Below are 111266 nucleotides of genomic sequence, written 5' to 3' on the forward strand. Positions count from 1 at the left end.
TTAATCTGGCCAAAAACCGGGTGCCGGACCCGCGTCCGTTTGAAAATGAAGACCTTCACTATATGGTCCGCGGCTACCTGCCCCGGTAAGAAAACAAAAAGCAATACAACGAACGGATGAGGGAAATGAAAAGACTGTACCGAACAGGCCTGTTGTTCTGCGCGGGACTGACTGCTGTGTTTGGGGCCGTTGCTTCGGCCGCTCCTTCCCGCCCATACACTTGTCTGACTGCATTGGAGGGCGATTGGAATCAGGATTGTACAGTCAATCTGGAGGATTTTGCCCTGCTGGCCTCCGAATGGCTTCAAACACAGCAGAAAGCCCATTTGGAATCGATAGCACCGCAGTGGCTCTCCTCCGTTGTGAAAGTCGGGGCTCAGCTTCCATATCTCGAATACGAAGCGGAAGAGGCCCAGACGAATGCCTCTCTCATCGGTCCCAACCGAACCTACCTGACTCAGGCCGCAGAGGCCTCCGGACGCAAAGCCGTCAGACTCACGAATACAGGCCATTTTGTTGAGTTCACCCTCGCCGAACCGGCCAATGCGATGGTCCTTCGCTTCTGCATCCCGGACTCCGCCGATGGGGCCGGCGCCCAGCACACCCTCAGTCTTTATCTGAACGACATTCACCACAGCGATTTGCTCCTGACATCCGCCTACAGCTGGGTGTACGGGGCTTATCCCTATACCAACAATCCTTCCGACGGCAGTCCGCACCACTTCTTCGATGAAACCGCGGTGCTTTTTGGACAAGTCCTCCCGTCCGGCACACGGATACGCCTGCAGAAGGACGCCGGCGATACGGCCCCTTATTACCTGATTGACCTGATCGAATTGGAACTGGCGGATGAGCCGCTGCCGAAACCGGCGGATTTCCTTTGTCTGACCGATTTCGGTGCGATTCCCGATGATTCCATCGACGACACACAAGCCCTTCGAAATGCCGTTGCGGAGGCCCAGGCACAAGGCAAAGGGTTGTGGATTCCGCCCGGCCGGTTCCTCATCACCGACCGAGTCAACCTTGAAAATGTCACGCTGCGAGGAGCGGGGATTTGGCACTCTCTCCTGCAGGGACTTAACGTCCGACTCTACGGCCGCGGAGGCACCATCATCCTGTCCGATTTCAAAATCGACGGACTGAGCACCTATCGAACGTCCGGCCAGCGCACCGGCATCGAAGGACGATTCGGCCCGGGCTCACGCATCGAGCGGGTCTGGATTGAGCATACCGAAGCCGGCATCTGGGTCAGCGGACCCAGCGACGGACTGACCATCACCGGCTGCCGCATCCGAAACACCTTTGCCGACGGGCTCAACCTGGCCTTCGGCGTGACCAACACCGTCGTGGAGCACTGTTCCGTCCGCAATACGGGCGATGACGGGCTGGCCATGTGGTCTTATACACAATGGGGCCCCGGACCCAACCAGAATAATCTGTTCCGAAACAACACCATCCAGCTGCCTATGCTGGCCAATGGCATCGGCCTTTACGGCGGCACGGCCAACGCCGCTGACGGGAACTGGATTCGCGATACCGTCGTCAACGGCGCCGGCATCCAGATTGCCAACCGCTTCTCCTCCTATCCTTTCGCCGGTACAACCCTCATTCAGAACAACCGACTCGAACGCACCGGCAGCCGCAGCATCGACTACAATATCAACATCGGGGCCGTCTGGCTTTTCGCATACGACGGAGACATCACCGCTCCGGTTCGGGCCGCCTCCAATCAGCTCCTGGACAGCACGTATCAGGGCATCCTCCTGAGCGGTTCCTCTTCCGCCAGACAGATTACCCAAACCCGTTTCGAAACCGTTCACATCGGAAAAGCCGGAACGTACGGCATTGAAACCGCCGCCGCCGGCAGCGGATATTTCGAATATGTTTCCGTCCAAAATGCCGCCGCCGGAGGCCTGCTCCAAACGAATCCGAATTTTCAGATTACACGCGGACCCGGAAACACAGGATGGTAGCCGATTCAAAAAAACGATATAATTAGAAACCATTAAGGAAAGGGTGAATGTATGAAAAGAATCAATCCAATTTTCCTGCTGACATGTCTTCTCTTACCCGCAGCTCCCCTGAAAGCTCTCACGCCCTCTTTAGACGGCATCTTAAGTGAATGGACAGGCCCGGAAGCGGTGTTTCTAGGCAGTCAGCCAGGCATCGGAACAGGCAAATACACCCTTCTGGCAACCTGGGATTCCGTTAATCTGTATCTGGCGGTGGACCGAAAAACCACCGGCCGCTATCTGGGCGATACGGCCAACACAGACGACTCATTTTTTGTGGCGATTGACATCGACGGTCAGCCCAACAGCGGCGGTGCCCAGGACGGCTACGGCATCCTGTACTTTTCCGGTCCGATGCGTCCGGACTTTATCTACTGCTATGCCGGCGGTTCGGGCTGGTATGAAACCTGCAACTGGACCGGCAGCGGCTGGAATTGGAACGGCTGGACCAATGCCGGCACCTATTACGGCTGGGCCCCATCCAACCCGGATGACGAACTGATTATTCCGCTGTCCGTCATCGGCGGCTCGCCGAACGTCCGGATTTGGGCCTGGATGACCCGCGAAGGCATTTATGACACCGTCGACGCCTCCTGGCCCGCCGGAACAACCGGCTTTCGTCCGACGTTCGGCGATGGAATCATCGTCAGGCTGAACGCCCTTCGCGTCGCCTCCAATCCCAGCCCGGCTTTGTATTCCCAGGAAATCCCCGTCAGCAATTTGGTTCTTTCCTGGAAAATTCCGACGGACCCGAATGGAATGGCCGATCCCAATCTGATCGGATTTAAGGTCTATCTCGATACCGACCCCGACCCGAACATGGTCTATCAGGGCACTGTAACCTCCTGGGACAGTCAAACCCTTCGTGCGTCCTTCCCATTCGATTCCGCTCAAAAAGATACAACCTACTGGTGGCGTGTCGATACCATTCTGAACACGAGCAAGGTTATTGCGGGCAACATCTGGGTCTTTTCCACTGAGCTGAGCTCTCCAAAAATCACCAGTCAGCCCGCCTATCAGGTCGTTCCTGTCGGCGGAACAGCTTCCTTCTCGATTGCTGTTTCTTCGCCTTCTCCCGAGACCTATCAATGGTATAAGGCCGTCGAAGGCGGCCCGGACATCGCCCTCACGGAAGGCGGCAAATATTCCGGCACAAAAACGGCCGTCCTGTCCATCGCAAACGCCCAGTTGTCCGACGAAGGCGGCTATTACTGTATCGTCAACAACGAATCGAATATTCCGGCCGCTTCCGAAACAGCCCTCCTCGGCATCCGGCGCCGCATCGCTTACTGGCCCTTCGAAAACGGAAATCCCAACAGCATCGTCCCCGGCAGTCCGGCCTCCATCCTGTATGGAGACCCCGTCTTCACAACGGGCATTGTCGGAGATGCAATGGAATTTGATGCCGATGCCGATGCGCAGGACCTCCTCTATACCAATCCGGAAGAGGCATCCTATTTTGACATCTGCAACCACTCCATGACCGTTGCCTGCTGGATTAAAGCTCCCTCCGCTGCCACCTGGGGACCGATGGTTGCCCGCAACGGCGAGTTCGGCGAGGGCTGGCAGCTCCGTCACAGCGGCTTTACCCTCGACCGGGTCTGCCTGACCACCCGCGGCACCGGCAATGATGAGGGGACGCCCACCAACCGAACCGTCTATGACGGACAGTGGCATTATGTCGTCGGCACATTCGACGGCACTGTAAAGAAAGTCTATATCGACGGCGTTCTCAGCCGCGTCCACAGTGCTGATGACGGCTCGATCATTCAGGACTTTGATGCCGTATCCGGACGAATCAATCCGACCGGCTCGCCCGTTTCTCTGGCCGGACGAGTCCGCGGCGACACCGTCGGAGGCCTGATTATCGAGGGCTTCTCCGTCACAGCAGGCATTCTCGATGAAGTCGAAATCTACAACTACGCCCTCGATGCCGCAGAAATCGCCCAAAAGTACGCTGACATCACCCGCACATCGGTCTGCCCGGCACCGCTGGAGCACGACCTTAACGGCGACTGCCGCATCGATTTGGATGATTTGGCTCTCTTGGCCTCCAAGTGGCTGCTCGATACAAGCATCGCCCCGCAAAGTTAATGTCTGAGGAAATAGGATGGGGCTGTCCGCATCTTTCGAGGGGCGGACAGCCCATGAAAAAATCGTTCAACTTTTTTTGAGAGGATGGGAAAATGAAAAAAGGAATCTGGATGACAAGTTTGGTATGGTTGCTGACGGCCGTCGTACCTGTTTCGGCCTTCACACCGGTCCTGGACGGAGTTCTGAATGAATGGTCGGGCCCCGGCATTGTCAACCTGGGCACACAGCCGGGCATTGACATGGGCACCTACACCCTGCTGGCCGGCTGGGACGACAACAACCTGTACATCGCCGTCGACCGCAATTCAACCAATCGCTACCTCGGCGATGACTACTGGGCTCATGATTCATTCTTCGTGGCCATTGATATTGACGGCATCCCCGGCAGCGGCGCTTCACAGGACGGCTACGGCATCCTGTCTTTTGCCGGCACCATGCGGCCTGACTTTATCTACTGCTATGCGGGCGGGGCGGGCTGGTATGAAACCTGCAACTGGGCCGGCACGTACTGGAACTGGAACGGCTGGACCAATGCCGGCACCTATTACGGCTGGAACGAGGATTATCCCAACGATGAACTGACCATCCCGCTGTCCGTCATCGGCGGCTCGCACCAGGTCATGATTTGGGCGTGGATGACCCGCGAAGGCATCTATGACACCGTCGATGCCTCCTGGCCCGCCGGCGTCACAGGATACCGCCCTGTATTCGGGGACGGGGTGATGATCCCTGAACCGACCGCCCTGACACTGCTCGGCATAGGCGGTCTGCTGGCTGTACGCCGCAAAAAATAAGTCTGGGCCTGATTCTCCCCTTCCCGACTCCGGGTCGGGAAGGGGTTTTAAAAAAAATGCTGAAAGGCATCCAAAAATGCCCAAAAGGGTAGTTTGTTTGTTTCTTTTGTGGACGTCGGTTTCCTTATTGGCCGCTGTCCCCTCCGCACGCCCGGGCATGGGAGCCGTTCCCTACACCACAGGCACCACCTTCCGGGTCTGGGCGCCGAACGCCTCTTCCGTAGCCGTCGCCGGCAATTTTAACAACTGGAGCACCACCGCAAATCCCCTGGCTTATGAGGGAAACGGTCTCTGGTCCGCCGATGTGGAAGGAGCCGCCCTTTATCAGCAATATAAATATGTCATCAACGGCTCTCTCTGGAAAATCGACCCCCGTGCCCGCGACGTCGTCAGCTCCACCGGCAATGGAATCATTGTCAGCACCAGCCACTCCTGGACCCCCTTTACCATGCCGCCCTGGAATGAACTGGTCATTTATGAGCTGCATGTCGGGACCTTCCACGACACAAATCTTTCGGACGGAAAGCCCGGAACCTGGCTTTCGGCTATGGCCAAACTGGACCATCTTGCCGCATTGGGAGTCAATGCCGTCCAGCTGATGCCTGTGGCCGAATTTCCCGGCGATTATTCCCTCGGCTATAATCCCTGCAATCTCTTTGCGCCCGAAAGCGCCTACGGCACCCCCGCCCAGATGCGTCAGTTCATCGACGCCTGCCATCAGCGCGGCATCGCCGTCCTTCTGGACGTTGTGTACAATCACTGGGGGCCGACGGATTTGGAGTATTCTCTCTGGCAGTTCGACGGATTCAGCACTTCCCCGGACACGGGCGGCATTTATTTTTACGAAAACCACCTTCGCTATACCCCCTGGGGCGCTACGCGGCCGAATTTTGACAGCGGACCGGTTCGCTCCTTCATTCGCGACAACGTGATATACTGGCTGACTGACTACAACCTCGACGGCATCCGGATGGACGGCACCGCCTATATTCGCGAAGTGGACATCGGCGGCCCCGAAATCCCCGCCGGATGGTCCCTGATGCAGTGGATTAATAACGAAATCGACGCCGCCTTCCCCGCCAAAATCTCCATTGCCGAGGATATGCGGGACAATGTATGGCTCACCAAACCGACCGGTGCCGGCGGAGCCGGTTTCGATTCCCAGTGGGACCCCGGCTTCCATCACAAAGTCGTCGCCGCCCTCGAAACCGCCTACGACGACTACCGCAATATGTGGGACATCCGCGATGCCATCGTGCATCTGTACAACGGCTGGGACACACAGCGGGTCATCTATACCGAAAGCCACGATGAAGTCGGAGCCGCCAGCGGAAAAGCCCGTGTGCCCTCCCGAATCTGGTGGGAGCAGCCGGCCAGCTACTATTCCAAAAAACGCTCCACACTCGGTGCCGGGCTTGTTTTTACCAGTCCGGGAATTCCCATGCTTTTTATGGGGCAGGAATTTCTCGAAAGCGGCTCCTGGCATGACAATACCCCGCTGGACTGGAGCAAAAACACAACCTTCGCCGGCATCCGGCAGCTTTATACAGACCTGATTGCTCTCCGCCGAAACCGTTCCGGCCTGACCAAAGGCCTGATGGCCAAAAATGTCAGCGTCTTTCACGTCAATAACTCCGCCAAGGTGATTGCCTTCCACCGCTGGTGGAACGGCGGACCGCGGGATGATGTCGTCATCGCCGCCAACTTTTCTTATCAGGGCTTTACCAGCTACAACATCGGTTTTCCCCGCCCGGGACGCTGGAGAGTCCGCTTCAACAGCGACTGGAACGGCTATGATTCCTCCTTCGGAAACTGGAACACGCTGGACGTTTCGGCTGTGCCGGGTCCAAAAGACGGACTCGCTTACAATGCCGACATCAGCATCGCCCCTTACTCGCTTGTCATCTTCTCCCAGGGTACAACGCCCGACCTCAACCAGTCGGGCTCGGTGGACCTGAACGACTGGGCACTCTTTGCCGACCGGTGGCAGTCCGACTGCGATTCGTGGGATGCCTGCGGCGGGGCTGACTTCAATCTCTCCGGACGAGTCGATATGGAGGATTTGGCATTCTTTGTTCAGCATTGGCTCCAGCAGTAAAAGATGGCAAAATGGATGGTCTCTGCAGAAAAGGATTGAAACTTATGAGAAAAAAACAATTGTTCCCTCTCATTTTTTTGGCCCTTCTTTCTTCCGCTCCCGCACGCCTTCTCTGGGAGGAACCGTTCACCAAATCCGATTCCATTACGGCTTCAGAACAAACCCAATGGCTGGACGGCAGTCTGGACTTCCCCTTTCATCAGGAATCCGGCGGAAGGATTCGGCTGAAAGACTGCAATCAGGGAATCGTATTCCCTGCTGATTTTCTCCCAAATGCCGCGACTGCCCAGACCCTCTATATCAGCTTTCTGCTCCGCAATCTGGATGATACCAACAAGGAAAAATACGCAGGACTCTTCTTTTATCAGGATGACCGCGAAGTCTTCGGCGTCGGCAACGACTGGGCTTCTGACCATTTTTCTTACTGGAGTTCTGACGGGCGGGGCGTCCCTATCGGACAGATTCCGACAACCGTGGACAAAAACGTCCACCGGATTGTCCTGCGAATCCGGCAGAATCCGCAGGGCCCTGAACAAATCCGTATCTGGCTCAACCCGATGGACGCCCGTCCCGAAGACTCCCAGCCCTCCAATCTAATCAGCGACCTCGAACAGGAATTATCTTTCAACCAAATCCGCCTGCGGACCGGAAATCAATCCAACACATGGGAATTCGATGAACTCCGCATTGGAACCGACTGGAAGTCCATCACCCGCCCGGACAGCACCCCCGGAGAATACCTTTCAGTCCTTCTGAAATCAGCCGATATTCCGGGCAAGTCCGAAAAGGTCGCTCCGCAAATCGCCCGTTTCTGGCCGAAAGGAGCCGACGAATCCAAAGCCCTGCCCTCCTTTGCTCTCGAAAAACCGCGTCCCTCCATCGGTACACTTGCCTCTGATTGGAAAATCAAGCCGAAGTTTGCACAAATCAATGGACGAAAATGCGTCCTCATCGAGCTGTCCCCCGATATCGACCTGTACGGCACGGGCGAGGTCACCGGACGGCTTCTTCGCAACGGCACACAAATTATCCTTTACAACAAAGACAACTACGGCTACGGCAAGCCCGACCAGCTTTACCAGTCTCACCCCTGGGTACTGGCCGTCCGTCCTGACGGGTCGGCCTTCGGTGCCATCTTTGACACCCCCTGGCAGGCCCAGCTGGATTTAAGAACCGGCATCGTTTTTTCCGTGCCGTCCCAAGCCCCTGACTTCCCCGTCTATATCCTCGAAGGACAAAACCCGCAGGAAGTTTTGCAGCATCTGGCGGACCTGACCGGACGGATGCCGATGCCCCCCCGCTGGGCATTAGGCTATCATCAGTGCCGCTACTCCTATTACCCCGACAGCCGCGTCCGCCAAATCGCCGAAACCTTCCGTGCCAAACAAATCCCCTGCGATGTTATCTGGCTCGATATCGACTACATGGACGGCTTTCGAATCTTTACATTTGATTCTTCCCGTTTCCCAGACCCCAAAGGCCTGAATACTTATCTCCACTCTCTGGGCTTCAAGACTGTCTGGATGATTGACCCGGGCGTCAAATATGAACCCGGCTATGTCGTCTATGACAGCGGCACCCAAGAAGACATCTGGGGCCTGGATGCTGCCGGAAAACCGTTCATCGGACCGGTCTGGCCCGGAAACTGCGTCTTTCCCGATTTCACTATGCCCAAAGCCCGACGCTGGTGGGCCGCCCTGTATAAAAACTTCCTCGAAACAGGCATAGACGGCGTCTGGAATGACATGAACGAGCCAGCCGTCTTCAATGACCTCGGAACGATGCCGGACAACTGCTTTCATCGCGGCGGAGACGGTCTGCCATGCGGCCCCCATATCCAATATCACAACGTCTATGGAATGCTGATGGTCAAGGCCTCCCGCGAAGGCATCCTGCAGGCACGGCCGAACAAACGGCCCTTCATCCTTTCCCGGGCCAACTTTCTCGGCGGCCACCGCTACGCCGCCACCTGGACCGGCGACAACAAAGCCGTGTGGGAACACCTGAAATGGTCAATCCCGATGTCCCTGAATCTCGGCCTGTCCGGCCAGCCCTTCAGCGGCCCGGACATCGGCGGTTTTGACGGCAATGCAGCACCGGAGCTGTGGGCTCACTGGATTGCCGTCGGGGCCTTTTACCCCTTCAGCCGGGCTCACACCGTCAAGGAGTCCAACGACCAGGAACCCTGGTCTTTCGGCCCGGAAACGGAAAATGCCGCCCGCATTGCCCTGCAGAGACGGTATCGCCTGATGCCTTACCTGTACACCCTCTTTTATGAATCGCACAAAACCGGCCTGCCGGTCGCCCGTCCTGTCCTCTTTGCCGAACCCGAGAATCCATCCCTTCGAACCGAAGACCAGGCCTTTCTCCTCGGCAGCAACCTGCTGGTGATTCCCCGCTGGGCTGTGAAGCCCTCGCTGCCTTCGGGCATCTGGCAAACCATTTCCCTGGTGGATGGCGACACCCCCGGCGACCCATACCAGTGTGAACTGAAGATACGCGGCGGAGCCGTCCTGCCGCTCGGAAAAGTCGTCCAGAATACTGAAGAAAACTTCCTGGAGGAGCTGACGCTTTTGGTTTGTCTCGATGAAAAAGGAACCGCCAGAGGCGTCCTTTATGAAGACGACGGCGACGGCTGGGAATTCGAAAAAGGACAATACCTGCTCACCGAATACACCGCCCGCCGGGACGGCAACACGGTCTTGGTTCAAATCAGCCGTCAGGAAGGGCAAAGACCGCGGCCTACGCGAAAGGTCTTTGTGGAACTAATAACGGAAAAGGGAATCAAGAAAGCTGAAGGAGAAGAGACAAAAACCATCTCCCTCAATCTGGAGGATTAATCCCTTTCAATAATCTACATACTTCTCTCCCCGGCTGTCTGTTCCGGGCCAGTTCAGACGGATGTCTGCTGTGGACCGTTTATACAGCCAGCCCGACTTGCCGTCCGCTTTGGATTCAAATGTTTCGTTATCACCTACGTAGGTAATTGTCCTCAGATTATTGAAGGGATTTTTGGGAATTGTTTTCAGATAGGGACCATATAAATAAGGGGCTGCGGGCACCGTATCAGAGCGAGCCATTCCGCTCTCATCGGATGTGCCGACAAGCTGATTGTCAATAGACACAGCAATATTGACCGGCCCCTTTATGTATCCCGGTGCCAGTCCTCCGTGCTGCATCTTGTACAATTCTATCTGAGTGCGCCAGATGCGCAGGGTATCTTTGGCCGTGCTCTCTTTGGCCGCCAGCGTCTGCCCATGCATCTGGGGAATCACCATTGCCGCAAGAATGCCTAACACGGCCACAACAATCAGCACTTCCAATAGGGTAAAACCTTTTGAAGCCATTCTTTTACCTTGAAAAAGATAATACATCTTCCCTGAAAATATCGTCAAACCCGCAGAAGGGCTTAAGGAAAAGAAGAGGAATTATGCCCGATAATGACAGGGAAAATACCGGAGACAATTGGGGAGGTTTATGGAAATTCGTCAAAGAATGGTTCGGGGATTAATCCGGCTGCTCCTGAAGAAGAGTAATAATCTCTTCTTTTACCGGCAGGGCATCCTGCAGGCCGAAGCGGCTGCGGGCCAAGGCTTCCGCCGCCACGGCAAAACGAGCCGCTGATAACGGACTGTCACCGGTCGCATAACAGGCCGCCAGAGCCCCACAGAACGCATCCTCACAGCCGGTATAGTCCACCATTTCGGTTGCGATACCCTTTATCCAGTGAGTCCCCTGACGGTCCACCAGCAAAGCCCCGTGTGTGCCCAGACTAATCAGAACATTGCCGGCGCCTTTGGCCACCAGTTCAGTCGCGATAAACTTGATATCCTGTTCGCCGCTGGCCCCCAGTTCCGTCCGGCTCCACAGCCCTGCAAACCGCAGAACCAGAATATCCGCATTGTAAAAATCGACCGGCCAGTCAATTGCATGCACCACGCCGCGGTCGGGAATCGGAAGATTCACCTCCAGAATCGTCCGCGTCTTGTGTATCTGGGCACACCGGACGGCCGCCACAACGGCATCCGGCGAAAAACTGTCGTGAATCAGACACACATTGGCCGAACCGATGGTCTGTTCCGCCGCCGCATATTCTATCTCATCCCGGCCAAAGACCTTATTAGCCCCCGCCGAACGGCAGGAACGATTCGCCCCCCGCCCATCGACCAGCGTCAGAATAATCCCCGTGCTGATGGCCGGCGAGGCATACAGCAAATCCGTCGAGACCCCATACCGGCTGAGGTTTTGCTTAATCATCTCCCCAAAGCAGTCTTCTCCGATCCGTCCGAGGACAAACACATCGCACCCGCAAAGGGCCGCCTGAATGGCCCGATTGACCCCCGGCCCTGTCGGGACACAGGTAAAGCCCATTCCCTCCTTGGTTTGACCGGGTTCCGGGCAGGCATCGCACTTGACGGCCATTTCCACATAAGCCGGTCCGATGATAACTACTTTGGGAATCCGTTCTGCCATGGTTTATCCCCTTTCCCTTCCAAAAACCTCAGAGCGTTAGTATATCTTGTCCGCGGCCGAAAGGAAAGTATTTTATAGAACGGCGGCCTGATTTCCGAGATGACACGTCCTGAATAAATCTCTTCCTCGTCAATCTATCAGAACCTCCTCCTGAAACGCCGGGACATGGATGTCCCAACCTGTTTTCTCCGTTAAGTACGTTTTGAAGTTTTCCGCACTGTCTTTTTCGCCGTGAATCAAAAAGACCTTCCGGGGGCTTTTTTGCAGCTTGTTGAGCCATTCGAGAATCTCCCGTCGGTCCGCATGAGCAGAAAATCCATGTACCCTCACTACCGCCGCCTTCACCGGCAGCATCTGTCCCAAAATCCGCACCTCCGGCTCCCCGTCTAAAATCTTCCGCCCCAGCGTTCCCTGCGCCTGGTACCCGACAAAAAGGATTGTACTCTCCGGACGGCTGATGTTGTTGACCAAATGGTGCTTGATGCGTCCGCCTGTGCACATCCCGGAGCCGGCAATAATCATAACCGTGCCTTTGATGTGATTAATCGCTTTTGATTCGTGGGGGGATTCGACCAGTTTCAGACCTCGAAAACTGAACGGCGACTCGTGGTTTAAAACCAGTTGAGACATTTCACTGTCATACAGGTTGGAGTATTTTTCAAAGACCCGTGTTGCCTGCACGGCCATCGGACTGTCCAGAAACGTCAGAATGTGCGGAATTCGGTCCTCCAAAAGGAGCTGGTTCATATAATACAGCACTTCCTGGCTGCGTCCGATGGAAAAACTGGGCACAACCAGATTTCCGCCGGCCTGCCAGGTCCGGTTGACCGCCGCCTCCAGCTGCCGTTTTGTATCCTCCGGAGTCTGGTGCTCCCGGTCGCCGTAGGTGGACTCCACGAGAAGATAATCCGCCTGGTCAAAGGTCTCCGGGTCGCGCAGAATCGGCCGGCCGATGCGTCCCAAATCCCCCGTATAAACAATCGTCCGGCACCGTCCGTCTCGACAGACAGCAATCCGAATCATCGAAGCCCCGAGGATATGTCCCGCCTCGTGAAAATCCGCCTCCAGGCCCGGCCCCAGCCGAACCGGCTCATGAAACGGCAGCGGACGAAACTGCTGAAAGCAGGCCTTTGCTTCCTCCATCGTATAGAGCGGCTCGACCGGACGAGGCGGTGTGTAGCCGGCCTTGCGGTGACGTTTTCGCTTGAACTCAGCATCTTCTTCCTGCAGCTTGCCGGCATCCAGCAGAACGATTTGGGCCAGCTCCGCCGTTGCCTGGGTACAGTAAACCGGCCCTCGAAATCCCTCTTTGACCAGTTTCGGCAGAAGTCCGCAGTGGTCCAGATGCGCATGGGTCAGAAGCACCGCCGACAGCGAAGACGGCTCAAACCCGAAATCCTCCCAGTTGCGGCTCTGATACTGGCGTTCCTGATACAGCCCGCAGTCAATCAGAACCTTCGTGCCGTCAAACTCGAGCAGATGACGGGAGCCGGTCACGTTCCCCGCCGCCCCCAAAAACCGAAGACGAATGCGCAGCCCCTCCGCCGATTCCTTTCGTTTCAGTCCCAAAAATGATGCAATGCCCATTCCTGACCGCCGCTCCTGTCCACCGCAAAGGATTCAAAAGATGTCCTGATTATACCCTCTGTATCGGCCTTTTCAAACCCCCGATGCAGAAATTCCATAAACAGAAAGGCGGAAACCCAGACCTTTCGGGACAAATTTTTATCTGGTTTGAGCCGACAAAAAAGGCCGTCTTATCAAAGACGGCCTTTGCCAGTTCAATTGCTGGTGAGGAAACGGATGAAAAGGGCTATTTTCTTTTCCGCAGTGCAATCAGACTGCCTAGTCCCAACAGAGCCATCGTCGCCGGCTCCGGAATCACCGTTTCATCGGCAAACAGCCACATGGTTGTATTGATTGTGCTGTAGGACTGCGTCAGATAACTGTCAAAAGAAGAGCTGACTATAACCTGCGATTTCAGACGCGCATCGCCATTGTCATCATCCCAGCAGTATTGACCCAGCTGGCTCAGAGCACAGCCGGTTACCTCGACGACACCGCTGCCCCACAGAATCCCGCTGTCAAAAATCCACAGGCCGATTTGCTCGTACTGCTCTTCTTCCAAAAAGAGTTCGCCGGGCTTATGAGTCCCCCAAATCACCGGGATATTCAGAACAGAAACAGACCAGTTAATCTGACTGAAGGTCGCCCGGGCTACAGAGCCGGAAGACAGATCATTGAGCCCTGTAAAGCTGCCCTGAATGTTCACACTTCCCACAAACGTTGCTACAGGAGTTCCTGTACCCGAAGTGCTTGAATACAGCGAAACACTGGCCCCGCCCGTCCAGGTCAGAATTTGCTGAGTATGGTCATATGTCGCCGTGAAACCATCACCCTGCAGAGAATCAACTCGAATACACTGAACCGTCAAAGCGCTCCAAGACGTCATAGACAGCAGCAATATCCCCGCCACCCCAAAAACCATTCCCTTTTTCATCACTTTCCTCCTCATATCAACAAATCATTAAGGTTTCCGCTCGATCCACGTTATAAAAGCGGTCTATTTTCTCTTCAAGGTCAGCAAAGCTCCGACAGCCAGCAGTCCGAGCGACATGGGCTCGGGAATTCCAAACGGGATAAGTTCCAGCGAAGGAAGCAGGCTGTACAAATTCTGGTTAAATACAGAGATATTCGCCGGTCCGCACTGCCCCAGCGCCCAGACCGCCCGAAAATCCAGCATCCTCAGCAGCGAACCGTTTTTCAATTCGCCGCCGGTGATGGCATACTGAGTATCCCCGACAAATGCATCGGTGTAATTTCCTGTTTCCGAGACAAGCCACATGTTGTCGCTGTCATTCATCTGAGCCGTCAAAAGAACAACACCGCCGGGATGACTGGAAGAATTGAAAAGAACCGTTCCGCTGGTCATGTCCGTCAGCTCTGTGGCAATAATTGTCATCGTGGCCGGACCGAGGGAGGAGCCGTTGGTAAAAATTGCCTGGGCCTTGGCACCGCTGGTGTTTTTCCAGAACAAATCGCTGGCCGTTACAATGATTTTCCCGACAAAGGAATAATCCCATCCGCCGCCGGCAATATGGATATTGCCCACATCAATCGGAACCTCGCTTCCGCCCAGAGATGTAAACAAAACGAACTGCTGCGTGGAATGATTGTAAAAATAAAACTCGCCGAGATCCAAATCGATGGCATCAACGTATTTGAGCCCCCCGGATGCAGCCGCAACAAACGCAATAAACAGATACAAAACGGCCCACCCTTTTCCTACACCTCTTCCGTTTGTCATCTTTCCATCCTCCGGATTGTTTCGTCTTCTCTTGGAGAAGACCGTTCCTTTCACTCCATCCGATAATTGTCAATAAATAACAAAAAAAGTCAAGATAAATATCGAAATTTTATAGTTTTTTAAACAAGACATTATTCATAGATTGTGCCGAATAAATACCTCACAATATACACATCAACAAAATTGATGACACCGTTTTGGTCGAAATCCGACAAATCATAATACAATTCAAACCATTCCTGCTCAGTTGAATTGAGGATTCCCCCATAAAAATACCGAACATTATAGACATCTATAAAATTAACTATTTTATCCAGATTTGTATCGGCCATTAAGTACGTCCAAGACTTGGGCTCGCCGGGGCCGTATGCGATCCGCATTAATGGGTCGCCAATCACCACTTCCGACCAGCTTAAATAGGGAATCGCCGACCAGGCGGCCTCTGCAAATGTCAAATCCGCCCGCCCATCCCCATCCCGGTCCGCCAGCAGATTGCTGTACAAAAACTGATTGTCAATCGCTGCATCGGACTGCGGCTCAAAACTGTGCCCGATTGCCGCCGTTCCGCCCGCCCGGATAAAATCCACAATCTTCGCCTGGGTCGTTGAAACATCCGAAAACATTGTGACGGCGTTAAAACTTTCCAGCGACGTAAAGACGGCTCCATTGAGAAAGGTAAACAGCGGCCCCCCGCCCGCACCGCCGTTAAGCAAATAGGTTTTCGCCCTTCCTTCGTCCCCATTCATCCCAAAACAGCTGAACCCGATTACACCCTGCGGTTCTATCCGCCCCGGGAAATAAGCCGGCAAAAGGGCCAAATCCGCCGTCGATGTACTGATTCGTTCCCGGTAATCGAGCATCACCGGCAGCCCATAGGTCTCCGGTGAAGAGCCAAAATACAGAGCCCCCTGAGCAAAGTATCCCACAGACAGGCTGTTAAAGGCTTCCACATAATCATTTTTCACGCAAGTCCCATACGCATCCGGCGGCCAGGGAACCCCCTGATATTCCCAGAAATTCATGCTGCTGTCGTGCAGATTGAACACCCGATTGTAGTCAATATCTCCGGCCGGCGCCTTGGGCGCATCATCCAGCACCACCACGGCCTGCTTCGGATTGACTCCAAACTTTGTGGAGCTTGCCCGCCTGGCCCGCTCGAGCATAGTCCGAACGGAAAAAACCGCACTCTGTCCCTGATTTTTGGGCCCATCCAGGCGGCAGACCAGATACATTCGTCCCGGCCCAAACCGCCGATTGATGGTTCCGTATCCGTAGGCCCTCCCCTCCATATAAGGGGAATCCACTCCCGGTTTGCGTGAAATGGCAAAGGACCAGGTCAAATCGTCCGCATAGGGCATCTGCCGTTCAAACAAATCGAAACGGCTTCGGCAGCCCTGATACGGATTGACGATTCGATTCTCGATAGGACAGGGGCGCGTTCCATAATCCAGATACCATAAGCAGGTCAGTTCCGATTCCACCGAGGCCGCATTCACCTGGCATTCGGCATTCATCACAATCGCCCAGTTGGAGCCGCCCGGATAAACCACATCGGCAAAGTTTGGTTTGGTATCCTGAATGCGGTACGGCAGCCCCGCTGTTGTGATGAGGACTTTAATCTGTTTTTCGATTCCGTTGGCCAGCAGATAGGAACGAAGCGGTCCGGCAATCCGATTGTTGTATTGTTCCCGGGTGATGATTTCATCGGCGGCTGTCGAATGGGGACCGCTGCAGTCCGCCAGCCCCTGCAGCTCCAGCACCTGCCAGTCCTGAATCGCCGGGTAATACCAGCGGTACATCCGGGCAATATACCGGCTGGTTGGACTCTGGGCATTGACCAGAATCAGTACATCAGACGGCCCCAGGTCCGCACATACGGAACAGGACAAAATCAGAAAAACAAACAAACAGACCCAATAGAATGCACCATCCCCCCCCCTTCTTCCTCCTCGTTTCGCCATCGGTCATCCTTACCAAAAAGGGGGTTTCCTCTCTCCCTGAACGGACTGCACCGGCACTCCTTGCACCCCTGACGAGACATTACCGTTCAGCTTATTTTCTGCAGCGGGCCCTGAAAACCATCAGCCCCATCGAACCGAGCAGCAGCAGGGACCCCGGTTCCGGGACAATTGTAAAGACCCGCTGTGACTCCGCTGCGTTAAACACCCCCCCCAGCATGTTGTTCCAGCTCATCGGATTGACCGGACTGTAGTCGCGAAGAAGCCCGCCGTATCCCGCCCCGCCGTCCCCCAGCGAAAACACCACCTGCCCCACTTCGACGGCTTCTACGGCAAACTCGGCAATTTTATGATACCCGCCGACACCCAATGCAGAATCCACACCCGCTGCGATTGAAGTCATCGACAAGTTCCGAATCGTTCCCATCGGAGCATTGATGCTCGTCCAGAGCACATCCGCGGCAAAAGGCCTGACCACATTTACACTTCCCGCCACAACTTTCAGCGTGCCTGTTCCGGAAGCAAAAGCGCTTAACTGCCAGCTGTTCAGCCCATTCAAACCGGAGGCCTCTTCCGCATAGGCAAACAGCGTCACCAAGGTTGTCTCACCAATTGTCAAAGTCGTTTTCTCTGCAGTCATCTTGAAAGAAAGGGCGCCGAAGGAAGATGCGGAAATGAGAATAAACAGGAAGCCTGCTCTCAGAAAGAGATTTTTCATCACCCAGCTCTCCTCAACAACAAGAGTTACTCTTCTCTTTCCCCCTCGGTATCTATATACTTCGGTATATAGATATCCTCATCCAAGGTCCCAATATATAAATTATTGTGAAAAAAAGCAAGAAAAAAATAATTAAAATAATTCCGGATATCATTAGTTCTTTTTTTCTGTACTTCTTTTTTCCTATAATCTTATTTTTTTCAGAAAATTTGTAAGTATAATTACCTTTCGATTAGAAAGAATGATTATATAAAGACTTACTGGATATTGTATGAAGACAAACGGACAATCCTACTCCCCCGATGCCAAAGTTTATCCGGCCGGCGAAGGCAGTTTTTTAAGCATCAATGACATGCTTGCCTATTTTGAAAAAATGGGGGCTATGCGGGTCTCCGACCTCCATATTAAAGTCGGCACGCAGCCCTGCTACCGCATCGATGGAGACCTCGTCCGCATCAAAGGCGGCATTGTCACACAGGAAATCGTTGAACAGTTGGCCTTTCCGCTTCTCGGGTCCAAAAATATTGAAGCCCTTCAGCGTGATACAGCCGTGGACTGCTCCTACCGCTACGGCACGCTCCAGTTTCGGCTGAATGCCTTTATGGACAACGACGGGATGGCCATCGCCATCCGGGCTCTCGGAACGGAAATCCCCAAACCCGAGCATATCGGTTTCCCCAACAATGTCTGGAAAGACATCGTCCGAAAGACGCAGGGGCTGGTTCTCTTTACGGGCATCACAGGTGCCGGCAAAAGCACCACCATCGCCTCCCTGATTGAACGCATCAACGAGGACCGCGCCTGCCGCATCATCACGCTCGAAGACCCCATCGAATATGTCTTCAGCCAGAAAAACTCGATGATTTCCCAGCGGGAGGTCGGCCGAGATGTAGACACATTCGCACACGGCCTCCGTTCGATGATGCGGGAAGACCCGGACATCATCTTTGTCGGTGAAATGCGCGATGCCGAAACCGTTGCCCTGACGCTCACCGCTGCGGAAACCGGTCACCTGGTCTTTTCCACCCTCCACACCCGGGACGTCGTCGGCACCGTTACCCGCATTCTCGACTTTTTCCCGGAGGGCCGCCAGGAAGAGGTCCGCAACCAGCTGTCCCTGGGCCTGCGCTACATCATCAGCCAGAAACTCATCCCCCGCAAAGACGGCAAGGGACGCGTGGCCGTTATGGAGATTCTTAATAACAATTACGCCGTCGCCAACCTCATCCGAAAAAACAAAATTGAGCAGATTTACTCCCAGATGCAGGTCAAAACCAAAGACATCGCCGAAGAAAAAATGATCACCTTTGAAAGCCACCTGGCTATCCTGGTCAAACAGGGGGTAATCACCCTTGCCGAAGCCCAGAAATGGGCCAACGACCTCAAAAGCTTCCATGATGCGATGAAAAGCGAAGCCACGATGGCCGATTAACCTGCTGCATTTTCGGCCTCTCCGGAAACATTCCGGAAAACTGCGGGCCGACAGAGAGATTCCTGAAAGAAAAAAGCCGTCCTTAAAAAAGACGGCTTTTTCCGTTTTGAGTTTTTCGGGAGTTCTGCGTTTGTTTACCGGCGGCGCAGCGTCAGAAGCCCTCCCAAAGACAGCAGAATCATCGAGGCGGGTTCAGGAATCCCAACCAAAACAATGTCATCGACAAAAAGAGCTCCGGGGCCATAGTAGGTCTTATCATATCCAACCGTGATATACATCACGTTCTCCAGATTCATACCCGGAACCGTATAGTCGGCAAAATTCATCTCCCAGACTATTCCATTCGGCCACCCTGTGCCGCTGGGGGTCACATCACCGGGATAGCTGGCCCCAAACACCTTCTGTCCCCAGCAGTCAAACATGCTCAGGAACACATCGCCGCCGGAACCGCCCAGTGTCCCCCACGGTGCAACCCCATCGTTTTTGGGGACCGCAAAGGTCATTTTGATCATATAATATCCCGGATAGGTCAGATTAACCCCATGAACCTGCCATACAGCCCCCGGCAAAGCATACTTGGTCTGTGCATAATAGGGAGAGCTCTGATTGTTTTGAATCAGCATACACTTACCATTTAGCATCGATTCAAGTGTTTCGCTTGTCACATTAGAATTCGGATTGACCACCCAGGCCGCCTGCAAAGCTGCACTGTCGGCATATCCTTCAAAGTCATCCACAACCGTGACAAACGCCGCCTGAACAAGACCAATACAGCCCAAAACCATCAAAATCGCCAAACACTTTTTCATCTTTCTTTCCTCCAAAAAAGGTTAAAAGGTTTCCGGATTATTTCTCCACACACTCCACACACGAAAATCTTCCCAATTCACAATTCCGTCATCATTCAAGTCTGCCGCATAGTCGAAACCCTCCTCAAGCCAGTAGGTACACAGCACTTCCAAATCATTCAGATCAACTTCCCCATCCCCTGATAAATCCGCCGCCGGCATCTGCCGCACTGCCATCCCGAGAATCTGCGTCGGCGACAAGACCCCTTTCCAGATTGAAAATTCATCCAGTTTCCCCGCAAACCGCCTCGGCGCCTGGTCCGGGATTGTCGGCAGAATCGAAACACGGTTATCCGCCGTGCGAAATCCCCCCGTGTAATACCGCCCCTGCGGATTAAACGAAGCAATGAGATTTCCGTTTTTATAAATCTTCAGGGCCTGGCCCGTCGTATTCGTCCCCTGCTGCTGCCAGAGAGCATGCTCATAAGTAATCGTAATCATCTGCCAGACGCCGGCATCATACGGAACATTCGCGTACGTCGGCACCATTGTCGTGCTGTAAAAACTGATTCCTTTCCCCCAGCCCCAGTTGCCGATGCTGCGGGCATTGCCGTTCTTGGACCAGCTGTTCGTTCCGAAGGCCGCCAGCGCCAGCGCATGATAATCGCCCCCGATTGAAATGGCCGCATCCGGACGCACCCACAGATTCATCGACCAGTCATCATCCGCATTCAGCGGCAGATTCACACCGTTCACCAATTCTATCAGAACCTCCGTGCCGTCCAGCGACAGGGCTTGTCCGATTCGTCCTTTTCCAAACCGAAATCCGCCCTGCGCCGTTGTCGCGTTATTGCCCCAGCCGCTGGTATCCGCCAGATTCCCCTCAAATTTCCACTCCAGCACCTTTTGCGGCTGATTCGGCGAAAATTCAAACGCCGCTGTAAGGGCCGTATCAGACGGCAGATTCAGCTCAACCACATTCGGCTCTGTCAAACGCAGAAAACGGCTCCCGTCGGCGATTCCTTCGGCGGAATAACTCAGCGCACAAACCCATTCTTTGGGCTGGGAGCCGTTCAGGCGGACGGTTCGGGTTTGTGTGGTTTCCGTGCCGTTCACCGCCGCCACAACAACCCCTTTGTCATATCGAAATGCCGCACAGTAAATCCCCGGTTCCTGCGGCCCTGCCGACAGAACCTGAGCACCGGGCGGAACCAAATCCGTCAAAATCCTCAACGCATAATAAACAGGACGCTTAGCGCTTCCGTCCGACGCCCGGCGCTGAAGCCCCCAGCTTGAGTCCGACCAGCTCTGGTCCGCCGCCTCCCAGACAAACGGAACCGATGCCCCGCCGTTCAGCAGCGAAAGCGTATTTTCAAAGACCCGGACGGCAAACGGAACCGTGTCCGACGCTGAATAGGCATAGGCGGAACCGGGAGAAGGATACTCAACCCCGTGGAAAATGCGATTGCCGGTCATATACTCCGTCACAAAGATGGGCTTCTGCCCCAGCGGGTCTTTGGCCCGGACCGCCGCATAAAACGGCTGCCACCGCTGCCGCAGAAATTCAGGCCCGCATCCCTGCAGGAACGACTCATCCCAGGCATGAGTTGCAAACGCCCCCAGGGAGGCGACGGCCGTTTCATCCAGCGCCCCCACCCAGAGAGCCCCGCCGCCGTTATGGTCCAGATAGGCCAGCCCCGGCCCAACAATCTGAACCGATTCAAACCCCCGTTCGTTCAGTTCCTGACGAACCCTCTTGAGCACATCGTTATACTGTTCCGGCGGCACCCGGCAGTTCCACGTCCCTTCCGGCTCGTTGAACAAATCCACATACTCCGGCACAATTCCATTCTGGCGCAGATACGCCAGCTGCGCCCCCCATAAGAGGGCGACATCCTGATGATGTTCCGGTTTCAAAGCCCCCCAGATGTTCCTCCACGCAGAAGGATAATGAAACTGATTGAACACCGCGGCAATTCCGAGCTGGCGAAGGAGCTGGCAGGTGCTTTGCATGGCAGTGAGCCGCGAGGAGCCGTAATTGGCGGCTACGTATTGGTCAAAAGAAGAGCGAAGCCCGTCGGTCGGCGGCGTTTGAGAAACAGACGCCCAATTCGGCGTGGCCTCCAACCGCACATAGCGAATCCTCAGAGAAGTCAGAAGCGGCGCGATGGAATTGTCACCGGCCCAAATCTGTGCCCCCAGGCCGCCGAACGGATGCGAAACCGTATCGGCATCGAACGTCACCTCCGCTCCGCTTGCGGCTGCAGCCGGCAGGCAAAGCATCAGCAGACGAACCAGGATGACTCTGGGGCAAAACACCTTTCCACTCCTCCGAATCGCTCCAAAAGCCGCTACTGGCCGTAGAAGTACATGGTCCAGCGGCGTCCGGACTCACTGTTCGGCACAACCTCTGGAAAGTCTTTCGGCTCACGGCCGACATGCCCGTCCACCCATCCGATCATTCCAATTCCATAAATATCGACGGGGCGTTTCTGATGCCACCGGGTCTGAAACCAGAACCGCTGATCGCTCTGAATCTCTTCCGGCTTCCGAGTCGGGTCAAAAAACCAGCGGGCGATGAAATAATATTCATGGTCCATAAAATAGGTCGTCCGTGCCGGATTGCGAATCGTGGACAACTTGGTGGACCCCCTCTCATCCCAATACAGATAACCGCCTTTGGCCGTACGCGGACCATATTCGCGTCCGCTGCCCACTTCATCATAACGCGGTCCGTCAATAACCCCGGGCGTTCGGTGATTGTAGTTGAGAACCATATACCCGTTTACGGCATACGTAAAAGTCTGCTCATGTCCCTCGGTCCGGTAATCCTCACTCAATGCATAAAATTTGACATTCGCAGCACTGGGACAAACCAGCGAATCGCCTTTGTTCTTGGTCGAAGCGGCCAGATAAGGCATCAGCGAAACCTTGGAATTGTCCTCCACCTGACCGTTGGGATGTGTATGCATCGGATCCCGCCACCACTTCATCGCTACGGCATATCCGTTGTTGTCATCCGCCCATAACTTGGCCGCCATCACCAAAGACTTCAGATTCGTCCCGCACACAGCCATCCGGGCCAGTTCGCGTCCCTTGTAAAGGGATGGGACGATAATTGAAAGCAGCAGGGCGATAATGGCTATCACGACCAGCAGCTCAATTAATGTAAAGGCCTTTCGAATTCGCATAATTATCTCTCCTGATTTTGTCTTTTCGGAAAGCGGAGCGGAATCCTTTTCCGCCCCGCCTTCAGATAATTTTTTTATTGAATCCCCAGCAGCCATTCCTCGACGAGGATAAACAAATCATCCAAATCCACCCTGCAGTCCTTGTTCAAATCCGCCAGAGGGATCGCCGAACAAACCGGCTCACGGATAATAAACTTGAACTCATCGATGTCAATTCGGCCCGAACGGGCTTGCGTCTGATCGCTGCTGCCGACACCAATCAGAATATAGCGGATATCCGTCAAATGCTTCTCATAGGCCGTGCCGACGCCGTTAGGACCGCGGAGCGAATTCGGGTCAATCGCCCATTCAGTCCAATGATTGATCGGCTGGACGGTCGCTCCGATTCCTTGAATCCACTGCTCCGCTTTGACCTGCATAGCTTCATTGAGAAACTTCAGGAAAAGAATATCCTCTTCGCTGTTATTCTTATGCCGATACATCCGCAGAGACACTTTTGTACAGCCGGACAAATCTTTCACCTGTCCGAAATCATAAAGAATGCTCGTATAGTTGTTCGGGTCTGCCGGAGTTGTCGCCGGCAGCACATAATCCCACTGCAGGGCGGAATTACCCGCATACGCATTGCTCGTCTGGCTGATTGTACCGGTGCCGCTGTAGCGGGGGCTGGCATAAACACTCCAGCGGTCCAGTGTTCCTTCCATATCCTCGGCCGCCAGCAAATCTCCCGGAACCAGAACGGTATCTTCCATCCAGTCTTCGCTGACCGCAGCCGCATCCACCATACCAACCACCTGATCGCTGTTCAGATTCGAACGAGCTGCCAGCGCCTGGATCTGCGCCGGAGTAAGGGCCCCATTCCAAATCGTCACTTCATCGATATAGGGCTCTCCCCATTCCCCCAGAAATCCGTCATCCGCCCAACTGTAGCCGATAGCCGCAGACAGCGTCCGGGTTTTGTGGGAGCTGCGGAAATAATCTGCTGAAGCAAATTCCTGCCCGTCCAGGTATAAGGTTGCCTTCGCCGCCTCACCGTCCGCTACCACAGCCAGATGATGCCACGTTTTACCGTCCAGATACCCCGCGGCGTTTGCTTTTATCAAAAATAACGTATTATAATCTCTTTCTTTGCTGATGACCTGAAGTTCTCCATTGTTGGCGCGAATCAGAAATTGAGTCCCTTTGGCCAGTCCGCCCCCGGGGTCTGACATCTGTTTTTCCGAGTAAAACGCCGTCCAATAGGGCTGTTCGCCGGATTTGAACCAAAAACTGACTGTATAGTTGACCGGCTGGGAAACCGAGAACGGCAAATCTATTTTTTGTCCCCCGTCAAACAACAAAGCATCCCCTCTAAACCCATCTGCCAGCCACTCCGAAATGGGGTCCGTATATCCCCACAATTGTCCGTTATTGCCCAGCCCGGAATAATCCGGCATCACAAAGCCGGACGGATTCTCCATCTTGTAATACGCCACCTGACGGGTGGTCGGAACTTCCGCCAGAATCCCCGGAATAATCAGATTCCGGATTTCCTCCGCCGTCAGAACGCCCCGCCAGACCGTAAACTCATCAAACCGGCCGATGAAGAAATCATAGGAATTCCATGGATTGGAAGGAATCCGGACCTCTCCCGGTGCATCCAGAAATGTCTGATTCCGCATGGCAATCAGAACGCCGTTTTTATAAATGCGAACAATCTGCCCGTCATAGGTCGTTGTAATCATCTGCCACTGGTTAATATCCCAGGGAATCATCGTAGAAATATAGGTGGTTGCTGTGGTTGTCCTTCCGACGAACGCAATCAGCCCGCCAAAATCGGCAAAGCCGGACGCATAAACAGCCCGCGAGTTTTTGCTCGCATCCGGCTTCTCCCCCAAACACCAGAGAACCCGCCAGTCTCGAGGGTTTTCGGTCGGATACACCCAGACATTGACGCTCCAGGTATCCGCGGCCAGGACCGGCAGCAGCGCCGTGCTGATGCCCGTTCGATAGACGCAATTTGTCCCGTCTGATACAAACGCCTGCCCGCTCACGCCGGACGTATAAGCGGGCGTTCCAAATGCAATCCCATCCAGTCCGTTCCCGCTGGTGTCGGCCAAATCGCCGTCAAACTTCCATTCAATCACCTTTTGCGCCCCCATCGCCGCCCCGCAGAAAAGTATCGCCAAACAGACGCTCACAATCCCCTGCACCCTCAAACTCTTCTTCATCATCATTCTCCTTTCCTGCCGATCAATAAAAAGCATTTTTTCACCTAACAAGAAGGTTTTGCCGTGGAATTCCGAACGATTAGTTCGCAGCTGACCCGAATGGTCGCCGCCGGACCTGTGACCTCCTTTTCAATCCGCTGAACGATGGCTCGGCCGGCGCACTTGCCGACTTCAATGCCGTTCTGACGCACCGTAGTCAGCGGCGGACGCATCTGACGGGAAAAGTCCAAATCGGAAAAGCCGACCACCGACAGGTCTTCGGGAATGCGAACCCCCAAATCCGCCGCCGCCAGATACAAATCATATGCCAAATGGTCCGTCTCAGCAAAAATGGCCGTCGGACGGTCTTTCATCTGCAGGATTTCCTTAGCCAGCTGTATCGCATTGCCTCCTTCTTCTTTCAGATGCCATACCCGATACCGCACATCCGGAGCCAGCGTCCGCAGCGCAAATTCAAAATACCGCTGCCGGCGGAGCTGCCAGCTTCGGGCATCCTTCTCAAATTCCGTAAGACAGCCGATATTCCTGTGTCCCAGATTCAGCAGATGCTCGGCCACCAATCGGCCGCCGAGTTCCTCGTCCGTCTGCACCGAATCAGCCAGCCGGCAGTCCTCCAATGCATGGTCCACCACGACCAGCGGAATGCCCCGCTCAATCAGTTCACGGAAATAATCCTTATATGAGGCCGCAAAGTCCGGCCAGACCAGCATCCCCTCGACACGCCGGTCCACCAGTTTGTGAATCTGCTCAAGCCCCTGCCCATCATCGGCAAACCGTTCTCCATCTCCAACCCACAGGGTAATCGGCATATAATCCGCTTCGGTCAGCACCTGATGGATTCCGGTCAGAACGTTTGTCCAGTACGAGTCAAAGGGCGGGATCAAGACACCAATCGTGCGGGTCTTGCCGGTCTGAATGCTTTGCACCAGCAGGTTCTGCCGCCAGCCGAGCCGCTTGGCCACCTCCAGAACCCGCCGTCGAGTCTCTTCCGCAAAACGCCCGTTTCCGTTTCGAAGGATGATGGATGCAGTCGCCATAGATACGCCGGCGGCAGAAGCGATGTCTTTCAGTTGCGGCATGGATGGTTTCTTCATTCCTTTTCCCTTCAAAAACTGAATTCTACTAAAGTACTTTATCACCACAATAAGCTTTTTGTCAATAATTTTTTGTTTTTTTTCATAATTTTTCAAAAAAAGAAGCACATCTTCTTTTGCAAAAAGAAGTTACGGGCTGTTTTTTTCTTCCGCATCCGATAAAAGACTTTAACAAAGCCAAAAACAAAACGCTTATAACTTATTATATTATAAACATTTATAAGCTTTTTTAAAAATTTTCTGCTTCTTGCCGATTCTTCGGTTTTTTTCAAAAAGTTCTTGCTAATTCGCCAAAAAACCCTTTTCTTTTTCAAAAAAACGGCTAAAATAGCCTGATAAAGTACTTTAATTTTTCAGAAAAATAGAAAGGGTTCAGCATGACGAAATCTTCAAGGCTTGCTCTTATCAAAACAGCCGAAATTTCTATATACATAACCCTTTTCATAACAAACAGTTATACTTCTTTCGCTCAAGAGGGGGCTCGCAGGGCATCTGCCGAACCTGCAATCCGGACTCAAAACAGCTCTATACTCGATTCCAATACACTCCGCTCTGTTCAGAATCTTTCTTTGGTTCCGCAAAGCAAATGGGGCTATCTTTTTGAAGCCGGCGGCTCATTCCCAGCCCTTGCGTGGTCTGACGGCCGATTGGTTCTGGAGTTGACCGGCACGGAAAAACCTTCTGTCCGCTGGTTTGACAGTGCCTTGAATGAAACAGTTTCCTGTCAAAAATCCGGCCGTTATCTGGCCTATGCCGAACTGAAACTGCCGGACGGACGCCTCGTCCGACGTTCAGCCACGTTTTATGCAATCCCGCCCAATTCTCATCCATGGAGAAACGATACCCGTTTTGTCCTTTATAATCGAACCCGTCCCTGGTGGCATCCCTGGCACGGCAAACCCCATGCTCAGGTCGATTTTCTGGACAATTTGGGCTTGTCCCGCTCCGCTTGGCAGAACAACCAGACTCTTATCGCCGCCTGGGCCGGAAAGGCCTTTGTGGAGTTCCTCGAATCCGACCCCTACGGTCCTGTTCTTTTGAGTTTTCTCTCTGAACCGGAGCGATTTGATTATCTGCCCCCCAAAGCCCGCACACCGGAAATCGCCAACGACGAAATACATCTTCAATTAAAGCGAAAAATCCTCAACCTCTCCGAGCCGGTGCGGAAACTGCTGCCCCCGCAGCGGACTCAAGAAGCGGCTATCGAACTTCGGCCCGGCTCTCCGCAGGAAGCCGGTTTCAGCCCGGACGCCCCCCAGCAGATTCGCCAGCTCTGTCAAAAATGGTACGAAGAAAGCCGCGAGCCCTTTGCCGTCCTGCTTGCCCGTAACGGAGTCATCTTCTTCCACGAGGCCTTCGGCACCCTGCCGGACGGTACCCCCATGACCGCAGATACTCCGATGTTCATGGCCTCCATCACAAAACTGATGAGCGGAATGCTTTTCGCCCAGTTTGTCGAGCAGGGTCTGGCCGACATCGACCAGCCCGTAGGGGATTTCCTGCCGGACTGGCCGACACAAGGCCCCAAAGCCGTCACCTTCCGGCACTGTTTTACCCATACAACCGGTCTGAGCGGCCATTATGAATTCGGCGGAATGCATAATCCCTGGCTCGAAAATGCGCTGGCCTTGGCCGCACCGCAGCTGCCCGTTGGAGAGGTGCACGAATACAACGGGATGGGCTATGACCTGGCCGGCAAAGCCATGGAGATGATTGCCGGCAAAAGCGCGTTTCGCCTGATGCACGAACAGCTTTTTGAGCCCCTCGGGATGAGCCATACCGTCCTTGATGATATGGCCACCTGCTCTGCCAGCACCCCGATGGACATCGCCCGCATCGGCCAGCTTATCCTCAACGGCGGCGTCTATAACGGCAAACGCTTTTTCTCCGAAAAAACCCTCCAGCGGTTTCTGCCCTGTCCTTTAAATATGTATTATCCCGCCGTCCAGAAAGACTGGGGGATTGGAATGACCTGGATGCCCGCAGAAAATCCTGATGCCGACAAAACCGGCCGGCCCTATCTGTTCAGCTCCCGTGTTGTCGGCCATGGAGCCGCCTCCTCCGCTGTTTTTCGCGTGGACCTTGAAAACCGTTTGATAATCGTGCAGACGCGAAACCAGGCCGGCCCGAATTACGACAAGTATCTGACGGAGTTTCTCAAGACAATCGATCAAACCATGAATCGATAAGCCTTTAAGCACAGCCCCAAAACGGATGAGGAGCATCTTATGCAGTACCTGACAACCCTCGACTATGTCCTGATTGTTCTGTATTTTCTGGCCCTGATTGGCCTGGGCTTCTTCCTGCAGAAACGTGCCTCCGGTTCGATGGAAGATTACTTTCTGGCCGGAAAATCCCTGCCCTGGTGGGCCATCGGCATCTCCGGCATGGGTTGGTCGCTGGATATGACCGGCACGATGCTGATTACCTCTCTTCTGTTTCTTTTCGGGCCGCGGGGGCTCTTCCTTGAATTCCGGGGCGGCGTGCCGCTCGGGCTTGTCTTTGTGATGGCCTGGACCGGCAAATGGCATCGGCGGAGCGGCTGTATGACCGGAGCCGAATGGCAGGCCTACCGCTTCGGAACAGACTGGGGCGGGCATGCCGCCCGAATCCTCTCCGCCGTCGCCGGCATCGTCTTTACCATCGGGATGCTCGCCTACCTGGTCAAGGGGTCCGGCCTCTTCGTCTCCACATTCATCCCTCAGCTGTCGCCCGCCGCTGCCTCGCTGATTCTGGTTGCCGTTACCACCCTGTACACCATCACGTCCGGCTTTTATGGTGTGGTGTACAGCGATATCCTTCAGGCACTCCTCATTCTGTTAGGGGCTGTTCTGGTGATTGCCGCCGCCGTCGGGAAAATCGGCAGCCCGGAGGAATTATCCCGTCTGGCCCAGGAAGTCACCGGCAGCGCGGACTGGATGACATCTTTCCCGCAATTGAGGACTTATATGCCCCCCGGCTACGAAATGTATGAATGTCTGATGATGTTCACAATCTTCCTGATTTTGCGCAACATCATTGTCGGCCTGGGCACGGGCAACACCCCCCAGTACTTCGCCGCCCGCAGCGACAAAGAATGCGGGAAAATCGCCTGCCTCTGGTCCACCCTCCTGACCTTCCGCTGGCCGATGATGATGGGCTACGCCGTCCTCGGGATTTATCTGATTAAAGAAATGTTCCCGTCCCCCGACCTGTTCGCCGCCGCCGCAGAGCAGATTCATCAGGCCCTGCCCAACCTTCCCAAAGCCCAGTGGTCGGACATGCTTTCGACGATTGCCAACTCCCCGGCGGCCTACCCCGAACTGGCCAAAACCCTCGAATCCATCCTCGGCAAAGACTGGGCGGTTCACCTGCCTTATGTCAGTTATGAAGGCACCGTGCTGGCCGAAAAAATCCTGCCCGCCGCCCTGCTCTATATGATTCCCGCCGGTCTGAAGGGATTGATTCTGGTCAGTCTTCTGGCCGCCACGATGTCCACCTTTGACTCCACGGTCAACATGGCCGCCGCTCTCTTTACCCGCGATATTTACCAGGCCTACCTGCGTCCCAAAGCCCAAACCCGGGAGCTGCTCTGGTCCAGCTATGTCTTTACGGTTCTGATGGTGGCCGTCGGCTTCCTGATGGGCTACTACGCCAAGAGCATCAACGACATCTGGGGCTGGATTACCATGGGCCTGCTGTCCGGCCTGGCCGTTCCGAGTGTGCTGCGGCTCTATTGGTGGCGCTTCAATGGAGCCGGCTTTGCCATCGGCACCTTCGGCGGAATGGCCGCCGCCGTCATCCAGCGCATCTATTGGCCCGACTGGACGGAACAAACCCAATTTGTTGTTTTGACACTGGCTTCTTTGGTCTTTACCGTTTGGGGGACCTATGTCGCCGGTCCCGCCGACAAAAAAACGCTCGAGCACTTTTACTGCACAACCAAACCCTTCGGACTTTGGGGGCCCTTTGTCAAACGCCTCGACCCGGAAACCCGCAGGCGGCTTTGGCAGGAACACAAAAACGACCTGCTGTCGCTGCCCTTCATCTTCATCTGGATGGTCTGTATGTATCTGATGCCGATGCAGCTGATGCTCGGCACCTACAAGGCCTTCACCATCACAACACTTTTGTTTCTAATCGGAATCGCAGGAATCATCAAGTTCTGGTATAAAAACGACAGCAATTTACCGGACCGGCTCACCCTGCTGGAGGAAAAGATATGAAATCATTTGCCTACGTTGTACTTCCGGTACTCTTGGCCGTCGGTTTTTGCAAAGGGGACAATGAACAGTCCTATTCCATCGGCATCATCGGGAAAAGTCCTGCTGCGGAGCAGGCCCTTCGCGAAGCCGGCTATCCGCTCACAGCCCTGACCTGGGATGATTTTCTCGAGGGCAAAGTCACCGCGGAGCGTTTCTCCTGCCTGCTGTTTGCTCAGCCCCGCCGGTTCCCCTGTCAGGCCCGCCAAGCCCTTCAGCGATATATGAAAGACGGCGGTGACCTTATCCTTCTGAATGGACCGGCCTTTGAAGTTCCCGTCTTTCTGCATCGCGGCCGATGGTACTCCCCAGAGGAACTCCTGCCGCGGCTGGCCGCCGATGCCGCAGACCGAAATCTTTCTATCGATTTTGCCAAGGAAGACCCCGCCCGCTGGATTCGGGACTGCGACAATCCAGGCTCCCCCAGCACCCTGCAGAAAAAGGAGGACGGCGGTCTGACCTGTTTTGAGGCGAACATCCGCCAATTTTCCCGCTGGGACACTTTCCGCGGCCCCTTCCAAAGCAAAGCGGGCCACAACGCCCTCTGGCTGAAGGTCAGGGGCTCTGACAACCTTCGTCAACTTGTCGTCGAAATCCGGGAGCAGGACGGCAGCCGCTGGGTGGCCGTCGCCGACTGCCCCCATCAATGGCAGGAAATTGTCCTCCTGCCGTCCGGCTTTCAGTTCCTGCCGGACGGCTCACCGTCCGGACGAGGCGGAAGCGGAGACGGACTTTGCCTCGAAAAAGCCGCCTGGCTTCAGTTCGGCATGTCCTACGATTATTCTCCGCATCCGCCCGCCGATTATCAAATCTGTCTGGCCCAGGCCGGAACAGCGAAAATCGACCTGCCCGACGGTTTCGGCAAACCCCTCTTCGAAAAGATTCTGCCGATTTTTTCCGCTCAGCCGTTTCACCAATACAACGATGCCGTTTCTGTTCGACCCGCTCCCAATCAGTCCTTTTTCGAAGGTCCCGCCCAAACCAAATTGGCCTTAAAAGGCACCTCCGCCATCGGCTTTCCGTACATCAACGAATCCAAATATACCGGAATCCTGCAGGTCTTTGATTCCTGGGACCGATTCCGAGGATTCGCCGCCGGCGTCCTCGAACATTATGAAGGCCCCTACAAAGGCGGCCAATGGCTCCTGTTCGGCGTTCAGGCGGAGCATTTCTATCAATCCGACCTGTTCAAAAACTGCCTGCTCCAAACCCTGCAAAATATCCGGAAGCCGAATCGCCTCCGCCAGCTGGCCGAGGCGGAAAAGCAGGCCAAAGAAAAGCGTATGCCTCGGCCGAAAAGCCGCCTGAAACCCATCCGCCTCAGTTCAGACGGAAAACACTTCATCGATGCGGATGGCAAACCGTTCTTTATGCTCGGCGTCAACTATATCGGTTCATTCGACTGCAAGACCTCCCACGCCTCCGACAACTTCTTTTACGACAAATGGGAAGCCGATTTTCGCAAGGCTCGCAACGCCGGCATTAACTGCCTGCGGCTCTGGATTGAAGGCCTCAACGCCGACAAAAACAAAATGGACAGCATCCTGCATCTGGCCGACCAATACGGTCTCTATCTGCTTCTGCATCCGACCGCTCACCCCAAAGAAAAGGGCGAAGACCTCACACAGCTGTTTACAGACCTGGCCCGCCTTGTCTCGGACGAACCGGCCGTCATCGGCTACGACCTGCAGAATGAACCCTACATTACCACCGTCGGCGCCGTCCGCATTGCAGGACGTCCCAGCGCCGTCATCCAGCACGACCCGTACAACCGGTACGCCGGCAAAAACCTTTATGAGAAAGAATGGGTCGATGTCCGCGCCCTGCACGGCAGCGACTGGCCGCCTGTGAGCGAATGGGCGTCCCGGGAGGAACGCAAGGCCCTTCTGGCCGCCTACAACATCCTGGCTCGATGGAGCACCCGGTATATCCATCCGCTGGATTACTCATCTCTGTACGGCTGGAACACAACACTGCCCCTGACCGGAGATCTTGGCCCCTTCTTTGAGGCCGTCAATCAGACCTTTGCCGACTGGCTGAACCTTCACATCCCCGCCCTCCGCTCCATTCATCCGTCGGCTTTTATCACTGTCGGCTACAACAGTCTCCTGACCGCCCTGCCCGCCAACAGCCGGCTGGATTTTGTCAACCATCACCTCTACCAGCCGCCGACCTCTTTCGAAAACCTCCGGAAAGCCGTCACGACCTTTGACCGCCTCCGGGAAATCTGGCCCGACAAACCCATCACGCTGGGTGAATTCGGATACAGCTGCGGCACCCGCCTGCCGGACGGTTCCACCCTCGATATCTACAATGCGGCGGTCGGAGAATTGATGATTTACCTCTATGCATGGACCAACGGCTTTGACGGAGCCATGTCCTGGATGGTGTCCGACTGGCCGATTGCCCTGATTGATTACTCCGCCCCCTGGGTCAGCAAGACCAAACAGGCCTATGAAGCGGGCTTTGGGATGTACTACTACGACGGAACGGAAACCGGATATCCCAAACCCATTGTCGGCGCTCTGCGGACTTTCCGGGATTATCTGGACCTTTATCCGTCTGAAAAAGGAAAGCTGGAACTGCGGCCCGATTCCGCCCTTCAGACCGGCTGCGGCTGGCTGTATCAGGCCCCGCATGCCCTCTTTGCCGGTGCCAAAACCTTCCAAAACGAGCAAATCCTGTTCCGTGCTTCGCAGGCCGCCAATCTGATGCTCTATTGGACGGACAAAGAGCTTTACATCCTGTCCACGGCGGATGCCCAGCTGACTTTGAAAAAATCGTTTCTGCAGAGCATCTTCGGTACAGACAACTGTTCCCTCGAAGGCCGCCTGAAAACCTCCTCCAAAGCCGAAGAAATCTGGACCCTCGAATTGTTGGAAAGTCAGCCCTGTCGGCTGAGAAGTCTTTAATCGCTGCATTTATGGAGACTCATCAATGAAACTGGTTCGTTATTCAAAGAATCCGATTCTGAAACCCAACCCGAAGAATCCCTGGGAAAACTTCGTCACAACCAACCCCGGTGCCTGGTATGATGAAAAAACCGGCCGTGTGATGCTGCTGTATCGGGCCGCCGGCGATGACGAAGCCCATGTCATCCGTTTCGGTCTGGCCGTCAGCTCCAACGGCTATGACTTCCAGCGCGTCAGCGACCAGCCCGTTTTCGGCCCCAGTGCCGACGGATTTGACGCCGGCTGCGTCGAAGACCCCCGCATTATCAAAATCGGCGAGTACTACTACATCACCTACGCCGCCCGCTTTTACCCCCCGGGCCGATACTGGCTGGCTGCCGGAAAGCCCCAGGTCTGGAAGCAGAGCCCGCCGGAGTTTCCCTATCTGATTCGGGAAAACGCCACCGTTACCGGCCTGGCCCTGACCAAAGATTTCAAAACATGGATTCGGGCCGGACGCATCACCAACCCGTTGGTCGATGACCGCGATGTGATTCTCTTTCCCGAAAAGGTAAACGGAAAATTCGTGATGCTGCACAGACCGATGAGCTGGGTCGGCCCCCAATACGGAACGGAACATCCGGCTATGTGGATTTCCTTCTCGGAGGACCTGCTCCACTGGCCCCAAAGCACCCTGCTGGCCGCCGCAAAAGAGGATTGGGAATGCAAAATCGGCGGCAATACCCCGCCCATCCGCACTCCGCACGGCTGGCTGACCCTTTACCACGCCGTCGGCCCGGACCGGCACTACCGCCTCGGAGCAATGCTTTTAGACCTGAACAATCCGGCCAGGGTTACCCATCGAACCAAAGACTGGATTTTCCAGCCCGAGGAATGGTATGAAACGCAGGGATGCTATGACGGCGGCGGGGTTGTCTTCCCCTGCGGAAAAGTCGTCATCAACGATACGCTGTTTGTCTATTACGGAGCTGCAGACAAATATGTCGGATTGGCCACCTGCAAACTCAACGAGCTGCTGGAGTACCTGCTGTCCTGTCCGACCCACTCATAAAGCGAGTATTTGAAATTCCATTCAACGCCTGCCTGCATGGCTCCCTGCAAAAAGAATTTCGGCACTCCCCCCTTCTCGAGGGGGAGTGCCCTTTTAGCAGCAATAAGGCCGTTTCTTATTTTTTTCTGATATCTGTTGGAAATCCCCCTCCGGGCTGAGTCCTCAAGCAGCGGGGCGGACCTGCTTATTTAATCAGCGCGGCCAGTTCCTTAAACCGCTCATGGCGGGCATCCCTGAGCAATTCAAACAGCAGCATCTCCGTCGAGCTGATAACCGCCCCCGCCGCCGAAATCCGCCCGAGTCCAACGGCTTTATTTTCCTCAGTTCTGGAAGAAACTGCATCGGCAATCACATGAACATCGAATCCCCGATGGAGCAGGTCTGCAGCGGTTTGAAAGACACATACATGCGCTTCTATTCCGCACAAAACAGCCGCACGGCGGCCGCTCGCCTCCAGACGCGAAAGGAACCCCTCCGCTCCGCAGCAGCTGAAAGCCGTTTTCTCAAAGGGTTTCTGCCCATCCAGCAGTTCCCGCAATTCCCGAACCGTCGGTCCCAGGGCACGCGGTGCCTGCTCACACCACAACACCGGCATCTCCAGAGCCCGCGCCGTTCGCAAAAGCACTGCACATCGTGCAATCAGCTCTTCCCGACGACTCATCACAGCCGCCAGTTTTTCCTGGACATCCACCAGGACCAGACAGCTCTGCGAGGGAGTCAAAAGATTCGAAGCGGCGTTTCTCATTTGTCTATTTCTTCTCCGCCGAATTTCTGACTTCAATCACAAGCACAACCGCCGGCCCATCCGCCGTCATCGCACTTTGCGGTTCCGACATCTCCTTTTCCCAGGCCAGTCTGGGCTCGGCCGGCAGAAGAATCCGCTCCCCTTCTCCCGTTTCTTCCGCAGGCACCCGAATCGCCACATCCGAAAGCCCCCGGCGATTCAACCGCTCCAGATGCGAAGCCGTTATCTGCAGACGGGACGGGCTGCTCTGGCGGACCAGTTCCTCCATCTGCTCCGGACGAATCCCCTCTACGACAACCGCCCGAGCAGAGGATTCACCCGCCGCCAAAACAAACTGCGGCTTCGAAGACAATTCCCAGACCGGTTCCAGCATCTTCATCAGCGACAGCATCTGTTTCTGAGAGCACTGAATTCGATACACGGCACGGTCCTCAAAACGCTCTGAGGAGGCGGAAGAAAGAAGCTTATGAGCAACAACCGCTTTTTTGATGGACTCATTCACTGGAATCGGCTGCTCCGTAAGAAAGGTCAGAGTTCCCAACACCAGCACCGGCCCTTCTCCTGAAGCCGTCCCCTCCGCTGTCTGCAGCGGTTCGGGCGTCTGTCCCGGTGCAGTCAGAGCCACAGGAACAGTTTTCGGTTCAGGCGGTTTGACAATTTGAAGGACCAGGAGCCCCAGAATCGCCAGCGGCAGCATCACCATCGCCGCCGCGGCCGAGACCCAGCGAACAAGCAAAACAAACCGTCCTGCTCGAACGGATGGACGAGGGGACTCCGTATTCAGAATCAGCCGACGCTCCAGACGGGCGAGCACCTCTTCCTTCAGGCCATCCGGGGCTTTCTCTATCGGCAGAAATCCCAGCAGCTCCTTCTGACGGAATAACGCGTGCAAATCCTTGCGGATAACCGGATTATGCTGAGCCAGACGCTTCAGTTCCGTCTGCTGCCGTTCATTCAGCTCCCCGTCCAGAAAGCCGTGAATGAGCGAATCAACATGTTCGCGTTCTTGTTCGTTCATGCCAACACCGCTTCCAGCAAATCCCTCAGTCCGGCTCGAGCCCGACTGATTCGGCTTTTGACAGTCCCCAGTTCGATATCCAGAATCTCCGCAATTTCCTGATAACTCAGACCTTCAATATCCCGCAAAACCAGCACGACACGCTGTTCCTCCTCCAAACGTCTCAAGGCTTTCAGAACAATCTCACGGGCCTCTTTGTCCTGAGCCAACCCGGCAGGGTCCGCTTTCTCTCGACACATCAGGTACCCGGCCAGCCGCGTCGAGGCACGCTCCGTTTCTTCCGTGCCTATCGATGCATCGATAGAATGCATGGAAAGGCGGCCTCTTCGTTTGCAAAAATTCAGCGTCAGATTTACCCCAATTCGAAAGAGCCACGTGTAAAAACTGCTTTTGCCCTTAAAGTCGGTTATCTTCTCTAATGCTTTGACAAATGTTTCCTGGGTAAGTTCCGCGGCATCGTCAGGATTTGAACAAATTTTGAGGATTGTGTTATATAACCTGTCTTGATACCGGACAATCAGAAGCCCAGCGGCCTCCAAATCGCCGCGCTGAGACTGCTTAATCAGCAGCTCTTCTTCGAGGGTCTTGTTTTGGAAAGCCGAGCCGTCTTTCACACTTTTGTCTGCCGAAACCTGGTCTCTGTTTAACGCGAAAAATTCGAATAGTGCCCAAAAGGTCCGATAAAATCAATTCTTTTTCGCGACTTTCTTTTCAGTTCGTCGGTAAAACATAAACGGTTTCAAGACTCATCCCTTCCGCCGTCCGGCAGGTTGCCGAAAGCAGCAGCGGCTCCTCGGCGACTGCCCCCTCCAAATCCAGCAGAAACTCATACGCCCTCAGATAATCTCTCCAATAGAGATTATTGGTGCCCGCTTCGGTCAAGACCTGCTCCGGCCAGCTCTTTAAATGAGCCCCTTTGGGATTGGAACCCGACACCTGGTACCGATACAATTCAAAACGAACACGGAAAGGAACCTTCAGTCTGGAATCAAATCGGTCCCGCAGCTCCAGAAAAACCCGAAGGGCGGTCGGTTTTTTGGTCTCCTTGTCTCGGAGAATTTCCGTCAACCCCCCGAATCGAATCAGAACCGGCTGGAACCCGGCACTTGTACAGGAAACCTCCGGAACTAAAGCGGGAGGCGTTTCACAGCCTCCAAACAGCAGAACGCCCCCCAAAATCAAAACAATGGTTTTCAAAAACAAGCTGAACAGACCATTCGGATTATTCATGAATATCTTCACGAAGAAGATGTCCGAGACGGATTTTTTTCGTTTGGAGATATTTTCGATTATGTTCACCCGGCTTGGCCTGAAGAGGAATCTGCTCCACAATATGAATTCCATACACCTCCAGCCGGCTGATTTTCTTGGGATTGTTGGTCAGAATCCGAACGTTTCGAAGCCCCAAATCACGGCAGATTTGAGCTCCAATCCCATAATCCCGCTTATCCGGCAGAAAGCCCAGTTTCAGATTGGCTTCCACCGTATCCAATCCCTGCTCCTGAAGCTTATACGCATGAAGTTTGTTGGCCAGGCCGATTCCCCGCCCTTCCTGACGCAAATAAATCAAGGCCCCTTTCCCTTCAGCCTGAATCCGCTTCATCGCCTCCACCAGCTGATAGCCGCACTCGCATCGCTGTGAATGAAACAAATCCCCCGTCATGCACTCCGAATGCACCCGAATCAGAACCGGCTCCGGATGCTCAATGACCCTTCCCTGTTCATCCAAATCCCCCACGCCCCCTTTGCAGAGGGCCAGATGCGGTTCCGTAGAACCGGGACTTTCATACCCGATAAGGGTAAATTCGCCGTAATCCGTCGGCAGTCGAACCTGCTGAATGCGGCGGACCTGCTGTTCCCGCTGAAGACGGTACTCAATCACTTTGGCCACTGTTGTCATCTTCAGAGAATGCTTCCTGCAGTACTCCTCCAAATCGGGCACGCGAGCCATGGTCCCGTCATCATTCAAAATCTCACAGATAACGCCCGCCGGCCTCAAGCCCGCCAAACGCATCAGGTCCACCGCTCCTTCGGTCTGACCGGCCCGCACAAGCACCCCCCCCTTTCGGGCGCGAAGAGGAAACACATGCCCCGGACGCGCCAAATCAGCCGCCTTGGCGTTAGGGGATACGGCAACCTGGATCGTCCTGGCACGATCCGCCGCACTGATGCCCGTTGTGATGCCCTCCCGAGCATCAATGCTGACGGTAAAAGCCGTCCCCAGACGAGCCGTGTTTTCCGTACACTGCGGATGAAGTCCCAGCCGATCACAGTATTCTTCATCCATCGGCAGACAAATCAGTCCCCGTCCGTGTGTGGCCATAAAATTAATAATTTCCGGAGTCACCAATTCGGCAGCACACACCAAATCCCCCTCATTCTCCCGGTCTTCATCATCTACCAGGACAATCATTCGTCCCTGCCGAAGCTCATCCAGAATTTCCGGTATTTCACTGAAAATCGCCATTCAGACCTCGTCGTCCAATCATGATAAAGATACAAAAAGTATAGCCCCTTGCTCAAAAAAAGTAAAGGATTGTTCAGACACGTAAACGTTTTGGGCAAAGAGACTTAAAGCACAGCCCCGCCGTCAGCCGTCAAAATCTCGCCGGTGATCGAGTCGGTTTTGAGAAGAAACAAGACCGCCTCCATCAAATCGTTCATCGGAACAAACCGTCCCAAAGGAATTCTCTTCTTTCGTTCGGCTGCTTCTTGGCGATTGCGGATTGTCCCCTCGACAATCCCCGGCGCAATTGCATTGACCGCAATGCCGGGAGCCAGCTCTTTGGCCAGGGACTGGGTCGCAGCAATCAAACCGGCCTTCGCTGCACAGTATGCGGAATAGTCCCGCCAGGGGCGAAGGGCCCCAATATCTGCAAAAAAAAGAACCTTGGCAAAAGGCTTTTTGGCACCGGAGGAAAACCGGGACTTCACAAACAAACGAGTGATTAACAGGGGAACCGTCAGATTCAGATGAATCAGGTCTTCTATCTGCTGTTCCGTGCAGTTTTTCAGCGGAGTTTTCTCAAAAAGACCCGCCGAATGAATCAAAATATCGGTTGGACCGTATCTGCCAGCCTCCTGAAACAGCCGGCGGATTTGCTCGGCATCCCGAAAGTCCGATTGAAAGGCGAAGGCCCGTCCGCCGTGTCGGCGGATGCCCTGAACAAGCTTGTTTGCCAACCGGTCTTGACGATGATACTGGCAGAGGCACTGGACCCCCTCCCGGGCCAGCGATTCCGCCAGAAATCGCCCGATTTTTCCGGTCGAACCGGTAATCAGCGCCGTTTTTCCTCGCAAATCCATTTTGGTCATAGTAATTTATCCGGATTCACACATCAAGAAATTTGACGAGAAGATTCTGAAAAGGGTTTTCGGATACAGACTTGATGAACCGTCGGATTGCAGTATAATAGCCACCCTAAAAGGTTCTGAAAAATGGCTTTATTAAACGTAAATATCGACCACGTCGCCACGATTCGTCAGGCCCGAAGAACCGACGAGCCGGACCCTGTTTGGGCAGCCGTCCAATGCGAGCTGGCTGGTGCCAACGGCATTACGGTTCACCTTCGTCAGGACCGCAGACACATCAACGACCGGGACGTCCGACTGCTGAAGGAAACCGTCGCCTGCAAGTTTAATCTCGAGATGTCCATCGCAGAGCCGATTGTCCGGATTGCCGAACAGGTCGTTCCGGACCAGGTCACTCTCGTGCCGGAGAATCGGGCCGAGCTGACGACGGAAGGGGGGCTCGACTGCATACGCTGGCAAAAACAGATTCAAAAAGTCGTAAAAAGAATGCATAAAAAAGGCATTCTTGTCAGCGCTTTTATTCTGCCGGAAGAAAACCAGATAACGGCCGCCGCCGAAGCCGGCTGTGACGCCGTGGAACTGCATACGGGCCTCTACGCCAATGCCAAAACCGATCCAGCCATTGAGCAAACCCTCAATCAGCTGCGGGACGGACGGGATATTGCCTTTGCCGCCGGACTGGTTGTCCACGCCGGACACGGGTTAACCTACCGCAACATTCGGCCCATTGCCCGGATTGAAGGCCTCTGTGAACTGAATATCGGACACAGCATTATCTCGCGGGCGGTGCTGGTCGGCCTGCGGCAGGCAACAGAAGAAATGATTCGACTTATCCAGAACAAATAAGGAAGCAAAAAATGTTCAGCGGAAGCATGGTAGCGCTTATTACCCCCTTTCAGGACGGGCAGGTCGATTTTGAAACCCTCGAAGAACTGGTGGAGTTTCATCTGGAAAACGGCACAGACGGCATCGTGCCGGTCGGGACAACGGGAGAGTCCCCCACCCTCAGCTATGATGAACACAAAAAAGTCATCGAATGGGTTGTCAAAACCGTCGGCGGACGAGTCCCTGTGATTGCCGGCACGGGCTCCAACAGCACGGCAGAGGCCATTGAACTGACCGCTTTTGCCCGGAAAGTCGGCGCCGATGCCTCGCTTCAGGTCTGCCCCTATTACAACAAACCCACGCAAGAGGGGTTCTATCAGCACTTCAAGGCCATCGCAGAAGAAGTGGATATCCCGCTGGTTCTGTACAATATTCCCGGCCGATGCGGCGGGACAGGTCTGACGCCTCAAACCGTCGCCCGTCTGGCTGAAATCGAAAACATCGTCGCCATCAAGGAAGCCACCGGCTCTCTGGATATGACCAGCGAGATTCTCTCCCTGTGCAATATCACCGTGCTGTCCGGAGATGACTCCCTGACCCTTCCCATCTGCTCGGTCGGCGGCAAAGGCGTTATCAGTGTGATAGCCAATATTGTTCCGGCCGATGTGAAAGCCATGACCGACCTGATTCTGGAAGGCGACTTTGTTTCCGCCCGCAAATGGCACCGAAAACTCTTCCCGCTGGCAAAGGCCATGCTCGGACTGGCCTCGAATCCGATTCCCATCAAAGCAGCAATGGCCATGCTGAACCTGGCACCGGAAGAGCTGCGTCTGCCGCTGACGCCGCTGAACGACGCTCAGAAAGCGCAGCTCCGCGAAGTCCTCGTCCAATACGGCATCCTCTCCTGAGGCGCTTTTCGGTCCGTTTTTATCCTCTGAGAATCCAACGCAGATATCTCTTGAAAAGAGCGGTCTGCGTTTTTTTGTTTCCACTCCTTACAAGGACGCATCTATCCGCTCTCGTTCCGGCAGCTATGCGTCCATTTTGGTCACCCCCGGCCAAAATGGACTTTTTTCCGTATCGGTCTTTCCACACACAGGTTTTAACGTTTGTTCGAAAAACGAAACGGCCGAGCCGGTCAGTTCGCCTTCTTCAGCGATTCATTTTCCCTCCGACACAGAGATGTCGCATCCCCTTATATCACAGGCATTTGCAGATTTTTTAAAAAAATCTGTTCTGTCGGCACGGCCTTTGTATTTACTCCTGTCAGTTAAGTTCTCGAACGAAAAAAAGTAAAGACCTTACAAATGTACATTGTCGCCAAAGCAAATGTTTTAGCAATTGGAGTGCACAAGCGAATCGAATCCTTAAAAGAATTGCCGATTCGATTGATTTGTCTGAATCGCGGAAACGATGCAGTTCGCTCTTTGAAAAATGAAACGATTCACAGTGTAATCAGTCATTGGCACCTGAAGGATATGCCGGACGGGGCCTTTCTGAAAGGCCTCAAAAGCATCCGTCCCGACATGCCCACCATCGCCGTGATTGAATCCAACAATCCTCAGCAGGAGATTCAGGCCCGTTCGCTGGGCGTCTCGGCCGTGGTTACCGAGGATTGTTCGGAAGACCATTTCCGGCAGATCGTCTGCGGCGTGCTCGGACTGCGGGATGCCGCGGTGCTCGAGGATCTGTACGCTGTGAAAGAACTGTAGGAGAAAGAGCTGCTCCGCAAAACAACGGAGCAGAACGGCAGGAGTAAGCAAACGTCCGGTTTTCCGGACGAAGAGAATATCTTTCCTCCTCCTCCAAATGTCGGGCTTGCATGCCAACGAACGGTGGTCTAAGCCCGACACAAAAACAGCCGCGGGGCCCTGAGCCCCGCGAAACAATATCTTTCCTCCTCCTCCAAATGTCGGGCTTAGAGGCCAACGAACGGTGGTTTAAGCCCGACACGAAAACAGCCGCGGGGCCCTGAGCCCCGCGAAACAATATCTTTTCCTCCTCCTCCAGTTGGGTTCGCCAGCCGCCAACCCTGACGACTGCGAACCCGACATTATCAGCAAAGCAGACCCTCCGTCTTCTGAATATAGCAAAGGGCGCAAGTCCGTCGTTGTGAAGTGTGTGTTGCGTATGGAAGAGGCGGGACCGAGTTTTTCCCGCTAATCGGGCCTCAGACAGTCGCCGCTGTCTGAGGCCCGATTTTTTTCCGGCTTGCTATTCTCCCTGCTTCCTGCTACTCTTATTCGAAAGAAAACAGCGGTTCAAAAGGAAAATCCTATGAAACGTCCGATTTATTCAAACTTATGCAGGGGGGGAGTGCTCGCTGCGGTCCTCTTGGGTCTGAACGGCTGTGTCGAACGGCGTCTGACGATTCTGACGGACCCGCCGGATGCACTGGTGTGGCTCAATGATGAAGAAATCGGCCGAACTCCGGTCACCGTCGGCTTTAACTGGTACGGAGACTACAAAGTCCGCATTGAAAAAGAAGGATATGAAATCATCCGCACCAACAAGGCCCTGAAGCGTCCGCCGGAAGATTATTTCCCCCTCGATTTTCTGGCGGAAGTGCTCTGGCCCGGCACCATTCGGCGGGACTTTGCGTGGAGTTTTGCCCTTGAGCCCGCTGTCAACCCGACGGCCGAGCAGCTGCTTGAACAGGCGGATGCCTTTCGCCAGAGAGCCGGCCGCGACCTTCCCGCCGCCCCCTGAAACACCGGCCGTCAGAAAGAAATCCGATAGCCCTGGCCGTGAACGGTCTTGATCAGATTGCGGGCGGGCCCCAGTTTTTTGCGAAGAGCGGCCACGTGGACGTCCACAATCCGTTCGTTTTCCCCGGAGGAAGACGGGCCTGCCGCCTTCAAAAGTTCTTCCCGGCTTCGAACGGCCCCTTCCGCCCGGATAAGTTCTGTGAGGATGGCAAACTCGGCCGGCGTCAGGTCCACGGGCTTGCCTTCCACAAACACCTGCCGTCCCGACGGGAACACGCGGACCGACCCGACGGCAAGAATTTCCTGGACACTCGACGGAATCGGCCGGCTTCGGCGCAGAACAGCCTCCATCCGCGCCAGCAGCACCGGCATGCTGAACGGCTTGGTGATGTAGTCATCCGCCCCGACACTCAGCCCGACAATGATATCCGTCTCCGTATCCTTAGCGGTCAGCAGGATAATCGGGATGGAGGCGGTCTTTTCGCTGTTCTTCAGCCGGGCCGTCAGCTGAATGCCCGAAATATCCCCCAGCAGAATATCCAGCAGAATCAAATCCGGCGGTTCTTTTTCAATTTCACGGAGGGCTTCCTGTCCGCACAGTGCCGTGCGAACCTGATAGCCGTGCTGCTCCAGACTCATCTGCAGCAGGTCCAGCAGGTCCTGCTGATCATCCACAATCAAGATTCTTCGATTCATAGCGATTTATTGTAGGCGGATGTTTTGCGCTGTCTATAAAAAAAGCCGTTTCCTGTGAAACGGCTTGTATTCTTCTGACCCAACGGCCCTGTCAGCAGATAGCCCGCCAACTCTGATTGAGCTCCTCCAGAAGTGAAATCACTTCTTCGATCATTTTCGCGTCTTTTCGGATGTTGGCCTGCGTCAGATGACGCTGCATAAAATTGTAAAGGGCTCGAAGATTCTGAGCAATTTGACCGCCCTTTTCCATATCCAGCACGGTGTTCAGCTCAAACAGAATATCCTGGGCTTTGCCGATGTGCCTTCCTTTGGCTGCCATATCTCCCCGCCGCAAGTCCTCCAGGGCCTGACGGAGAAACTTAATTGCTCCGTCGTAAAGCATCACAATCAAACGCCCGCGGCTTTGGGTGCTGATGGCGGTTTCCTGATAGACATTGAATCCGTTCATAACCACACTCCGGACAATTTTCTTCCGGCCGCAACACCGGAGACTTCCCTTCCCTGACCGCCTTGTTAAAGATTCGGAAGACGGCCGCCGTTTCTCAGCGGCCGTCCTCCGGTTTTATCCTGAATCCTGTCAGAGGCGTTTACCGAAGCAGATTCAGCGCCATCTGAGGCATAGAATTGGCCTGAGCCAGCATCGCCACGCCGGCCTGCGCCAGCACCTGCTTGCGAGTCAGGGCCGCCATCTCCGTCGCCACATCGACATCCGAAATACGGGACTCGGACGCCATCATGTTTTCGGCCTGAATGTTGAGCACTTCGTTCGTGCTTTCCAGGCGGTTGATCATATAGCCCAGATAAGCGCGGGCACTGTCTTTCATCTCAATCGCCGCGGTGACCAGACTCAACGCTGCTTCTGCACTGCTTCCGGTTGTTCCGGCAATCGACACAGCGGAACTTCCGAACAGAGCGGACGTCTGCACATCCACTGAATTGACATCAATGTAGGAATTTTCACCGAAATGAATCCGAATAGCGGCGGAATTGTTCAGCATGTTGATGCTGTTGAAATTGGCCGTTTGGGCAATTCGGTCAATTTCCCGCATCATCTGCTGGAACTCGTTGTTCATAATGTTCCGCTGCTGTTCTGAATACGAGCCCGTAGCCGCCTGTTCGGCCAGCTCTTTCATTCGAATCAGCGCATTGTCAATGGTCGCCATCGCACCTTCCATCACCTGGAGCATACTGATGGCGTCCTGCGCATTTCGAGAGCCCTGCTTGATCACCGCAATGTCGGCCCGCATCAACTCACGGACCGCCAAACCTGCCGCATCATCCTTGGCACTGTTAATGCGCTGGCCGGACGACAACCGCTCAATCGACCGCGCCAACGAATCATAGCTCATGCCAAGCTGGCGGGCGGCATTTTCCGCCATAATGTTACTTTTGATTGACAGCATAGTCTGACTCCTTACAAAAAGAAGGTTTGCCTTTGCCCCTGTCAGGACATTTCCAAGGGACGTTTCCGCTTCGACTTTTCAAACATCAATTGCAGAGCCGCCGACTTCGAACAGCTCTGAAATCCATTACCATTATCGAACAGCAAAAACCCCACTTTAGAGGCCTAAACCCCCTATTTTGACACATTCCTGCGAAGGACCGATAGTGCTTTGGATGGCGAAGGTGAAAACCCAAATCAACGGAAGAAAAAAAATCTTCTCAAATGAATTTTTTTTGAAAAGAAATGTTTTCCTGTTCTGACTTTCGTTTATAGGACGTGGAAACTCCATTCAGGGTTTGAATCCAAACAGAGGATTGTCCGAAGAATTATCGGACGAACAAAAGGGGGCGTCAAAACGAAAATGATATTGCGTCTGAACCTGTTTTTCTTTCCGGCTCAGCTGAGTTTGGCAGTAAGGTCCCGAATCAGCCCCTGCAGCACACTGGGAGGAAGGTCGCTCAGTTCCGGTTCCGGGCGCTCCGCTCGGGCCATCGCCGCCAGAATCCGCAGCGTCATTTTCTTCATCGGTTTGAGGGCCAGAAATGTTTTGTCCGCAGAAGCCAGCTCTCCGTCCGCCATCTGCCGCAGATAAAGAATGACCTTCTTAATCACCTCGGTCTCATCCAGCTCCGCTGTCGAAACGGCCGTTTCCTCACTCGGCAGCCGGCTTTCATGCAGAATATGCTGTGTCAGGTTATGCGTCTCCCGCATCATTTCCTGGATGCGGCTTTCCTCCGCTTCATCAATCGGAGCCAGACGAAGCTCCTCCTCATCCTCCGACTTGGGCAGCGGAATATAGCACCGATGTCCGCAGTACGGACAGCTGCCCCACTTGCCTCCTGCCTGGTCCGGTGCTTTGATTTTTTTCTTGCACGATTCACAGTGAAAACTGATCGGCATACCAAACTCCCTTAGACATCCCTCTCGTTAAGCCCGTTTGCGGGTTCTTTTCCGAAATTCTGCCCGAACGTCCGTCGTAATCCCGCCCCGCGGAGTAAAGGAAGAAGTAATCCGCATCCATCGAGGAGCCGCCGCACCGGACAGGTCATCCAGAATCTCATTAGTCAAATGCTCATAAAAGACGCCCCGGCTGCGATAGCTCTGCAGATAGTACTTCAGACTTTTCAGTTCTATGCACTTGCGGTCAGGGATATATTCAATGAGGATCTGCCCAAAATCGGGCTGTCCGGTCTTCGGACATACACTCGTAAATTCCGGACAGCGGATGGTAATCACATAATCGCGTCGAGGATAGGGATTATCGAACAGTTCAATCGCAGGTTTTTCAACACTCATTTGGACTCCCGGCTGACAATCTGTTATACTGGGTATCTTAACAAAAACCATCTGGATTTCAAGATAAGACTATGAACCTGCAAAAAAAAGCCGTCGTTCTGCTCAGCGGAGGATTGGACTCGGCCACCACTCTGGCCATCGCCCGGCATCAGGGTTTCTGCTGTTATGCACTCAGTTTTCGCTACGGCCAACGGCATACGGTTGAAATCGAAGCCGCCGGCGCAATAGCCAAGGCCTTAGGGGCTCTCGAACATCGAATTATAACGATTGATTTGGCCTCGTTTGGCGGGTCCGCCTTAACAGACCCTGCTGTAGAGGTCCCGAAAACAGGACTAAATCTATCCTCAATCCCTGTCACGTATGTCCCAGTCCGAAATCTGATTTTTTTGTCGTACGCCCTTGCCTGGGCCGAAGTACTCAAGGCATTCCATATCTTTATTGGCGCCAATGCCGTCGATTACAGCGGCTATCCGGACTGTCGGCCGGAATTCTTCGAGGCATTCCAAAAAACAGCCAACCTTGCCGCCGCGGCCGCCGTCGAAGGCAAAGGAATCTTTCAAATCCATACCCCGATTATCCAGATGAGCAAAGCCGAAATCATCAAAACGGGACTCCAACTCGGCGTGGACTATTCCCTCACACACAGCTGCTATGACCCTTCGCCTGAGGGACTGGCCTGCGGTCTGTGCGATTCCTGTCGTCTGCGAAAAAAAGGATTTCAGGAAGCAGGCGTTCCGGACCCTACCAAATATGTTTCGTGAGAAATTATGGTAATCACCAAACATCTATCCATCAAAACAAACGGAAATACCCAGATTCTGGATACTACAGACCAGGTGCAGCAGGCCGTAAATGATTCCGGGCTCCTGTCCGGAATTGCCGTTCTGTTTGCCGTCGGTTCGACGGCGGGGCTTACCACGCTCGAGTATGAACCGGGTCTGGTTCAGACCGACATCAAAGCGGCCTTCGAACGAATCGCCCCCAAAAACGACATCTATGCCCACGAAGACACCTGGAATGACGACAACGGCCATTCCCATGTCCGCGCAGCGCTTCTGGGGCCTTCTCTGACTGTTCCCTTCACGGACGGGCGACTGACCCTCGGTACCTGGCAGCAGCTCGTCCTGATTGATTTTGATACACGGCCGAGAAACCGAACGATTGTCTGCCAGATTCTCGGGGAAAACGATTCAAAAAAAACGCCGGAATTGTAACGTTTGGGGCTCCGGAACGTATTACTGGGGGAAACAACAACCCAAACTCTTTGAAAGGAACCGCTTATGAAACGCTTGACTTTTCTTGTGTGTCTGAGTGCATCGGTTTTCAGTGCCGCGGCCGCCCCGCTGAACAGGAATTCCATCGGTGCCGATGCACGCTGGGTCCTGCACCTGGACCTGGATGCATTCCGGCAATCCAAACTGGGTTCCCTCATTCTGACCGACATCCAAACTCAATTCGGCGAAAAAATCCAGGCCCTCCAGGAGCTGATCGGCTCAAACGCCTTGACGGATTTCAGTCATTTCACAATCTATGGGCCGGACAATCAGGAGCAAAACGCCGTCCTGCTGGCGGAAGGCCGCTTCAGTCAGCAGAAACTGCTCGCCCTGCTGATGCTCAGTCCCCAGTACCAAAAAAGCACCTACGGCAATTACGTCCTGCATGAGTGGTTTGCCCAGCACCACGGAAAATACCAAATCGGCACCTTCGCCCGGGACAATCTGATTGCAATTTCTCAAAACCCGCAAGCCCTTCAGCAGGCCCTGGATGTTCTGGACGGCAAGCGCCCTCCGCTGACCCAGGCGCCCTGGCTGAGCGGGAATGGACGAGCCCCCGCGGCCCCGATTCTCCTCGGAGCCGCCTGCGGAGTCAGAGAGCTCACCGCCAACCAGCCCCAGGCAGCCCTGCTGGCCAACACCCAAACTCTCTTCCTGTCTGTCAGTGAAAACAGCGGCTCCTTCCAGATTCACGTTCTTCTCCAGACAGACAACCCTCAAACCGCTCTGCGGCTGGAACAGGCCGTTTTGGGAATGAAGGCGTTCCTTGCCTTAAGTCAGGCCCCCTCCGCATCCGCCGCCGGCAGTTCGAATCCCTCTCCTCTGGCTGCCCTGCTCGACAACTGCCGACTCATCCGAGAGGAGAATGCCGTCCTGCTTCAGATGGAAATGCCCTCGGAGTCTGTCTATCAGGTTCTGCAGCAATGGCATCAGGGCCGCGGCGGTGCCGCTCAGCCGAATCCGTAATTTTGTTCATCCGACAAAGAACTTCGGAATGCAGAAACGCCGAGACACTAATCCGACACAGGACAACGCCCGCCGAGAGGACCGTTTCCAAACTGCCGAAACGGCCTTCTCGGCCTTTGAACAGATTGTCCGGGATTACACTGCCCCGCTGATGCGGTTTATTTACAGCCGCGTGCGGTGTCCGGCCGATGCAGAAGACATTTGTCAGGAAACATTTCTGAAGGCCTATCGTTCGCGGAATTCTTTCGATGGGCAAAGTTCGCTGAAAACCTGGCTGTTTTCCATCGCCTATCACGAAACCGTCTCGTTTCTTCGAAAAAAGAAACTCCCGACCACCGGCACTTTCGGTCTGCTGTCTGCGAAAATCCCCCTTTCGGAACCCGAAAACCGGGACGAAGAAAACATCTGGCACTGGGCCCGGGAACTGCCCGCCGAACAGTACACCCTCCTGTGGCTGAAGTACAAAGAAGAACTCTCCACAGAGCAAATCGCTCGAATCCTCCGCAAAAGCCGGCTGAATACCCGCGTCATGCTGCATCGGGCCAGACGCCGACTGGCCGAACTCCTGCAGCGAAAACTCCACAGCCGTATGGAACCCTTCCCTGGTTCCGTTCCCAAACGTCTTGCCTGCAAATCAGGAGCAAGCCATGTTCTGCCGCATCATTAAAAAACAGATAAATCGTTTTCTGGATGAGCAAGTCCCTCTCTCCGCCGGGGTCCGCAAACATCTGGAACACTGCCCGTCTTGTCGGCTCTATTATGAAAATCTTCTTCGAGTTGAAACAAAACTCCGACGGGAAATGCCGGAGCAGCCCGATGTGGATATGTCCGCTCTTGAGCAAAGAATTCTCTCCAGAATCCGCGGCGAACCCGAGACGGTTCTTGTCCGGCCGCAAATACACCAGCGGCTGCGTGCGTTGACCCGCATCGCCGCCGTCGTACTGATTTCGGCCGCCCTCTTCGGTCTGTTCCGCAGTTTCAAAAGCCCTTCCGCCCGTCCGAATGTGCCGGCGGAAATCAATCCGCTCGGACGCGCCATTGCCTCCGATTTCTATGCCGTCCAGAACCGCCTGCTGGCCGACTCGCTTCAGCAGCCGTTCGAAACAGAAATGGACAACCTTGCCCGAGACATGCAGACGGCGGTTCGGTTTGTCGCCGCCTGCCTGCCGCAGCCCCCGTGGGGGCTGGAACTGCCCTGATTGCTACAGCAGCGGCGTCAGCGTCCGAACGATGCTCTCGCACAAATGACGCCCCAGGCCGGCCTTGGCGATTCCTTGCTGACAGCCCCCGAACAGCATCCGAATCCAGGTTTCAACCGCCTCAATCTCCGCCGGACTGTACACACACATCGCAATCTCATAATTAATCAGCAGACTTCGGTAGTCGATATTTGCCGACCCGAGGATGGCCATCTGACGGTCCATCAGCACCACCTTAGCGTGCAGCATCCCCGGCGTAAAGAAAAGGACCTTTCCCCCCGCCTGCTGAATCTCCCGAAGCGGAATCCCGCGTCCCCAGTCCGCCAGGAGATGATTGGAGCGGCGAGGCAGAATAATCCGCACATCAATGCCCCGCCGTGCGGCCAGCACCAAGGCCTGCGTGAGGGAGTCATCCGGCACGAAATACGGCGTGACCACCCAAAACCGCTCCTGCGCCGCATAAACCGCCGTCAGAATCGCATCATACAGCGCATCATTCGGCACATCCGGCCCGCTCGGAACCACTTGCACGACCGCCTGTCCAGTTCCCTTATCGGCCAATCGCTCCGGGCGGATTTCCGGGAGCTGCTGACCGCTGGCAAAATACCAGTCGTATCGGAAAACCTGCGTATAATGCCGCACGGCCGGTCCTTCGAGGGTAAACGCCAAATCCCGCCACCGCCCCTCATACGGCACCGGCCCCATATATTCCCGGCCGATATTCGTCCCCCCCGACAAAACCTTCTTTTCGTCCACGACAACGATTTTTCGGTGATTGCGGAGGTTCGCCCGTCCGCGAAACGGACGATGAAAGACCGGCATGAAATGAGCATACTGACCGCCCGATTCAACAAGAGGGCGGAGAAATCGTCCCCGCGTATGAAGACATCCCACCCCGTCCAGAAGCAGACACACCCGCACACCCGCTCGGGCCTTTTCGGAAAGAACCTCCAGCACCTCAATTCCGCGCTTGTCCTTTCGGAAAATAAAGGTGGCCAAATAGATGGATTCCTGGGCGGAATGCAGCATCTTCATCAATTCCAGATAGGTCTCTTCTCCCGTTCGGCACAGCACCAGATTATGCCCACCTTCGGCGGGCGGATGCCCATAGGAACGGAGCAGCCGCTCAATCGGCCCCAAATCCCGCTCTTCGCCCTTCTGCTGAATCAGCCCCAGCTCGCCCTTCTTGTCGGCCTCCCTGCGGATTTTTCGGCCTCCGAATATCAGATAAAGCGGAACACCAATATACGGAATCAGAATCACCGCCAAAAGCCACGCTATCGTTCCGGAAAAAGACCGCTTCTGCAGAAGGATATACGCCACCAGCAATACGCCCAGCAGAAAGCCGGCGATGGCAACGATATTGGTCAGAAGCCAGGCCCAAAAGGCATGCAGGATGTCTGTCATAATCTCCGCAGCTCCTTTCTCGATCCTTCCGAGAACAATAGACAGACCGCTCACTGAATATCAAAGGTGATGCTGTAGGCCTCTCCGTCAAACTTTGTATGAATCTTATAACCGGAATTGTAAAAAATCGTCAGCATCGCCTTGTTCATCGGCAGCACGGTTGCATAAAAACTCTTAACGCCGCGTTTGCGGGCAATTTGAACCAGATATTCCAGAAGCAGAGAGCCCATCCCCTTGTCCTGCCATTCATCCTGAACAATAAAGGCCACTTCCGCCGTCATTGTCTTGGGGTCCAGAAAATACTGGGCGATCGCCACAATCTCCTCCTGCCCCTCCGGCCCCGGCACCACCCCCACAATCGCCAGATTCTGCTCATAATCCACATTGGTCAGTTTCTGAACATCCTTATGAGGGAACGTCTTCGTATGGGTAAAGTACCGCTTCTTCACCGAATCCGGACTGAGCGAATACAGCATCTCCGACAAGGCACTCTCGTCGGTCGGCTTGACCGGACGCAGAAAGATTTCCGTTCCGTCTTTGAGCGTCTCATACTTTTCCAGCTCCTGCGGATACCGAACCTTGTCCCATTCAATCTCAATCTGGTCCGGAGAAATGTATTTGCGGGCCTTGGCCGCCTGAATCAGCTCTTTGCGGAATTTCGGATGGGCGATATTAATCAAAGCCAGCGCCCGCTCCCGGATGCTTTTGCCGTGCAGGTAGGCAATTCCGTATTCGGTCACCACATAATGCACATCTCCCCGCGTGGTCACAACTCCCGCCCCCTCCGTCAGCGCCGGCACGATACGGGAAACGGTGTCGTCTTTGGCCGTGGAGGGCATCGCAATAATCGGCTTGCCGCCCCGGCTGCGGGCGCAGCCCCGAATAAAATCCACCTGCCCGCCGATGCCGCTGTAAAACCGGTATCCCAGCGAATCCGCACAAACCTGACCGGTCAAATCAATCTCCAGCCCCACATTAATCCCGACCATCTTGTCATGCTGGGCAATCACAAACGGGTCGTTGACGTACTCCGTCGGATGAAACTCAAAAAACGGATTGTTGTTGATATAGTCGTAAAGCCGCTGAGAGCCCATACAGAAACTGGCCACCACCCGGCCGTTGTTGATGGTCTTTTTCGAACAGGTCACCGCACCGCATTCGATCAGCTCAATAATCCAGTCCCCGAACATCTCCGTATGAACGCCCAGCTCCTTCTTGTCGTGGAGAAATTCCGCCATCGCCTGAGGGATTCGACCGATGCCGCATTCAATCGTGCTGCCGTCTTCAATCAGCCGGCTCAGATTCTGCCCGATTTTCCGCAGCACCTCGTTGCTTGTCGGCGGCTCGACCGTGATAATCGGCTCATCATACGGCACCATCGCATCAATCGAGTTGACATGAATAAAACTGTTTCCCAGGGTGCGAGGCATATACCGATTGACCTGCGCAATCACATATTTGGCATTGGCCGCCGCCGACTTGACAATATCCACCGACACCCCCAGACTGCACAGCCCGTTGACATCCGGCTCCGTCACGGAAATCAGCGCCACATCCAGCGGGATTCCCCCGCTTTCAAACTGGCGGGGAATATCCGAAAGGAATATCGGCGTGTAATCTCCCACTCCTTCCTCCATCGCCCCGCGCACATTTTCCGCAATGAAAAAGGAATTCATCTTGAACTTCTCGCGGAATTTCGGCTCCACATAAGGTGCCGCGCCCATCGTTAGCAGGTGAATGATGTGCGCATCAAAAATATGGTCACCGTATTCCACCAGGGCCTGCACAAGATGCTGCGGCTGCCCGCAGCCGGTCCCGATAAAAATCCGGTCTCCCGGCTTAATCAGCTTCATTGCCTCGCGGGCCGTGCAGACCCGATTCGCATATTTCTGCTTCCAGTCAAAGGACGACATCGGAAGACCTCCCAAAAACTCAGGCGGATTTCAGCGTTTTTCAAGGGTCATCATTGCATCCACCGCAATCGGCGTGACCCCCTCTTTGCCGACCACGAACGGGTTGATGTCCATTTCCTTAATTTGGGGAAACTCCGTCACCAGCTGGCTCAGACGCTGCAGGGCCTCTGCAATGGCATCAATATCCACGCCCTCCTCGCCCCGAGCGCCTCGGAGGATATCGTACGTCTTGGTGCGGACCAGCATCTCCTTGGCCTCCTCGGCCGTCAGCGGCGCCGGATAAAACGCCACATCCTCCAGTACCTCCACCAGTTTGCCGCCCATCCCGAACATCATCAGCGGACCAAAACGAGGGTCCCGCGTCATCCCCAGAATCACCTCCTTGCCCGTGTTGCACATCTGCTCGACGCTGATGCCGAGAATATGGGCATGCGGGACCTTTTTGGGGATGCGGTACATCATCAAATCAAAAACATCCATCACCTCCTGCTCGCTGGTGATGTTGGTTTTTACCCCGCCGACTTCTGTTTTGTGAATGATATCCGGCGACCAGACCTTCAGAACCACCGGAAAACCGATTTGCCTGGCTATGCTCGCGGCCTGCTCCGGCGTCGTGGCGATTCCGCCGGCCGGTGTGACAAATCCGTACGCCTCCAGCACCTCCTTGGTTTCCATCTCCCCCACTTCCATCTGGCCCAGACGCAGATGCCGCTCAATAATCCGCTCCACCTTGCGGCGGTTTACATTAAACAGTTTTACCACCCGTTTCGGCCGATTCCGCCAGGCATGATACTGTGTCATGACTTTGAGCGTGCGAACGGCACTTTCCGGACAGTCGTACTGGGGAATATGCCCGTCCCGGAGAACCTTCAGCGCTTCGGCAACCCGGCTGGCCCCCAAAAAGCAGGCCAGCACCGGCTTATCCGGCTTCTCTCTGGCCACACGGACAATCGCTTCCGCCGTCGCCACACAGGCCGTCATCGCATGCGGACTGAGCAGCACCAGCGCACTGTCCACATTGGGGTCATCCAACACCGTCCGCAAAGCAAATTCGTACCGGTCCTCCAGCGCATCACCCAACAGGTCAATCGGATTGCGGATATTGGCCGCCCGGGCCATCTGCTGCGACTGCTCCAGAATCCGCATCGTCTGCTCTGTAAAAACCGCCAGCTGGAGTTCTTCCCGTTCTATGGCATCCGTGGCCATAATCCCCGCCCCGCCTGCATTGGCTATCACCGCCACCCGCGGTCCGGCCGGACAGGGTTCATACGCAAAGGCCTGCGCATAATAAAACTGATGTTTAATGGACTCACAGCGAATCACGCCCGCCCGCTCAAAGACACACTCATACGCCGTTTCCGCCTCCGCCAGACGTCCCGTATGCGACGAAGCCGCCCGAGCCCCGGCCTCTGTAAAGCCGGCTTTCAAAAGCAGAATCGGCTTGCGCCGGCTGATTCGCTCGGCCTGCTTGATGAATGCATCCCCATCCGATATCGTCTCCAGATATCCGGCAATCACCGCCGTCTCCGGGTCATCCCCCAGCGCCCGAATCAGCGTCAATTCATCCACATCCGCCTTGTTGCCGATGCTCACCAGTTTGCTGAAGCCCATCCCCCAGTTTCGAGCCATATCCACAAATGCGGCCATCAGCGAACCGGACTGGGAAAAATAGGCCACATTGCCCGGCTCCGGAAGCTCCCCGCCGAAACTGGCATTGATTTTCCGGGACGGCACCATAATCCCGATGCAGTTGGGACCAATGATGCGGATGCCGGCAGCCCGCGCCATTTGCAGAATCTCCTGCTCCAGACGGGCTCCCTCCGGTCCGGTTTCTTTAAAACCGGATGAAATGATGATAACTGCCTGAACCCCGATTTCCGCACACTCCTTGATGACCTGCGGAACCAGTTTGGCCGCCACCGCCACCACCACCAAATCCGGAACAGAACCGATGGCCTTCAAACTCGGATAACACGGCACTCCCCCGATTTCCGAAGCGTTCGGATTGACCGGATAAAGAGCCCCGGGATACCCCGCTTTCTGCATTGCGGCAAACAGTTCATAGCCCACCTTGCCCGGTTCCCTCGATGCCCCCACGATGGCTATAGAACGGGGCTCAAAAAAACGCTCCAAACCCGTCATGAACGATTACCCTTCAAAAGGGGACTTGTTCAAACCCGTTTCGGCCCTTTCTCCGCCTCCGCTCCGGCCGCAGAACCAACCGGAGCAGAAATTCGCTTGAATTTTGCTCCGTAGTTATAATCGGACTTGCCGAATCTGTAAAGGGATTTCCCCCGTTTCGGTCGGGAATCCTACTCATCCGGAAATCTTGATTGAAATGCTTGCTTTTTTCTTCGCAAACGGCTATAAGAGAGTCCTTGTCGCCGAAGTAGCTCAACGGTAGAGCACGGCTTTCGTAAAGCCGGGGTTGTGGGTTCAAATCCCATCTTCGGCTTGAAATAAGAGCACCGAGCGCAGGCCGAACATCTCCGGAAATATTTTCCTGCGGTCAGCGGCAAATTGGGCTTGCTGAAACTCTGTTCCTTTGATACAGTGCGAACCTTCCGACAAAGGGCGATTAGCTCAGCTGGTAGAGCAGCTGACTCTTAATCAGCGGGTCCCAGGTTCGAATCCTGGATCGCCCATTAACACATAAGGCCTTGCAAGATAAACACTTGCAAGGCCTTTTTTGTTGTGCTTTTACACAAGATAGCGGCTGTCCGTCTCCTGGAACGGCCGAATCTTTTTGGCCATCTCTTCGTATCCCGATCGTCCCATCAGCGCAAAGGTGGCCTCTTTGCCCAATTCCACGGCGGGCTGGTCATAAGCGTTAATATGGAAAAGCATACCGGCCAGCGAAGTTGTCACCTCATAGAGATAGAAAAACTGCCCAACTGTTTCAGGACATACTGAATCGAAAAACACTGTTAAGCATGGCCTCTTGTCCTGAATCAGTGCATATTCCGTCGCCAATTTTTCGCTGTTCAGCAGTTTGGCCATACTGGCCCGTGCCAGATATCCCAGCTCCGGGGCCTCCGGCGGGCAGTCCCCCATCACCACATCCCGCTGAAACTGCTTGACCTGCAGGAAAGTGAACACCTTATCATTCGGCCCTTCCCGGTACAGCTGCACCTGACTGTGCTGGTCCGTCGTCCCCAGAGCATTGACCGGAGTCGGCCCGACAAAAACCGCCCGGCCGTCCAAATCCGTCTTCTTGCCCAGACTTTCCGCCCAAAGCTGACGATACCAGTCCGAAAGGTCCTTGAGGGCATGGCAGTACGGCATCATCACCGAAATCCGCTTGCCTCGTTGGTAATAATGCCACTGAATTGCCGCATTCAGGGCCGCCGGATTCGCGAAAAAGTCCGTGCGGCTGACTCGCTCATCCATCTGACGGGCCCCCTCCAGCAGTGCCTCGATATCAATTCCGCAAACCGCCGCACTCAAAAGGCCGACCGGGCTGAGCACGCTGAACCGCCCGCCCACCCCGTCCGGCACCTCCAGCGCCCGGAAGCCGGCCTTGTCTGTAATGGCCCGCAGCGTTCCCTTCTTCGGGTCGGTCGTGGCAACGATTTGCTTTTTGTACCCTTCCGGCCCCAGACGCTCCAAAAGCATCTGCCGAATCACGAGAAACTGCGCCGCCGTCTCCGCTGTCTGACCGGATTTGCTGATGACGTTAAAGACGGTCTTATTCAGCTGGTCTCCAATCCAGTCCAGAAAGCTGCCGAACTGAACCGGGTCCACATTATCAAATACGAACAGACGCGGCCCTTTGCGCTGTTTAGGGTCCAAATTGTACAGATACGGATTCAGCGCCGTCTGGAGGGCAATATTGCCCAGCGCCGAGCCGCCGATTCCCAGCACGACAAAATTTTCGCATTCCTGCTGAAGCCGGGCCGCCAGCTCCCTGACCTCTTTGGGATACCGGGGATGATACGGCAGGTCCCGATAGGGCGTCTTGCCGCTTTTGCGCTCCTGATTGAGCCGCTCAATCAGCGGCGTCGTCTTTTTCTCCAGCTCCGCAAACTGACCGGAGGTAATTCCGTGCTCCGGCCCCAAAATGTCCTCACAAACATTCTTGTAGTAAAAATGGATATTCTTCGCACTCACAGTTCATCCCTTTAAAAACAGACCGTTTATCGAACTTTCACAAGCGACGCGTATTTGAGCATCAGAGACTTGGTCGCCCCCGAATCAAAACGCACCACAACGATGCTGTCCTCGCCCAGGTCCAGAAATTCCTTCACGCTGCCCCGACCGAACTTGGAATGCTCCACCCGTTCATTAACGGCAAATTTCGGCGCCGTTTTTTCCGGTCGGCTCTTCGGCGCTTTGGAGAGGCCGAAAGTTCCTTCCCAGTCCTCCGAGCGGTCCCGAACCTCTGTTTCCCCGGCAAAACCGATTTCATACAGAAACGGCGAAGGAACCGACCGCAGAAACTGCCCTCGCAAAAGCCGATGGCGGGCGTAACTGATGGTCAGCCGGTCCTTGGCCCGCGTCATCCCGACAAAAAACAGCCGCCGCTCCTCCTCCATCTCATCCGGCCCGCCTTCCAGCGAACGCTCATGCGGCAGCATCCCTTCCTCCAGACCGATGATAAACACACAGGAAAACTCCAGTCCTTTGGCGGCATGCAGCGTCATCAGGGACACCCGTCCGGCATTCGGGTCAAACGCATCGGTATCGCTGTACAGGGCGATGCTCTGGAGAAAATCGGCCAGCGACGGATTTTCCGCCGTGCGGTCATACTCGGCCGCCGCATTAATCAGCTCGTCGATATTCTCAATCGCCTCCTCATCCCCCGCCTCCTCATACGCCTCCGACAGACCGCTTTCCGTGAACACAAGGTTCATAATTTCCGACGCCTCCTGGTCCAGCTCTTTCCGAAACCGTTCAAAAAGAGCGGCAAACTCCATAAGCCGTTTGCGCGTGCCGGAGGCAATCGTCTCAATGCGTCCGGCCTGTCCGGCCGCCGCCAAAAGCGGCAGACGATTCCGGGAGGCATATTCCTGCAGACGCTCAATCGTCTTGTCCCCGATTCCGCGGCTGTGCGTGGAGACCGCCCGCACAAACGCCACATCATCCGACGGATTGACAATCAGCTTCAGATAACTGAGAAAATCCTTCACTTCCTTTCGGGCATAAAACTCCACCCCCCGCACCACCTGATAGGGAATCCGCCGGCGGATAAACGCCTCCTCTACGGAGCGGCTCATCGCATTCACCCGGTAAAAGACCGCAATTTCCTGCGGATTAACCCCCTGATTGAGCAGACCGGAAACATCCGCGGCCACCTGCTCCGCCTCATCCTGTTCATCCTCGCAGACCCGAATCACCACGTCCTCCCCTTCCGGACGAGTCGGAATCAGCGTTTTGGCCTTCCGTTTCTTGTTGCCCGCAATCAGCCGGTCCGCTCGGCGCAGAATATTCGGCGTCGAACGGAAGTTTTCCTCCAGCTTAATCACCGCCGCATTCGGCCAGTCCCGCTCAAACGCCAGAATGTTGCCGATATCCGCCCCCCGCCAGCGGTAAATCGACTGGTCCGGGTCCCCTGTCACGCAGATATTTCCGTGTCCGGCGGCCAGCCCGCGGGCTATCTGATACTGGGCATGGTTGGTATCCTGATACTCGTCAATCAGCAGATAGCGAAACCGGTCCGACAGCTCCCGGCGAATCTCGGGAAAGTTCCGCATCAGCAGGGCCGTCTGCACGAGCAAATCATCAAAATCGAGGGCCTGGTTGCGGCGCAGAATCTCCTGATATTTTCGATAAATCGAGGCGACCGTCTGCCCGAAAAAGTCGTTCACGCGGGCCGCAAACGCCTCCTCATCCTCCAGGTCGTTCTTCAGCCGGGAAATGATGGACAGCATCCGCGACGGGGAGAAATTCGACGAGGAAATCTGACAGGCCGCCACCGCCTCTTTCATACAGCGAAGCTGGTCGGATTCATCATAAATACTGAAGGTCGGCTCAATCCCCGCCGCCTGCCCGTACCGCCGAAGAATCCGCACACACAGCGAATGAAAGGTGCTCAGATGGCTGCCCGCCGGCACGCCCATCGACAGCACACGCTGCCGCATCTCCTGGGCCGCTTTGTTGGTAAACGTAATCGCACAAATCTGCGACGGACGCACGCCGCCGTGAATCAGCATCGCTATCCGGCAGGTAATCACCCGCGTCTTGCCGCTGCCCGGCCCCGCCAAAACCAGCAAAGGCCCTTCCCGATGCAGCACCGCCCGCCGCTGCGATTCCGTCAACCCTTCCAGTATCTGTTCCGAATTCATTCCCTACCCGCAGACTCAGACCGCATTCAAGGTTCAAAATGCGCAGTGTACGTCAAAAGGCCGGTTCAGGCAAGACCTGTGTTGCAAAATCTCCCCCGGTCAGGGAACAGAGGGTTGCTGCTGCTGAAACCGCCGGATCTGTTCCAGAAGCCACTGCTCCTGCTGCTGAAGTTTCTCAAACAGTTCCGGACGCTCAATCTGGATTCGGCCCAGCAGACTCATCTTGAAAGACGGCGGGTATTCCGGGTCCTCCATAAATCCGCGAAACGCCGTGTATCGAATCAAATCCATCGGCGGCAGCCCCAGCCGCTGAAGGGCCTCGTTTCCGAGCTCCTGCATATAATAATCATAAACCTGCTGGGCCAGTCTTTCGCGGGCATAGGCCTCGTTATCCTCCCGAATCGCATAATAGAAATAGGCCTCCTGCAGACGGAACAGAATCGCCTCCGTGGCATCGTCAAATCCCAGCCCCTCCATCTCCTGCTGGAATTTCCACTGGACAAACTCCTCAAACGGCTTGAGATACTCCTCTCGAATAATGCCGGCGTCATCTCTCGGATACAGCTGCCGAAGTTCCTGATAAATCTGCCGGGCCCTCCGTTCATGCCCCGCCTGATACATCGACATCAGCGCATTTTCAAGAAAGTTCTTATGCCCGCCCCGAACCGCTTTCGGATTGCCCTTTTCCAGCTTCTCATATTTTTCAATCACCGTCCGCCAAATCTGGTCGCAGGCAGTAAACATTCGCGGGTCCGGCCGAATAAAGAGCGCCGTCTCTCGGTCCGGTCCCGTATAAAGAATCAGATTGCCGGTGCGATAGAGCTGCTGAAGACTGTGAAAGACAATCCGGTCCGTATTTTTCTCATCAATCCGATACTGTTCCGGACGAGAGGCCTTTTCCAGCCCAAGAACCGCCCAGTAAATCGCATGCGCCGCAGGATGTTCCCAGTTCATCGGCAGCCGCTCGTTCGGGTCATCCACCGATGTCCGTCCGTACTGCCTGTTAATCTGGACCATCAAAGCCGGGTCCATCTTCCAGGTATTTCGAAGCACCCATGCACGGGCAAACGTGTCGAACTTGGCCAACCCCGGTTTGTCCCGGAACGAATCAATTACCTCAAACGCCGCTCGCGGAAACTGCCCGGGCTGACGGCGCAGGGCCAGAAAATTATCGACCAGCGCATCTGTCTTCTGAAACTTCGAATCGGCTCTGGACAGCGCCTCAATCAACTCGGACACATCCGGGTCCGACAAAATCTCCGAAAGGGTCTGCGGTGCCGCCGCCAGATGTTCATACTCTTCGTTCGTCTGCTCCCCCAGAAGCGCCCGCATCTCCAGCAGCAGCTGCATCTTGTAGTAGCGATGGCAGTCGTCCAGATTGTCTCCTATCTTATGCCAGAAAATCCACCCCAGAGACCGATAGAGCGAGATATCCTGCGGATTCAGCGGAATCCCGCGGTCCCGAAGCAGCTCGTAGCCGTTGCGAACCCAGCGCCACCGCTGGGCACACTGCGTATTGGGAATCGCCACCGAAATGTTGTAGGCCATATTCCAGGCGTGAAAATCCCAGACCTTTGCAAAACGCGGCTGCAGAATGGTAATCCACTCCGCCAGCTGTTTGGCGTCAAAAAACTTGCCCTCCTGCTTGAGCCGGTCCGCCCGAATCCAAAGCACATCCACCACCAGGCCGCGAAACGCCCCCATTGCCACCGTGGCAAAGGCCAGCGACGGCGGAGCATTCTCCAGCGGGTCATTCAGCACCAAACCCATTTCGGTGCGCTTCTGGTGAATCCCCGGCTGCAGCCGCCAGGCCGCTGTCAAAAATCCGGCCGCCGCAAGGACACAAACCAGAATAATGAGTCTGTTTTTCCAGCGCATTTGAAAAACTGTCAAACCGTCACTTTGGCGATTTCACGCCTCGAGAAAATCCAGATTCCAATCGCCAGCAGAAGCACCATCTGCACGGCCAGCGTCACCAGAACCGCCTTGCCCAAAAACGCCCAGGAAAGCACCTCCCCGGACACCAGGTAATCCGTCGGACTGTACGGCCCGTCAAAACGGGGAATCGCATAAAGAAACCAGCGAATCGTCAGTCGATAAACCAGCCCCAGGACAGCCCCCAGGCTTTCTATCGATTCAAGAATAAACCCGTTAATCAGCCCCGCAAAAAACACCATCAGGCTGAACAGCGTCGCCACCGGAAACGACAGCCACGTGCTCAGGGAAACCCCCAGTGCCGCCAGAAAGATCAGGCGAATCGCCATCAGCAGCACAACCCGGAAAAAGTTGACCCCGAATCCGCCGACCGGATAGAGCACCTCCATCTGGTCAAAAATCACCGTAGAAAAATTCATCTCCGGCGAATTAAAAAAGCCCACCGTAACCTGTCCGTCCGCCGCGGCCGCATTTCCGGGCACGGTAAAACTGTGCAGCGTACGCGTGGCCTCGGAGCGTTCCACTCCGTAAATGGGCGTCTTGTACTCCCGAAGCCCCGTCCGAAACTGCCGAAAATCCCCCACCCGCCACTGTCCGAAAATCTCCTGATTCGGCGGTTCCGGAGCCGCCTGAAACTTGTAGCGAACAAACAAAACGGAATCGGGGTCTTTCGGAGGGAAAACCGTCTGAAAATCCCACTCCTTGACCGCCGCCGGCTCCACCGATTTTTGAGCAATTCGTTCCTGCTCCAGCAGCGTCTGCCGAATCTGCTGCATCGGCAGGTCCGGCAGCTGACGATTTTTCCGCAATGTCTCAATCCGCTCCTCAACCCGCTTGACAATCTCCTCCTCCGATGTCTGAGGAGCCACTACCCGCCGAGCCGTAAAGAACTCCGCCTGGGACCGGACAATCTGGTCCTCCGGTGCCTTGGAAAAACGCGGAATCGCCGTCGTCAATCCGTAAATCATGCATGAAAACCCGGCCAGCAGAAACAGATTCAGCCCGGCCGCTCCCAAAAACTTTCCCAGGACAATCTGATAGCGGGCAACCGGTTTGGTAATCACCAAATCAATCGTCCGCACCCGAAAATCGCTGTGGAGAGAATAACACGACACGGCTATGGTCAGCAGAGACAGCAAAAACCCGACCAGACTGATGCTGTAGCTGGAGAAACTCTGGAGTCTGCCCAACAGAGTTCCGTCCCCGGTGAGCGTCCAGGCCATCGTCGGCAGAAAGACCACCAGCAGCAGCAGAACAGCCGCTGCAATCTTCATTCGAACGGCCTGTGCGATGGTATTTTTGGCAATCGCCCAGCTATTGCGCATTCCGGGGCTCCTCCGATTCCGGAAGACGAGTCTGTTCCGTCGAACCATCCGGTCCTTTGCGTCCGCCCATCAGTTTTTGCAGAACATCCTGCCGGACGGACGGTTTCGGCGCCGCCGGCGGCTCCGACGGTTTTTCCGTGGGACTCTCGGTAGGGGCAACCGTCGGTTCAGCCGGCTTTCCCGTCAGCTGCTCCAGCAGGTCCTTCTTCGGTGTCGGCACCGGCCTGGACTGGGTCGGCTCCGTTTTGGCGGTTTCCGCCGGACCGGTTTCCACTGCCGGCTGAGGTTTCTTGGAAACCAGCTGCTCCAGAACCGCCCTCGAGGGCGACGCCGGCGGGGCCGCCAGAAATCCCTGTATGCCCGTGCCGGGTTTGGCCCCGCTGGTCGGCTGAGACGCCTGCGCCTTGGTAATAATATTGACAAAAAAGGTTTCCAGTTTATCGACCGGAGTCGTCATTTTGCACCACGACCCTTCCCGTCGAATAACGGATTCTATCTCCTCCCTGGCCTTCGGAGTCAGCGGACCGGTCAAAATCTGCAGCTCATCCCGATGCTGCAGAAGCTCCCGAACCGGCCCTTCTACCTGCATTCGGCCGCCGTACATTATCCCAATCCGATCGCAGACATCCTCCACATCCGCCAGCAAATGACTGCACAGCAGAATTGTCTTGCCCCGACGCGCCAGCTCCAGCAGCAGGTCTTTAATCTGACGGGTCCCAATCGGGTCCATTCCGGAGGTCGGCTCGTCCAGAATCAGCAAATCGGGGTCGTTAATCAACGCCTGCGCCAGTCCAATCCGCCGCATCATTCCTTTCGAATATGTTCCAATGCGCCGACTGCCCAGCCCCGCCAGCCCCACCATCTCCAAAAGCGTATCAATCCGGCTTTTGCGAACCGGAGCCGGCAGGCCGAATATCCGCCCGTAAAAATCCAGCGTCTCCCGCGCCGTCAGATACCGATACAAATACGATTCCTCCGGCAAATACCCGATTCGGGCGGCTATCGCCGGGTCGGTGCTGCGGCCCCCCAGGACAAAGGCATGCCCCTTCGTCGGATGCAGCAGGTTCAGCAGCATCTTGATGGTCGTTGTCTTTCCCGAACCGTTGGGCCCCAGAAACCCGTAAATCTCGTTGTAGCGAACCTTCAGATTTAAATCGACAACGGCCTTGACCTTCGGACGCCCCCACCAATCCGGAAAGATTTTCGTCAGATTGATTGTTTCAATCGCATAGGAAGAACCGGAAGAATCCATGAGTCCATTGCACCTGAAAAAAATTTTGTTTATGCTTCGGGGCTTTCCACAGCCGGTCCGTGCGGCTCCAGATGCTCTCCGTACCGCACCAGACGGGCACTGTTGAAGATAACCACCAGCGCCCCGACCAAGTGCAGAAACGCCGCCAGAATCAGCTTCACCCAGCCGACCATAATCCCCAGCATCCCCAGCAGGATAAAAATCACACCGAAGAGCAGGTTCTGATGAATGACCGCCCGCGTTTTCCGCGACAAATGCACCAAAAACGGCAGACGCCGAAGGTCATCGCTCATCAGGGCAATCGAAGCCGAGTTGATAGCCACATCGCTGCCGGCCGCTCCCATCGCAATGCCCAAATCCCCCGCTGCCAGCGCCGGGGCGTCATTGATGCCGTCCCCGACCACCGCCACAATATGACCTTCCTTGCGTATCGACTCCACCACCGCCAGCTTATCCTGCGGCAGGCACTGGGCCTTGTAATCCGTACAGCCCAGCTCCGCACTGACGCGGTTGGCCACATCCCGGCGGTCGCCTGTCAGCATCGTCACCCGGCGAATCCGGGCCGCAAACAGCTCCTCCACCGCCTGCCGGGCCTCCGGACGCGTCTTGTCCTGAAGCCCAATCCAACCGATGCACCGATTGTCGCAGGAAACATACAGCGTGCTGAATCCCTGCTCCTCATGAAGGGCCGGGTCGGCCACCGTATGAATATCAATCCCGTTTTCCGTCAGGAAGGTGTCGCGTCCCACCCGCACCAGGGAACCGTTTACACGGGCCGTCACGCCTTTGCCCGGCGTTTCCTGAAACTCCGTCGCCCGCACAAAACTCACATTGGCCTCCTTGGCCAGATTCAGCACCGCACGGGCCGCCGGGTGTTTGCTCATCTCCTCGGCCGAAGCCGCCAGCGACAGCAGCGTTTCCGGCTCGACATCCGCCGCCGGCTCCAGTTTGGTCACATACAGCTGACCCGTCGTCAGGGTGCCGGTCTTGTCGAATACAACCGCCGTAATCTTGCCGGCGATTTCCAGAAGCGATACATTCTTAATCAGCACCCCCAGACGCGCCGCCGCCGACAGTGCCGCCACCATCGCCGTCGGCGTCGCCATAATAATCGGACACGGGCACGAAATCACCAGAATCGAGATTGTCTTTTCAAAATCCTTCGTGAAAAAGTAAACAATCCCGCTGATCATCAGAATCGTCGGCAGATACCACTTCACATACCGGTCAATCAGCCGCATAATCGGCAGCTGCGTCTTTTCCGCCGCCATAATCAGCTGCTGCACCTTGCCCAGCGTGGTATCCTGCCCGGCCTTGGTCACCTCGATATCCAGCATGCCCGTCAGGTTCGTCGTGCCGGCAAACACCTGCATCCCGATGACCTTATCCACCGGCAGCGATTCGCCGGTAATCGTGGCCTCATTGACCGAACTTAAGCCCTGGCGAATCACACCGTCCGCCGGAATGTTGTCGCCCGGACGGACCCGAATCAAATCCCCGGGCTTGAGCTGACTGACGTTCACTTCCGTTTCCGTTCCGTCCGGTTTCACCAACACGGCCGTCGTCGGCGTCAGTTTAATCAGCGATTCAATCGCCGCCCGTGCCCCCAGGGCCGTCCGGGTCTCCATCAGCTCCGCCAGCAGCATAATAAAGGCCACCACACCCGCCTCAAAATACTGACCGGCGGCCAGCGCCGCCAGAATCGCCAGCGCCACCAGCTCATCCATATGCGTATGACCTTCCAGGAGGCCCCGCACGGCATGAACAATCACCGGCAGCCCCAGCAGCACCGCCCCAATCAGGGCCACCAACTGACTCAAATCCCCCGGCCCATACAGCCAGCGAACCTGAGCCAGAGAAGCGCTCAGCAGCAGCACACCGCCGGTCAGCGTGCCGAATACCGCCAGACTGATTCGCGTCTGCTGGCCCGCCGCCGAGGCGGCTAACCCTTCATGCGTATGGGAATGCCCCTCATGCGAACATCCCATTTCCTGACACTTGATTCCAAGGTGCTGATGTGCCATGTCCACCTCTGCAAATGACTATTTTTTGTCCGCCTGCCCTTCTCTGGGCCGCGCAAAGTCCCGATTAATCATCACACGAATTTCACGCCCTCGGTCTCCGGAGGGCGGCACAAACATCGTCTCATCCACCTTCTGAAGAATTTCCTCCACGGCATCCTGATAGAGTTTCTGCAGCACCAGAGCCGGACGCTTGCGGTATTCCGGCAGCAGACTCTTCAAATAATCCGCCGCCGCCTTGGCGTCCTGCTCCGCCCGGGTCCGATAGGCCCATGCCTCCGCCAAAATCCCCTGAACCCGTCCGCCCATCTGACGAATCAGCTCCTCCATCTGCTCGTCCGTCAGCGTTTCATCCCGCAGTTTGGCCAGCAGCTCCTCCGCCCGAGGACCGGCCGTATCCGTCAGAAGTTTTTCCTTGTACGCGCGGGCGTCCACAATGGCCTGCTCACTTTTGTTAATCGCCTGGCTGGAGGCCTGAAACGCATCATCCACCTGCAGCGGCCAGTTCGTCCGATTGATCCGCACATCATCAATCTGAATCCCGCTTTCCAACGCATCCAGCTTGTCCTGCAGAATCCGCCGAACCCGCTCCGAAATCCCCGTTGAACTTGTCAGCGCCTCATCCAGACTGTACCGCACCATCGTGGAAACGATGGCATCCGACGTCAGACTCTCAATCAGCGGATTGACCGTCCGAGCCGCCACCTCCATAAACGATTCGCCCGGTTTTCGGCTGGGAATATAAATATTTTCAAAAAAACGAACCGGGGAGCCGATGGAATACGTCACGGTCCATTTGGAATGCACAATGTTGTAATCCGAGCCCTTCAGCTGGGTAATCGGCTCATTGCGGGTCAGACAATACCCGTCCTGAACCGGGTTCAGCCCGCCGTAAGCCGCTTTCTTTCCGCCGGCCAGCTTTTCCTGCTCCGTCTCAAAATACCAGAACGAATCAATCGGCAGACTGCGAATCTCCTTGACGGGGATCCGAATAATCTCGCTGATGGGTTCCGGAAACGTCCAGTGATAGCCGGGCTGCTTGATTCGCTCATCCCCCTGGCCCTGAACCTTGCCGAAAACCAGCACCAGTGCCTGTTCGTTGGGCTCCACGCTGAAAAACCCGCTGGCCAGAAACAAAACCGCCACCGCCGCCATGATGACTTTCAAAATCAGAAAACTCAGCCGCAGGGCATCCGCCAGCGATTTCTGACCGGGCTGGAGCAGTTCCGGCTCCCCCGCCGTCCGCTGTTCGTTATTCAGACCTGATACCGTTCGTTCGTCCATAGCCGCTTGCCGTCCTCCGGTCAGGGTTGTTTGGTTTCCAGACTCGGCCGCTTTTTCAGCAGAGAAAACGGTTCCACATCCGTTCCCAATACCAGCGTCGTGCGCTCTTTGAGAATCCGCTTGAGCGACTCCAAATCCCGCAGGAACATCGCCAGTTCCGGGTCGGCCTCCAGTTCCTTATAGTACCGGGCCGCTTCGGCATCTCCCGCTCCGCGAATCGCCTGCGCCCGGCTTTCGGCCACCGCCAGCAGTTCCTTCTGCTTAGCCTCTGCTTCACTGCGAATCCGGTCGGCTTCCGCATTGCCCGCCGCCACAATCGTATCCGTCTTGACCTTCCGGTCCGCCTTCATCCGCTCAAACACATCCTGCGTGACTTTCTCCGGCACCATCAGGCGCTTGATGCCCGCCAGCCGCACATCCACCCCATAATTGGCCGCCGCCTGCTGCTGCAGCGCCGCCGTAATCTCCTGCTCAATCTCTTCAAACCGAAGCTTGGACGGGTCCGTATTTACAAAATCGCTGAACGGATGCCGGCCCACCACCGTATTGGCCGCATTCTGCAGCTGCACCCGCAGCTTCTCCTGCGCCCCGTCAATGTCCTGCACACTCGTCAAAAACCGCAGCGGGTCGCCGATCCGCCAAATCAGATAACTGACAATAATGATCGGCTCGCCGCCCGCCGTAGCCGTCTCCTGCATCTGAACCTCCAGCAGACGGCTGCGGGAATCAAACCGATGAACCCGATGAATCGGAATCGGCCAGCGAAAATACAAGCCCGGCTCCGTAATCGAACGCACCGGATTGCCGAAACACGTCACCAGGGCGCTTTCCGTCTGACGAACCTGGAAGGTAAAGCCCACAAACCCGAGAATCGTCAGAATCACCAGCAGAAATATGATACCCCATACATTCTTCATACACGCATCCCTATTTTCTCAGAACAGAATCCAGATTCATTTCATACAGACCGGTCGCCATCTTGTCCTCCAGGTTCAAAATATAAATTTCCTGGTCCGCCGGCTCGGTCGCGACAACAAATTTTCGAATCGAAGGCAGCGATTCCTCCAGAATCTGCAGACGGCGGAACCGCTGAAAGAGCTTGCCGCCGGCCTGATGGGCCTTGACTTGCCCGGCAAAACGAAGCCCTTCGCCTTTGGCCCGGGCTGTCCGCTCAAACGCATAAGCCTCTGCCTGCCGCAGTGTGGAAAACAGCTTGCCCTGGGCCTGATGAATGATCGATTCCATCTCCTGCACAAGGGTCTCCGCTCGGGCTGCATCCGACTCCTGATAGGCCCTGGAAATCTGCCGAACCAGTCCGTAAATCGCATCGGCCTTTTCAATCGAACCGGCCAGTTCGGTCAATATCTTGTTGTGCTCGGCCTGGGCCGTCAGAATCGTCGTCTGCTGCTTCTGAACCGCCGCAACAACCTCCTGATAATCTGCAGCCACTTCGGGCGGCGGGTGAACCCCAACCATCCCGACAAACACAATCTCCACACCCAGCTGTGCCGCATCCGCCGCCTCCTGCATCCGCGCATGGAGAACACGGCAGGCGTGTTCCTGTCCGGCCCCCAGCAGACTTTTCTGCCGTTCTGTAAAACTCAGCTCCTCATCCGGTTCTATCTTGGCGCTGGCGGCAAAGCGAGCCAATTCCCGATAACACAGCGCCTCCAGCAGCGTTCGGGAATCTTGGTGATTATACAGGTACTGGTGCAAATCGCGTATCTTGTAATGGACCGGAACATCCACAATAATGTAGCTGACCGGGGCCGCGCCCTTTTCTCCCCGGACCGCCTGACGGCGGGTTTCCACCGCCACAAGCAGTTTATATTCCTCTTTGTAGTGTTTCTGCCCCCACAAGAACGGCTTGGCGGCATCCTCCGGCGACGGAACATATCCGACATGAAGCACATGAATCTTCTCCATCGGATACACATACGCGCGCTCGAACGGCCAAGGCCATTTCCACGTCCATCCCGGTCCCACCTGACGTCCGCCGTCCTCCGTCCGAGCCGACCCAAAGCGTTCAATCACAGCCCCCTCTCCCGGCCCTACAATCACCACGCAGCTGAACAGATAAATCACCAGCAGAAGAAACAAAAGAAGCGGGGCAATCGCCTTCTCCAGCAGTTTGTAAAACCACGTCTGAGAGACCTGAAACCCAAACTGGTAATCCAGTGTGCTGGCGACCGTGTGAAGAATCCCGCCGGGTTCATTGATGAGCCCCAGCAAACGGCTGTCAAAACACGCCCGGCTGTATTGCCCCGCCAGCCGTGGACGATACAAATCCAGCACAGCCGCCAGAATCGTTTCACTGCCCAGCACAATCAGAAGAATGGGGATAAACCAGTTCAAAAAAACCAGCCCGAACTGGTACTTGTATTGAGCAAAGGCCAGCGAAACGGCCGCCGCAAACCCCAGAATCGAGCTCATCAGCAGACTGCTCCCCCCCGCCCGAAGCGGACGCCAGACCAGCGTCACACTCAGACCGGTCGCATATCGGCTGATTAAAAAACTGAAAAACGACAGCAAAACCAGAATCGCCGCCCCCAAAAGCGGCGAGCGAAGCGAATACTCCTTTGCAGGCCCCGAAACAAATCGAATTAATAAAAAACCCAACGCAATCTGGCCGACTGCAATCAGCACCCCCCAGATGGGCAAAAGCCATTTTTCCACCCATTCGAGCCGTTTTTGAGCCACCGCAAAGATGTCCAGCCGTCCCTCCGGCCCCTCAAAAATTGTGTGTTTCTCACGAGCCCTCTTCAGTTCCGCCAGGTCCAGTTTCTCCTGCTCGGCCCGATGCCGATGATAAAACTGGATCATCAGAACCAGCCAAATCAGAAAACTCCCCAAGACCTGCCAGGACAGAAGATACAGGGTAGGACTTGACAGGACAGCCCCAAAAAACAGGGCTGACAAAAAGAAAAGCAGACTCAGAATCAGTCCGAATAACGATACGTAAAACGCTCTCTGTGACGAATCTGCCATAATTTTTGATTCCTAACTCCTCTTCGATTCTTTCCCGAACAATACCGGACAGTCTTTGTATATATAGTAAATTTACCGGATTACGCAACAGGAGGGTTTACAAAAAAAAGGGTTTTAGGTAAAAAGTATAGGAAAAGAAAACTTTTTTTGTCATAATCAAGGTCCGCCTGTGATTGGAAAACTGTTTACAATAGCCAAAAATACCGTATTCGAAACCCTTCGCCAGCCGATTTACATCATTATTATCATCTGTGCCCTTCTTTTGCTCCTTCTGGCACCGGCCATCAGCATGTACACGCTGGACGAAGACGTCAAACTCCTGCGAGAATTGGCCTTTTCTACGCTCTTTCTTGCCGGTTTGTTCATTTCCGTTTTCTCCGCCGGCGGAGCCCTGACCGAAGAAATCGAAACCGGGACGATTACCACCGTGCTTTCCAAGCCGCTTCCGCGTCCGCTATTCGTGCTTGGAAAGTTTGCCGGCCTGGCCCTGGCGGTGGCCCTGGCTCATTATTTACTTTCTATCGCGATGCTCCTGGCAATCCGACATGGAGTGCTCGAACGGGCCTCCGATGAACCCGACTGGGTTGTGATTACGGCTGCGGGAAGTGTCCTGCTGCTTACCATCCTTATAAGTGCTTTATTAAACTACTTTTACGAATGGCACTTCTGCTCGACCGCCGTGGTCATCGGCACTATTCTCAGCTCTGCAGCCCTCTTGTTTCTGGCCTTTGTAGACCGAGATTGGAAAGTAAATCCCTCCCAAAACGGCTTCCACCTGTTTGACATCAATGCCTCGGCCCTGCTGCTTTTGGCCGTTTTAATCACGGTAGCGCTGGCAGTAATGTTCTCAACCCGCCTTAATATCATTCTTACGCTCTTAAGTTGCGTTGGGGTTTTTCTAATCGGTTTGATTACAGACTGGCTGTTTGGGCGGCTGGCAGACAAATTCCTCTGGGCCAAAATCGGGTATATCCTTTTCCCAAACTTTCAGGTCTTTTGGGTCAGCGACGCTATCTATGAAAACAAACAAGTGTCTGGCGATTACCTTTTGATGGGACTCTATTACGCTGTTCTTTATATTTCCGCTATCCTCTTTTTGGCAATCGCCCTCTTTCAAAACAGACAGGTTGGGCAAAACAGGCAATATTAAACCGCCTTTGTCGGCTCTTCCAAATCAATAATCATCGCCGTTTCGTCACAATGGTCCTGCTTCGGACAGCGGGCGCAGTCGCTCCAAACCTTCATCGGCAGCGTCTTTTTATCGACACGGCGAAACCCCACTTTTTCAAAGAAAACCGGCTCCATTGTCAAGGTAAAGACTTGGCTTATGCCCAGCCGACGGGCCTCTTCCAGGCATCGATTGACAAGGGCCCGCCCGATTCCCTTCCCAAAATAACTCTTATCCACCGCCAAAGACTGAATCTCGGCCAGATTCGACCAGATTACCTTCAGCGCGCAGCAGCCCACAACTGTTCCGTTCGCTTCGGCCACCTGAAAAACCTGAAGATTTTCATAAATATCCGCCAGCGAACGAAACAGCATCCGGTCCAGCTCTGCATAACAGCTGATCAGTGCATGAATGGCCGGCACATCCTGAACTCGTGCATTTCGTATCTGCATATCAACACTATACCGTTTCAAACGGAAACAAGCAAGTGCACACCAAAAACCTGGTTTTTCGTCTTTTTCGTGTTATAATAAAACCGTACGACATGGAACCGGCCGTAGTTTTCACATTTGCAGCGTACTTTCTTTTTCTGCTGGCTGTAGGACTCTTTTTTTACACCCGCTCGACAGCCGCACAGGACTATTGGCTCGGCGGACGGGGTATGGGAAGCTGGGTAACCGCCTTTTCCGCTCAGGCATCCGATATGAGCGGCTGGCTGCTGATGGGACTGCCGGGCGCGGTCTATCTGGGAGGGCTTCAGGAAGGATGGATTGCGGCAGGGCTTGTGGCCGGAACCGTTATCAACTGGTATGGGCTGGCCCCGCGATTGCGAATCTTCACCGAACGGACAAATTCCCTCACAATCCCTGCCTTTTTGGAAAAACGATTCCGCGACCCAACCGGGCTCCTTCGCCTCGTCTCAGCCGCTGTCATTCTCCTCTTTTTTACCCTGTACGCCGCTTCCGGACTGGTGGCAGCCGGCAAACTCTTCGAATCGACCTTCGACATCCCCTACCCCGCCGCCGTCCTGCTGGGCGGTTTTATCATCATCTTCTACACATTTTTGGGAGGCTTCAAAGCCGTCTGCTGGACGGACCTTCTGCAGGGAGTCCTGATGATTTTCGCGATTGCAGTCATTCCGCTTCTGGCTGTCTGGAAAAATCCGTCGGCCGACTGGTCGGTCCTGCTTCGCCGGGCTCCTCAAGCCCCGTCAGCGGTTCCGGCTCTCTTGTCCGTCCTGTCCGCACTGTCGTGGGGCCTGGGTTATTTCGGGCAGCCCCATATTCTTACACGCTTTATGGCGGTTCGGTCGCTTCGGCATCTTTATCAATCCGCCTGCATCGGCTCACTCTGGGCGGCCGCCGCCCTGGCCGGAGCCGTGGCCGTCGGGCAAATCGGCGCCGCGGTCTTTCCGGGACTGTCCGGCGGAGACGAAGAAAAAATCTTCATCCTCCTGATTCAAAACACCTGTCATCCCTGGCTGACGGGAATCATGCTGTCCGCCATCCTTTCAGCCATTATGTCCACCATCGATTCCCAGCTCCTCGTATCCGCTTCGGCCTTGACCGAAGATGTTTACCGCAAAACGGTTCAGACCGGTGTATCGGAAAAAACCGCCTTGCTGGTCAGCCGGCTGTGCGTGCTCGGCATTTCCGCGCTGGCTCTTCTGCTGGCCCTGAATCCCAAAGAAACCATCCTGAAAATCGTCGCCTATGCCTGGGGCGGGCTGGGAGCAGCATTTGGACCGGTCCTGTTGGCGGCCCTTTATTCCCGCAAAACAACCTGGTACTCCGCCTTGGCCGGAATGCTCGCCGGAACCCTCACGCTGGTCTTTTGGAAATACCTCGGTTTCAGCGGTTGGCTCTATGAATTGGCCCCCGGCTTTGCCGCCAACACCGCCGTACTGATGATAATCAATTTCTTTTTCCCGCAGACAGATGCGGCCATTTTGCAGGATTTTGAAACAACCCTTCGGCAGATCCAACAGGCGGGACAATGAGGAAACAAAAACAGGGAGGACGGCGCAGAATCAAACAAGTTGTGGGCCGCGCTCCCTGATGCCTTGTGCCGGTAAATGCACCTTACCGCGGATGGTGCATAGGCGTTAAACCGTCATCTTTGCACAGGCAACATATATACCATAATTTATCTCCGCGCTTTTGTCAAGAAGATTCCGTCCAAAGAAACAAAAAGGGCCCTGTAAAAACAGGGCCCCAACAATCGTCAAAAAGCGGCTTTATTCCTCTTTGACCAGCACGTTCAGTGTTTTGCTGCCCCATTTTTGGGCCTGCTCATGCGAAGCAAAAAACACATCCAGCCGGTTCCCTTTAATCAGCCGCCCGCGATCCTTGACCTGAACAGGCCTATTGCCGTTATAGCCGGGAATAATCATCTCGGTCCCAAACGAATACCGCTTGTCGGCCGCCACGAAAACATCCCCCGGCCGAATCCGGTGGTTCGAGGCCGTGATTCCATCGGCATAACGGCCGCAGCATTTGGCACAGGGACAGTACCCTGTCACCCGCATTCGAACCACACGCCATTTTTCCTTCGGCTGCTTGGCCTCTTTGGGTCTCCACACAGGAGCAAACGGCTCTACCTTCAGATTGTCCGCAGGGATTTGTTCAAACTCCCGAAGCAACCCCAGCAGCTCCGCCTCCGGTTGAACTGCAGGCAGCTGCTGTTCCCCGGCAAACCCCTGAACAGAACCATCCGGCTGTACCGGAGCCCAGGCACTGTACAGCGAAACGACCCTGCGGCCCCGAAATTCAAAATGCCAAAGCAAGCCCCCCAGCAGCACCGCCATCAAAAGACTGGACAGCAGGGCCGCTTCATAGCCGCCGTGCGTCGGACGGCTGTAGCAAGACGATTTCTCCCATTTTGCCAACCTTTGGACCTTTCCAAACGAACCACTTCAGAGGCCTTCCCGCCGAACCGCTCGGCCGAAGCCTCAAAAGAACATCCTGCTTTTAATCCCTCGCCTTGTCTGAAAAGGCCTTCCGTGGCAGCCAAAAACAATAAACAGCAACGTTCAGTGTTCAAAACGGATTCAAATGGAGCAGTAAAATGGATGTATGGATAAATATACGCAGTAGAAGCCGGCAAGTCAAGACAAAAAAGGCCTGTCAGGTCCTATAAAAAAGCTAATTAGAATCCGGAATGCCGGATTTAAGAAAAAAATCTTTCCCCTTTTAACGTCCCTTTTCGTTGGTTTGTCTGCCCATTCCTCCCTCTGTGTTTCTTAGGCGGACAAGGGAGCCGCAGGCATCCTTGCCCGCGACTCAAAACCTCAAGGCTTACTTTACAAAACACACGCAGCCAGAGCAATCGTTTTTCCCGCCGCATCCGCTTGCCGAAAAGGCCTCTGAAAAAATAAACACCCGATAAGCTTCGATTTTTCAGAGACTTCTGCGAAAAATTTTCCTTCCTTTCCGCCCCATCATTTTTCTGCAGAATATTACAGAAACCTTGTGAAATCTTTTGCCCATACCGAAAAGCTCGTTATAATCACTCTCGGACGAAAGGCTGCTGTTTGCATTTGGAGAGAGAAAGGGCCCATACAATGATTTTCTATTTTTTGTGGTTTTTCCTGACCGCCCCTGCCGTTCAAAAAACTTCATCAAACCCTTCAACCGCCGCTGCTGTCAATTACGGTCAGGCCGAGATCGCCCAAGTGCTTGAAGTTTTTCCGGATTTTCACTTGCTCTGCAACATTCGCAATTATCCGCCTGTGGTGGGAGAACAGATGCCCGTTTATATTCGGGGACTTCAACCCGGCGGCACACAGCCCGATGCCAAAGTTCAGACTTATCTTCAAACACTGCTCTGCAAACAGCCCAGGGATCCCAACCAGGTCATCCTGCTCAAAAATATTCAGCGGGGGCAATCGTTTTGTCTGATTGCGGATTTGGAAATCAACGGCCGGGATGTCGGCGACTTTCTCGTCCAGCAGGGACTGGTTGAGCGAATCCTGAAGGCCCCTGCCGCCGAGCAGACAGCCGGCGCGGTACCGGAGCCTCCCGCTCCCGCCGCCCTCTCGATGGTTCTTCAACCGATTGCACCCGCTTCCTATCCGGTTAAACCAAGCCCGCAGCCATCACAGGGTTATATCGCCTCCAAAGGGAGCCGAATCTTTCATCGGGTCGGCTGTCCCCATGCCGCCCGCATCGCCGAAGAACAGCGGATTCTCTTCCGCACACGGGACGAGGCTGCCTCCGGACGCAGGCCCTGCAAAACCTGCAATCCCTAACTGATAATTCCTTTCACATACTCGATGGTTTCCCGCTGGGTCGGATTCTCAAACATCCGAGCCGCCGGGCCGTGCTCCACCAGCCGTCCGCAATAAAAGAACGCCGCATAATCTGCCAGCCGCCGGGCCTGACGAAGAATATGCGTGACAATCACAATCGTATAATCCTTCTTCAGTTCCAGAAAGCACTCCTCAATCCGCCGGCTGGACATCGGGTCCAGCGCCGATGTCGGCTCATCCGCCAGAATAATCTCCGGCTCCACCGCCAGCCCCCGAGCCAGACACAGCCGCTGCTGCTGCCCAATCGAAATCCGCGACGCCGGCTGGCCGAGCCGGTCTTTGACCTCCTCCCACAGCCCCACCTGCCGCAGACGAAACTCCACAATCTCATCCAGTTTCCGGCGGTCGTTGAGTCCGTGAATCCGCGGACCGTACGCCACATTCTCATAAATCGACATCGGCAAAGGCCGAGGCGTTTGCGAAAGCAGCCCCATCTTTTTCCGAATCGCCGTCACCTCCGCCGTCGGGCTGTAAATATCCTCGCCGTCCACCAGCACCCGCCCGGTCACCCGCGCCCCTTCCGCCAGTTCCACCATTCGGTTCAGCGACTTCAGAAACGTCGTCTTGCCGCATCCGGACGGCCCGATGACGGCGATAATCTGCCGACGCGGCAGTTCGATGGAAACATCCCGAAGCGAATGGTCCGACCCGTAATAGACATTCAGATTTTCCACACAGATATGGGGCTGATTCATTTTGACCTCACGGAATCATATGTCGCGTCAGCCGACGTCCCAGCCGGCGGGAAAGCAGGCTGGTTGCCAGCACAACAACCGTCAAAATCAGCGCCGCTGCATACGCCCGGTCCTGAACCTGCGGAAACGGCGTTCCCAGCTGGAAAAAAATCGCCAGCGGCAGCGTCGCCGCCGGACGCGTCAGCGACTGTGGAATCTGGTCGCTGTAGCCGGCCGTAAACAGCACCGACGCCGCATCGCCGATGCCCCGCCCGAACGCAATCAGAACCGCCGTCAAAATCCCCGCCGACGCCTGCCGAAGCACCACTCGAACGGCTGTCTGCAGACGCGTCGCTCCCAGTGCATAAGACGACTCCAGCAAATCGGAAGGAATCATCCGAACCACCTCATCCATCGCCCGGCACAGGATTGGAAGCACAAACAACGATACCGTGAGAATTCCCCCCAGCAGAGAAGCCCGCAGTCCCACGGCCAGCATCAGAAGAAATCCGAACGCCCCGAACACAATGGAAGGCACTCCCCAGAGCACATCCAGCAGAAAACGAATGACCGCCGCCGTGCGGCTTCCGCGCCGGCAGAAGACATTCAGATAAAGCACCACAGGCACCGCCGCCGCAAAGGCCAGCCCCGTCGCCCCGCCGGCCACGTAAAAAGACCCGACAATTGCATTCAAAATGCCCCCCTCCCTGCCCAGATAAAATCCTCCTTTGGGGGTTTGTGTGAGCATCGACCAGCTCATCGCCCGAATCCCCCGCACAGAAATCGTCAGCACAATCAGTCCCAGCAGGCTCACAATCAAAAGCGTCGCCGCCTTCATCAGCACCTTCATTACCGCCTCTTCCACCCGCCGTCTGTCCATACTCCGCCTCTCTACTGAATCTCTTTTTGAATCCGCATCAGCACCAGCTTGGCCAAGATGTTAAACACCAGAACAACCCCCAGCAGAATCAGACACGCCAGCATCATCGCCGAATCATACAGCGGAATCGACATCATCTCCCCGTAGTTGTTGGCAATCAGGGCCGGCAGCGGATACGCCGGGTCCAAAAACCCCGTCGGTGAACGCACCGCATTTCCCGCCACCATCAGCACCGCCATCGTTTCCCCGAACGCACGCGAAAGCCCCAGAACAATCGCCGCCAGCACCCCGCCGAACGCCTTCCGAAGAACCACCTTCTTAATCGTCTGCCACTGGGTCGCCCCTAGCGAAAGCGACGCCTCCCGAATCTCCTGAGGCACCGCCCGCAAAATCTCCACCGTCATATGAATAATCACCGGAAAAATCATCACCGCCAGCACAATCCCCGCCGACAGCACGCAGTACCCGCTCGTCGAATACCCAAACCAGCCGGCGGCTCGCTTAACCCACGGCACCACCACCAGCACCCCCCAGACCCCATACACCACCGAGGGAATCCCTGCCAGCAGGTCAATCAGCGGGCGCACTCCCTCGCGAATCCCCAGCGGGGCATACTCCGCCAGATAAATCGCCGTCAGCAGACACAGCGGAACCGCCAGAACCATCGCCGTCCCCGTCACCCACAGAGACCCCATAATAAACGGCAGAAATCCAAACTGCCCCCGCAAGGGAAACCATTCGGACGAAAACAAAAGAGACGAAAGAGACTGATTCTTCAATATCGGCACAGACTTTAGAAAAAGACCGACGGCAATCACAACCACAATCAGACCGGACAATCGCGCCAGCAGTCCCATCGCTCCGGCGGCAGCCCGGTCATAAAGCAGCGAGCGTCTTGTCCGATTCGGCAGTCCCATCCACCGGCCTTATTGGGTGAGTTTTTCCAGTTCCTTCATCGCCGCTTCTTTGGAAAGCGGCACATATCCGGCCTCGTCCGCAAACGCCTGCCCATCCCGAAGAATCCATTCCAAAAAAGCCAGCACTTCCGGCCGGGCGGGCTTGCCTTTGGAAACCAGATACAGCAATCGGGCCGGCGGTGAAGGATATCGCCCCTCGCCAATCGCTCGGGTTATCTCATCCCGGTCGCCGTAAAACGATTCCTCCGGGTCAATCCGGCCGTTTTCGTTCAAATCCAGCGGCACAATCATCAATCCGTCCATCGGCTTCTTTGTCGCCGCATCATAGGCATAATTGACATTGTTGTATCCAATGCCCAGTGGGTCTTTCCGCACGGCCTCCGCCAGACCCGGGTCTCCAAACACCCCGATTCCCTGCAAATCCTCCTGATTCTTTCCCAGATACTTCGCCCAGGTCTCCGCCGCCCCGCAGGCATCGGAACGGGTGTAAACATGAACTGGTTCATTCAGCGAAAAACCAGACAGCTGCCCCCATGTTTTCAATCGCCCGGTTATCCACAAATCGATGCACTCCTGCCGCGTCAACCCCCGGCTAAAAAGCGTCGCTGCGGCCGGATGATTCCGGTTGGCTACGGCCACAACAGCATCTTTCACAACCGCCACCGGCCAGGCCCCCTTTTCCAGTTCCGATGTGTGAATGTCCCTCGAGAGCATTCCCAAATCCGCCGCCCCCGACAAACAATCCGCCATCCCCTTGCCCGCCCCGCCGGCGGAAATATCAATCCGAACGCCCGGGTGAATCCTGCGAAATTCCTCCGCCCACCGCACCGCCATCGGATACAGGGCCCACGCCCCGGAAATCGAGATAGTCCCTTTCAATTCCCCTTCCGAAGAGGCCCCCGTTCTTTTCCCGCAGCCGGATGAAACAAACACCCCCGCCAAACACAGCCCCAACACAATTCGTTTCATACTCCGTCTCCTTATTATCAAGCCAAATCCGCTAACGTTAACCGCTCCAGACGCTCCGCGATGAAATCCCGAATTTCTTTACAGACCGCCAGCATTTTGGGCTCCTTGCTCAGCGGCGTATTCGCAAAAAAATACTTGCTGACCGATTCCGTCGGAGCCAGCGGCCCGTCCATCAGCCGCACAATCTCTGCAATTGTGATTTCTTTGGCCGGGCGCATCAGCCGATACCCCCCGTTCGTACCCCGTCGCGTCTGAAGATAGCGATTCTGACGCAGCGTCATGAAAAGAAACTCCAGGTACTTTTTGGGAATCTCAAAATGCCGGCAAATCTCCTCTATTTTTACAAAAGTTCCCTCCGGCTGACGGGCCAGATAAATCAGCGCCAAAATGGTGTATTCACTCTTTGTCGTCAGACGCATCGCGGTTGTCCTCGCAATACTATTGCAAGTCTATAGACATTATAGACAAGGACGTCAAAAAATCAAGAAAATTTCCAGGTACTTCGGAAAAATTATCAGACCTCCCGCTCCAACCCCTTTATTGGCAAATCATTAGAATCGAAAGGAAAATAGTTGAAAACCCCCGCTTCTTCGAGTATTTTACAGCCTTTATACCTGCAAAACCAGTCAAGATTTACACGAGGAGACCAAACAATCATGGCTAAGATTTATTACGAACAGGACGCTCCGATTGACGCCCTGAAAGGCAAGAAAGTTGCGGTTATCGGCTACGGCAGCCAGGGCCATGCTCACAGCCAGAACCTCCGCGACAGCGGCATCGAAGTCGCCGTCGCCGAATTAAAAGGCACGGACAACTACAAACTGGCCGTCGAACACGGATTCAAGCCGGGTCCGATTGCCGAGGCCGTCAAAGGGGCCGCTCTGATTATCATCACCCTCCCGGATGAAATCCAGGCCAAGGTTTATCAGACGGAAATCGCCCCCAACCTCAAGGGCGGCCAGACACTGGGCTTCTGCCACGGGTTCAATATCCACTTCGGATACATCAAGCCCCCGGCGGATATCAACGTCGTAATGATTGCTCCCAAGGGCCCCGGACACCTGGTCCGAAGCGAGTTTGAGAAAGGCGGCGGAGTCCCCTGTCTTGTGGCCGTCCAGCAGGATGCCACCGGAACCGCTCTTCAGATTGCTCTGGCCTGGGGCTGCGGCATCGGCGGCGCCCGCGCCGGCATCCTCCAGACCACCTTCAAAGAAGAAACCGAAACCGACCTCTTCGGCGAACAAGTCGTCCTCTGCGGCGGCCTGACGGCCCTGATTAAAGCCGGATTTGAAACCCTTGTCGAAGCCGGCTATCAGCCCGAAATCGCCTACTTCGAATGCATGCATGAGGTCAAACTCATCGTGGACCTGATGTATCAGGGCGGGATGAGTTATATGCGGTACAGCATCTCCAATACCGCCGAATACGGCGACCTGACGCGAGGCCCGCGCATCATCACCGAACAAACCAAAGCCGAAATGAAAAAGATTCTCGGCGAAATCACCTCCGGCGCTTTCGCCAAAGAGTGGGTTGCCGAATACCAGTCCGGCCTCAAAAAGTTCAACGAACTCTATCAGAAAGACTACAACTCCCAACTCGAGCAGGTCGGACGGAAACTGCGGAAAATGATGAAGTGGATTCACGCCAAGGAAGTCTAAGAAGAACGAAAGGGATGTATCGTGAACAGAACGGGCCTTCTCGCAACCGCCGCACTGCCGGTGCTTCTGCTGCTGAACGGCTGCTTTCAGACCTTCAACGAAGAAAAGGTCGTCTTTCCCAAGTATGACGGCACCATCCTTCGGCAAAGCACATCGGCCCAGGTCCTCTCCTCCATCTATGAACCGCTGACCGAGTACCTCAGCCAAAGCGAAAGCGTCGTGGCGTCCTGGAATGAACGGGACAAAGGACGCACCCACTGGTTCAATATGGTTGCCTTTGACGAGGATTCTCTGCTGGCCGTCCGCAAATACGGCTTTTCCTGCGTCGAACAGCGGCTGGGTCCCAACGCTCCCCCGCGTCCCAAAGTCCGGCTGGATGCGGAACTGGTCCTCGATGAGCGGGTCCTCAACACGGCCTATCCCAACCAGAATGCCCGTTTAATTGCGGTTCTCAAGGAAGCCCAGAAGCAATTTAACGCCGATGCTCTTCAGGTCACCGGTGACAGCCAAACGCTCCAAAGTTCCGCTATGATGGTCAACCAACTGCTGCAGACGGTTCTCATCAAGCTCGAGCAGACCCCGGCAATGGCCGCCCGCCTCAGCTGGCTGGAAGGGCTGGAGTTTGACCATCCGACCCTCGGCCAAAGCCGCATTCGAATGCTGATCTTAAACGACATCGTCAAAATCAAAATCAAGGCCTCTCCGGCCTGGTTCCGACACAACCCCTTCGAGAAACACCCCGATGTCATGTATATGTAATCTCAAACCCGTGTGGTTTTTTCAAGCCGGTCTTTGTACCGGCTTTTTTTTTGCACAGCCCCCCTCCCCTGATAACTGATAACTGATAACTGATAACTGATGACTGATGACTGATGACTGATGACTGATAACTGATGACTGATGACTGATAACTGAACTGTCCTACTCAATTCCGACGTCTTTCAAGACCCTCTGAACCTGCTGAGCACTCTCAAATACCGCCGCCGTCATCCCGGCTTGTCGGGCCCCTTCGACATTCTCCGGCAGGTCATCGATATACAAGCACCGCTCCGCCGGCACCCCGACCGACTCCGCCGCCAGCTGATACATCTTCGCCTCCGGCTTGACCGCCCCCGCTTGAAAACTGAGCACCGGCTTTTGAAACAGCTCCAGAAACCCGTACTGCCGACGAAGATATTCCCAATGCATCGGCTCTGTATCTGACAAAAGCCCCAGCGGCACTCGCTCCGCCAGACGCCGGACCAAAGTCTCCATCGGCGGACGCGGTGTAAAAATCCCGCACCAGGCCCGTCGAAACTCCTCGAATGAGCCGCTCAGGGAAAACCGTCTCCGCATCACCTGATAGAACTCTTCCGGCGGCATCTTCCCCCGGTTCAGCAGCACCGTTTCCGGCTGTCGGCGCATCTCCGGAACAATATCCGCCCACTCTTTTGTTTCCGGCTCCTTCTGAAGCTGCTCCAAATCAATCCCTATCAGCACCCCGCCCAAATCAAAAATAACCGCCTCAATTCTCGCCGACTTCATCGCCCCTTCTCCAAAATCATATCACTGTACGAACACTCCAGAAGGTCTTCACGTTCAATTCCAAACCGCTTCATAAACTCTTCACATTGCCGCCGAAGCCCTTCACAATCGCCGCTTCCCTGCGTATCCATCACCTCAATTTCCGCAAAATCCCCCAACCCCTCCACACGGTCCAGATGAAACTTGATATTTCCCAGAAAATAAATCTCCCGTCTTTTGCGGACAACCGCCAGTATCCCCAGTGCCCTCTCCAGCACCTCTCGAAGCAGACCGCTGTCCGCCGCCGGATACAAAAACACATCCGACCGCTTCGGCCCCGCCTCGTCGGGACGCTCATAAAAAATCAGAGCATTCTCAATCGTCCCCTGCCGAAGCTTCAGCCGCCCCTTCGGCACCCGAAAATACACATCCGTCTGCTCATCCGTTCCGCGAAAAACCGCCCCCGCTTCCTGCAGAACCCGCCGGACCCGTTCCGGATGCCGGCAGTGCGCCTTCATTTCAATATTCAGATGATTCATCTGTTTTCTCCGGTTTCATTCCTGTCGGACCTTCTTATACCCGCTCCCTGGGCGCTGTACAAGAACCGCTTTCTCCTCACGCAGGCCCGATAACTTTTTATTCCTATTATCGGACCTCTTGCGGGAATCCTGAAAAATCCCCGTTTTAAGCCCCTTCTCGAAGCGAATGCATTCAATTTTCTTTTTTTCAAACAATCTTCTTAATTCAAGCCCTCAAAAAACCGAACTGCATCGCAAAGACAGCACAGACTGTACAGATGGTAAAACAGGGTTACCGGCAGAAGTCCTTTTAGAAATGATGAAAAAATAATAATAGGAGAAAAAGAATGACAGCCAAAAAGAAGTCCTCCAAGACAGGCGTCCGCAAATCCGTAAAAAAAGTCGCCAAAACCTCCGTGCAGAAAACCAAAAAAACAACCCCTGTTAAAAAGGCCAAGACCGCCAGGCCGGTCGCAAAAAAAACCGCCTCCGTCCAGGTCAAAACATCCGCTGCCAAGCCCTCCAAAGCCAAAAAAGAGATAATCCCCGTTCTGGACCTCGAACGCTATGAAGTCAAAACCGTCTGTGAAACGGGCGTGAAGGACAACTTCATCGGCTCCACCCGCTTTGCCTGGATCGGAAGCGGCCAGTGCGGCGGACGGCTCGTGAAGGCCTTTTATGACCTCGGCTACAAAAAGGCCGTGGCTGTCAACACCACCTACCACGACCTCGATTTGCTGGGGCTGCCGCCCTCACAGAAGTTTCTGATGGACATCGGCGAAAAAGGCGCCGGCAAAGACATGGGCCGCGGACAGCAGGCCGCCGCTCAGTGGCGGCAGGACATCCTGCACCTGACCCGAAAGACCTTCGGAACGGAAGTGGACCATGTGATGGTCTGCTTTGGAGCCGGCGGCGGAACCGGCGGCGGCAGTGCAGCCGAGCTGGTCAGCATCGCCAAGGATTATATCTATTCCATCGGGAAAACCGAACCCAACAAGCACGTCGGCGTCATTATGACCCTGCCGACCAACGGCGAAGCTAACTCCCCGCAGGTGGCCGAAAATGCCTATCAGGTGGCAACCGAACTGGGAAAGATGGCTTCCAAAGGGCAAATCTCTCCGCTGATTATCATCGACAACGAGAAAATCAGCCGGATGTACCCGGGCAAGACGGTTCGCGAATTCTGGCCCAGCGTCAACAACACCGTGGCCGGCATGTTCGACATCTTCAACCGGCTCAGCTCGCTCAGCAGCCCCTACACCACGCTGGACCCGGTCGATTACCAGAGCATCCTGAAGGCCGGCGGCTGCGCGATTATGGGCCTCACACGCGTCGAAAAATACAAAGACCGGTTCGCCCTCAGCAGTGCCGTCAAGCAGAACCTCGAAAAGACACTTTTGAGCAACGGCTTCGACCTGAGCACTGCCAAGGTCGCCGGCTGCATCGTCGTCGGCGGAAAACGCATGATGGCCAATACGCCCAACCTGCAGGACAACATCAACTTCGCCTTCGACGTCCTGGCCGACCTGACCGGCAAAGCCACCATCCACCGCGGCATCTACGAGGATGGACGCGAAGCCCTTCGAGTCTACACCATCATCGGCGGACTGGACTTCCCGACCCAGCGTGTCGAAGAACTTCTGGCCGCTCAGATGGTTACAGCGTAAGCTTCAGAAAAACCAAAAACGCCGGATGTGCCCTTCGCATCCGGCGTTTTTTTATTCGACGAACACTCTGAATGCCGAACAGCCCCCGATAACTGATGACTGATAACTGTTTAATTAGTAAATCTCCTCCGAACCCCCGTAAATCACCCGCAGACGCTCCAGATTCGGGATGACCGGCAGCATATACTCCCGAGGGCGAAACGCATCCGACCAATAAATAAAAAAGGCCTTGCCCATCATAAAATCACGCGGGACCACCCCCTCCCGATACCGTTTTCCGTTGTTGCCTAAACCCTCCGCAGCCCACTGCCGGCTGTCATAACTGTTCGGCGTATTGTCTCCGCAGACAAAAAATTCATCCGGACCCAGCTGAAACGGACGTCCCCGCTTCGCCCGAAGTGAATCCGTCGAAAGATAATAAATATCCCGATAAACTCCGATATGAAAAAGCCGCATTCCCCCCTGCCCCAAAATCTTCACTTCCGGGTTCTGCCGGCGGCTGGTGCGTTCTCCCAAATCCTCGTCCTTCAAGTCATAGGAAAACCGATAATCCCCGCAGCGAATCACCAGGCGGCGGTCCACATTGGCAAACTCGAACCACAGCCCCTTTCGCGACCAGTCCGGAGAAAAGACCAGCCTTCTCAGCTCGCTGCGCTGCCCATCCTCCGTCTGTTTTTCAAAAACCAGCTGGCCGGCAAAGTCCAATCGTCCAATATACCCAACCCCGTTCTTGCTCAGCAAAGCCCCGACCTGCCCCTGCTCCCCCATCGGCTGCACCCAGAATCGAATCATCAAATCTGAACAAATCGGCCGATTCAGGCCGCCTTCCGGTCCGTTATAGGCATACAACACCCGAAAGGCATCCGGCCGCTTGGGGGTAAAACGGACCGCATGCTCATTGGCCCCGTCTTCCCGCAAAATAAAAACCGCCGCCCCCCCCGGATTCAATTCCCAGGCACTCTGTCCTTCCGGCTCAAAACGCGGCTCCAAAGGCCAGGATGACAAAGACTCCTCCGAAGGGGACGAAAATCGGCCGCCGGCAAACCCCGCCTGATAATCATTATGGTACAGACACGTCCAGAGCTCTTCCTGAATCTTCCGCGGCTTGCGGACAATCTGCCCGTTGATATACACATCGCCGTCAACAATTTCCACGGATTCTCCCGGCAGTCCTATCAGCCGCTTGATATAATTTTCCTGCGGATTCGGCGGATTCTTGAACACAACCACATCCCACCGTTTCGGCTCCGAAAACTGGTAAATGCACTTATTGACAAAAATCCGGTCGCCGTTTGCCAGCACCCCCATGGCCGCCCGCGGCTGTTCATACCCGCAGTTCGGACAAATCGGCTGTCCGGACCAGCTCGCATCTGCTCCAAAGTCATACGGAATGCCGCACCGAAGACAGCGGAGAGACCAATGGGCTCCTTTGAGTGTTTCGGCCATACTGCCGGTCGGAATCTGAAAGGCCTCCACCGCAAACGCCCGAAACAGCAGCGCCAGAATAAACGCCACCAGCAGCCCATCCAGGGCATTGACAACCGACTCCACCGTCCGGCTGCGCCGCAGACGCGGATAATCCGGCGCCAAACCATCCGAAGGACTGGCCAATCTCACGGTTTTTTCTCCGCTTCCACCGTTAGGGACTCCGCCTGATCCCAGCTCCGGCTGCCCCCATAGATGATTTTCATTCCCTCGATATACGGAACAAAACGGATAAAGCCCGGAAGGATCGAATCCCCGCCCGGCCAGTGAACAAAAAACGCTTTGCCGACCAGATAATCCCGCGGAACGACTCCCTGCGTGAAGGTCCGCCCGCGGTTTCCCCGCCCCGGCTTATTCCACCAGCGGGAATCCAGACTGTACGGGCTGTTGTCCCCGCAGACAAAAAACTCATCCTCCCCCAGCACAATCGGATTGCCTGCCCCGCCCTGCAGAATCGGATTTCGCGGATTGGACACATCCGTATTCATATAGTAAATATCCCGAAACAGCCCGATATGAGCCAGCTGGACTTTGCCGTACCCGAGGATGGCCGCCTCCGGCTGGATATGCCGCCTGGTCCCGGCGTCCTCGGCCCCGCGTCCTAAATCATACTCCAGACGATTCCGTCCGTATTCCAGAATCAGACGATGATCCACATTGGAAAAGCGAAATTCCTGCCGCTGAACGGCTCCCTTCAAATCCGCTGTCCCGCCCGCCAAAAGGGTCTTCTGTTCCCCGGAATCCACCCGGAAAATCTCCAGCCGTCCGTCCCCGTGAAGCCAGCCCTGATAGCGCCGGCCGTATTTGCCCAGCTCATATCCTACGCCGCTGACGGGGTCAAGATGAGGCACACTGCGAAGCATCAAATCGCTGCAAATCGGCATATTCGCTATAAAATCAGGCGGGTCATACGCATATACAGCCCGGAAATCATTGCCGATCTGCGGATTGTACTGAATCCGATGAACCTGCGTTCCTTCCTCCGCCAAGACAAAATACGGCCGTCCAAAACCGCCCAAATCCCACCGGCTCGAACCGAAATTTTCAAACGGCTGTCTCCACGAACGGCGGTTGAACCGCTCCTCTTCCGGGCGAGCCGGCTGATAATCATTCTCATAAATCGGCATCCATAATTCTTCCTGAACCGACGGCGGCTTGCGCACAATCCGATCGTTGATATAAATATCTCCGTCGATGATTTCCACCTTTTCCCCCGGCTTGCCGATCAGCCGTTTGATATAATTGATCTGCGGCTCCAGCGGATTCTTAAACACCACGACATCCCACCGGCTCGGCTCCCGGAACTGATAAATGCACTTCAGGACAAATATCTGATCCCCCTTATACACCCGCCGATAATACCGCGGGTCCTTGTCCCGCATCCAGACCCGATAAGCATATCCGCAGCTCGGACAGCGGCATTCCTTCAAAATCGGCAAATCCCGCTTCGGGATTACATTTTCACCCAGCCCATACTGGCGCGGCGAAAAATCATACTCATATCGATACCCGCACTGCTCACAGCGAAGCCGGAAATGTGCCCCCTTGAGGGTATCGGCCATGCTGCCGGTCGGAATGCGGTACACCTGCATAATAAAGACGATGAAAACCAGCGTGGACGCCAGCGCCGTAACCAGCCATTCCAGGAAATGGTAAATGCCCTCTGCGGTAAAACCGGAAGACTCACAAGATGAATTGTCGCTCTTTTTCTCTGACGTCATCGAACCTTCGCTGTGTCTTTCTAAAAGATGGTTTATTATGACTATCCTCGAAAATCGGGTCAAGGGGAAGATACAGAAAAAACCAAATACTGCTAATTCCAGACCTCTTTTGTCCGCCATAATCCCTCCGCCTTACCGGTGAAAAATTCGAAAAAAAACTTGCCGTTTCGAAGTCGTTTATGTATAGTGATTTGCGGTTTCCGTGCTCGAGGAGTTTTCCGGACGGCATCGGACGTAAAGAGTGTGTCTTGATTCCAGAAGATATAAGAGGGTGGCCGATGGCAACAATTACCAAGAAAGAACTGATAGACAGGATTTCAGAATCCACACAGGCCAAACGAGTCATCGTCAAAAAAATAATCCAGACATTCCTCGACGAAGTAATCGATGAATTGGCAAAGGACAATCGACTCGAATTCCGCGATTTCGGGGTCTTCGAAACGCGAACACGCTCCTCGAGAATCGCCCAGAACCCCAAAACACTCGAGCGAGTTCAGGTTCCGCCTAAGCGAAGCGTCAAATTCAAAATGGGCCGTCTGATGCGGGAGAAGCTGTCCGCCCCGGCGCCGGCCAAAAAGAACTGATTCGTCTGTGATTTTTTCACAACAACTGTCGGAAAACTTTTTTCAGACAGACCTTAATTCAGGACATCGCAAGGTCAGTTTTTATCTCCCCTCTCAAATCCCTCGATACAGCAAGGGTTTTATCGAAATTTATCTTGTACAGGAAAGACCGATAAAGTATCCTTTAGGAAGATTGAAGGGATTTTGCGGAGGAGTTCATGATTTCTGCAACATCTCATTCGGCAATGGACTGCCGTGTTTTGGTGCTGAATAAGCACTATATGGCCCTGCGGGTCATCAGTGCCAGACGTGCCTTTTCGCTGCTTTGTCGGAACCTCGCCGAGGTAATCTCCTGCGACGACGGCACCTACGCCAACTATGATTTTCAAACCTGGCAGCAAATCAGCCGGATGAAAGACCAGTTCAAAGCCCATCCGCAGGACTGGATTTCCACCGTCAACTTTGACCTGGCTGTCCCGCGAATCATCCGCCTGCTGTTTTATGACCGCCTGCCCAGACAAACCGTCAAATTCAACCGCCGAAATCTGTTCGCACGCGACGGCAACCGCTGCCAGTACTGCGGCAAAAAATTCCCCACCTCCGAATTGTCTTTGGACCACGTCATCCCGCGGCGGCTCGGCGGACAAAGCACCTGGGAAAATGTGGTCTGCGCCTGCCTGCAGTGCAACATCAAAAAAGGCGGACGGACGCCCCAGCAGGCCAATATGAAACTGATTCAAAAGCCCGTCAAGCCCAAACGGAATCCTGTTATTCACATTCATCTCAGTCACGAACGCTACCACAGCTGGAAGCAGTTCCTCGACCACGCATACTGGTCCGTTGAATTGACCTGACCTTCTTCTCCGCAGGCCGACGGCACTTTGACTACAAACTTCATAGCGGACAGGTTGAACCGGGAGACGAACAATGAAGAAACTTTCTGTACCTGTTTTATATGAAAATCAGGATATTCTGGTCCTTAACAAGCCCTCCGGCATCTCCGTCACCAAAGACCGTTCCGGAGCCCCCTGGCTGATGGAAATCCTCCAAAAAGAATTGCCGACACCGGAGCCGCTGCGGCTGGTTCACCGCATCGACAAAGAAACCTCCGGCGTCCTCCTTCTGGCCAAAAACAAGCCCGCCCAAACTTTCTACACCTCCGGGTTTTCCAAACAGCGGTTTGCAAAACTGTATCTGGCTCTGGTTCAGGGTCCCCTGCCGCAAAACCGCGGACGCATCAAGGCCCCGCTTCTGCGAAGCCGGCAGAATCCGCAAACCATGCACGTGCAGCCCTGGAAAGGCAAGGAAGCCGTCACCGACTGGCTCAAATTGATGGAGTTGGGCCCGTTTGCCCTTCTGGCCGTTCAGCCCCTGACCGGAAGAACCCACCAAATCCGAGTGCATTTGGCCCATCGCGGCATTCCATTAGCCCTGGACCCGCTCTACGCCAGCCCGCACCCCCTGATGCTTTCAGACTACAAAAAAGACTATCGCCCCAAAAGAGACACTCCGGAATCCCCGCTCATCAGCCGGCTTACCCTGCACGCCTACCAAATCCAAATTCCGCCGCGGCCGGCTGACCCCGAAACCGTTCGAACCTTTGTCGCCCCCTTAGACAAAAAGTTTTCCGCCACGCTCAAAATGCTCTTTAAGCATGCCCGCTCTTGCCGAACGGCGGACAATCAGGATACCGAGCTCCTGCACACCATTTTGGCGGCTCAGCCGCTTCCGTTCTTTTCCGGCGAGGAACCTACGACCTTCCCCCAAACGGATATTGATACTCTTTCGGAGTCTGACCGGTAGCCCGGTTATAATAATACATCGCCTCCGGAAGGGCCTCCTGAATTCCCTGAATGCGGGTCTGGTCGGAAGGATGGGTGCTCAGGAACTCCGGCGGGCTGGCTGATTTGTCGGCTGCCATCCGCTTCCAGAAATCCACCGCCGTCTGCGGATTATAGCCCGCCATTCCCATAAAAATCAGCCCCAGACGGTCCGCTTCTTTTTCATGCAGCCGGCTGTACGGCAGAAGGACGCCAATCTGCGCCCCCAGCCCGTACGACTGCATAAACAGCCGCTGGGTCGCCGCCGGATGATTCTGTATCGCCTCCGAAAGGGCCATCCCCCCCATCTGATACAACAGCGCCTGGCTCATTCGTTCGCTGCCGTGCCGCGCCACTGCATGCGCTATCTCGTGCGACATCACGACCGCCAGCCCGTTCTCATCCTGCGTAATGGGCAGCAAACCCGTATAGACCACTACCTTGCCCCCCGGCATACACCAGGCGTTTTTTTCCTGGCTTTCCACCAGATTAAATTCCCAGTCAAACCCGCGCAGCTGTTCGGACATCCCCTGTTCCTTAAAATACGCCTCTACGGCTTTGGCAATCCGGGTGCCGACCTCCCGCACCATTGCCGTCTTCTGCGGGTCCGTACTCAGTTTGTTTTCCTTCAGAAACGACTGATACTCCTGCACGGCCATCGAGTGAATCATTGAGTCCGGAACCAGATTCAGCTGTCTGCGGCCGGTAATCGGAACCTCCGCACATCCGACACAAAAAACCGCCAGGCAGGAAAACCATATCTCCTTCCAAAAACGCTTCATAAAAATCTCCTTACATCTGATTTTACCGCCTTTTATTATATCACTCATTCGGCAGACCGCAAATCTTTACCTAAACGATAGGCAGCCGGTCATTTTCCATTCTGCATTCTTGACCGTCCCGGCGATTCGTGATAATCTGCCTGTTCTGTAGAAAGGGAATCCGGAATGCACATAACACTCGAATGGACACTGAAAACCGCCGCGTTTGCCGGCTTTCTTTACATCCTGCTCAGTCTTTTTAATGTCCATTGGCTGATGCGTCTGCGTATCCTGGCCGCCATGGCCGTCGGGGCTTTTCTCATTGGTTTTCTGCTCTGGCCTAAAATTGCCCCTGCCGACCCGCTCGGAGCCGTCACGCTCTACGGCGGCGACTTTTCCGCTGCGGACATCCTCCTTTGCCTCCTGGCATCCCTGATTGCAGGCGCCGGCGGCTGTCTGCTGGCCTATCCCTATGGAAAAACCATCGGTCTTTTGGCTGTGCCTACCGGTCTGGCCGTCTGGACTTTTCAAAGCGGCTCCGTCCGCTCTGTGCTGCTGACCCATGCCGCCTTTGAACAGCGTCTGGCTGTGTACCAGTTTTTCCGCTTGGAAACCCTCTTCTGGCTGGGCCTTCTTTTGTGCGGTGCCGCCGGAATCTGGCTGGTCAGCCGGTTTCTTCCGCCGGCCAAAATCCCCAAAATTCCCGGGACTTCTTCGAAAAAAAAGAAACCCAATCGCACCGTCTCCATCCTGGCGGCCGTAGTCATTTCCATCGTAACCGTTCAATTGACCGTCGGGCTTTTTGCGCAGGATGTTCGCTATCCCGACGCCCAAATCGGTTCCGTAACCGGCCAGCCGGGAAACCGTCAGATTGCCTTTGCCGTGCTGGCTTCCTTTGCCGTAGCTGGTGCCGCCATTAAATACTTTCTGGACTGCGAACACTATTGGGCGGTTTTGGCAGGTCCCATCCTGTATTTCATCGCCCTTTCTGCTTCCTGCAGCCCCAAAATGCTGCAATATATGACAGAAACCTGGGCCGTTACATTTTTCCCAAACACCATATCTGCTATATTGCCTATCCAATTCATCTCTTTTTCGGCTATCGGCGCTTTGGCGGGGGAATGGATTGTAATCAAATATAAAATGGCTAAATATCTCCAGAAAGTCCCATAACAATTCTCCCTCCCGGAAGTTCCCCCCTGTTTTTTCAGAAAAAACCTTTTGTAACTTATTTTCGTAAAACATCTTACAGAAAAATCCCCCTTCCGCTCTCAATTTTTTTTCATCCTTCTAAGAAAACTGCTGTCTTGACCTAAGCAAATAGCCGAAAATATCTATACCTAATACGAGGTTTTTCAGCAGATAGAACCGACCGAAACCGAACCGGCGGCGTAAAAACTATAGGAACGGAATGCTTTGAAAAACAAATACTTACAAATTATGACCAGCATCCTTAAAGGAGTTTAATATGTTGGTCCTCAGCAGGCAAAAAGATGAATCGATTATGATCGGCGACGACATCGAGATAACCATTGTCGATGTTCGCGGCGACAAAGTTCGTTTGGGTATTAACGCCCCGAAGGAAGTCCAGGTGCATCGGAAGGAAATCTATCTGATTATCCAAAAAGAAAAAGCCGAAAAGAAACAGCAGCAAGCTGCCGGCGAATCATCAGACAATTCCTCCGCTGACAACACCAAAACAAAAGCCGAATCCGTCAAAAATTCGTAAAAACAAGACTGCCCTCACCCGCTTTCGAACTACTCCCCCTATTTTTATTTCGAATTATCCGTACAAATTCCCTTTTTCATCCACGTAAACCCTGGCCTGCGCCTGTCCTAAACGTTCCAGGGCCTTCTGCAGCTGCTCCAGAGCGGGCACTTTAAACAATCGCCCGCAATGCCGGCAGCGCTTCCGTTTGTCGGCATCCTCAAACAGCAGTCTCATTTCCAGCCCGCAATCCGGACATCGAGCCAACAGCTGCATGCTGCACCCTCATTCAATCGTCCTCTTCTTTATCAATTAATTTTCAGCTGTTTTCAACCGACTTTCTTAAAAAAACCTCTTTTTTCAGTCCCCATGCTTCTTTTTATCGGATGCAAAACCGCCCGTCTGCCCTTCGGCTTGTTTGGAATCCCGGATTCAGATACAATACAATTGAGGAAGTTTTCCGATTGTCGTGGGGGTGATGATGACCAAATCGGTACTTTGCCGTGTGATTTCTTCACGGCCGCTTGCGCCGCAGGAGGATCCGTCTGAAAGCCGGCCGCATCCGACGGGCGGCTGTCCGGTTCCATCCCGGGCCAACCCGGTGCTCTGCCGACGATGGACAGGACACAATCCATCTCGGATGAAGGCCCCGCGGGGGATCTGGATTGACTGCTGGGCATGATCAGTCGGATAAACAAACATGGCTTTGAATCCTTTCAAAAGGACTCAAAGCCATGGATGTTCAAACCTCGCTGTCCCTGCGGGCGACTCTCCAAACGTCCCTGTTTGGAGCCCCATTCTTGCAGTCCGCAAAAAAGATTTCGAACCGTTTACACACCGTACTGAATCATCTTGCGGGCCGTTTCCAGCGCCGTTTCCATCGAATCGGCACGGCCCGATAAAATCAATTCACGCGCCTGCCGAATAATCTCCGGGTCCTCCCCCTGCATCTGCATCACCCGCTCCAGCAGTCCGGCATAGCCAAGCCGCAGCTCCGGTTCTTCTTTCCGCCGAGACGGTCTTTTCGGTCCGGCGGCTCCGGCCAAGGAAGCCGCTCCGACAGCACCGGCTATCTGCGATGAATTGGTAGGCTCAACCATACTCATTTTTCAAATATCTCTCACCCGTTTGCCTCAGTATCTGCCCCCATTGTCGCTTTCTTTGGGCCGAACTTTAGCATTTTTTCCAAAAAAACTTCTGCTTTTTCCAAACCGGTCTTAAAACGGTGTTCTTCTCGGACGTTCATGTTTACTCGGACGCTCACGGATATTTTGGAAGAGTCTCCGTAATTTCAAATACGACAAACTTGTTGAAATACAGCGGACTGTTCTCCAGCAGTTTCCAGTTCATCGGCTCATAGCCCGTCCGCATCTGGGTCTCAAAATAGCGCCGAATCCGCTGCTGAACGGCTCGATCCGTGCTGTCCCAGACATCTTCAATCGCCCAGACAATCCGGGCAGTCCGCAAATCCAGCATCTTCAGATGAACACTCAGCAGCAGATGCGGATACGAGCTGTACCGCCGAATTGCTCCGTACACCAGTGCATCGGCGCTCAGATTCTGCCGAAGCTCCGCCAGCTGCTGCGGCGTATTCTGATGAATGGTATCCAAATCATACTGCTGCCAGAAGGCTTCGCTTCGCCGAATCAGCCGAACGCTGAACAGATGCTTCTTGCCCAGACCGTCCGCCAGAAGCTCAGAAAAGGCCCGTCCCTGCTCCGGATACAGCGTCGGATTGTCCAGCTCCAGCAGCACCACCTTGCCGATCCGGCTGAAATCCGCACTCGGGTTCAGATAATAATGACCGGTGGGACGCTCGACGGGCTCCTGAACCCGGCAGCCGCACGCCAGAAGCATTCCAGCCAGAACCCAACAACACCTGCTCTTCATAAACGGAACTCCTCGGGACGATGTCATCCGCCGCTGTCCGCCGGCTCCGCCCCTAATATCCGAAGAATCTTGGCCAGCGCCTGGAGCTGAGCGGCCTGGGCCTTCCGCATTTCCTCCCGGAACCCCAGCACATCCGCTTTCCACTGATTCAGCTCCGCATGCATCTTCTGAAGGAATTCATTGGCCTCGTCCAGTTCCTTCTGGGTCTGACGCAGCTGGCTGTTCAGGGACTCCACCTCTTTCTTCAGACGGGCGTTTTCCTCAAACAGCTGAATGTTTCTCTCCCGCAGCTGGTTGGCGGTTTCGGAAAGCTGCTGATATTTTTCCGACCACATCAGAGCCGTCTGGACCGCATCCGGACCCGAGGTCCCTTCGGCAAAACGTCGTTCCAGGGCCGCGGAACCGGCCGGCGACCCCTCCGGCACCCGACCGGAAGGACTTTCCTGCAGCGGCGCCGGCGGAACCGGCGGCTCCAGGAACTGACAGCCCAGACACATCGTTAATGCCGCAGTCAGCATCCACTGGATACCCCTTCGCTTCATGGCTGGTTCTCCTGCTGAGCCGGCGAACCGGCTACATTTCCATAATTGCACTGAATAAAATGCTTTTGTCCGCAGCCGCAAACCACCTCCAGAATCACATAGTCGCTGTTGCTTTCCACTATCCTGGCCTGCGCCGCGCCGGAGGAACCGGCCGGGCTGACTTTTCGAAACGGCTCCGCCGCCCCAAGACGCGAACACGGCAGCACCACCGCCGAGCCCGGACGAATCTGACTCTTTTTGAGCACCCGTATCTTTTGCTGAATCCCGTTCATAATCGTCCCTTTGCCGGGTCTCCCGAACCATGCATGTTCGTTGATGTCTCTTTAAGCCCGATAGTCCACATGTCCGTCCTGAATCCCTCCGCCCTTTTCAATCTGTTCCCGTTCCTCCTCCAAAGCTTCCTGAAGCCCTGCCGTTCGGCGGTGTCGTTCCCGCCGACGGGACGAAGAGTCTTGTTTTCGATTGACCCGCTCGCCGATCAGCGAAGTCTGTTCCACCGGAGGCATCGACTCCACCGGTCCCAGACTTCTGTCAGGTCTATCCGCCATGACGGCCCCCTTTCTTCGGTCGTTTCAAACCTTTTCGTTCAGACTTCTCCTTCCGCCTTCCACTTCTGAAGCATCGTCGAGAGAGTAAACAACGCCGCCGCATGCAGCTGACTGACTCGGGATTCGGTAATCCCGAGCACCTCAGCAATCTGCTTCATTGTCAATTCCCGCTGATAATACAGCACCACAATCCGCCGCTGCTTCTTCGGCAGATTCTGAATTGCCCGCGCCAAATGTTCCACCAGTTCCTCCCGCTCCAGCCGATGGGAGGGTTCCGGCTCTCCCGCATCCGCCAGACACTCGCCCAGTGCCGGGGCCTCATCATCCAGTCCGTGAATCGACAGGAAATGCCGGGCCCTGGCCGCCTCCAGCAGCTGATACAGCTTGTCCAGCGGCATCTGAACCTCTTCGGCCAGCTCCTCATCCGTGGGCGGCTGTCCCTTTTGCTCCAGCAGCCGGGCGGAGGCCTCCTGAACCTGTTCAAACTGTTTGGACAGGGACGGCGGAGCAAACGACCACTGCCGAAGTTCATCAATCACCGCACCGCGTATCCGGATATACGCATAGGTCTTAAATTCCGCATCTTTCGACGGGTCATAATCGTGAGCCGCCTTCACCAGGCCGATCGTCCCCGCCGAAACCAAATCCTCCCGGCTCAGCGGCGGATGCAGATACGAAACCACCTGACTGACAATCCGATGGACCAGCGGCAGATACTGCAGAATCTGCTGTTCAGTCTGACTTTCCCGAACCTGAGAGCCGTAGGCGCGAAGGGCCTGTCCGGCGGAAACCGCGGGCATCTCCTCCAGAAACTCACGGGCCATCCGAACTTCCGGCCCAACCTCCGGCTGTGCCGGTGTCGTGGTAACAAACGGTTCTGTCATTGCCTATCCCTGTCGGTTTGTTTGCGAAGCTGACTTTCGACAATCGCATCCAGCAAAATTCGTATCACCATCCGTCCGCAGAATTGAACCACCGCATACATCACAACCGCCCCCGCCAGTGCGCGGCTGGCGCAGACGGCCGGACTGCATCCAAACAGCCAGCCCGCCGCCGCCATCAGAAAAAAGACAAAAACCGCCGAATACACCGCCAGAATTTTTACGTTCTGCTCCACAAAAAACCCTCAACAACGGCTCAATCAGACTCCGACCGGCTCACCCGCCGGATTCAGCACCGACGAAACCTCCGGCAGCGAAACCGTTTCAGCCGGATTGACCGACGTTCCCGTACAAATCTCATCATAGGCAGCCACTGGCAGACGCTGCAGAGACCGCGAAATCAGATTCACCAGACCCGGCCGAATCCGCGCATCGCACAGAAGAACCGGCTCCTCAATCCCTTTGTCCAGCATCTCCTTCCACGCCTGTGCAATCGCCTGATTCAGCTGGGAAGCGGCCTCCGGCGGGACCGCCAGCGTGATGGTGTCCGCTCCCTGCTGCACACAGCCCAGCAGCTGATGCTCCAGCGACGGTTCCAGAACCATCGCATTGATTTTGCCGTCCGGCCCTTTGAACCGCTCCGTAATCGTCCGGGCCAGTGCCTTGCGGGCACACTCCGTCAGCAGGACCGCATTCTTTGTTCGTCCGCCGTGTTCTCCGAGCGCCTCCAGAATCAGCGGCAAATCCCGAATTGAAATCCCCTCCTTGAGCAGATTCTGCAGAACCCGCTGAACCAGCCCGACCGAAACCACCTCCGGCACCACCTCCCCGACCAGCGACGGCTGCACCTTCCGCAGCCGCTCCAGCAGCTGCTGAACATCCTCGCGGCTGAGCAGCTCATGGGCATGCCGCATAATCGTTTCCGACAAATGTGTAATCAGAACCGACTCCGGGTCAATCACTGTATAGCCGTTCAGTTCGGCCGTTTCCTTATCTGCCGCCGCAATCCACAGCGCCGGCAGACCGTACACCGGCTCTTTCGTCGGGATTCCACGCACCGGCTTCTGAACCGCCCCGGAATCCATCGCCAGGTATTTGTCGGGCTCAATCCGCCCGGCGGCAATCACATGGTCATACAGCCGAATCTCATAGGACGAAGGCTCCAGATTGATATCATCCCGCAGGCGAACCAGCGGAAACACAAAGCCCAGTTTCTGGGCGATTTTCTTCCGCAAAGCGCCAATCCGCTCAAACACACTGCTTTGACGGCGCGGGTCCACCAAATTAATCAGACGGACCCCAACCAAAATCGACAGAATGTCCGCCTGCAGGAGTTCCTCCGCCGGCGGCTCATCCGGCGACGCAGACGACGAGGTCTCCGGTTTGCTCTTTTCAGACGATTTCTCCAGCGAGGTCTGCTTCCTGGCTCCCCAGCCCAAAAACCCAATTACGCCCGAAATCAGCAGGAACGGAATCTTCGGAAAGCCCGGAACCAGCGCAAAGCCCCCGATAACCCCCGAGGCAATCAGCAGCGCCTGAGGCTGGCGGAACATCTGCTGGGTCATATCAAATCCGACGGTGTTCTCCGAACGGATTTTCGTCACCAGAAAGCCGCTGCTGACGGCAATAATCAGCGAAGGAATCTGACTGACCAGGCCGTCGCCGATGGTCAGGACGGAATAATGCCGCAGCGCCGCTTCGATCGGCATTCCCTTGGTCCACCCCAGAAGAATCCCGCCAATGAGGTTAATGGCCGTAATAATCAGACCCGCCTTGGCATCTCCCGAGATAAACTTGCTTGCACCGTCCATCGCTCCGTAAAATTCGCTTTCCTTGACGATGGCATCCCGGCGCTGCTTGGCTTCCTTATCCGTAATAATGCCCGCATTCAGATCCGCATCAATCGACATCTGCTTGCCCGGCATTGCATCCAGAATAAACCTTGCGCTGACCTCACTGATGCGCCCCGCTCCTTTGGTAATCACCACGAACTGAATCACCACCAGAATCAGGAACATCACCAGTCCCACAACCAGATTGCCCCCCGCCACAAAATTCCCGAAGGTGTGAATAATCGTTCCGGCATTGCCCTGCAGCAGAATCAGACGCGTGGAGGCCACATTCAGTGACAGGCGGAAGAGCGTCGTAATCAGCAGAAGCGACGGAAACGTGGACAGCTCCAGCGGCTCCTGAGCCGCCAACACAATAATCAGAACCGCCACCGCCAGTGAAATGCTGCACGCCAGCCCGATGTCCAGCAGAAAAGTCGGCAGCGGAATCAGCAGCATCGTCAGAACGCCCACCAGCCCCGATGCAAACAGAAAATCACTGTTGGCGGCCAGTTTGGCGATAGGCCGGCTGCCAAATCCTTTCTCTGCTGTTCCCGCAGAACGCCCGGTCATTCAAAAACCCCTTCCTCAGCTTGATTTGGCGGCGGCGCCGGACAATCCCGCCGCCGCATTCAGAATCTCGCGAATCCGAACGCCGTAGCAGTCTTCCACCACCACAATATCCCCTGCGGCAAACGGCACCCCCTGCACAATCAAATCCACCGGCTCGCCAATCCGCTTCTCCAGCGACAGAATTGAGCCCGGCTGGAGCTGAAGCAGACGGCGCAGCGGAATATCCGTCTTGCCCAGCGAAACCGTCACCGGCAGCTGGATATCCAGCAGCATATCCAGATGTTCCTGACCGCTGCGAACATCCTGCCCCTCCGCCGATGCAAAGTCCGCTTCCTGAACCGCCGTCGTGCTGTTGGGACCGGAAACGATGGACGCCTCCGGAACCGCTGTCTGTTCTGTATCCGCCATATGAACTCTCCCTGTTCCCCGCTTTCTTCTATTCGCTTTCCGCTTCGCTGATAACCAGCACAATCTTTCCGTTCTGCTGCGCCGGATAGGCAAAAAAGCAGGGCTGTCCGTTCAGAAGCACCCGCCACGGACGCCGAATCTTCTGCCCCAGCACAAGCACATCCCCCCGCTCCAGTCCCGCCAAATCTCCAAGTCCAATCAAATTGGTCTCCAGCGTGGCGCAAACGGAAACCGGAACCTGACGCAGCCGCTCCAGAATCCGGGCCGAACACTGGCTCGGATTCAGCGCCGCCGGCGTCGGAACCCCTGCAAACGAATCCAGAAGGGCCGATTCGAGCACCAGCGAAAACTCCACCGCGCACGAGCCGTACTGAATCTCCAGCGTCCATTCGAACAAATCCTCCAGAATCCGGGAACGCATCAGCCAGTCCCCGCGCACCGGCTGGCCGGCAGGCTGAACCTTCAGACGAATCTGTTCCTGGAGAACGTCGCTCAGAAAACCCGCCAGAACCGTGGAGGTATCCATCAGAATCGACTCTTCCAGCGCCGAAAACTCTCCATTCTGACCGACCGCCGCCTCCGGGTCATTCAGCATCTGCGCCACCAGAAACCGGGCATTCTCAAACGTGAACAAAAGGCAGCCCACACACTGCTTGCTGTCATCCCGCAGCCCGATCACATACGGGCCCTCTTTGCCCACACCGACCGTCTGTGCCAGACGATACGCAAAATGCTCCCGAACCCCCTTCAGCACCCCCTCCACCGTACTGTTCGTCTGTTCGCTGAGTCCTTTCTGAATGGACAAAATCATCCGGTTGCCCAGCCCCTCCAGCAGGGCCCGCGCATCGGAACCGAACCGATGAGGGCGTGTCCAGTCAAACTCCTCCGCGGGCTTCTCCGGCTCCGGCACCGCCGTCTGCCGAGCCCGCTCCACCAGACGCATCAGCTTCTCACGCGGAAGAACAATCGTTGTCTCTGCACCGCTCATTGGACGGCAAACTCCCGAAACAAAACCCGCTGAATATACGGACGGCCGTTCGGAAACAAAAGCTCATTAAACTGCTCGCGGATGTGCCGCTTAATCTTTTCCAGATTGCGGCTGCCGCGCACATCCTCCAGACTTAAACCTGCAAAATAGGTCGTCAGCCAGTCCCGCAAAACCAGCTTCCGCTCGTTCAGGTACGCTTCCCCTTTCGTGCGGTCCATCTCCGGACTCATTTCCAGCGACACCGTCACCCGAACATAGCGTGTCACCCCCGGCTCATCCAGATTGGACACAATCGCCTCCAGTCCCTCGTAAATCCATGCCGGCTGATTTTGGCTGTTCTTCAGAAGGAACTCATCAAAGTTTTTCTCCACCTTGGCCGGTTCGGCCGTTTGAGCCGCCGGACATTCCGAATCTGTTCCGCCCAGCAGCTGCGAGAGGGCAAATCCGCCGCTCAGGGCCCCCGCCGCCACGGCCCCCAGCATCACCCAGAACATCCAGCCGGTTTTCCCGCCTTCCATCGGCACTGATGTACTTTTCGTTGTCCGCTTATCCTGTCCTTTTTCCGACGCCATATCCGTCTTCCTCTGCTTGCCTTACTGTGCTGCCGAAATCTCCTGATGTCGATATCGTCGAATCCGCTCCCGAAGCGTCCGATCGCTGATTCCCAGTTCACGGGCCGCCTGCGTCTGATTCCCGCCGGCACGCTTCAGGGCCGCCAGAATCGCCTGACGCTCCACCTCTTCCAGCGAAATCCTCTTTTCCAAAAACCGCTCCTGCGTCTCTGCGGACTCCTCCGCCAGCTCCTCCATCAGACTCGGCAGCCCCGTCACTGACAGCAGCGGTCCTTCCCCAAGAATCAGCGCCGTCCGCACCACATTCCGAAGCTGCCGAACATTCCCGGGCCAGGAGTACTGCTCAAACAAATCCAGCGTCTCCCGTTCAATTCCCTGAATCTGACGGCCCGTTTCCGCCGCATACTGGTTCACAAAAAACCAAATCAGAGCCGGCAGGTCTTCCTTTCGCTCCCGAAGCGGCGGCAGCGTCAGACGCACCCCCGCCAGACGATAATACAGGTCGGCCCGAAATGCGCCTTCCCGCACCCGCCGAAGAATATCCTGATTGGTCGTACTGATGATGCGTACATTGACCCGAATGCTTTCGCTTCCCCCCACCCGCTCAAAGCTCATCTCCTCCAGCACACGAAGCAGCTTGGCCTGAAACGCCGGCGGCGTCTCCGTAATCTCATCCAGCAGCAAAGTGCCTCCATTCGCCCGTTCAAAACGTCCTCGATGGCTGAACAGAGCCCCGGTAAACGCCCCTTTTTCATGCCCGAACAGTTCGCTTTCCAAAAGCGTCTCCGACAGAGCGGCACAGTTCACCCGAACAAACGGCCCTTCCGCACGGCGGCTCCGGCTGTGAATGAAATGAGCCAGCAGCTCTTTGCCTGTTCCGCTTTCTCCGCACAACAGAACCGAAACAGAACTGCCCGCCGCCTTCTCAGCCGCCCTCAAAACCTCCTCCAGACGCCGACTGCGCCCAACCATCACCTGCCGGCGTTCCAGCGATTCAAAGCAGAGCAATGCCTCGGAATCATGAACCGGAAGATACCGGTCCAAAACCGCCGCCAGACGCTTCGGACAGACCGGTTTGACCAGATAATCCGCACAGCCGGACCGAACCGCCCGGAGGGCTTCCTCGGACGAGTCCCGTCCGACAGCCACGACCGGTGTCTCCGGAAACTGCCGGCGAATCTGACCAAGAAGCCCTGTTCCGGACCCGGACGCCCCATCCTCAATCGACGGATTGTAAAAAATCAGCGTCCAGGCGCATTCCCCCAGCAGACGCCGCGCCGTCCGCTCCGCTGCGGCAACCGTTCCGCGAATCCCGCGCTGAGCCAGAGACTCCAGCACAAGCCGGTTAAACTCCGCTTCTCCGTCCAGAATCAGAACCTGTCGAAACTCATTGAGATTAACGGTCGGCTTCACGCACCAATCCTTTCAGGGTTGACGCCTGCAGACTGTCCGCCAAATCCAGCAGTTCCAGGGATGCCCTGGCGGCCCCATTCCATCGGCTGCCGGGGGCCTTTTGCAGCAGCTCCTGATAAAGCCGCCGCGCCGCTTCCGGCTGAGAATGACGGAGACAATTGGCCCGCTGAAAAACCGCCCACTGCCAGTCCGGCTCACTCGGTGAACCGGCCCGCTCGGCAGCCAGCCGGTAAAACCGCTCCGCCCGCTCAAAATCCCCGCACCGAAACAACGCATCCGCCGCCCCCATCGCATCAATCGGCTGCGCCACTGCATCCAGCCGCTCCAGTCCGCGGGGAGCTTCGGCCGCGCGGACAGCTTCCGGCAGCGGCTTTTCATCCGTAAGCTCCGTTTTTTCCGCATCAGACGCCGGCTGCTCGGCCGCCTCCGACGCAGACGGGGATGAAGCTTCTGTGCCGGACGCCTTTTCCGGCGAATTCTCTCTTGGAGACCGAACCGGAACGGTCAGCCGCTCCAGCCCGGCAATCAGCAAATCCAAGTCCACCGTGCTCACCGACGTCAGCGACAAATAGACCGGCTGAATCTGCTCCTGAAGAATCTGCCGCCGCAGCTCGTTCGTGCGGCTTGGAATATTCGGGTCCTCCGGTCCGAACGCCGCTGCGGAAATCCCGGCAAAAACCGCAGCCCAAACCAAAATGATGAAAATCCGGCACTTATTCACGGCCTGCCTGCCTCCTGCATCGGGACGATGCCTCCATACGCCATCGCAGCATCCGCATACCGCTGCTGCCCCTCATAGACACGGCCCAGCAGCACAAAGGTCTTCTGACGCATCGATTCCGACACCCCTTCCATCGACAAAATCTGCTCACAGAAGGTCCGAGCCGTGTCCAATCGACCCCTTTGGAAAGCTGTCTGGGCCAGCAGATACATCCCTTCTTCAATTTCTGACGGCTCCTGCAGGTCATACACGGCTTCTGTCAGTTCCTTCTCCGCCGCTGAAAAATCCTGCATCTGAATATAACAGCGGGCCAATTCGAGCCCTATCTGGGCCCGCAGCCCGGCATCCGCAATAAACTCCCGCCGGCGCCGCAGCAGCGAAACCGCCGTTTCCGCCAAATCCGTCTCCCGCAAAATCCGGCTCCGCCGCAGCAGCAGTTCACACATCTGCTTTTGGCTCAGACGCGATTCAGAAATCCCCTCCAAAATCTCAATGGCTTCCACATAATGCTGACGGGCAATCTTGGCCTCTATCAGATTCAGATTCGCCTGAAACGCTTCCTCCTCCGTCAGATGCTGACGCAGCGATGCCTTCAGAACAGCAGCGGCAGTTTCGTAATCCCCCCGTTTCAGACAAACCTGGCCCAGCAGATGAAGAACAGGGCCGGTCTGGCTGTTTTTGTCCTGCTCCATCAGTTCCAGCGTCTCATTCAGCCAACGCTGGGCCTGCTCATAATCGCCGCTCTCATACGCACACCGTCCCAGGCCATACGCCGCACGGGACCGAACCGATGAGGAAAAATTCAGCCGATAGACCTTTTCAAAAAGCCGCGCAGCCGTCTCATACAGGCCCTTCTCTGCCGACGCCTCCGCCAAATACAGATGTGCCTCATCGACCGCCCGATTTTCCGGATACTGCATCACCAGCTCGTTCAGGTCCGAACGGGCTCCTTCAAAATCTCCCAGCTGCGCCTTCAGTCGGCTCGAATACGCCAGCGCATAGGGGGCCAGCGGGTGATGAGGATAGCGGGAACTGACCAGCTTAAACTCGCTGAGCGACGGAATCGGCTGCCCCTGAAGCGCATACAAAACGCCCAATGCATAATGGGCATTCGGAGCTCGGTGTTCGCCGTGGTACCGAAGCAGAAAACGCTGCCACATCGCAACGGCCTCCGCCAGAAGTGCGGTCCTGTACTCCTCCAAATCCTTGTAGGTCTCCGGGTCATACAGCCGGGCGGATGCCCCGTCAAACCGCCACAGCAGGCCGGTACTCCCGACCGCCAGCTCCGCCAGATACGTCCCCGCCGCAGACGGCAGATACAGCGTCACCGGACGCCGACGCATCGTTTCCTCTGAAACCTCCCACAGAACATTGATGCCCGAAGCGGTACTGTACTTCCACAAAATCTCCTCCAGCGGACTTCGCAGGCAAACCGCCGTCCATTGCGACCCTGTTTCTGCCTGCGGCCGATAGACAATTTTCGGCCCCAGCGCCCCGACATTAATTTCCTCAAATCCCCTCATTAAAAACGCCTTCAGTGCCGCCGCATCCTCCAGCGGAACCTCCGCAATCGGCACTGTATCGGACCACAGCGGCCCCGGCAGCAGGCCCGATTCCTGCTTGAGTTTCAGCGCTATCCTCAGCAGCGCCTCCGCCGCGACAAAATAGGTGTCCGATTCCATCGTAGCCGGCATCGTCGAATCCATAACCGACATCAGCGACAACGCCCGATAGGCACTCTTTCGAGCCTCCAGAAACTGCTGATTGTGCATCTGCAGAAAACACAAATGATAATAGGCCAGGGCCCGCACAACCGGCGAACGGCTTTCGAGCGCCTGGGCAAACAAGGCCGTCAAAATCTCCTGCTCCTGTGTCCTTTGCAGACAAAGAGCCATCCTCAGTGTCAGATAATCGTCCAGACAGGCATCGGCCGGGTTGTTCTTCATCAAATTTTCACGAAGACGCCCAAAAACATAGCAGGCCTTAAAATAGTCCCGGGCCCGGTACAGCTCTTCGGCGGAACGAAGCGATACCGACTCATCCAAAACCTTTCGCGTCAGCGGACTGAGCTGAACGCTCCGCATCAAAACAGTCGGATCCATTGCCCCATCTCGGCCTGTTAATTTAGGCAGTTCAGGAACCGTTTCCAAAGGCAAATTAGACTGGACTGAAGCCGGCTCCGCCGCCGCTTCAACGGGCTTTCGCAAAGCCCCGGACAAAACCAAATAGCAAACAACCCCACCTGCCATCAGAGTATTCACAGCCAGCAAAAAAAGAACCCAAAACCAGCGGCGGTCCCAGGATACACCCGTTTGAACCCGACGGGCATCCGACAATATCTCGGCACCTTTGGACTCAGGTTTCGGACTTTCCTTCCGAGGCGGTTTGCCGACAAAAAGCTCCTGTTCCCGCACTTCCGGAGAAATCGGGCTGGCAAACAGTTCGAAAGGACTCTTTTTTTCAGCCATTTAATTCCCTATATTATCCATCCACTATTCACACTGTAAGCGCACAATACACTGCTCCCGAAATGTGCAAGAAATGTGCCACCCAATCAAAACTGTGTTTTTTGTTAGAAAAATGAGGTTTTTGAGTGAAAAAACGCCCCCAATCCATCCAAAAAATCTGCAAGACTCCCCCTGCCTGTCTGTTTTCCATACAAAAAAAGGAATCTCGACAAAAGCCGAGATTCCTTGGTTGTTCATCCTGTCTTATTCAGCCGGAGCCGGTTAAGCAGACTCCCGTTTCTGCCGGGCGGCGGCAAACAAATCCACCTTGCCCTCCACCACCTCCGGCGTCACGACATATCGGCCCGGCTTGGGTTCCTCCGGCAGGCGATACATCAAATCCAGCATTAAATCCTCCACAATAGCCCGCAATGCCCTCGCCCCTGTATCCCGCTGCATCGCCTTCTTAGCCAAAAGCCGAAGGGCCTCATCCGTAAAACGCAGCTCCGCATTCTCCATTTCAAAAAGCTTCTGATACTGCTTGACCAGTGCATTCTTCGGCTTGGTCAGAATGTCCACAAGAGCGTCTTCATCCAGCGCTGTCAGGGTTGCGATAATCGGAAGTCTCCCCACAAATTCCGGAATCATCCCGAACTCGATAATGTCCTCCGGAGTGACTTGAGAGATAATCTCCGAATAATCCGCCTTTTTGTCGTGCCGCCCTTCGTATTCCGAGCCGAAGCCAATCAGTTTTTTTCCCAGACGTTTCTTAATGATGTTGTCCAGCCCCACAAACGTCCCGCCGCAAATGAAGAGGATATGCGTGGTATCCACTTGAATGTAGGCCTGCTCCGGATGTTTCCGGCCCCCCTGCGGAGGAACATTTGCAATCGTCCCCTCCAGCATCTTCAAGAGTGCCTGCTGAACCCCTTCCCCCGAAACATCGCGGGTAATCGAGACATTTTGTGTCGTTTTACCGATTTTGTCGATTTCATCGACATACACAATCCCCCGCTGGGCCGCTTCAATATCAAAATCCGCCGCCTGCAGCAGCCGCAGCAGAAAGTTTTCCACATCCTCGCCTACATACCCCGCCTCCGTCACCGTCGTCGCATCACAGATGGCAAACGGCACATTCAGCACGCGGGCCAGCGTCCGCGCCAAAAGCGTCTTGCCGGACCCCGTTGGACCAATCAAAAGGATGTTCGACTTATCAATCTCCACATCCTCATCCCGACTGTCTGTATGCAGCAGCCGCTTGTAATGATTGTGAACCGCCACCGAAAGGGCCTTCTTGGCCTTTTCCTGACCAATCACATATTGATCGAGGAACTCCTTAATCTCCCGCGGTTTCGGCACATCCCGAATGAGTTCTGAAGACGAGCTCTGCCGGCGCTTTTCCTGCCGAACAATGTTGTAGCAAAGCTCGACACAATCCGCGCAGATATACACCCCGCCCGGACCCGCCACAAAGGCATCCATCGGATGCTTGCTGCGCCCGCAAAAACTGCACATTTCCCGGGTTTTTCCCGAATTGTTTGTTTTGGCCATTTATCGACTCCGTTTTACGGTTTTTCTCGATTCTTACCAGTTGTAATTATTCTACCCCTTAAATCCAAAATAGGCAACCCGCTTTTCCGCCGAAAAAGTTTGACTTCTTCCTCCGGACAGCATACACTAAGACAATAATCAAGGAGTTTTTCAGCATCGTTTCGCCCTCTTTCCGAGCAACCGTGAAACGCTTCTGAATCGCAAAAGAACAAAACCAGAACCTGCTTTTCAGGAGGTCCAATTATGAAAAACTCTTGGTTTCTTTCCGTTTTGACCGCACAAACCGTCTTTCTGTCCTCCCTGTTCGCCCTGACGCTCGACACCGGCTCCATCGTTCAGGTCAATACCAATGAAGACAGCCGTCCTTTCGGCTACAATGAAACGTTCGCTGCCTCATCCGAAGCCGTCGTCTGGCTGGATGAGCGAAATCCTTCCGGAGTTCCTCAATTATACGGCATCCGAATGGACGACCCCAACCGCACCGAATTTCTCATTGACCCGTACGTTCCCTGGGCCAACGGCGTCAAAATATCCGGCAGCCGAGCCCTTTACAAAAGCGAAGACTTTCCATCTCCGAATGTCCTGAGGGTCGCCGACATTCAAAATCCCGCCTCCCCGCAGATTCTCACCATCCAGCCGAACATAAACGTTTCGGTCTTTGACATCAACGGACCGTGGATTGCGTACGCCGGTTCCGGAGAAAGCACGGAGTATCGAGATATCGTTACAGCCGCGGATGTCTCAGACTTTCAGAATCCGCAAACGTACCGAATCGCCGAGCTTCCGGAAAACGCCTACGTCAGCAGTCTGGCTCTTGAATCGCCTTATCTGGTCTGGATTGAATATACAGGAGAAGGCGGAACGGCAAAAATAGCCGACCTAACCAACCCCGCCGCCCCTTCGATTCAGAGTGTTCCTCTGCCGGAAAATTTTTATCTGGAAAGCATCCGTGTCTCCGACAATGCCCTCATTGGACGCGCCTGGTACGGCTGGGAGGTTGTCCTGTGCCTGGTTCGAGATTACCGAGCGCCCCACTGGACTATCCAGCGAATTCGACCGGGCGGCATTCTCGATGAATATCTGCACAGCGGCCCTCGACTCGACGGGCCCTTTGCCGTCTGGGTTACAACCGCCCGAGCCCCCGCTTTCCTGGATGACAGCGAGCCGCGAAACGAATCCGGCTGGAAGCTCAAAGCCGTTTCCATCTACAATCTCGGCAACATCGTCACCCTGCTGAATACGCCTTATGAAAATGAAATCGGATTTGCCGATATCGCCGGCAGACAAATTGTCTGGTCTCAGGAGGAAACCTATATCCAAGCCGACCTTTTTCAAGCAGCTCTTGAGCTCGAATGCGGAGACTGGGGCTACAAACCCGGCGACATCAACAAAGACTGCCGGGTCGATCTGGAAGATTTGGCCTGTCTGAGCCGGAACTGGCTGTCCTGCACAACCCCCGACCAGCCCGATTGCCAGCTCGGTTCTTAGCAGAGAAAGCGCCGTTTCGCTTTATAAAACAAAGAAAAACAGGGTTGTGACAGAAACCAACAAACCGGAGTGTTTTTGCCCGACGGCCCTGATGCGGAAGCTTATAAGTGGTAATCTCCGGCGGCTTCCGGCTGATAGAGAACTTTTTCTATCCGAAGTCGACGCAAACCCGACGGCACACGCCATTGGATTTCATCCCCCTCCCGATAGCCGAGGATGGCTGTTCCAACCGGTGCCAAAACTGAAACGGCCCCGTTGTCTATATCTGCATCCTTCGGGAAGACAAGGGTGTAAATCATTGTCTCAGAAGTATCAATATCCCGCAGCAAAACCTTTGAGTTCATTGTCACCACATCCGGCGGAACCTCCTGCGGTGAAACAATCCGAGCCCGTCGGAGCTCTCCTTCCAGGGCTTGAAGGTCCTCTCGACCGCCGCCGAACATCCGGGCTACATCAAGTAGCTCTTCCAGCCGTTTCTGATCAAATTGAGTGATGTAGATAGTCCTCTGTTTCATGCAGCGGCCTCCAATTCAACTCTTCATCCTCCCCAATATAGTCTTTCCAGATACCGGCGGCAAGCCAAAAGGGCGAAAAACAGGACAGCGGCTTACTGAATATGGACTCGTCCTTCTTTGACCTTCAGCCGACCGGCGGCAAATAATCGGATTGCCTCCGGATAGGCAATGCATTCCTCCCGGAATACCCGGGCGGCCAGGGTATCCGCATCATCCCCTTCCAGCACCGGACAGCATCGCTGCACAATAATCGGCCCGGCATCATATTCATTCGTACAGAAATGTACCGTGCAGCCGCTCACCTTGCAGCCCGCCTTCAGCACTGCCTCATGAACATGATGCCCCCACATCCCCTGCCCCCCGAAACTCGGCAGCAGCGCCGGATGAATATTCATCACCCGGTTTTCATACCGCTTGGGAATCTCCCAAAGACACAGCCACCCCGCCTGCACGGCCAAATCCACGCGGGCCTTGTCCAGTTCCTCCGCAATCCGCTCACTGAATGAATGAACATCTGCAAAATCCTTCCGGCGGATAATCACCGGCTCCAGCCCGATTTCCCGAGCCCGCTGCACCCCCGCCACCGTCGAACGGGAACTAATCACCAGCACAATCTGGGCCGGCAGACGTCCCGCCTGAATCTCCTGGTGAAGATTCACCATCGTCCGCCCGCCCCCGCTCAGCAAAATCCCCAGCCGAATCGGCTGAATATCCCTCCATGAGCCCTCCCGGTAAATGTCTCGCCGCAAATCCATTGCCTCATTGGCCAGCTTATCCGCCTCCGCGTTTTTCTCTCGCGGAATATGCTCCGCCCTCCACCGGTCAAAACCGGCCAGAATCTTTCGGCATGCCTCATACAACGGCAGGAGATTGTCACTTTTGACCTTGTACTGCCCATTGAGCTGCCGTACCAGCAGTTCGCTGTCGCTGAACAGTACGAGCTCTTTTGCCCCCCGCTTTTGAGCCGCCCGAAGCCCTTCCAGTACCGCCGTGTACTCTGCAATGTTATTCGTCGTTTCCGGCTGATAAATCGCCCGGCTTTCAATGAATTCCCCTGCCGGCGTCTGAAGAAGATATGCCCCCGCTCCCGGACCCGGATTGCCCCGGCTGCCTCCGTCTGTATAAAGATGTAAGACCATTTCTCCTTTTGAACTCCCCATCTGGGCATCCTTGAAAACAAAAAAAGCGGCTAATCTGTACCGCTTTCCCTCAGATAGAGGATTCGTGTGCAGTTCGTACAGCGTAAAATCTCATCTTTGGTCGTCAGGATGTTCACCATCTCCGCCGGCAGCCCCATAAAACACCCTCCGCAGCTGTAGGAAGCTGAATGCTCATCCGACTTCTCAATCGCCGCCATTGCCTCGCCGTCATACGTCTCGGCCACCCGGACAAACAGATTCAAAACCTCCGATGGAATCTGCTTAGCCGCTTCGTCCCACTCCGCCTGAATTGCATCAATATCCTTCTGATACTCGGCCGCCTTGACCTCCGCCTCCGTCCGCACCTGCTCCACGCGGGCCTTCTGCTCTTCAATCTGCTTTTGAATCTCCGCACACGCCGCCTGGTCGGTCTCCAGATTCTTCATCAATTCGAGAACCTGATTTTCGAGTTTGGCATCATCGGCCTTGGCGGTATTCAGTTCGGTGAGGATGGCGGAATATTCTTTGTTGGTGCGGGCCAAATTGAGTTGAGAGCGGAGTTTGGCAATGTAGGCATCACGCTCCTTCAGTTCCAGCTCCAGCCGGTCCGCCTGAATTCGGGTCATCCGGATTTCCTCCTGCTTGGCCTCCAGATTGCTCTGCAGGGTTCGCAGCTGGTTTTCCTGAAAGAGCACGCTCCGACGGCATCGGTTCAGCTTCGTCTTGGCCGCCCGAAGCCGATTTTCGATCCGCTGGAGCTTGATTAACCCCTCTAAAATCGGTCCCATCGAAAGTCCTCTCTGAAATTGTAAAAGTTCCCCTCATCAAATTAAACGAAATATTATGACCTCCCTGAAAACCTTCCGCAATAAAATTTTTCCCGATTTTCTTGCTCTCCTTTTCCCCTCCTCTTCACCGGAATCCGATTCCCCTCCGGCTATTTTTTCTCCATTCTGAATTCGTAATTCTTCATTTCCTTAATTCTTACCCGGGGCTATTGCCCACACTGGCTGATTCAAATCCCGACGGCCTATTTTTTGGAGCCTGCGTCAGCAGGCATCATACGACAGCCCCGCCCGCAAGGGCGGGGAAAAAAGAGAATGAAAACCCTATCCCCATCTTCCCCGGGCTTACGCCCGAGGCTATTTTCTCATATCAGACCTCCATCATTCCTA

The 111266-nt window shown here is 55.2% G+C and carries 97 protein-coding genes, 2 tRNA genes and 1 pseudogene; 33 read left to right on the forward strand and 67 right to left on the reverse strand.

The annotated features are described in order from the left end of the window. Nucleotides 1-125 precede the first annotated feature (125 nt). From WHS88_05365 to WHS88_05385, 5 genes are all read left to right on the forward strand, one after another. On the forward strand, nucleotides 126-1973 hold the full coding sequence (locus WHS88_05365; GenBank protein ID MEJ5259601.1) for a right-handed parallel beta-helix repeat-containing protein: 1848 nt from the start codon (nucleotides 126-128) through the stop codon (nucleotides 1971-1973). 51 nt (nucleotides 1974-2024) lie between these two features. After that, nucleotides 2025-4106 (forward strand): LamG-like jellyroll fold domain-containing protein, encoded by a 2082-nt coding sequence (locus tag WHS88_05370; GenBank protein ID MEJ5259602.1) that lies wholly within the window; start codon nucleotides 2025-2027, stop codon nucleotides 4104-4106. 110 nt (nucleotides 4107-4216) lie between these two features. After that, nucleotides 4217-4900, forward strand: a complete 684-nt coding sequence (locus WHS88_05375) for a PEP-CTERM sorting domain-containing protein (GenBank protein MEJ5259603.1) — start codon at nucleotides 4217-4219, stop codon at nucleotides 4898-4900. Nucleotides 4901-4976: 76 nt separating this feature from the next. Continuing rightward, entirely contained in the window at nucleotides 4977-6998 is a 2022-nt protein-coding gene (locus tag WHS88_05380; protein ID MEJ5259604.1) for an alpha-amylase family glycosyl hydrolase, read from the forward strand. Nucleotides 6999-7042: 44 nt separating this feature from the next. Next, a complete protein-coding gene (locus tag WHS88_05385) occupies nucleotides 7043-9838 on the forward strand; it encodes a TIM-barrel domain-containing protein (protein MEJ5259605.1) in 2796 nt (931 codons plus the stop codon). 6 nt (nucleotides 9839-9844) lie between these two features. Here WHS88_05385 and WHS88_05390 read toward each other — a convergent pair whose 3' ends face one another. The 7 genes from WHS88_05390 to WHS88_05420 form a co-directional block, all read right to left on the reverse strand. Then, a complete protein-coding gene (locus tag WHS88_05390) occupies nucleotides 9845-10345 on the reverse strand; it encodes a prepilin-type N-terminal cleavage/methylation domain-containing protein (GenBank protein MEJ5259606.1) in 501 nt (166 codons plus the stop codon). Between the two features lie 160 nt (nucleotides 10346-10505). Continuing rightward, nucleotides 10506-11471 (reverse strand): PfkB family carbohydrate kinase, encoded by a 966-nt coding sequence (locus tag WHS88_05395; GenBank protein MEJ5259607.1) that lies wholly within the window; start codon nucleotides 11469-11471, stop codon nucleotides 10506-10508. A gap of 129 nt (nucleotides 11472-11600) precedes the next feature. Next, nucleotides 11601-13058: an MBL fold metallo-hydrolase gene (locus tag WHS88_05400; protein ID MEJ5259608.1), complete on the reverse strand. Its 1458-nt coding sequence runs from the start codon at nucleotides 13056-13058 to the stop codon at nucleotides 11601-11603. A 226-nt stretch (nucleotides 13059-13284) separates the two neighbouring features. Continuing rightward, entirely contained in the window at nucleotides 13285-13971 is a 687-nt protein-coding gene (locus WHS88_05405; protein MEJ5259609.1) for a PEP-CTERM sorting domain-containing protein, read from the reverse strand. A gap of 63 nt (nucleotides 13972-14034) precedes the next feature. Further along, a complete protein-coding gene (locus tag WHS88_05410; GenBank protein ID MEJ5259610.1) occupies nucleotides 14035-14778 on the reverse strand; it encodes a hypothetical protein in 744 nt (247 codons plus the stop codon). A gap of 131 nt (nucleotides 14779-14909) precedes the next feature. After that, a complete protein-coding gene (locus WHS88_05415) occupies nucleotides 14910-16739 on the reverse strand; it encodes a hypothetical protein (GenBank protein ID MEJ5259611.1) in 1830 nt (609 codons plus the stop codon). Between the two features lie 91 nt (nucleotides 16740-16830). Beyond that, the gene (locus WHS88_05420) at nucleotides 16831-17355 is read right to left on the reverse strand and encodes a PEP-CTERM sorting domain-containing protein (protein ID MEJ5259612.1); all 525 of its coding nucleotides are present in this window, start codon (nucleotides 17353-17355) and stop codon (nucleotides 16831-16833) included. 370 nt (nucleotides 17356-17725) lie between these two features. Between WHS88_05420 and WHS88_05425 the strand changes: the two genes are divergently transcribed. Next, nucleotides 17726-18886, forward strand: coding sequence for a PilT/PilU family type 4a pilus ATPase (locus WHS88_05425; protein MEJ5259613.1), 1161 nt, complete (start codon nucleotides 17726-17728; stop codon nucleotides 18884-18886). 134 nt (nucleotides 18887-19020) lie between these two features. Here the strand turns inward: WHS88_05425 and WHS88_05430 are convergent, their stop codons facing one another. From WHS88_05430 to WHS88_05450, 5 genes are all read right to left on the reverse strand, one after another. Continuing rightward, the gene (locus tag WHS88_05430) at nucleotides 19021-19695 is read right to left on the reverse strand and encodes a carbohydrate binding domain-containing protein (GenBank protein MEJ5259614.1); all 675 of its coding nucleotides are present in this window, start codon (nucleotides 19693-19695) and stop codon (nucleotides 19021-19023) included. Between the two features lie 21 nt (nucleotides 19696-19716). Continuing rightward, a complete protein-coding gene (locus WHS88_05435; GenBank protein MEJ5259615.1) occupies nucleotides 19717-21993 on the reverse strand; it encodes a LamG-like jellyroll fold domain-containing protein in 2277 nt (758 codons plus the stop codon). Between the two features lie 32 nt (nucleotides 21994-22025). After that, nucleotides 22026-22865 carry a type II secretion system protein gene (locus tag WHS88_05440; GenBank protein ID MEJ5259616.1) on the reverse strand — a complete coding sequence of 280 codons (840 nt, stop codon included), beginning with the start codon at nucleotides 22863-22865 and terminating at the stop codon, nucleotides 22026-22028. Nucleotides 22866-22939: 74 nt separating this feature from the next. Further along, nucleotides 22940-25081: a LamG domain-containing protein gene (locus WHS88_05445; protein MEJ5259617.1), complete on the reverse strand. Its 2142-nt coding sequence runs from the start codon at nucleotides 25079-25081 to the stop codon at nucleotides 22940-22942. Between the two features lie 38 nt (nucleotides 25082-25119). Continuing rightward, nucleotides 25120-26169 (reverse strand): LacI family DNA-binding transcriptional regulator, encoded by a 1050-nt coding sequence (locus WHS88_05450; protein MEJ5259618.1) that lies wholly within the window; start codon nucleotides 26167-26169, stop codon nucleotides 25120-25122. Nucleotides 26170-26738: 569 nt separating this feature from the next. Here WHS88_05450 and WHS88_05455 point away from each other — a divergent pair. The 4 genes from WHS88_05455 to WHS88_05470 are packed head-to-tail and all read left to right on the forward strand — an operon-like array spanning nucleotide 26739 to nucleotide 34373. Beyond that, nucleotides 26739-28358, forward strand: coding sequence for a serine hydrolase (locus tag WHS88_05455; protein ID MEJ5259619.1), 1620 nt, complete (start codon nucleotides 26739-26741; stop codon nucleotides 28356-28358). A 39-nt stretch (nucleotides 28359-28397) separates the two neighbouring features. Beyond that, nucleotides 28398-30374 (forward strand): hypothetical protein, encoded by a 1977-nt coding sequence (locus WHS88_05460; GenBank protein ID MEJ5259620.1) that lies wholly within the window; start codon nucleotides 28398-28400, stop codon nucleotides 30372-30374. Beyond that, entirely contained in the window at nucleotides 30371-33322 is a 2952-nt protein-coding gene (locus tag WHS88_05465) for a hypothetical protein (GenBank protein MEJ5259621.1), read from the forward strand. Before WHS88_05460 ends, WHS88_05465 begins: the two co-directional genes overlap by 4 nt. A 25-nt stretch (nucleotides 33323-33347) precedes the next feature. Beyond that, entirely contained in the window at nucleotides 33348-34373 is a 1026-nt protein-coding gene (locus WHS88_05470; GenBank protein MEJ5259622.1) for a hypothetical protein, read from the forward strand. Nucleotides 34374-34557: 184 nt separating this feature from the next. Here WHS88_05470 and WHS88_05475 read toward each other — a convergent pair whose 3' ends face one another. The 6 genes from WHS88_05475 to WHS88_05500 all read right to left on the reverse strand — a co-directional run bounded on the left by WHS88_05475 (nucleotide 34558) and on the right by WHS88_05500 (nucleotide 39451). Further along, nucleotides 34558-35118, reverse strand: a complete 561-nt coding sequence (locus tag WHS88_05475; GenBank protein MEJ5259623.1) for a hydrolase — start codon at nucleotides 35116-35118, stop codon at nucleotides 34558-34560. Between the two features lie 4 nt (nucleotides 35119-35122). Continuing rightward, nucleotides 35123-36136 carry a hypothetical protein gene (locus tag WHS88_05480; protein ID MEJ5259624.1) on the reverse strand — a complete coding sequence of 338 codons (1014 nt, stop codon included), beginning with the start codon at nucleotides 36134-36136 and terminating at the stop codon, nucleotides 35123-35125. Further along, nucleotides 36133-36750 (reverse strand): sigma-70 family RNA polymerase sigma factor, encoded by a 618-nt coding sequence (locus tag WHS88_05485; protein ID MEJ5259625.1) that lies wholly within the window; start codon nucleotides 36748-36750, stop codon nucleotides 36133-36135. The genes WHS88_05480 and WHS88_05485 overlap by 4 nt, the downstream gene beginning before the upstream one ends. A 97-nt stretch (nucleotides 36751-36847) precedes the next feature. Beyond that, nucleotides 36848-37366 carry a hypothetical protein gene (locus WHS88_05490; protein MEJ5259626.1) on the reverse strand — a complete coding sequence of 173 codons (519 nt, stop codon included), beginning with the start codon at nucleotides 37364-37366 and terminating at the stop codon, nucleotides 36848-36850. Then, nucleotides 37359-38603, reverse strand: coding sequence for a bifunctional 3,4-dihydroxy-2-butanone-4-phosphate synthase/GTP cyclohydrolase II (locus WHS88_05495; protein ID MEJ5259627.1), 1245 nt, complete (start codon nucleotides 38601-38603; stop codon nucleotides 37359-37361). Before WHS88_05495 ends, WHS88_05490 begins: the two co-directional genes overlap by 8 nt. Before the next feature lie 104 nt (nucleotides 38604-38707). Further along, a complete protein-coding gene (locus tag WHS88_05500; protein ID MEJ5259628.1) occupies nucleotides 38708-39451 on the reverse strand; it encodes an SDR family oxidoreductase in 744 nt (247 codons plus the stop codon). Between the two features lie 123 nt (nucleotides 39452-39574). On the opposite strand from WHS88_05500, the gene WHS88_05505 reads away from it, so the two are divergent. From WHS88_05505 to WHS88_05520, 4 genes are all read left to right on the forward strand, one after another. Next, a complete protein-coding gene (locus WHS88_05505) occupies nucleotides 39575-40294 on the forward strand; it encodes a pyridoxine 5'-phosphate synthase (GenBank protein ID MEJ5259629.1) in 720 nt (239 codons plus the stop codon). Between the two features lie 11 nt (nucleotides 40295-40305). Then, nucleotides 40306-41181: a 4-hydroxy-tetrahydrodipicolinate synthase gene (gene dapA, locus WHS88_05510; GenBank protein ID MEJ5259630.1), complete on the forward strand. Its 876-nt coding sequence runs from the start codon at nucleotides 40306-40308 to the stop codon at nucleotides 41179-41181. A 399-nt stretch (nucleotides 41182-41580) separates the two neighbouring features. After that, a complete protein-coding gene (locus WHS88_05515) occupies nucleotides 41581-41985 on the forward strand; it encodes a hypothetical protein (protein MEJ5259631.1) in 405 nt (134 codons plus the stop codon). 565 nt (nucleotides 41986-42550) lie between these two features. Continuing rightward, the gene (locus WHS88_05520; GenBank protein ID MEJ5259632.1) at nucleotides 42551-42982 is read left to right on the forward strand and encodes a PEGA domain-containing protein; all 432 of its coding nucleotides are present in this window, start codon (nucleotides 42551-42553) and stop codon (nucleotides 42980-42982) included. Nucleotides 42983-42993: 11 nt separating this feature from the next. On the opposite strand, the gene WHS88_05525 is transcribed toward WHS88_05520, so the two are convergent. The 5 genes from WHS88_05525 to queF all read right to left on the reverse strand — a co-directional run bounded on the left by WHS88_05525 (nucleotide 42994) and on the right by queF (nucleotide 46417). Further along, a complete protein-coding gene (locus WHS88_05525; protein ID MEJ5259633.1) occupies nucleotides 42994-43677 on the reverse strand; it encodes a response regulator in 684 nt (227 codons plus the stop codon). 91 nt (nucleotides 43678-43768) lie between these two features. Then, entirely contained in the window at nucleotides 43769-44125 is a 357-nt protein-coding gene (gene fliS, locus WHS88_05530; protein MEJ5259634.1) for a flagellar export chaperone FliS, read from the reverse strand. A 139-nt stretch (nucleotides 44126-44264) separates the two neighbouring features. Next, the gene (locus tag WHS88_05535) at nucleotides 44265-45080 is read right to left on the reverse strand and encodes a flagellin (GenBank protein MEJ5259635.1); all 816 of its coding nucleotides are present in this window, start codon (nucleotides 45078-45080) and stop codon (nucleotides 44265-44267) included. 437 nt (nucleotides 45081-45517) lie between these two features. Further along, on the reverse strand, nucleotides 45518-46021 hold the full coding sequence (locus WHS88_05540; GenBank protein MEJ5259636.1) for a hypothetical protein: 504 nt from the start codon (nucleotides 46019-46021) through the stop codon (nucleotides 45518-45520). Nucleotides 46022-46048: 27 nt separating this feature from the next. Further along, a complete protein-coding gene (gene queF / locus WHS88_05545) occupies nucleotides 46049-46417 on the reverse strand; it encodes a preQ(1) synthase (protein ID MEJ5259637.1) in 369 nt (122 codons plus the stop codon). A gap of 71 nt (nucleotides 46418-46488) precedes the next feature. On the opposite strand from queF, the gene queC reads away from it, so the two are divergent. From queC to WHS88_05570, 5 genes are all read left to right on the forward strand, one after another. Next, nucleotides 46489-47178: a 7-cyano-7-deazaguanine synthase QueC gene (gene queC, locus WHS88_05550; GenBank protein MEJ5259638.1), complete on the forward strand. Its 690-nt coding sequence runs from the start codon at nucleotides 46489-46491 to the stop codon at nucleotides 47176-47178. A gap of 6 nt (nucleotides 47179-47184) precedes the next feature. Further along, nucleotides 47185-47631: a secondary thiamine-phosphate synthase enzyme YjbQ gene (locus WHS88_05555; GenBank protein ID MEJ5259639.1), complete on the forward strand. Its 447-nt coding sequence runs from the start codon at nucleotides 47185-47187 to the stop codon at nucleotides 47629-47631. Between the two features lie 66 nt (nucleotides 47632-47697). Next, nucleotides 47698-48657 carry a hypothetical protein gene (locus WHS88_05560; GenBank protein ID MEJ5259640.1) on the forward strand — a complete coding sequence of 320 codons (960 nt, stop codon included), beginning with the start codon at nucleotides 47698-47700 and terminating at the stop codon, nucleotides 48655-48657. Nucleotides 48658-48685: 28 nt separating this feature from the next. Next, complete coding sequence (locus WHS88_05565) at nucleotides 48686-49324, forward strand: sigma-70 family RNA polymerase sigma factor (protein ID MEJ5259641.1); 639 nt, start codon at nucleotides 48686-48688, stop codon at nucleotides 49322-49324. Further along, the gene (locus tag WHS88_05570; protein MEJ5259642.1) at nucleotides 49305-49856 is read left to right on the forward strand and encodes a hypothetical protein; all 552 of its coding nucleotides are present in this window, start codon (nucleotides 49305-49307) and stop codon (nucleotides 49854-49856) included. The genes WHS88_05565 and WHS88_05570 overlap by 20 nt, the downstream gene beginning before the upstream one ends. 3 nt (nucleotides 49857-49859) lie before the next feature. Here WHS88_05570 and WHS88_05575 read toward each other — a convergent pair whose 3' ends face one another. The 3 genes from WHS88_05575 to WHS88_05585 are packed head-to-tail and all read right to left on the reverse strand — an operon-like array spanning nucleotide 49860 to nucleotide 55318. Then, nucleotides 49860-51263: a phospholipase D-like domain-containing protein gene (locus WHS88_05575; GenBank protein ID MEJ5259643.1), complete on the reverse strand. Its 1404-nt coding sequence runs from the start codon at nucleotides 51261-51263 to the stop codon at nucleotides 49860-49862. Nucleotides 51264-51313: 50 nt separating this feature from the next. Next, a complete protein-coding gene (locus WHS88_05580; protein ID MEJ5259644.1) occupies nucleotides 51314-53176 on the reverse strand; it encodes a GNAT family N-acetyltransferase in 1863 nt (620 codons plus the stop codon). A 30-nt stretch (nucleotides 53177-53206) separates the two neighbouring features. Further along, on the reverse strand, nucleotides 53207-55318 hold the full coding sequence (locus tag WHS88_05585) for an acetate--CoA ligase family protein (protein MEJ5259645.1): 2112 nt from the start codon (nucleotides 55316-55318) through the stop codon (nucleotides 53207-53209). Between the two features lie 241 nt (nucleotides 55319-55559). Between WHS88_05585 and WHS88_05590 the strand changes: the two genes are divergently transcribed. Continuing rightward, nucleotides 55560-55631 (forward strand) — tRNA-Thr (locus tag WHS88_05590). 117 nt (nucleotides 55632-55748) lie between these two features. Next, nucleotides 55749-55821: transfer RNA gene (locus WHS88_05595), tRNA-Lys, on the forward strand. Nucleotides 55822-55876: 55 nt separating this feature from the next. Here WHS88_05595 and WHS88_05600 read toward each other — a convergent pair. From WHS88_05600 to WHS88_05640, 9 genes are all read right to left on the reverse strand, one after another. After that, entirely contained in the window at nucleotides 55877-57286 is a 1410-nt protein-coding gene (locus WHS88_05600; protein MEJ5259646.1) for a glucose-6-phosphate isomerase, read from the reverse strand. A 26-nt stretch (nucleotides 57287-57312) separates the two neighbouring features. Then, on the reverse strand, nucleotides 57313-59460 hold the full coding sequence (locus WHS88_05605) for a UvrD-helicase domain-containing protein (protein ID MEJ5259647.1): 2148 nt from the start codon (nucleotides 59458-59460) through the stop codon (nucleotides 57313-57315). Nucleotides 59461-59559: 99 nt separating this feature from the next. Next, entirely contained in the window at nucleotides 59560-61338 is a 1779-nt protein-coding gene (locus tag WHS88_05610) for a hypothetical protein (GenBank protein ID MEJ5259648.1), read from the reverse strand. Nucleotides 61339-61349: 11 nt separating this feature from the next. Next, nucleotides 61350-62720: a hypothetical protein gene (locus WHS88_05615; GenBank protein MEJ5259649.1), complete on the reverse strand. Its 1371-nt coding sequence runs from the start codon at nucleotides 62718-62720 to the stop codon at nucleotides 61350-61352. Beyond that, nucleotides 62710-63972, reverse strand: coding sequence for an ATP-binding cassette domain-containing protein (locus WHS88_05620; protein MEJ5259650.1), 1263 nt, complete (start codon nucleotides 63970-63972; stop codon nucleotides 62710-62712). The genes WHS88_05615 and WHS88_05620 overlap by 11 nt, the downstream gene beginning before the upstream one ends. A 29-nt stretch (nucleotides 63973-64001) precedes the next feature. Next, entirely contained in the window at nucleotides 64002-65996 is a 1995-nt protein-coding gene (locus tag WHS88_05625; GenBank protein ID MEJ5259651.1) for a cation-translocating P-type ATPase, read from the reverse strand. Nucleotides 65997-66014: 18 nt separating this feature from the next. Further along, nucleotides 66015-67277, reverse strand: a complete 1263-nt coding sequence (locus tag WHS88_05630; GenBank protein MEJ5259652.1) for a protease modulator HflK — start codon at nucleotides 67275-67277, stop codon at nucleotides 66015-66017. A 20-nt stretch (nucleotides 67278-67297) separates the two neighbouring features. Then, nucleotides 67298-68194, reverse strand: a complete 897-nt coding sequence (locus WHS88_05635; GenBank protein MEJ5259653.1) for a protease modulator HflC — start codon at nucleotides 68192-68194, stop codon at nucleotides 67298-67300. Between the two features lie 10 nt (nucleotides 68195-68204). Continuing rightward, a complete protein-coding gene (locus tag WHS88_05640) occupies nucleotides 68205-70265 on the reverse strand; it encodes an SPFH domain-containing protein (GenBank protein MEJ5259654.1) in 2061 nt (686 codons plus the stop codon). A gap of 169 nt (nucleotides 70266-70434) precedes the next feature. Here WHS88_05640 and WHS88_05645 point away from each other — a divergent pair, with 169 nt between their 5' ends. Beyond that, nucleotides 70435-71415 carry an ABC transporter permease subunit gene (locus WHS88_05645; protein MEJ5259655.1) on the forward strand — a complete coding sequence of 327 codons (981 nt, stop codon included), beginning with the start codon at nucleotides 70435-70437 and terminating at the stop codon, nucleotides 71413-71415. Here the strand turns inward: WHS88_05645 and WHS88_05650 are convergent. Beyond that, nucleotides 71412-71885, reverse strand: coding sequence for an N-acetyltransferase (locus tag WHS88_05650; protein MEJ5259656.1), 474 nt, complete (start codon nucleotides 71883-71885; stop codon nucleotides 71412-71414). The genes WHS88_05645 and WHS88_05650 overlap by 4 nt on opposite strands. Before the next feature lie 92 nt (nucleotides 71886-71977). On the opposite strand from WHS88_05650, the gene putP reads away from it, so the two are divergent. Continuing rightward, nucleotides 71978-73432 (forward strand): sodium/proline symporter PutP, encoded by a 1455-nt coding sequence (putP, locus tag WHS88_05655; protein ID MEJ5259657.1) that lies wholly within the window; start codon nucleotides 71978-71980, stop codon nucleotides 73430-73432. A 237-nt stretch (nucleotides 73433-73669) separates the two neighbouring features. On the opposite strand, the gene WHS88_05660 is transcribed toward putP, so the two are convergent. Beyond that, nucleotides 73670-74320, reverse strand: coding sequence for a 3D domain-containing protein (locus WHS88_05660; protein MEJ5259658.1), 651 nt, complete (start codon nucleotides 74318-74320; stop codon nucleotides 73670-73672). 675 nt (nucleotides 74321-74995) lie between these two features. On the opposite strand from WHS88_05660, the gene WHS88_05665 reads away from it, so the two are divergent. Next, nucleotides 74996-75682: a hypothetical protein gene (locus tag WHS88_05665; protein ID MEJ5259659.1), complete on the forward strand. Its 687-nt coding sequence runs from the start codon at nucleotides 74996-74998 to the stop codon at nucleotides 75680-75682. On the opposite strand, the gene WHS88_05670 is transcribed toward WHS88_05665, so the two are convergent. Genes WHS88_05670 through WHS88_05690 form a run of 5 tightly spaced genes read right to left on the reverse strand, consistent with a single transcriptional unit; the run spans nucleotide 75679 to nucleotide 79601 of the window. After that, nucleotides 75679-76437 carry a phosphate ABC transporter ATP-binding protein gene (locus WHS88_05670; GenBank protein ID MEJ5259660.1) on the reverse strand — a complete coding sequence of 253 codons (759 nt, stop codon included), beginning with the start codon at nucleotides 76435-76437 and terminating at the stop codon, nucleotides 75679-75681. The genes WHS88_05665 and WHS88_05670 overlap by 4 nt on opposite strands. A 7-nt stretch (nucleotides 76438-76444) precedes the next feature. Beyond that, nucleotides 76445-77296 (reverse strand): ABC transporter permease subunit, encoded by an 852-nt coding sequence (locus tag WHS88_05675; GenBank protein MEJ5259661.1) that lies wholly within the window; start codon nucleotides 77294-77296, stop codon nucleotides 76445-76447. A gap of 11 nt (nucleotides 77297-77307) precedes the next feature. Next, nucleotides 77308-78213 carry a phosphate ABC transporter permease subunit PstC gene (pstC, locus tag WHS88_05680; GenBank protein MEJ5259662.1) on the reverse strand — a complete coding sequence of 302 codons (906 nt, stop codon included), beginning with the start codon at nucleotides 78211-78213 and terminating at the stop codon, nucleotides 77308-77310. A 9-nt stretch (nucleotides 78214-78222) separates the two neighbouring features. After that, entirely contained in the window at nucleotides 78223-79182 is a 960-nt protein-coding gene (locus WHS88_05685) for a PstS family phosphate ABC transporter substrate-binding protein (GenBank protein ID MEJ5259663.1), read from the reverse strand. Between the two features lie 17 nt (nucleotides 79183-79199). Beyond that, a complete protein-coding gene (locus WHS88_05690) occupies nucleotides 79200-79601 on the reverse strand; it encodes an Rrf2 family transcriptional regulator (protein MEJ5259664.1) in 402 nt (133 codons plus the stop codon). A gap of 237 nt (nucleotides 79602-79838) precedes the next feature. On the opposite strand from WHS88_05690, the gene ilvC reads away from it, so the two are divergent. Both ilvC and WHS88_05700 read left to right on the forward strand, forming a co-directional pair. Then, entirely contained in the window at nucleotides 79839-80840 is a 1002-nt protein-coding gene (gene ilvC, locus WHS88_05695; GenBank protein MEJ5259665.1) for a ketol-acid reductoisomerase, read from the forward strand. 21 nt (nucleotides 80841-80861) lie between these two features. After that, complete coding sequence (locus WHS88_05700; GenBank protein ID MEJ5259666.1) at nucleotides 80862-81599, forward strand: hypothetical protein; 738 nt, start codon at nucleotides 80862-80864, stop codon at nucleotides 81597-81599. A gap of 162 nt (nucleotides 81600-81761) precedes the next feature. On the opposite strand, the gene WHS88_05705 is transcribed toward WHS88_05700, so the two are convergent. Together WHS88_05705 and WHS88_05710 are read right to left on the reverse strand one after the other, a co-directional pair. Then, nucleotides 81762-82364 (reverse strand): HAD family phosphatase, encoded by a 603-nt coding sequence (locus WHS88_05705; protein ID MEJ5259667.1) that lies wholly within the window; start codon nucleotides 82362-82364, stop codon nucleotides 81762-81764. Continuing rightward, nucleotides 82361-82882: a class IV adenylate cyclase gene (locus WHS88_05710; GenBank protein MEJ5259668.1), complete on the reverse strand. Its 522-nt coding sequence runs from the start codon at nucleotides 82880-82882 to the stop codon at nucleotides 82361-82363. The genes WHS88_05705 and WHS88_05710 overlap by 4 nt, the downstream gene beginning before the upstream one ends. Nucleotides 82883-83208: 326 nt before the next feature. Here WHS88_05710 and WHS88_05715 point away from each other — a divergent pair, with 326 nt between their 5' ends. Further along, complete coding sequence (locus tag WHS88_05715) at nucleotides 83209-84528, forward strand: hypothetical protein (protein MEJ5259669.1); 1320 nt, start codon at nucleotides 83209-83211, stop codon at nucleotides 84526-84528. A gap of 114 nt (nucleotides 84529-84642) precedes the next feature. On the opposite strand, the gene lepB (WHS88_05720) is transcribed toward WHS88_05715, so the two are convergent. Both lepB (WHS88_05720) and lepB (WHS88_05725) read right to left on the reverse strand, forming a co-directional pair. Further along, entirely contained in the window at nucleotides 84643-86145 is a 1503-nt protein-coding gene (gene lepB, locus WHS88_05720; protein MEJ5259670.1) for a signal peptidase I, read from the reverse strand. Continuing rightward, the gene (lepB, locus tag WHS88_05725; GenBank protein MEJ5259671.1) at nucleotides 86142-87734 is read right to left on the reverse strand and encodes a signal peptidase I; all 1593 of its coding nucleotides are present in this window, start codon (nucleotides 87732-87734) and stop codon (nucleotides 86142-86144) included. The genes lepB (WHS88_05720) and lepB (WHS88_05725) overlap by 4 nt, the downstream gene beginning before the upstream one ends. A gap of 278 nt (nucleotides 87735-88012) precedes the next feature. On the opposite strand from lepB (WHS88_05725), the gene WHS88_05730 reads away from it, so the two are divergent. The 3 genes from WHS88_05730 (at nucleotide 88013) to WHS88_05740 (ending at nucleotide 90100) form a co-directional block, all read left to right on the forward strand. Then, nucleotides 88013-88318: an HU family DNA-binding protein gene (locus tag WHS88_05730; protein MEJ5259672.1), complete on the forward strand. Its 306-nt coding sequence runs from the start codon at nucleotides 88013-88015 to the stop codon at nucleotides 88316-88318. Nucleotides 88319-88515: 197 nt separating this feature from the next. Then, on the forward strand, nucleotides 88516-89151 hold the full coding sequence (locus WHS88_05735) for an HNH endonuclease (GenBank protein MEJ5259673.1): 636 nt from the start codon (nucleotides 88516-88518) through the stop codon (nucleotides 89149-89151). 73 nt (nucleotides 89152-89224) lie between these two features. After that, nucleotides 89225-90100, forward strand: coding sequence for an RluA family pseudouridine synthase (locus WHS88_05740; GenBank protein ID MEJ5259674.1), 876 nt, complete (start codon nucleotides 89225-89227; stop codon nucleotides 90098-90100). On the opposite strand, the gene WHS88_05745 is transcribed toward WHS88_05740, so the two are convergent. Further along, nucleotides 90048-90899: a M48 family metallopeptidase gene (locus WHS88_05745; GenBank protein ID MEJ5259675.1), complete on the reverse strand. Its 852-nt coding sequence runs from the start codon at nucleotides 90897-90899 to the stop codon at nucleotides 90048-90050. The genes WHS88_05740 and WHS88_05745 overlap by 53 nt on opposite strands. 165 nt (nucleotides 90900-91064) lie before the next feature. Here WHS88_05745 and WHS88_05750 point away from each other — a divergent pair, with 165 nt between their 5' ends. Together WHS88_05750 and csrA are read left to right on the forward strand one after the other, a co-directional pair. After that, complete coding sequence (locus WHS88_05750) at nucleotides 91065-92051, forward strand: hypothetical protein (protein MEJ5259676.1); 987 nt, start codon at nucleotides 91065-91067, stop codon at nucleotides 92049-92051. A gap of 295 nt (nucleotides 92052-92346) precedes the next feature. Then, nucleotides 92347-92520, forward strand: a pseudogene (gene csrA, locus WHS88_05755) (carbon storage regulator CsrA). 141 nt (nucleotides 92521-92661) lie between these two features. On the opposite strand, the gene WHS88_05760 reads toward csrA, so the two are convergent. The 17 genes from WHS88_05760 to clpX form a co-directional block, all read right to left on the reverse strand. Further along, nucleotides 92662-92862, reverse strand: a complete 201-nt coding sequence (locus WHS88_05760) for a hypothetical protein (protein ID MEJ5259677.1) — start codon at nucleotides 92860-92862, stop codon at nucleotides 92662-92664. Between the two features lie 156 nt (nucleotides 92863-93018). Further along, a complete protein-coding gene (locus tag WHS88_05765; GenBank protein MEJ5259678.1) occupies nucleotides 93019-93288 on the reverse strand; it encodes a hypothetical protein in 270 nt (89 codons plus the stop codon). Between the two features lie 128 nt (nucleotides 93289-93416). Next, entirely contained in the window at nucleotides 93417-93692 is a 276-nt protein-coding gene (locus WHS88_05770; GenBank protein MEJ5259679.1) for a hypothetical protein, read from the reverse strand. A 154-nt stretch (nucleotides 93693-93846) separates the two neighbouring features. Further along, nucleotides 93847-94476 carry a hypothetical protein gene (locus tag WHS88_05775; protein ID MEJ5259680.1) on the reverse strand — a complete coding sequence of 210 codons (630 nt, stop codon included), beginning with the start codon at nucleotides 94474-94476 and terminating at the stop codon, nucleotides 93847-93849. 23 nt (nucleotides 94477-94499) lie between these two features. Further along, complete coding sequence (locus tag WHS88_05780; GenBank protein ID MEJ5259681.1) at nucleotides 94500-95018, reverse strand: hypothetical protein; 519 nt, start codon at nucleotides 95016-95018, stop codon at nucleotides 94500-94502. Next, a complete protein-coding gene (locus WHS88_05785) occupies nucleotides 95015-95290 on the reverse strand; it encodes a hypothetical protein (GenBank protein ID MEJ5259682.1) in 276 nt (91 codons plus the stop codon). Before WHS88_05785 ends, WHS88_05780 begins: the two co-directional genes overlap by 4 nt. Nucleotides 95291-95341: 51 nt before the next feature. Then, the gene (locus WHS88_05790) at nucleotides 95342-95566 is read right to left on the reverse strand and encodes a hypothetical protein (protein MEJ5259683.1); all 225 of its coding nucleotides are present in this window, start codon (nucleotides 95564-95566) and stop codon (nucleotides 95342-95344) included. A 38-nt stretch (nucleotides 95567-95604) separates the two neighbouring features. Further along, nucleotides 95605-96450, reverse strand: coding sequence for a FliA/WhiG family RNA polymerase sigma factor (locus WHS88_05795; GenBank protein MEJ5259684.1), 846 nt, complete (start codon nucleotides 96448-96450; stop codon nucleotides 95605-95607). Continuing rightward, a complete protein-coding gene (locus tag WHS88_05800; protein MEJ5259685.1) occupies nucleotides 96447-96683 on the reverse strand; it encodes a hypothetical protein in 237 nt (78 codons plus the stop codon). The genes WHS88_05795 and WHS88_05800 overlap by 4 nt, the downstream gene beginning before the upstream one ends. 24 nt (nucleotides 96684-96707) lie before the next feature. Further along, the gene (gene flhA / locus WHS88_05805) at nucleotides 96708-98849 is read right to left on the reverse strand and encodes a flagellar biosynthesis protein FlhA (GenBank protein ID MEJ5259686.1); all 2142 of its coding nucleotides are present in this window, start codon (nucleotides 98847-98849) and stop codon (nucleotides 96708-96710) included. A 15-nt stretch (nucleotides 98850-98864) separates the two neighbouring features. Beyond that, nucleotides 98865-99257, reverse strand: coding sequence for a FliM/FliN family flagellar motor switch protein (locus tag WHS88_05810; GenBank protein ID MEJ5259687.1), 393 nt, complete (start codon nucleotides 99255-99257; stop codon nucleotides 98865-98867). 28 nt (nucleotides 99258-99285) lie between these two features. Then, nucleotides 99286-100245 carry a FliM/FliN family flagellar motor switch protein gene (locus WHS88_05815; protein MEJ5259688.1) on the reverse strand — a complete coding sequence of 320 codons (960 nt, stop codon included), beginning with the start codon at nucleotides 100243-100245 and terminating at the stop codon, nucleotides 99286-99288. Next, the gene (locus tag WHS88_05820; GenBank protein MEJ5259689.1) at nucleotides 100242-100817 is read right to left on the reverse strand and encodes a flagellar basal body-associated FliL family protein; all 576 of its coding nucleotides are present in this window, start codon (nucleotides 100815-100817) and stop codon (nucleotides 100242-100244) included. Before WHS88_05820 ends, WHS88_05815 begins: the two co-directional genes overlap by 4 nt. Nucleotides 100818-100838: 21 nt before the next feature. Further along, complete coding sequence (locus WHS88_05825) at nucleotides 100839-102230, reverse strand: sigma-54 dependent transcriptional regulator (protein ID MEJ5259690.1); 1392 nt, start codon at nucleotides 102228-102230, stop codon at nucleotides 100839-100841. Next, nucleotides 102214-102951 carry a hypothetical protein gene (locus tag WHS88_05830; protein ID MEJ5259691.1) on the reverse strand — a complete coding sequence of 246 codons (738 nt, stop codon included), beginning with the start codon at nucleotides 102949-102951 and terminating at the stop codon, nucleotides 102214-102216. The genes WHS88_05825 and WHS88_05830 overlap by 17 nt, the downstream gene beginning before the upstream one ends. Further along, a complete protein-coding gene (locus tag WHS88_05835) occupies nucleotides 102948-105419 on the reverse strand; it encodes a tetratricopeptide repeat protein (GenBank protein MEJ5259692.1) in 2472 nt (823 codons plus the stop codon). The genes WHS88_05830 and WHS88_05835 overlap by 4 nt, the downstream gene beginning before the upstream one ends. Before the next feature lie 261 nt (nucleotides 105420-105680). Continuing rightward, nucleotides 105681-106949: an ATP-dependent Clp protease ATP-binding subunit ClpX gene (gene clpX, locus WHS88_05840; GenBank protein MEJ5259693.1), complete on the reverse strand. Its 1269-nt coding sequence runs from the start codon at nucleotides 106947-106949 to the stop codon at nucleotides 105681-105683. 243 nt (nucleotides 106950-107192) lie between these two features. Here clpX and WHS88_05845 point away from each other — a divergent pair, with 243 nt between their 5' ends. Then, nucleotides 107193-108437 (forward strand): hypothetical protein, encoded by a 1245-nt coding sequence (locus tag WHS88_05845; GenBank protein MEJ5259694.1) that lies wholly within the window; start codon nucleotides 107193-107195, stop codon nucleotides 108435-108437. A 101-nt stretch (nucleotides 108438-108538) separates the two neighbouring features. Here WHS88_05845 and rnk read toward each other — a convergent pair whose 3' ends face one another. The 3 genes from rnk to WHS88_05860 form a co-directional block, all read right to left on the reverse strand. Beyond that, complete coding sequence (gene rnk / locus WHS88_05850) at nucleotides 108539-108952, reverse strand: nucleoside diphosphate kinase regulator (protein ID MEJ5259695.1); 414 nt, start codon at nucleotides 108950-108952, stop codon at nucleotides 108539-108541. Nucleotides 108953-109044: 92 nt separating this feature from the next. Then, nucleotides 109045-110091 (reverse strand): phosphoribosylglycinamide formyltransferase, encoded by a 1047-nt coding sequence (purN, locus tag WHS88_05855; GenBank protein ID MEJ5259696.1) that lies wholly within the window; start codon nucleotides 110089-110091, stop codon nucleotides 109045-109047. Nucleotides 110092-110141: 50 nt separating this feature from the next. Further along, nucleotides 110142-110879, reverse strand: a complete 738-nt coding sequence (locus WHS88_05860) for a C4-type zinc ribbon domain-containing protein (GenBank protein ID MEJ5259697.1) — start codon at nucleotides 110877-110879, stop codon at nucleotides 110142-110144. Between the last annotated feature and the right edge of the window lie 387 nt (nucleotides 110880-111266).

The organism is Anaerohalosphaeraceae bacterium, from assembly GCA_037479115.1.
Lineage (GTDB): Bacteria > Planctomycetota > Phycisphaerae > Sedimentisphaerales > Anaerohalosphaeraceae > JAHDQI01.

Bases quoted from the DNA above. Each gene is read 5' to 3' on its own strand.
- WHS88_05365 (MEJ5259601.1), top strand. From the start codon at position 126: ATGAAAAGACTGTACCGAACAGGCCTGTTGTTCTGCGCGGGACTGACT.
- WHS88_05370 (MEJ5259602.1), top strand. From the start codon at position 2,025: ATGAAAAGAATCAATCCAATTTTCCTGCTGACATGTCTTCTCTTACCC.
- WHS88_05375 (MEJ5259603.1), top strand. From the start codon at position 4,217: ATGACAAGTTTGGTATGGTTGCTGACGGCCGTCGTACCTGTTTCGGCC.
- WHS88_05380 (MEJ5259604.1), top strand. From the start codon at position 4,977: ATGCCCAAAAGGGTAGTTTGTTTGTTTCTTTTGTGGACGTCGGTTTCC.
- WHS88_05385 (MEJ5259605.1), top strand. From the start codon at position 7,043: ATGAGAAAAAAACAATTGTTCCCTCTCATTTTTTTGGCCCTTCTTTCT.
- WHS88_05390 (MEJ5259606.1), bottom strand. From the start codon at position 10,345: ATGGCTTCAAAAGGTTTTACCCTATTGGAAGTGCTGATTGTTGTGGCC.
- WHS88_05395 (MEJ5259607.1), bottom strand. From the start codon at position 11,471: ATGGCAGAACGGATTCCCAAAGTAGTTATCATCGGACCGGCTTATGTG.
- WHS88_05400 (MEJ5259608.1), bottom strand. From the start codon at position 13,058: ATGGGCATTGCATCATTTTTGGGACTGAAACGAAAGGAATCGGCGGAG.
- WHS88_05405 (MEJ5259609.1), bottom strand. From the start codon at position 13,971: ATGAAAAAGGGAATGGTTTTTGGGGTGGCGGGGATATTGCTGCTGTCT.
- WHS88_05410 (MEJ5259610.1), bottom strand. From the start codon at position 14,778: ATGACAAACGGAAGAGGTGTAGGAAAAGGGTGGGCCGTTTTGTATCTG.
- WHS88_05415 (MEJ5259611.1), bottom strand. From the start codon at position 16,739: ATGGCGAAACGAGGAGGAAGAAGGGGGGGGGATGGTGCATTCTATTGG.
- WHS88_05425 (MEJ5259613.1), top strand. From the start codon at position 17,726: ATGAAGACAAACGGACAATCCTACTCCCCCGATGCCAAAGTTTATCCG.
- WHS88_05430 (MEJ5259614.1), bottom strand. From the start codon at position 19,695: ATGAAAAAGTGTTTGGCGATTTTGATGGTTTTGGGCTGTATTGGTCTT.
- WHS88_05440 (MEJ5259616.1), bottom strand. From the start codon at position 22,865: ATGCGAATTCGAAAGGCCTTTACATTAATTGAGCTGCTGGTCGTGATA.
- WHS88_05445 (MEJ5259617.1), bottom strand. From the start codon at position 25,081: ATGATGATGAAGAAGAGTTTGAGGGTGCAGGGGATTGTGAGCGTCTGT.
- WHS88_05450 (MEJ5259618.1), bottom strand. From the start codon at position 26,169: ATGAAGAAACCATCCATGCCGCAACTGAAAGACATCGCTTCTGCCGCC.
- WHS88_05460 (MEJ5259620.1), top strand. From the start codon at position 28,398: ATGCAGTACCTGACAACCCTCGACTATGTCCTGATTGTTCTGTATTTT.
- WHS88_05465 (MEJ5259621.1), top strand. From the start codon at position 30,371: ATGAAATCATTTGCCTACGTTGTACTTCCGGTACTCTTGGCCGTCGGT.
- WHS88_05470 (MEJ5259622.1), top strand. From the start codon at position 33,348: ATGAAACTGGTTCGTTATTCAAAGAATCCGATTCTGAAACCCAACCCG.
- WHS88_05475 (MEJ5259623.1), bottom strand. From the start codon at position 35,118: ATGAGAAACGCCGCTTCGAATCTTTTGACTCCCTCGCAGAGCTGTCTG.
- WHS88_05480 (MEJ5259624.1), bottom strand. From the start codon at position 36,136: ATGAACGAACAAGAACGCGAACATGTTGATTCGCTCATTCACGGCTTT.
- WHS88_05490 (MEJ5259626.1), bottom strand. From the start codon at position 37,366: ATGAATAATCCGAATGGTCTGTTCAGCTTGTTTTTGAAAACCATTGTT.
- WHS88_05495 (MEJ5259627.1), bottom strand. From the start codon at position 38,603: ATGGCGATTTTCAGTGAAATACCGGAAATTCTGGATGAGCTTCGGCAG.
- WHS88_05500 (MEJ5259628.1), bottom strand. From the start codon at position 39,451: ATGACCAAAATGGATTTGCGAGGAAAAACGGCGCTGATTACCGGTTCG.
- WHS88_05505 (MEJ5259629.1), top strand. From the start codon at position 39,575: ATGGCTTTATTAAACGTAAATATCGACCACGTCGCCACGATTCGTCAG.
- dapA (MEJ5259630.1), top strand. From the start codon at position 40,306: ATGTTCAGCGGAAGCATGGTAGCGCTTATTACCCCCTTTCAGGACGGG.
- WHS88_05515 (MEJ5259631.1), top strand. From the start codon at position 41,581: ATGTACATTGTCGCCAAAGCAAATGTTTTAGCAATTGGAGTGCACAAG.
- WHS88_05520 (MEJ5259632.1), top strand. From the start codon at position 42,551: ATGAAACGTCCGATTTATTCAAACTTATGCAGGGGGGGAGTGCTCGCT.
- WHS88_05525 (MEJ5259633.1), bottom strand. From the start codon at position 43,677: ATGAATCGAAGAATCTTGATTGTGGATGATCAGCAGGACCTGCTGGAC.
- fliS (MEJ5259634.1), bottom strand. From the start codon at position 44,125: ATGAACGGATTCAATGTCTATCAGGAAACCGCCATCAGCACCCAAAGC.
- WHS88_05535 (MEJ5259635.1), bottom strand. From the start codon at position 45,080: ATGCTGTCAATCAAAAGTAACATTATGGCGGAAAATGCCGCCCGCCAG.
- WHS88_05540 (MEJ5259636.1), bottom strand. From the start codon at position 46,021: ATGCCGATCAGTTTTCACTGTGAATCGTGCAAGAAAAAAATCAAAGCA.
- queF (MEJ5259637.1), bottom strand. From the start codon at position 46,417: ATGAGTGTTGAAAAACCTGCGATTGAACTGTTCGATAATCCCTATCCT.
- queC (MEJ5259638.1), top strand. From the start codon at position 46,489: ATGAACCTGCAAAAAAAAGCCGTCGTTCTGCTCAGCGGAGGATTGGAC.
- WHS88_05555 (MEJ5259639.1), top strand. From the start codon at position 47,185: ATGGTAATCACCAAACATCTATCCATCAAAACAAACGGAAATACCCAG.
- WHS88_05560 (MEJ5259640.1), top strand. From the start codon at position 47,698: ATGAAACGCTTGACTTTTCTTGTGTGTCTGAGTGCATCGGTTTTCAGT.
- WHS88_05565 (MEJ5259641.1), top strand. From the start codon at position 48,686: ATGCAGAAACGCCGAGACACTAATCCGACACAGGACAACGCCCGCCGA.
- WHS88_05570 (MEJ5259642.1), top strand. From the start codon at position 49,305: ATGTTCTGCCGCATCATTAAAAAACAGATAAATCGTTTTCTGGATGAG.
- WHS88_05575 (MEJ5259643.1), bottom strand. From the start codon at position 51,263: ATGACAGACATCCTGCATGCCTTTTGGGCCTGGCTTCTGACCAATATC.
- WHS88_05580 (MEJ5259644.1), bottom strand. From the start codon at position 53,176: ATGTCGTCCTTTGACTGGAAGCAGAAATATGCGAATCGGGTCTGCACG.
- WHS88_05585 (MEJ5259645.1), bottom strand. From the start codon at position 55,318: ATGACGGGTTTGGAGCGTTTTTTTGAGCCCCGTTCTATAGCCATCGTG.
- WHS88_05605 (MEJ5259647.1), bottom strand. From the start codon at position 59,460: ATGAATTCGGAACAGATACTGGAAGGGTTGACGGAATCGCAGCGGCGG.
- WHS88_05610 (MEJ5259648.1), bottom strand. From the start codon at position 61,338: ATGCGCTGGAAAAACAGACTCATTATTCTGGTTTGTGTCCTTGCGGCG.
- WHS88_05615 (MEJ5259649.1), bottom strand. From the start codon at position 62,720: ATGCGCAATAGCTGGGCGATTGCCAAAAATACCATCGCACAGGCCGTT.
- WHS88_05620 (MEJ5259650.1), bottom strand. From the start codon at position 63,972: ATGGATTCTTCCGGTTCTTCCTATGCGATTGAAACAATCAATCTGACG.
- WHS88_05625 (MEJ5259651.1), bottom strand. From the start codon at position 65,996: ATGGCACATCAGCACCTTGGAATCAAGTGTCAGGAAATGGGATGTTCG.
- WHS88_05630 (MEJ5259652.1), bottom strand. From the start codon at position 67,277: ATGGACGAACGAACGGTATCAGGTCTGAATAACGAACAGCGGACGGCG.
- WHS88_05635 (MEJ5259653.1), bottom strand. From the start codon at position 68,194: ATGAAGAATGTATGGGGTATCATATTTCTGCTGGTGATTCTGACGATT.
- WHS88_05640 (MEJ5259654.1), bottom strand. From the start codon at position 70,265: ATGGCAGATTCGTCACAGAGAGCGTTTTACGTATCGTTATTCGGACTG.
- WHS88_05650 (MEJ5259656.1), bottom strand. From the start codon at position 71,885: ATGCAGATACGAAATGCACGAGTTCAGGATGTGCCGGCCATTCATGCA.
- putP (MEJ5259657.1), top strand. From the start codon at position 71,978: ATGGAACCGGCCGTAGTTTTCACATTTGCAGCGTACTTTCTTTTTCTG.
- WHS88_05665 (MEJ5259659.1), top strand. From the start codon at position 74,996: ATGATTTTCTATTTTTTGTGGTTTTTCCTGACCGCCCCTGCCGTTCAA.
- WHS88_05670 (MEJ5259660.1), bottom strand. From the start codon at position 76,437: ATGAATCAGCCCCATATCTGTGTGGAAAATCTGAATGTCTATTACGGG.
- WHS88_05675 (MEJ5259661.1), bottom strand. From the start codon at position 77,296: ATGGACAGACGGCGGGTGGAAGAGGCGGTAATGAAGGTGCTGATGAAG.
- pstC (MEJ5259662.1), bottom strand. From the start codon at position 78,213: ATGGGACTGCCGAATCGGACAAGACGCTCGCTGCTTTATGACCGGGCT.
- WHS88_05685 (MEJ5259663.1), bottom strand. From the start codon at position 79,182: ATGAAACGAATTGTGTTGGGGCTGTGTTTGGCGGGGGTGTTTGTTTCA.
- WHS88_05690 (MEJ5259664.1), bottom strand. From the start codon at position 79,601: ATGCGTCTGACGACAAAGAGTGAATACACCATTTTGGCGCTGATTTAT.
- ilvC (MEJ5259665.1), top strand. From the start codon at position 79,839: ATGGCTAAGATTTATTACGAACAGGACGCTCCGATTGACGCCCTGAAA.
- WHS88_05705 (MEJ5259667.1), bottom strand. From the start codon at position 82,364: ATGAAGTCGGCGAGAATTGAGGCGGTTATTTTTGATTTGGGCGGGGTG.
- WHS88_05710 (MEJ5259668.1), bottom strand. From the start codon at position 82,882: ATGAATCATCTGAATATTGAAATGAAGGCGCACTGCCGGCATCCGGAA.
- WHS88_05715 (MEJ5259669.1), top strand. From the start codon at position 83,209: ATGACAGCCAAAAAGAAGTCCTCCAAGACAGGCGTCCGCAAATCCGTA.
- lepB (MEJ5259671.1), bottom strand. From the start codon at position 87,734: ATGACGTCAGAGAAAAAGAGCGACAATTCATCTTGTGAGTCTTCCGGT.
- WHS88_05730 (MEJ5259672.1), top strand. From the start codon at position 88,013: ATGGCAACAATTACCAAGAAAGAACTGATAGACAGGATTTCAGAATCC.
- WHS88_05735 (MEJ5259673.1), top strand. From the start codon at position 88,516: ATGATTTCTGCAACATCTCATTCGGCAATGGACTGCCGTGTTTTGGTG.
- WHS88_05740 (MEJ5259674.1), top strand. From the start codon at position 89,225: ATGAAGAAACTTTCTGTACCTGTTTTATATGAAAATCAGGATATTCTG.
- WHS88_05745 (MEJ5259675.1), bottom strand. From the start codon at position 90,899: ATGAAGCGTTTTTGGAAGGAGATATGGTTTTCCTGCCTGGCGGTTTTT.
- WHS88_05750 (MEJ5259676.1), top strand. From the start codon at position 91,065: ATGCACATAACACTCGAATGGACACTGAAAACCGCCGCGTTTGCCGGC.
- WHS88_05760 (MEJ5259677.1), bottom strand. From the start codon at position 92,862: ATGCAGCTGTTGGCTCGATGTCCGGATTGCGGGCTGGAAATGAGACTG.
- WHS88_05765 (MEJ5259678.1), bottom strand. From the start codon at position 93,288: ATGTTTGTTTATCCGACTGATCATGCCCAGCAGTCAATCCAGATCCCC.
- WHS88_05770 (MEJ5259679.1), bottom strand. From the start codon at position 93,692: ATGAGTATGGTTGAGCCTACCAATTCATCGCAGATAGCCGGTGCTGTC.
- WHS88_05775 (MEJ5259680.1), bottom strand. From the start codon at position 94,476: ATGAAGAGCAGGTGTTGTTGGGTTCTGGCTGGAATGCTTCTGGCGTGC.
- WHS88_05780 (MEJ5259681.1), bottom strand. From the start codon at position 95,018: ATGAAGCGAAGGGGTATCCAGTGGATGCTGACTGCGGCATTAACGATG.
- WHS88_05785 (MEJ5259682.1), bottom strand. From the start codon at position 95,290: ATGAACGGGATTCAGCAAAAGATACGGGTGCTCAAAAAGAGTCAGATT.
- WHS88_05790 (MEJ5259683.1), bottom strand. From the start codon at position 95,566: ATGGCGGATAGACCTGACAGAAGTCTGGGACCGGTGGAGTCGATGCCT.
- WHS88_05795 (MEJ5259684.1), bottom strand. From the start codon at position 96,450: ATGACAGAACCGTTTGTTACCACGACACCGGCACAGCCGGAGGTTGGG.
- flhA (MEJ5259686.1), bottom strand. From the start codon at position 98,849: ATGACCGGGCGTTCTGCGGGAACAGCAGAGAAAGGATTTGGCAGCCGG.
- WHS88_05810 (MEJ5259687.1), bottom strand. From the start codon at position 99,257: ATGGCGGATACAGAACAGACAGCGGTTCCGGAGGCGTCCATCGTTTCC.
- WHS88_05815 (MEJ5259688.1), bottom strand. From the start codon at position 100,245: ATGAGCGGTGCAGAGACAACGATTGTTCTTCCGCGTGAGAAGCTGATG.
- WHS88_05820 (MEJ5259689.1), bottom strand. From the start codon at position 100,817: ATGGCGTCGGAAAAAGGACAGGATAAGCGGACAACGAAAAGTACATCA.
- WHS88_05835 (MEJ5259692.1), bottom strand. From the start codon at position 105,419: ATGGCTGAAAAAAAGAGTCCTTTCGAACTGTTTGCCAGCCCGATTTCT.
- clpX (MEJ5259693.1), bottom strand. From the start codon at position 106,949: ATGGCCAAAACAAACAATTCGGGAAAAACCCGGGAAATGTGCAGTTTT.
- WHS88_05845 (MEJ5259694.1), top strand. From the start codon at position 107,193: ATGAAAAACTCTTGGTTTCTTTCCGTTTTGACCGCACAAACCGTCTTT.
- rnk (MEJ5259695.1), bottom strand. From the start codon at position 108,952: ATGAAACAGAGGACTATCTACATCACTCAATTTGATCAGAAACGGCTG.
- purN (MEJ5259696.1), bottom strand. From the start codon at position 110,091: ATGGTCTTACATCTTTATACAGACGGAGGCAGCCGGGGCAATCCGGGT.
- WHS88_05860 (MEJ5259697.1), bottom strand. From the start codon at position 110,879: ATGGGACCGATTTTAGAGGGGTTAATCAAGCTCCAGCGGATCGAAAAT.